The organism is Pedobacter suwonensis (assembly GCF_900111825.1).
Taxonomy (GTDB): domain Bacteria; phylum Bacteroidota; class Bacteroidia; order Sphingobacteriales; family Sphingobacteriaceae; genus Pedobacter; species Pedobacter suwonensis.
Map to the genome: position 1 here is coordinate 1 of NZ_FOJM01000009.1, position 115,343 is coordinate 115,343.

The window sequence follows — 115,343 nt, forward strand, 5'->3', positions numbered from 1 at the left end:
TGCCAAAATCGGCATGGCCGCTGCCGTTGGCAAACAGGTTGGTATAATCAATCCCCTTGCGCCTGAAATAATAACCGAACTTAAAGCTGAGCGCTACCGAAAGGGTAAAACCTTTACATCCAAAATCGTTTACCATGTTGCCGAAATAACGGGGCAGCGCCGGGCCGTGAAATACCAGATCGGTAAGTTTGGTACCACTGATGATACTGCTGTAGGCCTTGCTGGGCTGGCCGTTTAAAAAGCCCATCGGTTCGCCCGTGGCCCCATCAAGGCCCGCCCAGCGGTAGGAGAAAATGGAGTATACCGGCAAACCCTCTACCCCCGATACGGTAGCATTGGCCTGCAAAAAATTGCTCCCCTGTACCGAAGGCAGGTAATATCTGGCCACTTTATCTTTATACACCGAAAGGTTAAGCGTGCTGCCCCAGGTAAAGCTTCCCTGCAAAATCCGTCCGTTCAGTTGCAGGTCTAAACCATTGCCTTTAATTTCGGCAACGTTGCGGAGTACGGTGGTGCCTACCCCGGTGGTATAATCGATCGGGTAAATGCCGAACAGATCTGAAGCGTGTTTTTGATAATACTCTACACTGCCCGATAGCCTTGCTTTAAACATACTAAAATCAAGCCCCACATTCAGCATCCTTACCGTTTCCCACCGCAGTTCAGGGTTGGCATACTTATCAAAAATGGCATATGGCGTTTGGGTATAGGGCGAATTAACCTGGTAACGGATGGTATTTACCCCGCTCATGGATGGATCGGCATTGCCGCTAAAACCCAGGGTAGATCTTAGTTTCAGCTGGTCTACAAAACCCACTTTAAAAAACGGCATCTTCACCATATCCCAGCCCAGGCCTACGCTCCATAAAGGTTTCCATTTATTGTTGGTGGCCACGCCAAAAAGGTTAGAGGCATCGGCCCTTGCACTTGCCGAGAGGGTGTAGGCATCTTTAAAGGTATAGGCCAGGTTTACAAACTGCGAAAAATAATTATTGGCTGTCTGGCTCAAACCGTTTCCATCTGGAATATAAGCGGCACTTCCGGTAACCGAATTGGGGAACGTGCGGGTATAATCAACCGAACCAGTGTTGAGTTTATCGGTATCTACACCGTACATCCGGCCCGATACCCCTGTTGATTGTGCCTTTCTCCATTCTACCCCAACCAAAGCATCTATCCGGTGCACAGCCCAAACCCGGTTATAATCAAGCTGTGCCCGGTACTGTTCAGATCGCAGCCTGCCCTCGTTCCTATCCAGAATGGCACCTATCGGAATAGGGTAAGTGACGGCCCCGCCCGTGCCCACCTGCGCATAACTGTTAATCAGGTTGCGGGTATAATAACTCCCCAAGCCCTGTAAAACCTCCCTGTTGGTACGCTGCTCTTCTATATTGTATTTAAGCGATAGCTTAAAGCCCAGTGGCAATTTATAACCGAGGTCGAAACCGGCCATCAGGTCGGTCAACCGGGTTACATTATCGGTGTACTGATCATCCAGCAGCGGGTAATAAGACCAATCTAACAGCTGCGCTACCGCTGGCGAAGCCAGATAAGCCGCCCTGTAGTTCTTGGTAATGGGCAAAGGGGTTCCATCGGCATCGGCAAAGGCCGCATAGGGGTAAAGTGAAGTGGTACTGGTTATGCCGCCAATGCCCGGCCGACCGGCTGTAACTTTACCGCCTGTATAACTGAATACGGTATTTAAATTCAGGTAACGCAGCAGCGTAAAATTATTGCTCAGCCTCAGGTTCTGCCTCGCGTTCAAACCATCCAGGTTATCTACATTGTGGTTGTAACCTGAAGAAATGAGCCAGGCATGTTTTTCGCTCCCGCCCGATAGCGAAAGTGCATATTGCTGGTTTACCCCGGTTTTGTATACATAACTTTCAAAATCATCATACACATCATGTGCGGCAAAACCTGCCTTGGCTTGTTCCAAATCAGCAGTTGAAAGTTTGCCCGCAGCATTCAAAATCAGCAGTTCTACAAAAGGTGTTAAAGCAGGTTTCTGACTGGAATTGATCTGGCTGGTATAATAACCCTTGCCAAATAAAAACTGCTCCACATCAAGCGCATCGGCTGATGAGATGCGCTGCTCGTAACGCAGGTTAGGCTTTTGTGCAAAACCGATGCTGCCTGAAAAATTTACCGCCAGGGGCGTATTCTTTTTCCCTCTTTTGGTAGTGATGACGATCACCCCGTTCCCTGCCCGGGTACCCCAGATAGAGGCTGCCGCGGCATCTTTTAAAACGGTGATGCTTTCTACATCTTCGGGATTGATATTGGCCAGGTCGCCTGCATAAGGAAAATCATCCACCACAACCAGCGGATCGCGTGGCCCGCGGATGGTACTGGTACCCCGGATAGAAAATTTGCCCGAGGCCGAGGTAGTCCTATCGAAGGTGAGCCCGTTACCAATGGCCTCTAACCTATCGAGTATGTTTTTGCCCACCTGCTGGTCTAACCTGGCCTTATCCAGTTTGTCAAAAGATCCGGTGGCCCGCGTTCTATCCAGCAGCTGATAACCGGTGCTTACGGTAACCTCGTTCAGCTGGTTATCGGCAGGCTGTAAACTCACTACAAATGCCCGGGTTAATGGGACCGTTACGGTAACGGCATAAGTTTTAAAACCCACCGCGGTGGCCACAAAACGGTAAGTACCGGCAGGCAGCCTGAGTAAAAACATCCCTTTTGCATCAGTGTGGGTTTTAAATGCCAGCCCACCGGCCCCTGTCAGTTCGATGTTCGATGGAAGGGCCGTACTATCTGCGGCACTCAAAATTTTGCCGCTAAAGCTTTCCTGCCCAAAAGCAATTAGCGGGCAAAGGCCGATCAATAAGATTAGTATATGTATATTCTTCATTTTAGTTGTTTTGTGGTTTGGTCTGGCTGGTCACTGATCAGCATCATGGTTATTTTTTGCTTCGCCGGCCGCAGGCGCAGGCCATGTTGTAAAAGCCCTGCATTTACTTCCTGCAGGTTGCCTGTTAAAGGCAAACTGACGGACAGGCGTTGGCTGATCCCCGTTTTGTTGATCACGGGCAGCCTGTTCCAGGCCAGGTTTTCTAAATGATCTACAAGTGCCTCAACCGGAACATTTTTTAAGTTCAAAGCCCCTTGCCGGCCAGCGGCCTGATCTAAAATTCTGCCACCACCGTTGTTTAAAGCAGTACGTAAGGTACCGTAACGCTCCAATACCAGGCAATCGGTTTTTTCGGTTTTAAAAGTGGCTTTATATGGCGAATAGGTATTCAGGTCGGCCAGCATCATGGGGTATAATTTCCCCGATAAACGCTCAGGCACTACAAATTCATAATTGTAGATGTCGTGTAGAAAACCTGCTGAATCGGCACCTGTATACCGGAGCTGTTGATCAGAAAAGCGCTCACCTGCTGCGCGTTGCAACACCCTGCCAATGGTACTGTACAGGCTAAAAAAACTGGTATTGGTAAATGCCCGCCCTACCAACAGGCCCGATTTGGCTTTCCTGAACTGCGTACCACTGGCCAGGCCAGATACCCGCCCTTTGGTTAACAGGCTGTACTTTTGCAAAGCCCCGGCAGGGAAATCGGCCGAGCTGAACAGCGGCAAAGCCGGATCGATGTTCTTTTTATTAACAAAGCTATTCCCCTCTCCCGCCATGGCCTGTAACAGCTTTTCTTCTTCCAGTTCTTCCTCACCTGTTATGGCCAGTACTTTACCGCCTTTGCCGATCCATACATAATGGGGTATGGTGCGGTGCGGAAAAGTATTGTTCAGCAGGGTATCGGCCACAATAGCGGTAAAGGCTTCGCTATGTTCGCTTTTTCTTTTTTGCAGAAACGCAGTTGCTCTGGCTAGCGGTTCGTTATTCACCAGAATGATCTGCAGGTTGTTCCGGTATTTTTGTTGCAGCACCTGCATTTTAGGGAAGCCGGTGATGCAGGGCACACAATAGGTGGCCCAAAAATCGAGCAAGATCAGTTTGCCGCGGTAGCGGTTTAAGGTTACTGATGTATTTTTGCCTTCGTAGGGCGTGCCGCCCGAAAAAACAGAATGGGTGCTTTGCCAAATGGCTTCAGGAACGGCCCCGCCAACGGCAATCCCGCTGGCTGGCCTGGCTCCCTGTGCTGCAGCCCTATTTGCGGTCAGGGCCAGAACCAGCATAAAAACGATACATATTTTTAAAATGCTATGGTAAAGATGAAGGCATAGCCTGCCCCTTGAGATAGCCATTATAGATGGGTTCATAAGTTTTGGTTATTTGATCAGAAAAACATGAACCTGTCTCAAAATAACAGATTCAGAAATAGCAAAAGAATTAAATTTGGCGATGTCGTCATGCTCAGCTTGACTGGGCATCTTAATGCTTTGGCAGGGAATATTTAGTTGCCTTTCTACAGCATTAAGATCCCCGTTTTCACGGGAATGACGCCCTTTCAAAAAATATTATGCTGCCAAAATCTCCAGAATGATTTTTGAAACATGCTCCTAAAAGCAAATGCAGGGGGCCGGATTATTTTTACATCATTAAAAAACCTATTTTAAAGCCCCCTGCACCGCCAAAACCTATACGGGGTTTTTCGGTTTTAAGGCATACAGCCGATCGAAAGGATAACAGCTACTGATCTTCATGGCCCACTCCTTCCTGCTCCGTTACATAATAAGACACCAAAAAATTGAGGTTACAATTAAAACCCCAGGCTTTATTTCCATAAAAAGTACAGAAACAGGTAAAATCATCAGGTACTGGCTTCCCGCCTTGTGGATGCTGCGACACCTTTTCAACCTGGCTTTTCTCCGCCACAACCTGTTGATGCCCGCCAGCACTTGCCAGCCAAATGCTCCATACGGCAAACGGGCTGTATAAAAAAGCCCAGCAAAGGAAAAAAAGCGGTAAGTAGTGGTTATTGGTGATCATGGCAAATGGTTGGTTTAGTGTAAGGAAATATGGATTGAAAGCAGAGTGCTCCCTTAAAAAAAGGGCAAAAACCAGCCCCTCTGCCCAAAAAAGGCAGATACGGATACACCGTATTGCAAATGAGGAAAAAGTTACCTACCTTGGGAATGCGAATAACCATAGTAATGCACCCTTGCCTAAAAAGCAATAAAGGGCTGGCACCAGGCTAAATTAACCCACCGGGAATAAGTGCGCTCTCTCACACCAACCCCCTGTTTTTATCGGGCTATTTTATACCTGTAATTCTGGCAATAGCATTACGATGGAGAACAGATGACGTTCTTTAATAGTAGTTGTAGGGAATAATCTTTTATCACTTCCTTGAAGTGATACGAGTTGATGGCGGTTAATTTGTTCGTTTTCATAAACGGTAGTTTTATGTAAAACGATGCGGACTCAAAAAGCAGAAAGAACCAGACTGGTGAGAAACCAATAGGGCGAACTTTACTGCTTTCGAAACTGGTACCGCTAAGAACCACTTAGAAATTAATCCAAGCTCCCCGAAAGGCTCACGCAAAGTCCGCCCTATTGAATAAGTATGCGAAGATACAAAACTCAATAGTATTGGCGAACTCACGGTCGGCTCATGGGGAAATTAGCGGTTTCGTTTCATGAGTGACATCGTTAAAGCCAGGTTTATACCCAACTCTATTTGTCGCTATAAATAACTGATAACAAATATAATAATAAATATTAAACGTGGCAATAAAACCACAAAATATTTTAAATAAAATTGAAAAAACATACAGATATATTTAAAATCATTGGTTTAAATGTAAAAGCTTACAGAAAAAAGGCTGGTTTAACACAACAGGAGTTAGCAGATAAATTTTTTGGTGACCGTTCAAAAATAAGTGACATTGAACACGGAAAGGAAGATTTTATGCTATCGACGCTATTGGATATTGCAAATGGTTTAAATGTGGATGTAAAAAGGTTTTTTGTGCCAATAAAGAAAACTGAATAAATCTTTATACGGCGATAGAAGCAAGAAAACAAGCGGAAAAGGAGATTAATAAAATTAACATGCTAACAACAATTTCTCCCTATGAGTAATACTAATGATTTTCTTTGGGATGATGAGAGACAGAATGTTCGAAAGGCCTTTTCTTAAGTTTTCATATAGGTCAAATAATTAATACAAAATGATTGAACTTTAATCTAAATGAATACTGAACAAAATTCTCCAAAATATAAATATGAAATTGCAATAAAGGCAAGAAACTTTCATTATGATAATTTCAGTAAATGGTCGACGTACTTTTATGTAGCAATTGGTGCAATTTTTATCGGCTATTGTACAGTTTCTACAGAAGGTTACAAAGATAATGATAAAGAATTTTTGAAAATTGGACTGCTCCTATTGGGATATAGCTGCAGCATATTATGGCATATGTCAAATAAAGGATATTATTTTTGGGCGCTTAATTTCATTAAAATCATAAATTATTATGAAAAAAAAATTTCCGGTGATGATAACAATGAAAGAGTATATTCAATTTTAGCGTACAAAGAACAAAATATCGATGTTTTATTTCCTAACCATGCAGCAAACTATTCAACTTCAAAGATATCCTTAGTTTTTTCTTACATAATTTCCTTTAGTTGGGGAATACTTTTTTTTTATAAAATATTGGCGATTCTACCTACATCGAGTATTTGTATTGCAATCGGTTGTTGTATATTTCTGAACCCACTCATTATAGCAATTATTAGTATTATTGGAAAATATTGCTTGGAAAGTAAAGTACAACAGATGAGTTATATCGAAAACTAATACCTCTCAAGATGAACATTACATTTTTTTCAATAATTATAACCTTATTTATAGGAATATACCTCTGGGTTAAAAACAGTAACAAAGAAAGCATCTTAATATTTCTATTCTGCACATTTTGTACGATCCTATCAATAAGCTTTTATGAGGTGATAGCTAAAAAATATGAAATTTTTAATGGCATCGGAGAGTTAGATATGAACGCAACAGGCCAAGTTGGGGACTTTATAGGCGGTATAGTTGGGACTTTAGTTGCCACCTTTAGTATTATACTCTTATATAAAACACTGACGGCTCAACGTGAAAGCTCTAATAGTCAGGCAAGTGAATTTGCCAAAAGTCAAAATGAAAGTAGATTTTTCGAATTGTTAAGAATTCACAGAGATAATGTTAGTGAAATAGAATTCGAGTATACTGAAAAGATCAAAAATAAAAACAAAATAGCTAAATCAAGGCACTTTTTTGTAGTCGCTCATAAACAATTAGAATTCGCCTTTTTGGAATTTGACGCTTACTTAAATTACCATAATTTATCTTCTGATGATATATACGAGGACAGTTACTTAAATAAAATAAAGGGAAACAAAACTATAATTAAGCGAAATTTAAATGACTATCAACTGTTGGCTAAAATAGATATATGTTATTTGATATTATTTTTCGGCGTTGGGAAAAATGGAAAGGAAGAAATATTTCAAATATTGCAAGGAAAATATAAGACTTTATTTGTGAACAACATCCTTGATTTTTATAGAATGAAGCCTTCAGGTTCTTCGAAACATTATAAAACATGGAAAACTCTAATTCAAGATAATGAGTTCTTTAATAATTATGAAGCTATTTTACAAGAAAGGGAAGATTGTGACAACGATGAAATCCCTAGTAACAGCTTATCATATGGGCATGACAATCGAACGGCCTACTATCCTAACAATTATGTGAAGTATTATGGTGGCCATCGTTTTAGATTAGGACATTATTACCGTCACTTATACCAGCTTGTTTGTTTCTTGCACTATAATACTGAACTTTCGACAGATGAAAAGAAGAACTATACACGCATAGTAAGAGGTCAGCTTTCAGACTACGAGCAAATCTTATTTTTTTATAACAGTATATCTCAGTTAGGTAGAGTGTGGGAGCTGTCCGATAATAAAAATGAGGCTATCAACGAAAACGATCAATTAATATCTAGGTACAATCTCGTAAAAAACATATCTAAGAGACCTTTGGTAAACAATATACAAACCCAATCATTCTATCCATGAAAGATAAGTTTTCATGCTTTTTACATCCGAAAAAAGATGACTATATAGAAAAATCGCTTAATGACAAATGTCCTGATTGTAATTTACCGTACGGTTTTCCATTGCAGGAAGACTTTATGCCAGAAAAAATAAATGAATTTAAGATTCTTCAACCTCTGGGAAGAGGCTTCTATGGAGCTACATATTTAGCTGAGAAAGAAAGTAAAATTAGAACAAAAAAAGTTGTCCTAAAGATTGTACCAAAGAAAATTTATGAGCTTTTTGAAAAAGACTTTTATAACGAATGTAAAATACATGTTGAAGCAGCGGTTGAAGCAGATCATATTGCAAACGTTGATGATGCTTTTGAAGAAGACGTTGAGTTTAAAAATGGCGAGAGAATAGATTGTTATGTCGCTATCTTGGATTATATTGAGGGACAAACACTTAAATCTTTTATTAGCGCAAATTCAACAATCCCGATACACACAATTGCACAAATCGCTATAGACTGCTTGCAAATTCTAAGTGAACTCTACAAGAAAAATATTTTTCATAATGATTTACATTTGGGGAATTTGATTGTATGTGATCTAAAAAGGAGTAGTTACAGGCAAGGGGAAATTAATGGAGCCATAAAAGTTTATGTTATCGATTTCGGATCATCAGGAAGTAAATCTCAAAGCAATACTGAAACAGACAGATTAGGAGACTTACATTGGGTAGCGAAAATTTTAGAAACTCTAAGTAAAAAAATACAGGACTCGCCCGGTACATCCGAGGAAAGGGATTTTCGTTTAGCGCTGTTATTAGATGAAAGAGCTAAAGTAATATTTCCATCTGTATCAAGTCAACGTGTATTTTCTTTTGAAGAGGTAATTACACACATTAGGCAAGTATTCTCGCAAGTAACATCTCCCTGGAAAAACCCCTTGGAATTAAGAAGCTTTAATGATTCTTACAATGCTCAGACTCTCTCTCCGTGGTTTGTCCCTTACTTATTAGTTGATGATGAAGATAAGTGGATTTCCGAAATAACTAGTAGAGGTCCGCAAGTTATAACAGGTATGCGAGGATGTGGAAAGACGATGTTATTACGTGCATTACAATTTCATGCAAGAGCAACGCCCCAAAATGATACGGAAAAAAAAGATAGTTCTACTATTTTAGAACGTTTACATAAAGAAAATTATCTAGGAATTTACATATCTTGTACAAGACTTTTAGATACTCTAGGCTCTCATGATCAATCTTTAAATTCTCCTTTTGAGAGATTATTTGTTGCTTATTCACTTGAAGCATTGAACGCGATTAGACATTTAAGAGAGCTTAAAGCAGAATCTATAAAGCCCGATGCTTTTAAAATTATAGCTAATGTTATAGAGTCAAATATTAACAATTGCCAAATACTGAAAGAGGCATTTTCTGAATATGAAATTGAAAAGGCTCTAGGTAAAATTTTAAATAATCTTAGTAAAGGAGAACACAACCTAAAAATTTCCTCAAATCCTGCTATCGTTTTTAATGAGTTAGCTAATGCCATCAAAGATTGTTCTTTTGACTGGTCTAGCACTTACGTACACTTTTTATTAGATGATGTTTCTACAAGATTTTTAAATGATCAGAATATTATTTCACTGGTTTCATCCCTTCTTTTCCAAAGTGAAACTTGCGCTTTTAAATTTACGACAGAAGCGCAAACATTAGAAATGGTCATTAACTCACCTGGCAACATTGAGCAAGCAAGAGTGGGAAGAGATTACCAAATCTTTGACTTGGGAGAGCAGGTAAACAATAAAATTCATAAAAATAAAAACGAGGGGATTTCTTTCGTTGAAAAAATACTTTTTAAACGGTCTATTTATCATTCCAATCACCCAAAGAATATTTCGCCTAGTGAGCTGTTGGGAAATCAAACACTTCAGACTATTGCCGTGTCAATAGCTAAAGAGGGAAAATCATCATCAAAAAAAACGATTTATCATGGCATAACAGCTATAGCAGGCGTATGCGTTGGGGATATTGGGGATATTATAACGTTGTATGAAAAAATTTTAAAAAACTGGAAGACAAATACTTTGCTACCAATAAACTCAAAAGCGCAGAATGAAGCGTATCTTGAATTATGTAATTCAAGAATATTCGATATAAATAGAAGAAGTACCAAATTATTTGATTTTGCAGAGTCATTTGCAGAAGCCGCACACCACCTTTTAGTACAGTCATACAAAAAAAGTAAATCATCTAATAAGCTAAGATTAAGGCAATATTCTTCTATTTTCATAAATATTTCTAATGGTGATGTTGATCAACAAAATAGACAGGTGAGAGAGTTAATTGATGCGGGAATATTCAATTTCTCTGGTGGCCCTGAAGCTTCAAGAACTAATAGACAGGGGTTAAACCCCCAACAACAATACAAATTAACCTTCCGCAAAATATATGGCTTGAACAAACACATTGGCCTCTCTCAAAGTGATCGTTTTGAACTCTCTGGCGAGGCTTTAGAAAAATGGTTGAACAACCCTAAAGATGGAAAAGAGATATTAATTCGAAATTTGGCAAGAGATACAGTTTATGACGAAGTAGATGCATTAGATTCTGGAGAAACAAATTTTGTAGGAGATAAAGGCTATCAAACAAATCTATTTGATAATGTTAAATTTCATAATATCGATAGACCAATCCATCAGGATAGTCTAACTTTTCTAGAAGATAGGCTTCCATGTATATATTCGCAAGAAATATCAATAGCAGCCTTAAAGAAGATATCTCACTATATAAGTTCTTACGGGTTTGAATACGCTACATTGGCTTCCGCAAAAAATATCTTATCACTAAAAGCATTATCTTCAATCTTCATAAAATTTGATGAGATTGGACAAAAAAAACGCATAAAAGAGTTAGCCAATAAATTTAAGTTAAAATCGTCCGAAATTGATTACAAGTCATTTGACCCACAAAAATCATTAATACAGAAAAGTACATTAATAGATATAACAGGCATCCCACAATCTCTTATATTTAAGCTTGTGACCAATAGCTTAAACACTATCGATGAAGTAAGCATAGCCCTTACAAAAGCAAAAAAATATTACCCTTTAAACGAAGACATTACTAATATCCTAGAAAAAAATAAAGAATTAGAAGATAAAACCGAGATACTAAAGTCTATATCTGAAGTCCTCAAAGGGGAAGTTGGACCTTATAAAATCATACCACTTCTACCTGTCGAGACGAATCACTCAATCCGTAGAGTTTTAGTTGCATTTGCATCTGCCAAACATGAAAGGCTATACTCTTTGTTAGATGAACGAGAATTTGACAGAATTGTTATTATAACACCGAAAGGCAAATCATCTAGAAATAGGCTTGCGAGAATAGCAGCAGAAATTGCTTTGACGAGATTTAATAATTGTGAGTTACATGAAATAGATGAAAATTCAATTGATGACACAATCAACTTCATAGCTCAACAGTATCAAACATATTTTATAAATCAAAATTTCAGTATCGAGATTGCCCTAAGTGGAAATAAAATTCAGGCACTATCGGCTGCAATAGTATCTCAATCACTGAAAATTAATCAATGCTGGTATATACAGCCTTCCAAATGGGATATCAAACGGTTTACTAAAGGCGCGGAAAAAACTAATATTTATACAGTAAAAATTAATCATGGAAAACGACGCTAAACTCACCCTGAAATTTGATCCTAATACAATTGAACATTTAGGAATTTCATTGTATTCTAAACTACCAAGTGTATTATCTGAATTAATTTCAAACTCTTGGGATGCCGACTCAGAAAAAGTAATTGTGAAATTTTACGACAATGCTTCTCTTAAAGAAATTTTCTATCAAGATTTTGGTGAAGGTATGACCTTCGACGAATTAAATGAAAAGTACTTATTAATCGGAAGAAATAGAAGAAGTGCTATGAGTGACATTACCGCTAAAGGAAGACGAGTAATCGGGAAAAAAGGCTTAGGCAAATTGGCGGTTTTTGGAATTTGTGATGAAATTGAAGTTATTTCTATAAAAGATGGAATTGAAAACCATTTTATTATGAATCTTCTGGATATTAAAGCAAGTCAAAATAACGTATACTCCCCTAGAATACTTAAATACAATGAGGTAAATACAAAAGATAATAGTGGTTTGATATTAAAGCTAAAGCAAATTAGGAGAAAGTCTGGTTTTAATTTGGAGGAGCTAGCTGTATCATTATCCAAAAAATTTCTCATTTTCGACCAGATGGAGACAAAGCTTTATCTAAATGATGCCGAAGAAAAGATTGTGACAAACGAACTCAAATTTAATGATTTGAAAAAACAGTTTGAATGGACTTTTCCTGACATCAAATACGATGAAAACTACACATATTGGTCTAATATTAAAGGCAGCATAATTACGGCAGAAACCCCTATAAAAGATACGGAAATGAGTGGGATCTATCTAACCTCAAGAGGCAAAATAGTAAATACAGCCAATTTTTACGGGTTAAGAGATAATGATCAGTTTCATAGCTATGTCACCGGATATTTAGAAGTAGATTTTATTGATGAGTTTGATGAGGATGTGATTTCTACAGACAGGCATTCTCTCAACTGGGAAAATGATAATACAAAGGATCTCCAATCATATATACAAAAAGTCATAAAAAAAATCGGTACCGAATGGAGGGAAAAAAGAAGTATGCGGAAACGTACTGAAATCAGAGAAAGCTCAAGTTTAGATATTGCTGAATGGCAAAATAGTTTACCAACTTATGAACGAGAACTAAGTAATAAAATAATAAATCCGATTTTGCAAAATGCAAATATTGATGTTGAGGAATCAAAAAATATAATTAATAACGTTATAGATAAATTTGAAAATAAAATTTTCAAAGACTATGCTTCTGCAATAGCTGATGTTTCCCGACCTGAAGATATCCCCCAGCTTCTAAAATTAATGGATGATTGGAAAGCAATTGAAACCAGACAATTCCACGATATTGCTATTTCCAGGGTAGAGGTAATTAAGCAATTTGAAGAATATGTAGATACTAACACTAAAGAAGTACCTACACTTCATAACTTTTTGAAGAAGTTTTCTTGGTTATTAGACCCCCGGATTTTAGAATTTAAAGATGAAGTAACATATACAAAGCTATTAATGGAAACTTACCCAGAAGATAGTTTAGATTTAGCTGATAGAAGAATTGACTTCTTGTGTAGCAATGCTCTCGGAGAAATCCTATATGTGATCGAAATAAAGAGAAGTAATTTTCGAGTGGATAAAAATGCTCTTGAGCAAGCATATGAATATGGTGCCTTTTTAAAAGATAAATATGCATCACAAACTGGATTTTCGAAAGTTGTTTGTTATGTTGTTGGAGGATCGAAATCTGCTGATAATCTTTTTAAAAGAAAAGAGGAAACTTATGCCGGGACGGGAGAAGTCTTTGTAAAAACATACAGGGAACTTTTAGAGCAATCAAAAGAATACCATAAAGAATTCATTGACGCTTATGACAAACGCGAAAAAAAAGATAATTAAGGCATGTAAACTTACACTAGACTGTTCTTTAACTGGTCAGCTATTGCCTCTCCCATTAAAGTTGGAACAGCATTACCAATTTGTTTGAAGGCAGCAGTACGATTTGCCCCTTCCTTCACACCTTCAAAATAGAAATCATCTGGGAAAGATTGTAAACGGGCTGCTTCACGTACACTAATCGACCTGTTTTGTAAATTGTCGGGATGGATATAATAATGTCCATCCTTGGCAATGTGGGCAACCACAGTTTGTGATGCATCAAGGTCTGCGGCCACTACCTTAAATCTATCAAAGAAAGAAGATCTGTTTTCATGGCTTTTTAATCGATCTGGCAGATCATTATAGTTAAGACGTTCTCTGTTATTATTCCATTTATCAACAGCAATACGATAAATTTCTTTATCCTGTAAAGCGTGTGGCCGGGCAATATGCTGTGTTAGTATGGTGATCCCATTTCGGATGTGCGCCGACTCAAGATATTCGTTTTTGTCAGAAGTGTAACTTAAAAACTTATCTTTTCCCTCACCAGCTTGTATTGCCGGCAAATCGGCAAATAAGTTTGATACACTAGCAGTCAATCCATTCTGATAGTTATCCAGATCTGGCAGATTGGGAATAAAATCTTGTCTCCAGCCAATTATAATCAAACGCCTTCGCTTTTGTAATACGCCAAAGTTTTCTGCTTTAACCGAAAAAATATGAATACTATACCCTTTTTTATAAAAAAGTTTTTCCATGTTCTGTAGATAGACTCCGCCACCTGCAGATTTTAAACCTAAAACATTTTCGAATACAAACATCTTGGGTTTATATTTCTCCAGATAGTTTGCGTACTGAACGTAAAGGAAATTACGGGAATCCTTTTTCATACCATGCTCAGACCTTGCTCGGCCTACCAGGGAATATGCCTGGCACGGCGGTCCACCAACAATAAGATCTATTTCATTGTTTCCCTGAAGGTTTTTATTTATGCGACTGAAAATTTCCTGATTGTTTTCATCGCCAATCCCGAGGTTAATGACTGAATCTAAAATTTCCTGAGGTATTAAACTGTAAAGGTCTTTTCGTGTTATATCCCCTTTTAAATAAGAATGATAGTGATTAAGTCGATCACTTTCTTTAAGATGATAATAAGCAGCTCTTGTCCTAAGGGAGTACGAAGCCGCAGCATCAATCTCAACGTGAGCAACCGGAGAATAACCCGCTCTTTTGAAGCCTTCCGAGAGGCCTCCGGCACCAGCAAAGAGATCGATGTAATTCACGTAAATATAATTAGAGGGCGAAGTTATAAAAGTTTTCCCAGTGTTCCCATATTTGGGAACAAAAACAGTTTACTTTTAAAAAACACTTACCTGATCGTACAGTCTTTCTGCCAATGTATGAAGTGTATTTCCAAGTTTTTTGGATTTTAAATCGCATTCCCATACCTCAATGACTGTCCAACCCATCTGTTTAAGTTTCTCTATATTTTGTTTGTCTTTGCTTTTATTACCGTTAATTTTTTCAAGCCACCAATCCGTTTTGGTTTTGGGAACTACGTAATACCTGCATTGATCATGCCCATGCCAGAAGCACCCTTGTATAAAAATTACTGTTTTATATTTTGGCAGAACTATATCGGGTTTTCCTGGCATATCTTTCACATGGAGCCGATACCTGTAGCCATGGGCATGTAAAAATTGCCGCACAAGCATTTCAGGTTTGGTATTTTTACCCTTAATGCGACTCATGTTATATGAGCGGATTTCTTTGCTGTGTACATCGGCCATTTAATGATAACACTCTTTTATCGACTTTGTGTTGGTTGATAGATATCTTCATTAGATCGAATTATCATTTTCACTATAAGGCTTTACTTTTAAATACCTAAATCCATAGAATGAAGTATCTTGCTTATTAGCATTTAATCATTATGTTTTGAACCAAGAAATTAATTTATAACTTCAACTCAAAATTTACGCTCAAATGCCAATAAAAAATTTTAAGCCTGCAAAACGAAAGCCATCTGTTAGTTACAAGCAATTTGTATGGCTCTTTTTAGTCTTTTTGTTTGTGATTATAGCGTGGACAATTAATGCAAATAATGTATACGATGAGAATGGTAACAATCTGGGAACCTATGGAGATAAATTTGGGGCAGTAAATGCCCTTTTTTCGGGCCTTGCATTTGCTGGTATAATTTTCACCATTATGCTTCAAAGAAACGAATTAGCAATGCAACGGGAAGAATCTCATGATGCAAGGAAAGAGTTTGTTCAGCAAAATTTTGAGGCAACGTTTTTCAACCTTCTCAAGAATCAACAAAGTATTTTGCTTAGACTAACAGGTAGAACTGAATATATAAATCAGCATGTTACAGACATTCAAACTAATGTTGTAAATGGAGTCACCTTTTTTGTCTTGGCAAAAAGGGAGCTTTCAAGAATAATGAAAACATTAGAATTTGGATATTTTGGCTTATACGACCATGACTACTTCTATAGCATATCTCCAGAACCTGAACATCCAGATGAGGTGGATGATGATTACACACTGGCAGTACACACTTACACCAACTCTTATTACAACATTACAAAAGATATGTATGATAGAAGCAAAAATTATAAGAAGAAAGAATTTTGCAAACTAGCTTATATCATCTTTTTTGTTAAAAATCATTATAATATAGGCCATTACTTCAGGCATCTATATCATATATTCAAATTTTTGAACTATTCTGAAGAAAATGAAATTAAAGACGCTAAGGATAGTTTCGAGGTAGAAGAGATCGAAAATAAATACAAGAGCTATGCACAATTTGTACAAGCTCAAATGGCGGCGCCCGAACTACTTCTTCTTTACTACAACTGCATAGCTTATCAAAAAATGAAAGACTTAGTGGTAAAATATGGGATTTTAGAAAATTTAAATATAGAGGATCTTATTTCAGAAGACAATCATGTTTTAGAAGGGATTAATCTCCGAAGAAGAAGGGATTTATTTAATTTTTAGTCCCACTTGTTTTATGTCACAAATTAAAGTTATTTTAAAACACTTACTAAACTTTGGTAAGTTAAATAGAAATACAAATAAATTGATCTACTGCTCCCGCTAGTATCTGTTATTGAGTCAACATGATTCCGTAATATTCCTGAGAAATGGCATAAGCCCAAAATCTGGCTTTAATTTTCGGGAAATGCGGCGTCAGGGCCACTATGGTAAATGACACAGATCAAGGACGTATACCAACTGCGTCCTAGAATTAGATCGAAAATCAATCTGGTTGATAAATAAATATCCTGATTAAGCAATATTAGCTAAATGACCTTTCCCCTACCTCAACGCCCTGAACTTCCCATTGCCCTACTGGCAGCGAGCTTCAACAACACTTCAGCTACCTACAAATATTACTGGCTCTTATCCATTCTATCAGAACTGGAAGGAGGAAAAACGGTAATACCCAAGCACCGGATTTTCGCCGGCATGGTTTCATTAGCCTGGTACACCGTAAATTATTTCCATATCTCATTCGGCAAGCAGGATCAGCTTCAACGCGCCATCAGCCAGATCCGTGAATTGGAAGGCATCACCATTGATGAAAAACAGGAAGTGGTTAAACAGAAAATTATTAATAGCCTAAATCCCGCTACCGCTAAAATGCTCCGTTATTTTGATAGCGAAGTACCCCACCGCTACCTGAGCCCATGGTTCCCGGAATTGAAAGGAAACCGTGCTGAAATATACCGCCTTTCGGCAGGTTTTGAAAATGATTGTCCATATGCCCTTGATGAGCAAAACCTCACCATCAACCCGCTATGGCATGGTTACCTGCTTGAACATGCCGGTATTTTAAAGGCATTTTGTTACTGGCACCTGAGCCTTTACCTGCAAAAACATAACCCCAACGTTCCTGATATCCCGAATAAACTGATTAAACCTGCACGAAGAAACAACCTGTTAAACCAGCGTAAATTCTGGAACAGGGTTTTAGACCATACCGGCCCGCTTGAATGTATATACACGCATAAAAAACTGGTACATGGCAGCTTCGCGGTTGAACATTTTATCCCCTACGCCTTTGTATCGCATGATCTGATCTGGAACCTGATCCCGGCCGATCCATCATTCAACAGCCGTAAGAATGACAAGCTGCCCAGGATGGAAGATTACTTTGACGAGTATTATTTGCTGCAAAAAACGGCTATCGAAGTGATGACGGTAAACCACCCCAACGAACCCATGATGGAAGATTATCTGAGCCTGTTCCCTAATGCGGATGCACAGCAATTGCCTGAAACAGATTTACGGGGAAAGTTTTTAGAGAATATACAGCCGTTGCTTACCATTGCGAACAATAATGGTTTTGAGTATATGGGGAGGTTTTTGTAGCTGAACCTAGCTAAAATACAACACTATTTTTTCCAATAGAGGGTTAACCTGATCCGCTAAGTACCGGCCCCAAATATCATGTTCAGAGCAGTGTGCACCTCACCGGTTTACCGAATGACTTTAAGTAAGCTCTTGCCCTGGTTGTGAAAAGACTGGATTTTAGAACTTTTTTACTATATCTATCGCAAGCTGGAAATCAAGGAAATGGATCAAGCCTCTATGACCAGCATAGACATTAAACCGTTTAGTGTAGAAAGGGCTCACTCAGATAGCAATATCCTGTAGCAGAACTTAATCAATTCCCATACCATTCCTACACATCCCATAATCAAACCTTAATCCAAAGCCCGTTAGCGGTTGCATGGGCATCCTACCAAGGGAGATACAGCGGAAGATGGGATGCATTCAAAATTTATTCGACATCCTTGCTTTGCCCTTTCCATCGACCCAAAATTACCTCTTGGATCACCGTTACACAATACACCGGGCATAATTAAATTATTATTAATCACCATCATCCTTTTTAAGCTCAGATTGGAACTCCATTTCTACATACTTTTTATAATCAACCGAACTGAGCGTGCAAATTATAAGTTTTTTGTAATGTTAATTTTGTGATCAAGCTTTTTGAGTTTAAGGTTCAAATTAAGAAACTACTTTTATTGCAGATTCATTGGCAAGATTAAATGATGAGCGGTACTTCGCCTGATGAAATCCACAACAAAATATCTTATTTCAAATTATATTGCAGTATTTATATTTATTATATTAGCTGCACCGTATATTGTTGCTATGGATGGTATCGCTTCAGATATGATAGCATCAATCCATGTAAGTGAGGATGACAAAGTATTAATGTATACAGAAATAGAGCTGCTAAAGCAATTGGCTACAGAGTTAGAAACCAATCCGGATTTTTGGATAAATTTATATGCTCCCCCCGTTTTAGAACCTGTACCCGCAACAGGATTTCTTAAAACAGCATCACTTATGTCTGTAGGCACAACTTCAGGACCTGTTAGGTATGCAACTTCACCTAGACAAGGTTGTAAAATAGACACAAGAGGTGTATTGGCTAGTGCGGTTGTTGGTGGCTTTTGGAGCGCGATAGCATCAGCCAAGGTTGGAGCAGTTGCCGGAACAGTAACTGTACCTGGAATTGGTACAGTTACTGGAGCGGTTAGTGGTTTTATGGCGGGATTTGCATTTGGTTTTACCACAGGCGCAGTAACAGGTGTAATTGGCAGTTTATTGCTAACATGTGGAAGATAGCACTACTCAACTATTTAAAATGGAAAGAAAAGAATTAAGTGATAGGGAGTACATCTGGTCTTATATAGACAGCTTTTTGGTTACATTCCTGTTTTTGACTATTACTCAGATAGTTTTTGTGCCTTATGGTACAAGCGATTATACGAAGTCAGAGTTTTATCTTTGTATAGGTTTCGCCCTTGTGGTAGCCACATCAATTCACTGGGCTTCGATTAAGCATTTAATAAAGTGTTTGTCTGACCAAAAAAAAAGCTAGTAAAGACATTAATTTAACAAAAGGCTGAGCTTCTGAACGCTGTGATGTAAAAAATCACTAGATATGCGTAGCGTTTAGAATATTATTATTGAGTATTTAGACGTGCTTCTCTTTTGAACTCACACTGGCCCTGCTGATTTCTTGATCATGTTTTACTTAACCCCATTTCATAGCAATCGTTTTGCAATGATAAGTGTCCAAGCGAAAACTTGTGAAAAGACTGGATTTTAGAATCTTTTTTAGTATAACTCTAGCAGGCTGAAAAGCAAGGAAACGGATCGAGCCTCCACAACTGGATATAGACATTGAACCGTTTAGTTTAGAAACAGCTCATGTAGAGTATAATATCCTGTAGTGGAACTTTCACTCAACTCCCAGACTATCCCTGCACATCCTATAATTAAAACTTAATCCAAAGCGCGTGAGCGGTTGCAGCGGCATCCTCCCGCAGGGAGATACAGCGGAAGACGGGACCCTTTAGGGGTACGCCCGAATGAAAATAAAAAAACTAAAATATCTTAAAAGCACGGGCTAATAAAAAAAACAGACCCGTTATGGCATCCTCAACCATTCCGCATCCTCAACCATTCCGCATCCTTAACCAAACCAAAGCCCATGAAAAACCTGCAATTGATCCTGACCATGCCATGCACACAGCAATCGAGCGACATAGAATAGCAAGACGGCAAACACCATTGCAGCAAATGCAAAAAAAACATCATAGACCTCACCAACAAATCCGATAGCGAATTAGCAGACTTTTTCAAACACAAAAGCGATTACTAGTCTAATATTTGCCCGGAATAACGTTACTCCATATAGCTATACTACTATCAAAGGCATCTCGATCATTCCAAAGTGCGTATTTTGTAAAATATTCGTTGCGCCTGTCATTATTGTATGTTGTTCATTACAAGTGTGTATATTCATATCATTAAACATTAAATCGTTTTACCGCTAACCAAATACATCCTGATCTATAAACATTAGTTTCAACTATGAAAAAGAAAATTACCATTAAGCCATGGGGGTTAAAAACCTACGGACTGAAATTGAGCAATAAAAAACTTTTGGCAACCATATTCGCCTTCGGCTGTTTGTTTACTGCCTGTAAAAAAGATCAGTCGGATAGCGCACTGTTATCACCTGAAAAAAGCGCTTTCAATGCAACATCTAATGCGGTGGCAACACTTTCCATACCTGCTAAAAGTGAAGCCTTACTGGCCATGCAGGTTTATAACAACCATTTTTATAATCAATACGGTACATACGGGCCTTCATATAAGGCATATTACTGGAAAGATGATAACCATACCGGTAGAATGGATTTCTGGACCCAGCAGGAAGCGATTGAAATGCTGATAGATGCCTATAATATCAATCCCGGCACCGATTTAAAAAATAAGATATCTTATTTATACAATGGCGTAAGGGATGGTTATGGTTTACTGTGGGCCGACAATAAATTTAACGATGATATTGTTTGGGGAGCACTGATGTGTGTAAGGGCTTTTAAAATAACCAATGACGGCGGCATGCTGGATATGGCAAAAAACAACTTTAACATGATGTGGAACCGCGCCTGGGATACGCAATCGTTAGGTGGCGGCTTATGGTGGACTACCGATAACCAGACTAAAAATACCTGTGTAAACGCGCCGGCAGTAATATGTGCGATGCTGTTGTACCAGGCAACAGGCGATGTAAGTTATAAAAACAAGGCTAAGCTCATTATGGATTGGATGGTGAACAGGCTTTACGATTCATCAAGCGGTGAAGTTAAAGGGGCAATAAACAAGGCCGGTACCATTACCGAGGGTGCGCTTTCTTATACGCAGGGAACTTTTATTGGCGCATGTGATTTATTACGTGCTGATTTCCCTGCAATAAACTACCTGGCAATGGGTACCAAAGCGATGGATTATGCACGCAATAGCCTTTGTAATACCCCCGGAGGAATTTTAAAAGATGAGAACGGCATTGCTGATACACAGGGCATGAAAAGTATTTTTGCACGCTGGGCCTGCCTTTTTGTAAAAAATACGGGCACAGCAAGCAATTACGGGCCCTGGCTTGATGCCAATGCAGCACAGGCATGGTCTATCCGCAATAACCAGGGCCTGATGTGGAATATATGGGGAACCCGCACGCCGGAAAGCACACGTAATGCTTTTGAAACTACCTGCGGCGTTGCGATGGTTAACGGTATCTACTATTATCGTTAATGATTAAGACGTTATAAAAATGCAAAGGCTACGACGGTTTATGGCGCAAAAGGCGCTAATGGGGTGATATTGATTAACATCAAAAAAGCCTATAGGAGAAAGATCAGGTTTTCAAAATAAATACGATCCGGTAAATAACCAGGTATCTTCTCCTGATATCAAGGCTATCCATCAGCCTCGCAGCGGGATAAAAGTTAACAATTTAATAATGTGACATATAGATTGACAAAAGAATAAGTTTTAATTTCGTTTGGTAACCATATCTATGGCAAATGGTCAGATTGTTGCTAACAATGCACCAAACGCTCTAAACTCTATGAAAAAATCATTAACGCTGATTTTAATCTCTATCAGTATCATTACCGTATTTTCCTGTAAGAAAAAGCAAATAATTGTACCTGAACCAACCTTGCCTGAAATAAGCAGTTCAGGGTTAAATACATTCGGCTTCATGTTCGCAAAAGAAGTATGGACCCAAAATTTACTGGTTTCTACCCTTTCAGCAAATTACGGCATGCAGGGGGATGGAGTAAAGCTAAACCTTTTATGCAGGAGGAAAAGCCCGCAAAATCTGAAGACTTCAGATACTTTTAACCTAAAATACACCAACCCGGATGTTACTTTAGGAACGCACGAACTCAGCGATACAAATTGTAAGATCGAGGTGGAAACCATTTCAGCTGATAATAGGACCAGGGAATATGCACTTGCAGGTAAGGGAAGTATCACATTTATCCGCTGGGACCTGAAAAACAGGATCGGCTCTGGAACATTCTCTTTTACTGTTAAGGAAATAACAACGGGTGAAACGGTTGCCATTACCGAGGGCCGGTTTGATATGGTTCTCGGAAATTAATATACTTTTTCAGAATGTGATGAAATCCGTCGGGGCATCTTTTCAGGGAAACGAAGCGTTTTGAAATATATCCTCTTTAAGCAATACTTAAGGAATCAGTACTGGCTATAGCCTGTTTTAGACTACCAGGGTATTTATTGACTTTATTTAGCGTATTTATGCTTATTTCACCATTTAGTGTTTCAAACATTTTTGTACCAAATGCAGCAAAAGCTCACTACCTTATGGAATCAAAAACTTTTTTGGAAAAATCATCCTGATAAATCAGCATAAAATCCAGCAACACACCGTTAAAACAGGCTGAAAGCAACCGCTAGAATGACAGACTACTATGAATTAAAGGTTAATTTGATGGATAATATTAACAGCAAAAATAGCTATCGAAGTGATGACCCTAAACCATTCCAACGAGCCAATAATGAAAATTACCTGAGCCTGTTCCCGAATGCAGATGCGCAACAATTAACTGAAGCGAATTTTAGCGATAGGTTTTTAGAGAAATACAGCCCTTGCTTACCATTGCGAACAATAATGGTTTTGAATATATGAGGAGTTTTTTGTGGCAATAGGCTAACTAAACATAACATTATTTCTTCCAATATAGGCGTTAACCTGATCGGAGACGAACCGCCACCAAATATCATATTCAGATCAGCATGTACCGCAGCAGTTCCCAAAACGGACTTCTTCAGGGAATAACTTTTTTGACTGTGAGTTTTTCGGATTCCAAGCTATGCTTAATTTATTAATAAAAAATAAATATTTATTGTTTATCAATAAATATTTATCTTTATTTGTATTATAATTAGCTTAATTAAAAAATAATATGAAAAATAAAGCAAGTGTAAGTAACCTCATTTCAGTTATGAAAGTGTTAACCTGGATCGTATTTGTTGGTTTATGCATCAAAACCGGATCGCTGATAATATCTTTTACCATCAGTATTACCGAAAGCCATTTAGCAGCCAAAGATCTTTACAAGGGTTTGGATCTGAGCCCTCTCCTGGAGCATAGCCCGTCTCAGTATGTAACGCTGATGCTGTTAATTATTTTGAGCTGGGCAGCAAAAGCTTTTCTATTTTTTATCGCTATCAAGATCTTTCTAAAAATCAATCTTGAGCATCCTTTTAGCGATAAAATGGCGGCGCTAATCATCAATCTCAGTTATGTTTCGCTGGTTATCGGAATACTGACCATAATGGCCGGGGCTTACAGTAATGATTTAATAAAGGACGGGATAATTTTCCCGAATTTACCGCCCTATTTGGCTGGGGGAAATGAATTTCTATTTTTAGCAGGAATTTTATTTATTATTTCACTAGTATTTAAAAAAGGAATCGAAATACAGGCTGAAAATGATTTAACCGTATAAGCTTATGCCGATTGTAATAAATCTGGATGTGATGATGGCCAAGCGGAAAATGTCGCTTAATGAGCTGGCCCAAAAGGTAGATTTAACACTTGCCAACCTTTCTATATTTAAAACCGGGAAAGCAAAGGCAGTTCGATTCAGCACACTCGAATCTATCTGTGAGGCCCTGGACTGCCAGCCAGGAGACCTGCTGGAGTTTAGGAAAGAAGACTAGTTTCGTGGATGATTTGTTTCTCTTTGGTAACTACGTCATCAATCTTGATCAGCACCTTATTTCCACTGAACCAATTCTACCCTCAAATACTAATGAACGTATTTGGCAATTGTTGCTTAGCCCGGGATGCGTAACGCGTATTATACGAATGATGTTTATGCATCAGGCATTTACCAACAGAAGCGAATGAACCAGATATTAGCTGTCGTGGCAAAATATCCCCTTAATGCCCCTATCCAGGAAGTATGTTCATTGAAAGATGCGGCCAAAGCTCATTACCTTATACAATCAGGAACTGTTTTTGGAAAAATCATCCTGATAAATTAGCATAAAACCGGGCAACACCTGGTTAAAGACAGGCTGAAACGCTTTTACTTTTTAACCTGTTGATTTAAAATAAAAGATGCACTACCAGCAAGCGACCACAATTTCAACCTGTTAGCTGGTAATCCCTCAGGTGCACAGGACAATATTGTTTAAGCAGAAAATTGTTGTGTATGTAAGTGATTTCAGGTTTTGCCAAACCTACTGCGTTAATTGCTGTTGCTAATGGTATACAATGGCTAAGTAATGGAGAAAAAGAACAACACCAATACGATACGGGTAAAGGGTGCGCGTGAACATAACCTAAAAGATATTTCTGTTGACATCCCGCGGGATAAACTGGTGGTATTTACCGGTGTTTCAGGATCAGGAAAATCATCGCTTGCATTCGGTACACTTTATGCCGAGGCGCAACGGCGTTACCTGGAATCTGTTTCGCCTTATGCCCGCAGGCTTTTTAACCAGATGGATGTACCCGAAGTAGACGCCATAGAGGGGTTGCCACCAGCAGTTGCCCTGCAGCAGCAACGTTCAGGAGCCTCTACCAGATCGTCAGTTGGTAGCGTAACCACTTTATCGAACCTGCTCAGGATGCTTTTCTCCAGGGCGGGAGACTATCCTCCCGGTCAATCCATCATTTATGCCGAGGGCTTTTCTCCCAATACACCTGAAGGTGCCTGCAGCGAGTGCCATGGTATGGGCAGTGTATTTGAGGTGAACGAGCAAACCATGGTACCCAACGATACGCTGAGCATCAGGGAAGGCGCCATCGCCTCCTGGCCACGGGCATGGCAGGGCCAAAACCAGCGCGACATCCTGGTATCGATGGGTTTCGATGTGGATACGCCATGGAAAAAATTGCCAAAAAAGCAAAGAGATTGGATATTGTTTACCGAAGAAACGCCCATAGCACCGGTTTATCCGGGCCTTTCGCCGGAAGAAACTGCTGTAGCGGTTGCCAAAAAGCAATCGCCGGATTATATGGGTACCTTTATTGGTGCCCGCGCTTACGTATTAAAAACCTTTGCATCAAGCCAGTCTGAACTGATGAAAAAAAGGGTTTCGAAATATATGATCAGCAAGGCATGCCCCGTTTGCGGGGGCAAGCGGCTAAAAAAAGAAGCACTGTCTGTAAAATTTAAGGGCAAAGATATTGCAGAAACGGTCCGATTAACATTAGCCGAACTTTCCAGGCTCTTTAGCGAACCTGCCGCGAATAAAAAGGAGGTAAAACCAGAAGAAAAGCAGCTGGTGATACAAAGAATTGCGGCTGACATACGCGCCAGGATCAGTGTGATGCTGGAGCTGGGTTTGGGTTACCTTACCCTCGACAGAAGTACCCCTACCCTTTCTCCAGGTGAATTGCAGCGCCTGCGTTTATCAACCCAGGTACACTCCAATCTTTTCGGTGTGGTTTATGTGCTTGATGAGCCCTCGGCCGGATTACACCCGGCAGATACCGAAGCTTTATTAAGTATACTGGAGAAATTAAAAAGCGCAGGGAACAGCATATTTGTAGTGGAACATGAAATAGAGGTGATTAGGCGCGCAGACTGGATTATTGATGTAGGGCCGGGTGCAGGCGCGCAGGGCGGGCAGATTATGTACAGCGGCACGGTTGCAGGGCTGAAAAAAAACACCGCCTCTGTTACCGCAAGGTTTCTTAAGGGCACCAATAGCCTTACCGAACACCAGCCCAGAACACCCAAAGGGCAGCTCTGCCTACGGGGTGCTAACAAACACAATTTGAAGGATGTGGACATTGACTTTCCGCTGGGTGTGATGACCACGGTGACGGGAATTTCGGGTTCGGGAAAAAGCAGTTTGGTGAGCCAGGTACTGGTGGAGTTACTTGCCAGGCAATTGGGCATGCCGGCTGAACCCGATAGCGAACCTACAGATGAAGGTACGTTAGCAGACAGCACAAAGCCGGCGGGAGGAAAAATAACCGGCGGGGCCGGGCAGCTAAGCAGATTGGTAGTAGTAGATCAGCGCCCCATAGGCAGAACACCCAGATCAAACCTGGCTACCTATACCGGAATTTTTGACCACATACGCAAACGCTTTGCCGACACACCTGCGGCCAGAAAAAAACGCTACGATGCCGGGCGCTTTTCCTTTAACCTGGCCAAGGGCCGTTGTGCCAATTGCCAGGGCGAAGGTTTTGTAATGGTAGAACTGCTGTTTTTACCGAGTGTATATACCCCCTGCCCGGCCTGCGGAGGCACCCGGTACAACCCCGAAACCTTACAGGTAACCTATAGCGATAAAAATATTGCGCAGGTTTTGGAAATGACGGTTGAAGAAGCCTGCCACTTTTTTGATGAAGACCTGCAGATTTACCAGGGCCTTAATGTGGTACGGGAGGTTGGCCTTGGTTACCTGAGGCTCGGCCAATCGGCTACTGAACTATCTGGCGGGGAGGCGCAGCGCATTAAATTAGCAACTGAACTGCAAAAAAATAATAAAGGCTCTTCACTATACATCCTTGATGAGCCCACAACGGGCCTCCACCCGGCTGATGTGGAACTGCTGCTGTTACAGCTGAACAGGCTTGTAGATAGCGGAAACACCGTAATTGTGGTGGAGCATGATATGCAGCTGATTGCACAAAGCGACTGGGTAATTGATATTGGCCCCGGGGCCGGAAACGAAGGCGGAAAGGTGGTGTTTGCGGGCTTTCCTGAAGCGCTATGCGAAAACCCTGACAGTAAAACCGCCAGGTACCTGAAAGCGTATAAAAACCAGTAATCAGTTTTATGGATATTGCTTTTAGAAAATATAGTGGATAGAACTGTTGAGTCTGTTTGGCGCAGTACCTGCATTGCTTATTGCACAAAACAAAACCAGGCCTGAAAGGGCCATTATCATTTTACGTAAGCTGCCTGCCGTTACTTGCCCCTGAATACCATTTCCGGTTATTGTATTAAGCAGTAAAGACGTCTATGTAATTACCCATAGCCATAAGGCGAAAGCCTGTGGCATTTCCATAGGTGCGCCATTCCTTTCAGATTCGTTTTTGCGCCTGCCTTCTGGCAGTTGCCAACCCAAAACAAGCATAAAGAGAAGCCGACCTGTAAAAAACATCCGGTACCCGGTCTCCGAAGCGTTTTGTTAATATTAATTTAACATTACCGCTGTTTTTTATTGATACCTTCGCCCCCGCATTTTAAAATGATCTGATTAGCGCCAACTCGTTAGACATTTAAAAAACAATGAAATTTAAAAACATCCTTATCTATTCAGGATTTATCGGAGTCCTGTCCCTATCTGCCTGTTCGAAAAAAATAGCCGTTGAAGGAGAAACACCCGTAACCCCACCAAAAGCGCCAACGGCTTACACCATTACCGAAACTTTTGAAGCCGGAACCAAAGCCAGTTATGCATTAGACAGTGTACAGTTGTTAACCGGTAAATGGACCCTGAGTGATGCCCTTTTGGGCAACCTTGCCGCTGATGCCAAGAATGGCACAAAATCTATCCGTTTAAGAACAGGTTATTTGGCGATGAACTTTGATGTGGCAGGTGCTAAAATGCTTTATGTATCGCATGCCAAATACGGCACTGATGCCAATTCTACCTGGCAGCTTTTAGCTTCTACAGATGGCGGAAAAACCTATGCCCAGCTGGGTACCGATATTACCGAAACCAGTACCACGCTGGTAACAGACTCTTTTAAAGTAAGCACGACCGGAAAAATCCGTTTCCAGATTAAAAAAGCGGGTACCACCAGAATCAATATTGATGATATTATTTTTAAAGGTACGGGTGACCCGGGTATTACGGTAGGTGCCCCGGATACCGACCCAACAGACAATGGCAATACCGGCACTGCTGCACCAGGCAGAGGTACGCCTGATGCCGGTGCAGACGCACCACCGGCATCAGGCGACAATTCTAACCTGTTGTTTGGTAATCCCTCAGGCGCGCAGGCCAATATTATCTCAGCAGAAAATTACCTGATTGATCAAAAATATTATGTAGAGAGCTATAGCATGACCCGCGGTATACCGAATTGGGTAAGCTGGCATTTAGATCCAAACAATTTTAACGGGGCCGTAACCAGAAAAGACGATTTCGCTTCTTTTACCGGCCTGCCGAGCAATTGGTACCAGGTACAGAGCAACAGCTATTCGGGTTCGGGTTTTGACAGGGGCCATAATTGTCCAAGCGGCGACCGTACCAGCTCTAGCGGCGCCAACTCCGCTACATTTCTGATGACCAACATGATCCCCCAGGCACCAAACAATAACCAGAAAACCTGGGAATCGTTTGAAAGTTACCTCCGTGCCCAGGCCTTAAACGGTTATGAAGTTTATGTAATTATGGGTAGCTACGGCACCGGCGGAATCGGCTCTGCAAGTGCATCGGTAATCAATACCATTAACAACGGGAAAGTAACCGTTCCGGCCAATGTGTGGAAAGTGGCCGTACTTTTAAAAACTGGTGATAATGATTTAAGCCGCGTAACGGCTTCAACCAGGGTAATTGCCATAAATACTCCAAACGTAAATACCATTGGTGCCAACTGGAAAGATTATATTGTAACGGTAAGGGATATTGAAAGCGCAACGGGCTATAACCTGCTTTCTAACCTGCCACAAAATATCCAGGATGTGGTGGAGAAAGTGAAAGACCCGGGTAACTAATTTAAATAAGATAAACACCCCAGGCCTAAGCGCATTTAATACCACAACAGCCGTATCCCTAAAAAAGATACGGCTGTTGTGATGTTGCCCAAGTAAAAACAGCCCGCATGGTTTTGCTATCTGCAAACCGTATATCAGACCTGACCTGACTTTAGCACATGGAGCCCGGCAGTACTGCCCTTACCGGGGGCATGTAGCCTGTTTATCGGCTGTTTATGCCCTGCGCTGCGGGTTAGCAGGATATGACACCGAATTTAACGCCTGAAGATTCCGCCCCTGCAATACACCAGGTTCCCCAATTCCCGCACACCAAATTAAAAAAACCTATCCCTTATTTTATTGTTAACCATAAAGCTTAGTTAACAAAACCACTATGGAAACAGATCCGCAGCACCCGCATCCCCAGGGGATGGAAACCCATTTAATTACCCTGAAGATAAATGGAAAACAACATAGCACCAATATCCGCCCCTGGGTGAGCCTGTTAGACTGTTTACGTGACCACCTGGATCTGACCGGAACCAAAAAGGGCTGTGACCACGGGCAGTGCGGCGCCTGCACCGTAATATGTGATGGAAAACGCATTTTAAGCTGCCTGAGCCTGGCGGTGATGAAAGACGGGGCAGAAATTACCACAGTGGAAGGAATTGCAACGAAAAACGGCCTTCACCCCCTGCAGCAGGCTTTTATAGACCATGATGCCTTCCAGTGCGGCTACTGTACACCAGGGCAGCTGTGCAGTGCTTTAGGCCTTTTATCGGAAGGCAGGGCTTCCTCGCGTGAGGAAGTAAAAGAACTGATGAGTGGCAACCTTTGCCGTTGCGGAGCCAATGTGGGCATTATAGATGCGATTATGCAGGTAAAAGACGGAGGAAGTGATGAATAGTTTTAAGTTTCTCACCGCGCCCGATGTACCTGCTGCCATCCAGCTTACCGATGATCAGCCCCTTGCTGCTTTCATAGCCGGCGGCACCAACCTGCTCGACTTATGGAAATACAATCTGGTTAACCCTACAGCGCTGATCGACATCAGCCAGCTGGCCACGCTCTCAGCATTGCGTGAACTCGAAAATGGAGGGTTTAGGCTGGGTGCTGCTGTAAAAAACGCCGATACCGCCTACCACCCTATCATCGAATCCCGATATCCACTGTTATCAAAGGCCATACTGGCAGGTGCTTCGGCGCAGATCCGCAACATGGCCAGTAACGGGGGCAACCTGCTGCAGCGTACGCGATGTTATTATTTTTATGACCATCAGGTACCCTGCAACAAAAGGGTACCCGGCTCGGGCTGTCCGGCCAGGGAGGGTTATAACCGGATGCATGCCATACTCGGTGCCAGTGAAGCCTGCATTGCCGTGTTCCCATCGGATATGTGTGTAGCATTGGCCGCACTGGAGGCCCGGATAAATGTAACGGGTATAGACGGCGAACGCAGCCTGGCATTTTCAGATTTCCACCGCCTGCCCGGCGAAAGGCCCGAGCTTGACAACAACCTGAAACCAGGTGAACTGATTACCTCGATAGATCTGCCTGAAAAAGGCTTTCCCCTGAATTATTCCTACCTGAAACTGCGCGACCGCCACTCTTATGCTTTTGCGCTGGTTTCGGTAGCTACCGCACTCGAAATGGATGGCCATACCATCAAAGAGGCCAGGATTGCCCTTGGCGGGGTGGCCCACAAACCCTGGCGTTCCCTGGAAGCGGAAGAATTTCTTCGCGGAAAAACGGCATGCCGGGAAAACTTTGCTGCGGCGGCAGATATTATCCTTGAAGGAGCGGTGGGACTTGAATATAACCGTTTTAAGATTAAACTGGCAAAGAATGCCATTATACGCAACGGCATGATGGCACTTGATCCGGATGCACAGCTACCAGGCGCACAACCCTCCTTGTAATCAAATACCTAACAAGATCAACATGAATACAGATAAAAACGTAGGCCGGCCGATTAGCCGTTTGGAGGGAAGGGAAAAAGTTACCGGAGCAGCCAGATATGCTGCTGAACACCCATTGGAAGGCCTGCTACACGGCTATGTGGTGAGCAGCCCGATTACCAAAGGAAAGATTGTGGAAATTGATACCACGGAAGCCATGGCCATACCGGGCGTGGTGGATATCCTCTCGCACCTTAACCGGCCCAAACTGGCCTGGTTCGATTTGCAGTATACCGATATGGACGCCCCTCCGGGAACCGTGTTTAAACCCCTCTATGATGAAAACATCCTTTATAATGGCCAGCCTGTTGCCCTGGTGGTTGCCCGTGACTTTGAGACGGCCAGGTATGCATCCACCAGAATAGTTTTACGTTACCAGCAGGAACCGCACCAAACGTGTCTGGAAAAACACCTGGATAAGGCCAGAGCGCCTAAAAAAGGATTGGCTACCGCACTTAAACCACCACCCCCGCCCCCAACAGGGGATTTTGAAAATGCGTTCGAAAACGCTGCAGTAAAGGTAAGCGCAACATACCACCACGGCACCGAACACCATAACCCCATTGAACTTTTTGCCACCACAACCCTTTACCAGGGGGACGGAAAGCTGACCATTTACGATAAAACCCAGGGCACCATCAATAACCAGCTTTTTATTGCCAATGTGTTCGGACTCCATTATAAGGACGTAAGGGTACTTGCCCCGTTTGTAGGGGGTGCATTCGGTTCGGGGCTGAGGCCACAGTACCAGTTGTTCCTGTGTGTAATGGCAGCCCTGCATTTAAAAAGCCATGTACGTGTGGTACTGGACAGAAAACAGATGTTCTCGTTTAGCCACAGGCCGCCGGCGGTACAACAAATGCATTTTGCCACCGACATTAACGGAAAACTTACCGCGCTTGGCCACAACACGCTTGCCGAAACCTCGAATTTTGAAGACTATACCGAGCCCACCTCCAACTGGAGCCATAAACTCTACCCTGCCCCGAACACGCTTTTTGAACATAAAGTTGTGCCATTGGATGTTTATACCCCGATGGATATGCGCGCACCCGGTGGTAGTACGGCCCTCCATGCCATTGAATGCACCATGGATGAACTGGCCTATAAGCTTAAGATAGATCCGCTGGAACTCCGCCTGCTCAACTATTCGGATGTTGATCCATCGGCAGGAAAACCATATACCAGCAAAGCGCTCAGGGAATGCTACCTGGAGGCGGCAGCAAAATTCGGATGGGACAAACGTATTGCGGAACCGCGTAGCATGCAACGCGGCAATAAACTTGTTGGTTACGGCATGGCGACCGGGATTTGGGATGCCTTCCAATTTCCTTCGAGGGTGCAGATAATGATCAACAGCGAAGGGAAAATGGTGGTTGACAATGCCACTACCGATATTGGTACGGGAACCCTGACGGTGATGACCCAGATAGCAGCAGATGAACTGGGACTGGAGATGGCTGATGTGGAATTCAGGTACGGGGACAGCAAAAAACCCTTTTCGATGTTCCAGGGCGGATCAGCAATCACCTCTTCAACAGGGGTTGCCATTGTGGTTGCCGCCAGATCGATGCGTAAAAAACTGTTAAAAAAAGCAGCGGAGATGGAGGGTTCCCCTTTCAGGAAGGCAAAAGAAGAAGAAGTCGTTTTTTCTTCGGGCCATATCCATCTTAAAAATGATCCCACCGTAAAAATAAGCCTGAAGGACATCATTGCCTTTAATAAAGGTGCGGCCATTAAAACCACAAAAATGGGCAGGCCCCACATGCTTAAACTCCGGAAATACAGCCTGGCCACACACAGTGCTTCGTTTGTGGAGGTGGAGGTAGATCGCGACCTTGGAACCATCACCCTCACCCGGGCAGTAACCGCTGTTGCGGCCGGAAAAATCATCAACCCCAAAACAGCTAAAAGCCAGATCCTCGGCTCAATGGTATGGGGTATTAGTAAGGCACTCCATGAGGAATCGATTATGGATCCGCAGCTTGGCAAATACATCAATGCCAACCTGGGAGAATACCATATCCCCGTACATGCCGACATTGGTGAACTGGAAGTGATATTTGCCGATGAAAAAGACAGCCTGATTAATGAGCTGGGCACCAAGGGTGTTGGTGAAATCGGATTGGTAGGCATGCCGGCCGCAATCTCCAATGCCATTTACCATGCCACCGGCAAACGCATTTACAAACTTCCGATCCATTTTGATGAACTGATCTGACCACTGGCAAAAATGCCACGGAAAAGGATAGCGAAAGTTAAGAAATTGATGGCAGGAAACTAAAGGATTAAATGGAAAGAAATGATATCAAGGCCGGGCGTTTGCACCAACCCTTAAGAAACGACCGCTGTTAAAGACCTTTTCATTTTTTAAACCAAATCAATAAAAATGAGTATACAGAACATAGATTACCTGGGTTCCCTTTTAAATGCAGATGAGCTGAACTCACTTAAAAAAGCGGCAGAACGGCATTCGCAGCAGTCGAATATGGATTTCAAAATCGTTTCTGTTGACGATAAGATGGTAGAAATAGAGACAACTCAAGGGGAGACCGCCTCAGGCAAATATGCTACCCAGCAGGTGCTACTGAAAAGAACAGCAGAACTGTTTAAAAAAAGGCTACCAGGATCAAAGCTGCAGATCACGGCAAATGCTGTTCTACCCGCTCCGGCCGATGTAGTTGATGTTTCCTGGATTGATCAGAAAATGCAGGAAAAGGGACTGCGGATCAAGCAGATTGCCTTTGAAACCGGTATTGACCGCGAAAGTATTTCAGACTGGGTAACAGGTAAAAAAGCTATGGGCAAAACCGTTAAGGCGATGTTTTATTTTTACCTGTCTGGATAATTTGCAGATCAGCCAATCCAAACGGAGAAATTAAACCAAAAAACCTATACAATTGATCAAAATGAAAGAACAAGGCAAAAGCATCCAGCCGTTTGAGATGGATATCAATCAGGATGGTGATCGTAAAATAATCAGTATACAGGAGGAAAACGGTGTATTTGAGATTATTCATGAGGGAAGGTTGATCGGTGCACTCAAGCCACCAGGGGAAGAATGGCAGCTACTTGATTATAGGGAAATTACCGGGAAGATTGCATTGTTTGAACCTGACCTTGAAGCCGAAAAAAAAGGGATCGAACTGCACTCACCCCTGGTCAATCAGATCGTTGGTGAAATCGAGAATCACCTGAAATAGCCGCTAAGTTATCGTAATAGTGGCCAGCTTGACCGGAATACAGTTTGGAGGCTTTGATTAATAAAAGAATATCGGAGCTACAGGAGATCAACCTGGAATTTAACCGGCCGGAACGATTATATAAAAAGAGTTTAGCACCGAAAAACGTGCATCATATTGCTATGGCAAATTAGAAATTCCGGAAAGACATTAAAAAAGGTGATGATAAATACTCTGCAACAATCAACACATTTTGAAATGGATATTGGCCGTGCTACCTTTACTCGCCAAAGAGAGATTGCAGCTTAAAAATTAGTCGGGATGAGAAGATTCGAACTTCCGACCTCCAGCACCCCATGCTGGCGCGATACCTGGCTACGCTACATCCCGTTTAACAATTCAAGCGACCGCAAATTAAAATAAATACATCAATATCTCTTAAAATTCCGAAAAAAATGTTGGATCAACCAAACCTCAATAATTCCATTGAATCCATCGAATCAAACGCCATGGATAATCATGAAATGGTCTGCCAAACACTTCATACCTGTAAAGATTTAGTAATTCGGTAACAGGATTAGTTTTGTAAACGGCTAATTATACCTGATGCGAATAAACATGAATGACCTTCCCTTAAAACGCAATTATTTAAGCTGCGTAACGGCTTCGACAAGGATAATTGCCATTAATACCTCTAAAAGCAACCCTATCGATACCGATTGGTAAGATTATATCGTAGCGGTAACCTGCTTTTTAACTTACCACGAAGTATTCAGGATATATGGAGCAAGCTAAAGTCCTTGATAACTCATTTAAACCATATAGAGACCCAGGCATAAGCAGAAAATCATAACAGTAGCATTACCACATCTTTCAGGCCTCCGCCTTTTATTGTTCGCAGCAGTCTTAGCGAGATGCTAAGACCAAAACGGACGGAAGAAAATAGTATCCATGAATATTAACGTAATTATATTACTGATTGACTTCTTGTCGGCAACCTAAAAAAATCAGAAAATATCACAAAAAAAAATTACTGTATAGTTCACTATTCATAGCTGGTAATCGTAAATCTTAGAATTGGAGCAATTGTGTCAACACAATTGAAATTTCCTTACTTTTCTACTTCACTATCATCTTGTTCAAACATAGGAGGTAATTCCTCATAATAATTAGGTTTTAGCTTATCAAAATCATCGCCAGTTAACGCAACACTATATTCGAATAAATCGAAATTAAAAGTGAAGGGTATCTCATTGTCAAAAAATTCTTTGTGTTTATTGTACAGATTGGGTTCAATAAAGTAACTAATTGCGTCATCAAATAAAAATCTTTCATGCGTTATTTGATCGAAGAAAAGTTCCTCGAACTTTTTGTAAGAAATATGAGAGATATTAATAAAGCCAAAAACAAAATCTGATCCATTTAAAACGACCTCTAAATGAATCTGATAATAATATTTTTTTTTCACCATCTTATATTTTTGACTTGCGCCCTCATTAAATGTAAATTTAGGTTGTTAATATATTTTATTCAAATTCAACATCAGTATACCCTACTTATCTTAATTCCAATTTATATCACTGTAGAAGCATCGGCACCAAGGCCAGGCTAAAGTAGATTTTTAAAGTAAAAATCACCTAAAGCATTACCAATCTGGTCTTAGCCAAAGCCTAAGAACTAGTTATAGTAATCATTTTTCATTTATTAATTTTTGTTCTTTATGTTTGAACCTCAATTAAGTACTGACATCTTTTAAAACATCTTAACATAAATGTCTTATTCATAGCCAAAAATGTCAGAATTCAAAACATGGTTAAAGACAAACTCCTCAAGCTGGCAAATTCAATGACGCAGAATGTCAACCCAGTAAAACCATGATAGGATAAATCAATATAGAATGAACAAAGAACAATTATTTTGGGATTGGTTTAAAGCAAATGAAGCCCAGTTTTTTTTTCTTAATCAGATTAATGATACTAATGAGAAGGAGAGGATTTTAGAAGAATTTCTTCATCATCTACACAAATATTGCGACCAATTGTTTTTTGAAATTGGTGGCGATCCAAATGACAAGCAAGACCTCATTATTACTGCAGAAGGTAACAGCGCTCTTTTCGACAAAGTTGAAACACTTGTAAATCAAGCACCTTTGTTAGAATACTGGAATTTAATTGCGCTTAAACCAGCTATTGGAAATGGTACCATTGAATACAACGAGATTAAACTTGATCCACATACAATATACTTTATCCCGCTAAGCAGTAATGCTTCAAAAAAAATCGGCATAAGACTTTATATAGAGGATTATGACCCAGCTAACCTAAAGGATTTTTTAACCGCGGCTTACTTCCTATTAGACAACATTTTAGGAGAACGGTCAAACGCATTAGATATTGGCCATTTAGAGATTGAAAGTCTCAATGTTCATACGAAAAGAGAAGAATTGATAGAACTCGTTAAACTTCCTAAGTATATTAAATGGAAGAGGGCTCAGGCAGAAACCTAACAACGTGAGAGATTTTTTATTTCTTCCATAGTGTGAGAAAAATGTTTTTTATTAGAGAATGCTGCATATCCCAAACCGATGCATGGAGTTATATCAGCATCAGCGATATCTGATGAAAATTACGCAACGATTTGGTCCTAGTGTTCCCGTTATCAGCAATGATTTAAGATTAACTGAAAGATGCCCGGAACTCAACCGGAGTGAAATCGGTTTTACTTTTAAATAATTTGCTAAACGACTGGGGATAGTCGAATCCCAGCGCAAAAGCAATTTCCCCAACGGTAAGTGTGGTGGTGGAAAGTTTTTCTTTTGCTTTTTCAATGATCTTTTCGTGAATGTGCTGCTGGGTATTCTGACCGGTAAGGGCCTTCAAAATTCCACTCAGGTAGTTGGGAGAACAATGCAGAAGTGCCGCAATATAGGGTACGGTAGGCAATCCTTTATTGATCATGTTTTCATCATTAAAATAGTCATCGAGAATTTTTTCCAGTTTATCCAGGATTTGACTTCCGGATATTTTACGGGTAAGGAACTGACGCATATAAAAGCGGTTTGAATAATTGAGGAATGATTCAATCTGGGAGATGATGATCGACTCACTAAATTTATCGATGTGTGAATGGTATTCCTGTTCGATATTTTTGATAAAAACTTCGCAATACCATTTCTTCTTTCTCAGAAACAAACAGCGCTTCATTTATTGCATAGTTGAAAAACTCATATTTTTTGATGGTTTTGGCCAATGGATTTCCCCAAAGGAAGTCAGGATGAATGAGCAGCATACTTCCTGCACTCCTGAAATCATCATCTGCTTTGAATGAAAATACCTGATTAGGGGATATAAAGAACAATATCCCCTCATCAAAATCATATTTTTGCTGCCCGTAGCCATACTGTACATCTCCGGCCTCCACTTTTTTGAGTGAGATCAAATAAAAGTCGAATACCACCCTGATGGTCTCTTCACTCCTGTAAGGTGTTATTTCGGCTAGATCTATAACACTAATCATAGGATGTTCAGGATGGCCTATACCTAGTATTTTATGATATTCCTTGATTGTTTTTATTCTGTAGGGCTGCTGCAAAATCATTCCGGTAACGTAAAAGTTCTAAATATAAGATTATTCCACATCAACTCTTTTCAAAGTCAGCCCGCGATTTAAGCCAAAGAAAGAAAGTCCCCAAAAACCTTTGATATTGAGGCTGCCGTTTTTGGTCATGGTCAGATATGAATCATAGGTATTTCCCTTTTCCCCATCGTAATCATAGAGCTTTCCCTTCCACTTGTTCTTCTTATCATTGAAAGTAATTTCTTTTAACAATAAAATTCCTACCAAAGGCCGTTTCCGTTTTTCCTTATCAGGATTATTGACATCTAAAACGGGTTTTCCATCATGATCAACAGCATGTTTTAAATAGGTTAGCTTGCCATAATAATTGTTACCGTTTTTAAATATCTGTACATTGCCCTCTTTTACCGGACTGTACCACACACCAACAATATCATCGGCTTTTGACTGTGAAAATAACATGGTAGAAAAATTTAGAAAGAGGATGGTTAGAAATAGCTGTCTCATTGCTCGTTATATTTTAAGGCGAATGCTTTCGCAAAATCATTCATTTTTGTTTTACCCAAAATGGCTGGCCTGTTTTTGAAATAATCCTCAAACAGACTACCATGATGCATCGCCGCATTCATTTCCGTAAATGCTGTGGCGATTTCGGACGATGCCCCTATTTTCGTAAACGCGTCAGTCATTTGCTTGTCACTGATCAGCACCCATTTTAAGTAGGGCTTTCCGATGGCCTTTCCCAAAACAGTGGCTATTTCCTGGCAGGTTAGTTCTTCACTGGCAACATATCTCACTTTCTTTCCTTCCTGCTGAGCGTTAACTTCCTCGGCGATAGCGGATGCGATATCTATGGGCGATACCCAGGCGATTTTGTCAGTTCCACCATAGTTCGACAATATGATGCCTGAATATCCTTTGAAAAGACCTTTCAGACCATAATGCCTGAAGTAAAGTAATTTGCCGATAAAACCTTTCAAAAAGCCTTTGCCCTTAACCATATCCATAAAGGCGTACAAATTATAATCGAAAGAGCCCGGGCGAAGATAGGTAACTGCTACATCCTCAGGAAGTTGTTTAAAAACGCTTTCTGCAATATGATGAAAAACCAGTACCCCAGCCCCGGTGGGCCTTTCAGCACCCACACTGCTCAGCTGTACTACTCTTTTTATCCCTGCGTTTTGAATCGCCTGAACATAATTTGTGCTGATGTTAAGTGCCTGCTTCTGATAATCAAGCGTTTGATCCCCGAAAAAGTTAAAGGGCGGAAGCATACAGTAGGCGGCATCATGACCATCAAAGGTTTTAGTTAAAAAAATGGGGTCCTCTAATTCTCCGATCGCAGCCTTTGCACCCAACTGCTCTATTGCTGCTTTCCTTGCGGCTGAGCTGCTGACTACGGTAACCTGATGCCCTTGTTCAATCAATAGCAACACCAGCGGTTTACTGACATTTCCTAATGAACCTGTCACGACTATTTTCATATTAATTTAATATTTATTTCCAATGCAAAGCTCAGTCAATTGAATTGAGCCAACGTATTCAAATCCGCTTTTCTTGTGTTCAAAAACACGCTTGTACTCTTTGTAGATAAATATTTAACGCCCGAAATTATATAACTGAGCCTGATGCCAGCTACTGGTTACGTTTCCACCAGTCTGCCCTTTTAAAAACAGACGTACCCAGTACCCGTCCCCGCGGCCCCATCAGCTTGTCCCATTCAGCATTTGGTGCAAACCATGCGCTGACCTTTGAAAAATCGGGGCTATTTTCCCCTTCAAGTTCACCCAATTCCTCCAAAAACTCATCCTTAAAAGCGATAAAATCAATCCGGGTATCGTATGTATGTTCCAGAACAGCCTTGACCCTGTGCAAGTCATCAAATAGCGCATGCAATTCAAATGCCTTCCAATAAGCTGCTTTAGATAAACCAGGTTGAAGTTTTTTGTTACCGAAGAGCCAATTGAACATCGGGCATGAGACCAACAGTATGAGCGTTAAGATGATGATTTCCATTATATCCTGTTAAAAAAGTAAATTCAGTACTATTGGTTTTGCAGTCAATACCATTAATATAGTTCCACCTGGCCATTGCTATTCCAGCCAGTATGGTTGGCCACTGCCTAATAAGTTTGTGCCAGGTTAATAACATTCCCGCCTTGGCAGCGATTTGTGATCGAAAACGAAGTTCGTAAAAAATATTTCCTGGTTCACCGTTTGGTGATAAAATAAACAGGGAAATATTCTTTTATTATTTGTTGAAATAAAAAAAATGATAATTTGCAGCATCAGAGTCGGAATTTAGGGTTCTCTGAGCAAAATTTGTTAATCAAAACCATGAAAAACCGGATGTGGATAGCGATAGGAATGATGATTGTGGTGGCCGTATTCTACCTGATCAAATGGAAAAATGCTGGCGTGCTGGAACGCAATAAGGTGCCATTGGATCAGGCGTATCTGGATTTTCAGGAAATTAATGAACACTACCAGTCAAATAAGTTTAAAATCGAAAAACTTTGTACCGTAGCAGTGCGCAGTGCCTCATCACCTGAGCCCATCCGGGTATTTAAGACGGTAAATCAACAGCTGATTATAGATGCGGATCCGAAGGTAAACGAAGAAACTAAAAATGATTACCGCTATTATAAACTGGACCGGCAAGGAAGCCTGGTAGATTCTATTTATATCAAATATGAAGGTTACTGGCCAAAATTTATAGACCGTTTTATGGTTTTCAGTAATCAACGAAAAGCGTATTACACCACCTGGCCGCTGGATGGAGATACGACCCGGCATCACTTTATTAGTTTAAACGCCGACTTTAGCTGGCCCAGGGATAAGATTGATCAAAAAATCAGGGCGGTTAAAAACCGTGGTGATTATTACTTTTTCAGTGCTTTCAGGGATAATGAAAATGACTTTAGATGGATGGCGTTTTACGAACAGCAGCAATGGTATATGCTTTGGGAAAAGATGCCGGGTTATACGCAGGTTGCTGATGAGGATTCGGGCTATCGTTATCGTTCAGATGTATTTCATACGGGAACACCCGATCCGGTGATACCTGAAGACGTGAGGCTGATACATTTCTATCCTGAAGAAAAAATGGAATATAAACATGCAATTGGAGGAGGAACGTCACCATCGTCAGCTACGAACTGGCGGGGAAAAGGATTTTTTTCAACCGTTATTGCAGGCAATAGTTTTTCTTTTAAGGTAGATCAGTTGGTGGTGGAGAAGGAACGATTTGACAAATTTAAAACCCGTTTGTATACCTTGAAGGAGCCGGGCGGCTTGGCAAGGATTTATGAACCCGCTTTTTACCGTTCAGAACAGGGCTTTGCGCTTTATTCTGGTAACTGGGATGAGCTTTATATCATCAAACCTCAACCATAATTTATCCAGGTGTGCCAACAGCCGTGATTGCAAAACTTTTCCGTTAAGTTTTAAACAGCTGGGATCAAAAAAGGCAGATATATGCCTAGTTCCCCATGCCAATCCTTTCAGGTTGATCATTTAAATCTGATTAGCCAATTGATTCTGTACATCATCAATCACCATCCTTTTCGGTTATCTGATAAATCTGGTCAAATCTTGCTTTTTTATTGTTAAGTCCACCGATCAAAAACGCTTTAGCCAATCAGATTAATGACTTTAACCAATCTAAAATTTGTTAAAATTCCTTAAATCTGACTACAATAAATACCAATTGAACTACTTTTTGCAGCGTGGTAATCCTGAATTTTGAAAGTGAAAACAATTTATTTTCAGTAATAACGAAAAGACAGCGTGATGCAAAAAAGAAAATTAGGAAATCAAGGATTGGAAGTTTCTGCTTTGGGCTTTGGCTGTATGGGCTTAAACTTTCTTGATGGAAAGGGGATGGAGAAAAATGCGGCCATATCGCTGTTGCGCGATGCTGTTGAGCGTGGAATTAATTTCTATGATACGGCGGAAGCCTATGGACCTTATACCAACGAAGAATTGGTTGGCGAAGCATTGAAGCCTTACAGGGATCGGGTGGTTATCGCCACCAAATTCGGCTGCAAAGAGGCCAGTCCGGCAATAGGCCTGGATAGCAGACCAGAAACCATACGGGCAGTGACCGATGCATCTCTGAAAAGGTTAAAAACTGATTATATTGATCTGCTGTACCAGCACAGGGTTGATCCCCATGTCGCGATAGAAGAAGTAGCCGGAACAGTAAAAGACCTGATACAGGAAGGCAAGGTGAAGTATTTCGGTTTATCGGAAGCAAGTACCAAAACGATCCGAAAAGCACATGCAGTTCTGCCGGTATCTGCACTGCAAAGCGAATATTCATTGTTCTGGCGCGGGCCAGAAGTGGAAATTATTCCCACTCTGGAAGAGCTGAGAATTGGTTTTGTTCCTTTTAGCCCCCTGGGTAAAGGCTTTCTTACAGGAGCCATCAATACGAAATTAGAAGCTGCAGACCGTAGAAATGTGCTGCCGCGCTTTACCGAAGAAAACATAAAGGCGAACCTGGTTTTGGTGGAAGCGCTTTCTGAAATTGCGCGAGAGAAAAAGGTAACGACAGGGCAATTAGCATTAGCCTGGCTGCTGGCTCAAAAACCCTGGATTGTTCCGATTCCCGGAACAACAAACCTGCACCGCCTGGCAGAAAACATAGCCAGTGTACAGGTTGTATTAACACCAGATGAACTAACAAAAATAGGCACCACAGTGGATGGAATTACATTGACAGGCAACCGGTATCCAGAATTTTTAGAAAAACAGATAGATAAAGACTAACAGATCACTATGGAAAATATTAAAGGAAAAGTAGTAGCCATTACCGGCGCCAGTAGTGGAATGGGGAAATCCATCGCCATAACATTAGCGAAAAATGGTGCAAAAGTTGTTTTAGGAGCAAGACGCACAGAACGACTGCAACAACTGGCAGAAGAGATCAAGGATAAGGGTGGTGAAGCCACCTTTATTACAATTGATGTGAAGAGTAAAACTGACCTGGTTCAGCTGGTTAATACCGCCCTGCAAAAATATGGAAAACTGGATGTGATGGTAAACAATGCCGGTATCAGCCAGCTTGGCCGTATTGATGAGCTGGATGTTGAAGGGTGGGAAGAAATGATTGACATTAACATTAAAGGTGTTTTATACGGGATGGCTGCAGCAATTGCTGTTTTTAAAAGGCAGCAGGCTGGCCACATCGTCAATATCATTTCCACTGCAGGGCTCAAAATTACGCCCATGATGGGCGTATATGCCGGGACAAAAAATGCCATTCGTACCATTTCAGAAGCTTTTCGGCAGGAATCTGATGGCAGCGTACGGATTACGGGCATTTCACCAGGATATGTGAACACTGATTTTGCCAGCAACATTAAAAACGAGGAAATGAAAACGGCCGTTAAGCAGGGCATGCAGCAAATGGCCATTGATCCCGTTGCCATTGCGAACGCGGTGCTGTATGCTGTGAGCCAACCGGCAGACGTTGAAATTGGCGAAATTGTAATTCGTCCATCAAAACAAAATTAATTAAATTAGCGATATTAAATGCAGCCATCAACTGACATCCATCACATCGCCGGTATATCGCAGCTCATGCGGTTGCTGGAACTTCGGCCACCCTCCCACCCGCTGATTGCATTGGTAGATTATAATGATGTACCTATTGAAAAGTTTCCGAAGGGGCAAAAAATAAGCCTGGACTTTTATAAAATTTCCTTTAAATCTGCTTTTAAAGGGCAAATAAAATACGGACAGGGTTATTATGATTTTGAAGAAGGCGGATTGGCATTCTTGAAACCAAGACAGGTTGTTTTTCCGCCGGAAGACAGCGCAAGCTACGAAGGGTTTGCACTGTATTTTCATCCAGACTTTATCAGGAATTATCCATTGGGAAAAACTATAAACCGATATGGCTTTTTCTCTTACGACGTTGCTGAAGCCTTGTTTTTATCAGCACATGAAAAGGAAATCATAGCTAGCCTATTTACTTCGATAATCAATGAGCTGAAGAACAATATCGACAGTTTTAGTCAGGACGTGCTGGTGTCGCAACTGGAACTGTTGTTAAATTACAGCAATCGTTTCTACAACCGGCAATTTATTACCAGGAAAGCCGTCAATCATGATATCGTTACTGCGCTCGACCAGTTATTAAACAGCTATTTTGATGAAGGGGTGGGTTTAAAGAAGGGCCTGCCTTCGGTAAAATACATCAGTAGCGAGTTAAAGCTTTCACAACGTTACCTGAGCGACATGTTACGCTCATTTACAGGATTAAATACGCAACAATACATCCAGAACACCCTTATAGAAAAGGCTAAAGAAAAACTATCCTCAACAAATCTGTCGGTTGCTGAAATCGCTTATCAACTTGGCTTTGAGCATTCGCAGTCGTTCAGCAAACTTTTCAAAACCAGGACTAAGGTTTCCCCATTGGCATTCAGACAATCATTCCATTAAGTATTGTGGTTTATACTGCTAACACTCCATTAACCTGGGAAATTTAAGACAGAACATTACATCAACGGCTAAAAATAATTCAGCTTACTCAAAATCTCCTCAACAGAAAACCTGGCGCCACATACAAACTCATCGGCCGCACCATAATAAATGGTGAGTTCATCACCATTAACCAAGTGGCCATTGGTAAATACCACCTCGCCAAAAAAACCATGTAATTCATAATCTTCCTGAGGTACCATAATGGGGTCTTCAGTTCGTGCCAGTACTTTAGATGGGTCATTCAAATCCATTAAAAACGCGCCTAAACCATACTGGTGTTTTTCGTTGGCACCATGGTAAATTTCGAGCCAGCCGGCTGCGGTTTTAATGGGTGAGGCCCCGGCACCTACACGGGCACTATCCCAAAGGTTGGCCCTGGTTTTAATAATACACTGGTGTTTGCCCCAATGGATGCCATCGGGCGATTCGGCCAGCCATATATAATTGCCACCCAACGCTACGCTGCTGGGGCGGTGCAGCGCATAAAATTTACCGTTAATCCGTTCTTCAAACAGGGCACAATCCTTATTGTGCGGAGGGATGATCATGCCATGATGCCCGAATTTTTTCCAGTCGGCTGTAGTCCGCAGCCCCACCCCCACGCCATCCGCCGAAACGGCCGTATAGGTTAAATAATAGGTTTGGCCAATTAAGGCTACGCGGCAATCTTCAATACCAAAGGTTTCATCTTTGCCTTCGCCCTGTAACAGCGGGTAACCTTCGGGTTCATAAAAATGAATACCATCATCACTGCAAACCAGCCTTAAATGTGATAGGGTAGTTAAATAATCGGCGCCTTTATAATTAATTACCCTGGGGTCGGTGGCATTTACACGGGGATCGTTTTCTTCAACCGCCAGAATTTCAATGCCACCTTGAGTTAAAATCGGGAAAGAAATAATACCCTGAGTTTGTTCCGGCCTTTCGGCTACCCGGATGAGTAACCATATTTTCCCCGCAAAAGTGAAAACACCAGGATTGAGCAAACAGGCTATTTCCAGCCCTTCTTTGCTGGGCGGCAGGTTTTGGGGTGCGAGTATGGGGTTTTGCGGAAAGCGCTGGGCAATATCGGCCATAAAAAATGTTTTTAAAACACACAGGCGACCAAAAAATTGATCGCCTGTTTTTGCTATTGATTCGAGATTATAAAGAGTTGATCCATTTTACCAGTTCATCTCTTCCTTTACCTGTTTTTTGTTGGAGCCTGCCTAATAACTCATCATCCTGCCCCTCTTCATGTTTTAAATCATCGTCTGTTAAATCAGCATAAGCTTGTTTAACTTTTCCTTTTATTTCGTTCCACTTTCCTTTTAATTCTAACTTATCCATGCCTTTATTTTTTTGGTGAATATTCTGTTTTGATATATGAATTAACAATTCTACCTCCGCTTTGTTTGGTTTTTTACTGCACTATACAAATGATTGATCTATTTTATCTTATTCGCCAAGGTTTTATGTATGTTTTTAATTATATTAAGGGTATTATTTCTATCCATTACTAACATTACTAACTAAAACCAACAATTTGATGAAAAAACTACTCTTTAGTATGATTTTATCTCTTGGATTAATTTCGTTTGCTTTCGCGCAGGGCAAAGTCATTACCGGGAAGGTGACGTCGGCCTCGGGACCAGTTCCGGGTGTTAGCGTATTTGTAAAAGGCTCGCCAGCCAACGGCACACAGAGTGATGCCACCGGGGCCTTTAAATTAACCGTTGCAAACGATGCTAAAACGCTTGTTTTTAGTTTTATCGGTTACAAAATCAAAGAACTGCCCATTACCGGGTCAATCCTCAATGTAAACCTTGAAGAAGAGAACAATACCCTATCAGACGTGGTTGTGGTGGGTTACGGTACGCAGAACAAACGGGATGTAACGGGATCAATTGCAAAGGTTACCGCAGCTGATTTTAAAGACAGGCCCGTACCTACCATTGAAGGGGCGCTGCAGGGTAAAGCACCTGGTGTTTTCATCAACTCGGGCAGTGGCAAACTGGGACAGGCACTTCAGATCAGGGTAAGGGGTATTTCTTCTATTTCGGCAAGTAACCAACCCTTATTTGTAATTGATGGCGTTCCGATTGTAAGTGAAGCACTGGGTACCTATACCGAAGCCGATAACCCGCTTGCGGCGATAAGTCCGGATGATATCGAATCGATGGAGGTATTAAAAGATGCGGCTTCTGCAGCTATTTATGGAGCAAGGGGATCAAACGGGGTAGTACTCATTACCACAAAAAAAGGAAAGCAGGGCAGAACCAACATTGATTTTGGCTATTATGCCGGATTTAGCGACCCTACAAAAAAGGGGCAGTTTTTAAATGCCGACCAGTACCGCCAATTGCTTGATGCATCTTTTAAATATAACAATTATGATGGTGGTGACTATGCCAATGCTGCAGAGATGTGGAAAGATTATACCGGTACTGATGACTGGACAAGCAATAACAATACGAATTGGGTTAACGAAGCTTTTAGAAGAGGGCATACACAACAATATAACCTGAACATTAATGGCGGTGATGCAAAAACCCGGTTCATGTTATCAGGAAACTTCAATAACAATGATGGAATTATTGTGAGCAACCGCTATGTACGTACCGGTGGACGCTTAAGTGTAGACCACACCGTTTCTAAAATTTTAGACGTTGGCGGATCCATCAATGTTTCAAAGGTAGATAACTATCGGATCCCTACAGATAACGCCTTCTCTAATCCCTTACAACTAAATGCCTTACCCCCTATCCAACCGGTACGTGATGCATCTGGTCAGCTAAATGGTTCTACGGTTTATTACAACAGCTTAATCGATTATGAAAATGGCAAAAACCTATCAACCACTTACCGAACCTTTGCAAATGCTTATGCAAGCTTAAAAATTACCCCAGACCTGGTTTTGAGAAGTGAATATGGTTTTGATTTTAATAACCTGGAAGAAGAACAGTTTTTAGGATCGAAAACACAGGATGGCGGTAGTACAGGTGGCTCTTCAACTGATTACATGGCCAAATCTATCAACTTTAACACCAACAATACCCTTAACTACACCAAAACTTTTAATGAAAAACATAACTTAAATGTATTGGCTGGTTTTGCCTTCCAGGATACAAAATTCAGGTATTCATCGGTAACCGGAACCACTTTACCATCAGACAGTTTTACCAAAATTGCAAGTGCGGCGGTAATTGCTGCAGGAGAATCTTCAGAAACGAGGCATACTTTTGTTTCTTACCTGGCCAGGGTAAATTATAAATACGAAGATAAATACCTGTTCAGTGCATCGATAAGAACGGATGGTTCATCAAGATTTGGTGTAAACAACAGATATGGAACTTTCCCCGCGCTTTCGGCAGGCTGGATTATTAACCAGGAAGATTTTTTACAAACCAGCACTTGGTTAAGCCTGTTAAAATTAAGGGCCAGTTATGGTTTAACCGGTAACGCCGAAATCGGTGATTTTGCTTCGCGTAACCTGTACCGTGGCGTTAACTATGCAGGAGTTGGCGGTACACGCCCCAGCCAACTGGGAGACCCGAACCTGAGCTGGGAGAACACTACAAATTATAATATCGGTTTAGATTTTGGCCTATTCTCCGACCGGATTTCGGGTACTGTTGAATATTATAAAAAGAAAACAACCGATTTATTGTTAAATGCCCCGATTGCCGCAACAAACGGTTTTTCTTCAATTACACAGAACATTGGCGATATGCAGAACAAGGGTTTTGAATTCTCTTTAAATACCAGGAATTTTGTAGGAGCGTTTAAATGGTCTACCTCTTTCAACATTTCGTTAAACAGGAATAAGGTTTTACGCTTAGTGGACGACCAACCGATTTATACAGGCGGAAGATTTTTGGGCAGAGTGGCCGTTGGAGAACCTTTAGGTTACTTTTACGGTAAAGCTTATGCAGGTGTAGACCCGGCCAATGGTGATGCCCTTTATTACATTGATGCATCAAGAACAGCTACTACCAACGATTATTCCCTTGCGCAAAACCAAAAACTGGGAGACCCGAACCCTAAATTCTTCGGGGGTTTTGGAAACCACTTTTCTTTCAAAAACTTTGATCTGGACGTTCAGGCACAGTTTGTATCCGGCAATGATATTTATAACATGGCAGGTGTTTTCCAATCAGCCAATGGCGATTATTTTGACAACCAGACCATTGATCAGTTAAATTACTGGACACCCACCAACAGGAATACACCTATCCCACAACCGAGGTTTGGTGAAGGAAATGGAACAAGCCCCTCATCCAGATGGATTCAGGATGGCTCTTACCTCAGGATAAAAAGTGTGGTTTTTAGTTATAATATCCCTAAAACATTTGCCAATAAATATAAATTACAGAATGTTAAATTATTTGCATCAGCCCTTAATCTGTTTACCATAACCGGATATAAAGGTTACGATCCTGAAGTAAATACCCCTAGCGGTGGCAATCTCCAGTCTGACAACATCCAGCTGGGCCACGATTTTTATACGCCACCACAGGCAAGAACCATTACTTTCGGCGTAAACATTGGCTTATAAAACATTGAGTATATGAAAAATTATAAAAATATATTGGCTGGATTTTTCCTTTTGTTAAGTATATCCAGCTGCAAAAAGCAATTAGAAATAGATCCCAAACAGAACATCGACGCCAATGTGGCACTCAATACCACAGCAGATGTTCAGAATGCCTTAATAGGTGCATATACTTTTATGGCCACCGGAGATCTTTATGGCAACAACCTTGTATTTATACCAGATCTGTATGCCAGCGACAATTACCTGACCTGGCGTGGTACTTTTACTACCTACCGCAATATTGCAAGCAAGGCCATAGTAGCTGATAATGCTGATGTACGGAGAACCTGGATCACCGCTTACAGTGCCATTAATACCGCAAACATTGTGCTTTCTGCATTAAATGTAGTTAGTGATGCCAATACAAAAAGCGTAATAGAAGGCAAGGCATTATTTATCAGGGGCATTATGCACTTTGAATTGGTAAGATTGTTCGGTTTGCCTTATGATGCCAGCGGATCCAATACCAACCTTGGCGTTCCTATCATGACCAAAGCGGTAAAAACCATAGATAATGTAACCAATTCGGTGGCTAGAAACACCGTTGCCGAGGTTTATGCTGCAGTGGAAAACGACTTAAAATCGGCCATAACAAAATTGGCTTCAGTTGATGACCAATATGCAGCAAAAGCTTTTTTGGCCAGGGTTTACCTGCAGGAAGGAAAATATGCTTTGGCAAGAGATGTTGCAAATGATATTATTACCAACAGTCCATACCGCTTAATTACCAATTCACTTGAAGCACCGTTCAGGACCAAAAACTCAAGTGAGGGTATTTTTGAAATCAAACAGAACGAACAAAGTAATGCAGGTACCTCTAACGATGGATTGGCAACTTTTTACGCCAGCTATCAAAATGCTACCGGTGGAAATGTAGGCCGGGCTGATGCATTGGTAAGCACCACATTTTACAATTCGTTTGAAACCGGAGATAAAAGGCAGACCGAAATGATTTACGAAGGCACTGGCGCCAGAACAGGCTTTTTCACTAAAAAATGGTATAGCTTTTATGATAACATACCTGTTTGCAGAATTACCGAGCAATACCTGATCCGGGCAGAATGTAATTTTAGGTTAGGCACGAGCGTTGGCGCTACCCCTGCTGATGACATTAATACATTAAGGACGAGGGCCGGATTGGGAAATGTGGTTCCAACCCTGGATATTATTTTAAACGAACGAGAAAAGGAACTGGATTATGAAGGTTTCAGGCTGCATGATTATAAACGTACCAAACGCACTATCGGTACTTTTGCTTATGATGACCCTAAATTGGTTTTCCCGATTCCTGATCGTGAAATAAATGTAAATAAAGCTTTAAAACAAAACCCGGGTTATTAGGTAAACTGCTTATAAACCAAAGCCTCCGGATGTAATTCCGGAGGCTTTGTTGTTAAATGGTTTTTTATTAAAGTTTCTTCGCAGCTTCAATAATTTCTTCTACCACACCCGGATCAAGCAAAGTAGAGGTATCGCCTAAATTACCGGTGTCTCCTTCTGCAATCTTGCGTAAAATCCTGCGCATAATTTTGCCCGAACGTGTTTTGGGCAAACCAGATACAAACAAAATTTTATCAGGCTTGGCTATGGCTCCAATTACGCGGGTAACCGTTTGCAAAATATCTTTTTTAGATAATTCAGCTTCGCCATGCATATCAGGATAAATAACAAAAGCATAAATGCCCTGCCCCTTTACATCATGCGGATAGCCCACCACGGCGCTTTCTACCACACCCGCATGCATGTTAATGGCATTTTCTACTTCTGCGGTACCAATTCTATGCCCCGAAACATTTAACACATCATCAACGCGGCCGGTAATCCGGTAATAACCATCCTCATCGCGCAAACAGCCGTCGCCGGTAAAATATAAATTCTCGTAAGTAGAGAAATAAGTCTGCTTGCAACGTTCGTGGTCGCCATAAGTGGTACGCAACATACCTGGCCACGGGAATTTAATGCAAAGATTTCCCATTACCCCGTTTCCTTCAATTTCATTACCGTTTTCATCTACTAAAATGGGCTGGATGCCAGGTAAGGGCAAGGTAGCAAAACTGGGTTTGGTTGGGGTTACGGTTGCTATAGGTGAAATCATGATTCCGCCGGTTTCGGTTTGCCACCAGGTATCCACAATAGGCGCTTTGCCATGTCCGATCTTCTCATCGAACCAATGCCAGGCTTCTTCGTTAATCGGCTCTCCTACCGAGCCTAAAACACGGATAGAGCTTAAATCTTTGCCATTAAGCGGATCATCGCCATAACTCATTAAAGAACGGATAGCCGTAGGTGCCGTGTATAAAGTATTTACCTTGTATTTTTCTACAATATCCCAGAAACGTGATGGTGTAGGGTAAGTGGGGATACCCTCGAAAAGCACCGAAGTTGCACCCTGCGAAAGCGGTCCGTAAACAATGTAGGAGTGTCCGGTAATCCAGCCGATATCCGCCGTACAGAAATAAACTTCGCCGGGCTGATAATTAAATACATTGGCAAAGGTATAGCCCGCATAAACCATGTAACCGCCACAGGTATGTACTACACCTTTGGGTTTGCCTGTAGAACCCGAAGTATACAAAATGAAGAGCATGTCTTCAGCATCCATTTCCTCTGCTTCGCAGATATCGTTTACGTGCTTCACTTCATCTTCCCACCATACATCACGTCCTTTCAACATTGAAACAGGCGTACGCACATGGGTTAACACAATACATTTCTCTACGGTTGGGCAACCGATCAATGCATCGTCAATTACATCTTTTAAAGGAATCTGTTTGTTGCCACGGTAAGAACCATCAGCGGTAATCACCACTTTGCATTTCGAGTCGTTAATCCTGTCGGCGATGGATTTGGCAGAGAAGCCGCCAAAAATAACCGAGTGTACCGCACCGATGCGCGCGCAGGCCAAAACAGCAATAGCCAGTTCGGGTACCATGGGCATATAAATGCAGATACGATCGCCTTTTTTGGCGCCATTGCGTTTTAACACATTGGCAAAACGGCAAACACGCTCATGCAACATTTTATAGGTATAGGTAACACTTTCTTCTTCCGGGTTGTTCGGTTCCCAAACAATGGCTGGTTTATCGCCATTGGCAGCAAGGTGCCGGTCCAAACAATTTTCGGTGATGTTAAGCTTTGCCCCTTCAAACCATTTGATATCGGGTTCGTTAAAGTTCCAGGATAATACCTTAAACCAGGGTTTGCGCCATTGGAAGTTTTGCGCCACTTCGCCCCAAAACTGCTCAGGGTTTTCTACGCTTTTCTTATAATCTTCTTCGTATTGCTTAAAAGAGGTAATTTGCATCGCTAGTTTTTTATATTTTTGGATTTAGTGGCAGCTAATTTAACTAAATAATGCCAATGAAAAATAGTCTTATCGTATCAAAATGGAGATCAAATGTTAAGCAGACTGTTTATTTTAAAAGCTGATAATTTAAATATCCGGAATAACGAACATGGCATGAACCTTTACCGGCTGCAAATATTAATTATAAAAAATAATTAGCTAGGCTATTGCTGTTTACAATTATTATTCAGATATTTGCAAACTCTTAAAAAAATTAAGCGGACGATATTAACAACTATATTTACAAGTCATGTCAAGAGTTTGTGATTTAACAGGAAAAAAAGCAATGGTAGGTAACAACGTTTCTCACTCGAACGTTAAAACCAAACGCAAATTTTACCCAAACCTACAACTTCAGAAATTTTATATTCCTGAAGAAAACCGTTGGATTACGTTGAAAGTTTCTACTTCAGCGATTAAAACCATCAATAAAGTGGGCATCAGCGAAGCAATTAACCGTTTCGTAAAAAAAGGATTTTTGTAAAAAACATTAACTGTTGAGATTAACAGTTTTCAATTTATATTAAAATGGCAAAAAAAGGTAACAGAGTTCAAGTTATTTTAGAATGTACTGAACACAAAGAAAGTGGCATGCCGGGTATGTCTAGATATATTTCTACCAAAAACCGTAAAAATACTACTGAAAGATTAGAATTGAAAAAATTCAATCCAGTATTGAGAAAAGTAACCGTACATAAAGAGATTAAATAAGGCTGAAGGTAAAAGGCTTAGGCTTGAGGGTTTAACCACTCATTCAATCCTTCTATCATTCAATCATTTAAAATTATAAGAACATGGCAAAGAAAGTAGTTGCAACCCTTAAAACAGGTACAGGTAAAGAATATTCGAAAGTAATTACAATGGTAAAATCACCAAAAACCGGTGCTTACTCATTCAAAGAACTTATCGTACATAACGACCACGTAAAAGATGCTATCGCATCTAAATAAGGTTAATATTTTTTAATATAAAATATTACAGGCCGTTCCGTTTTTAACCGGAAGGGCTTTTTTTGTTATATCAAATTTAGATATGGGTTTATTCGATTTTTTCAAAAAGAAAGAAACTGCGCCTGAAGCTCAGGAAGCGCTGGATAAAGGTTTAGAGAAAACCAAAGACGGTTTCTTTAATAAAATTACCAAAGCTGTAGCCGGTAAATCGACGGTTGATGATGAAGTTCTTGATAACCTGGAAGAGGTTTTGGTTACTTCTGACGTGGGTGTAAGTACCACTTTAAAAATCATCAAACGCATTGAAGAGCGTGTAGCCAAAGATAAATACCTGAATACCGCTGAGCTTAATTTTATCCTTCGAGATGAAATTCAATTACTGCTATCCGAAAACAACAGCAATGATTTCCGTCAGTTCGAATATGGCGATCATAAACCCTATGTAATTATGGTGGTTGGCGTAAATGGCGTGGGCAAAACCACCACCATTGGTAAACTGGCACATAAACTAAAAGAATCGGGTTTAAAAGTTGTTTTAGGCGCAGCCGATACCTTTAGGGCTGCAGCGGTTGACCAGATTAAACTTTGGGGCGAACGTGTTGGCGTAAGGGTGGTGGCACAGGCCATGGGCTCTGACCCTGCTTCGGTTGCTTTTGATACCCTGCAATCGGCCGTGGCCAATGGCGAAGACGTGGTGATTATTGATACCGCCGGACGTTTGCACAACAAAATTGGTTTGATGAACGAGCTGGGCAAAATTAAACAGGTGATGCAAAAGGTAGTACCAGGTGCGCCGCACGAAATTTTATTGGTATTAGATGCCTCTACCGGCCAGAATGCCTTTGAACAGTGCAAGCAATTTACTGAAGCTACCGATGTGAATGCATTGGCCATTACCAAATTGGATGGAACAGCAAAAGGCGGTGTGGTGATCGGGATTTCTGATCAGTTTAAAATTCCTGTTAAATATATTGGTGTAGGAGAGAAAATAGGCGATTTACAGCTTTTCGATAAAAAAGATTTTGTGAATAGTTTGTTTAAGTAAGCTACCAATCCTTCGTCATGCTGAATTTATTTCAGCATCTCTTCTCTAATTTAAAGACCCTGAAATAAATTCAGGGTGACGACCGCTCAAACTTTGATAATAGTAAAGATTAAGTGTAAAAGATGAACACTAAAGTAGTACGCAGTAAAACAACAATCAAACAACCTAAAATCAATGTGATTACTTTAGGCTGTTCTAAAAACATATACGATTCGGAAGTATTGATGGGACAGTTGCGCGGCAACAACCTCAACGTTACCCATGAATCAGACAAAATGGGTAAAGATGATATCGTAGTGATTAATACCTGCGGTTTTATTGATAATGCCAAACAGGAATCAATTGATACCATTCTGCAGTTTAGCGAACTGAAAGAAGCCGGCAAAATTGGCAAAGTGGTGGTTACAGGCTGCCTTTCTGAGCGTTATAAACCCGAACTGGAATCGGAAATTACCAACGTAGATGCCTTTTTTGGCACCAACGATTTACAAAATATTTTGCACGAGCTGGGCGCCAATTACAAACATGAACTGATTGGCGAACGTTTGCTTACCACTCCATCACACTTTGCCTACTTCAAAATTGCCGAGGGATGTAACCGTCCATGCTCGTTCTGCGCCATACCGTTAATGCGTGGCAAACACATGAGTAAACCGATGGAAGAATTGGTTAACGAGGCTAAAATACTGGCTAAAAACGGCACTAAGGAATTAATTTTAATTGCGCAGGATCTTACCTACTATGGCTTAGACCTGTATGGCGTGCGCAAACTGGATGAGCTGATGCGTCGCCTGTCAGATGTACCGGGTATCGAATGGATCCGCCTGCAATACGCCTACCCTTCTGGCTTCCCGATGGAAATTTTGGATGCCATGAATGAGCGCGACAATATCTGTAAATATCTGGATATGCCCTTACAGCATATTACCGATAACATGTTAAAATCAATGCGCCGCGGCACCACTAAGCAAAAAACCATTGACCTGGTTAACCAGATCAGGGATAAAGTACCAAATATTGCCATGCGTACCACTTTAATATGCGGTTACCCCGGCGAAACAGAACGCGATTTCGAAGAAATGGCAGCGTGGGTCGCCGAAACCAAATTTGATCGTTTAGGCTGCTTTACTTACTCACATGAAGAAAAAACCCATGCACACACATTGGTTGACGACATCCCTGAGGAAGTAAAACAACAAAGGGTAGACGATATCATGGAAATCCAGCAGGGCATATCATTTGATATTAACCAGGAAAAAGTAGGCAAAACCTTTAAAGTGCTGGTTGATAAAAAAGAAGGAGATTTCTTTGTAGGCAGAACCGAATTTGACTCGCCAGAGGTAGATAATGAAGTATTGATCGATGCGGCAACAGGTTACGCCGCTAACGGAAGCTTTGTTAATGTGAAAGTTGACAGAGCAGAAGATTTCGATTTATACGGAACGATCGTTTAAAAAAATATAGTCAACAAAAAGTCGCAAAAGCAAGCTTTTGCGACTTTTTGTTTTTGAAGCTTATTTAGTCGCACATGCCACGTTAAACCAGTTTGAACGCCTCCTAAAACATTTGAACAGTTCTTGTAGACAGATGACCATTCCCTATTTAGGGAGTGATGACTAACTAATTTTTAGAAGCTGGCCTGTTTTTAATCTGACTAGGTTTTAACCAGATTTTAGCGCCTTTTGAGTTTACATAGTATTTCTCATTTTTGGCGTTTATGTAAACATCAGAGCCATCTGGTGCCATTTTACCTTTCCAGGTTTTATCAGCTACCTTCGAACTACCTTTTACCGCTACTTCAGCCGTTTTATTTCCTACTGATTTGGCACCTTTACCAATGGCTTTCCCGGTTTTGTCTAATGCTTTACCTACCTCAGTTTTTTTCTCTTGTGCGTTTACGCTAAGGGTTACACCGCCAAATAAGGCCATTGTTAATAAACCCATTACTAATTTCTTTTTCATGACAGCTATATTTTTTATTTAAACTGATAACAGTTGATGGTAACATTTGTTTTATTTCTGTTACATGAGTAGAGATAAAGTTTTAAATATTATTTTTTGAGCACATAAAATCAAATGTACAGGATAGGAAAGGGCGATGTCAACTTAAAAATCCGTAAAACTGATTTACAAGTCAATTTATTCTTTTTTTGGAGCGCAAGGGCTGTAGAAACGATTAATCTTTGTTCCCGTGCTTCGCTGTATCCCGCGCTGCGCTTCGGGGATGCCGCTGCGCCCGGGGCTAAAAACTCAGTTGATGCGAAGAACAAAGTATAAGCTTTCAATATCGTGTAAAATACTTCTTGATTCCTTATTCTGTCTCCCCTTCAATAAACCTTATTGAAGCGGCTATCCTTTTTGGTGAAGAAACAAAAATATGCCTACCCCCCACAAAAAGATAATAGCGGAAAGAAGGACTGTACTAACCTAAAGGCAGCAAGCCCTGATTTACAAATAATTTTTATTCTTTTTTGGAGCGCAAGGGCTGTAGCAACGATTAATGTCTGTTCCCGTGCTTCGCTATATCCCTCGCTGCGCTTCGGGGATGCCGCTGCGCCCGGGGCTAAAAACTCAGTTGCTGCAAAGAACAAAGTATAAATTTTCAATATCAGGTAAAATACTTCTCGACTCCTTGTTCTGTCTCCCGTTCAATAAACCTTATTGAAGCGGCTATCCTTTTTGGCGCATCAATCAAAATGTTCCTACTAACCCTCACAAAAAGATAATAGCGGAAAGAAGGACTGTACGAACCGAAAAGCAGCAAGCCCTGATTTACAAATAATTTTTATTCTTTCTTTGAAGCGCAATGCAACGATCGGCATTAAAACTCCGGCTACTTGAATTTAAAAGTAAAGCTCATCTTTATTCTATTTAACTCAATTTCTCGGCTAATAACTTCATTTCTATCTGTGGGGACCGTTTCTCATAGATAATGTTATGAACGGCCTTACAAATTGGCATATCTACATGATACTCCTGGTTTTTGATGTGCATACATTTAGCAGCATAATAACCTTCGGCAACCATATTCATTTCCAGCTGAGCCGATTTTACAGTGTAGCCCTTGCCCACCATATTACCAAAGGTTCGGTTGCGGCTAAACTGCGAATAAGCCGTAACCAGCAAATCGCCCAGATAGGCTGATTCTTTAATGTCGCGGTCTATTGGGTGAACCACATCTACAAAACGTTTCATTTCGCTTATGGCATTACTAATCAGCACGGCCTGAAAGTTATCGCCATAACCTAAGCCATGGCAGATACCACTGGCTACCGCGTAAATATTTTTTAAAACCGCAGCGTATTCAGTACCGAAAATATCGTCAGAAACATTGGTTTTGATATAGCGTGTACTTAAAAGAGCGGCAAATGCGGCTGCTTTTTCTACATCGGTACAAGCTATGGTAAGGTAAGATAGTTTTTCAAAGGCTACCTCTTCGGCATGGCAGGGACCGCTTACCACCAAAATATCATGGTATGGGATGTTGTATTTCTCGTGCAAAAATTCACCGATAATCAGGTTATCTTCCGGCACGATCCCCTTAATGGCTGAGACTATTTTTTTGCCTTTTAAATCATCTGGTGTTATGGTAGAAAGGGTTTCTTTTAAAAATGCAGCGGGTACATTTAAAATCACAAAATCGGCCGATTCTATAATCGATCGTATATCAGACGAGATATGGTCATGATTGAGCTTTAACTCAACAGAACTGAGGTAATGCGGATTGTGTTTAAATTTTTTAATGTGCTCAATGGCTGTTTCATTACGCATCCACCAAAAAATCTCTTTTTCAGACAAATTATCTGCAAGCATTTTAACGATAGCAGTAGCCCAGCTCCCGCCCCCTATCATTGCTATTTTAGGTACCATGATTATAGAAAAAGTTTTAGGTAAAAGATGTAAGGCAAAGGGTGTAAAACTTAAGGTTTAAAGCGAATGCCTTAAACCCTAAACCTTACACCCTAACCTTAGGAATACACCTTAAAGACGGCAAGTTACTATTTCTTACAGACATTTACGAGAAAAGTGTGAGGCGGACAGGCAAAACCTTACACCTCACACTTTTAACCTTATACCTTAAAAGGCTACTTCTTACCGTCTTTGCTGAACAATTGGTCTTTAGCAGTTTTTTCTACCACCATTCCATCTTTCAATTTGTTCTGAATAGCCGAATACGGACCGGTTACAATTTCCTCACCGGCTTTGATACCCGATTTTACAATGATAAACTGATCGTTCTGGATACCCGTAGTGACCTCTGTTTTTTTAACTTTTTTACTCTTGGCATCGTAAGTATAAACATATTGCTTTACCTTTTTGTCAGTCAGTTTCGATTTCTGCTTATCGGTATTTTCCTGGTTGCCCTGATTATTGTTGTCGCCCGATTTCGCATTATCAGTGAAAACCGCCTGAATTGGAATGGCCAGTCCGGTTAACGACTCGCTTTCAATATCAACCGTTGCCGACATGCCCGGGCGGAAAATAGACTGTTGTTTACCCTCCATTTCTTCGCTGATGCGGATTTTCACCGAAAAGTTGGTCACCTGATCAACAGAAGTAGATGTTGTGGTTCCGACAGCTGTTGACGAACTTGCAATTTCAGTAACCACACCTCTGAACTTTTTATCAGAAAAGGCATCCACTTCGATCGAAGCTTTATCGCCAATTTTAACACGGGTAATGTCGTTCTCGTTTACATCAACATTTACCTCCATTGATGAGAGGTTAGAAATACGCATAATTTCGGTACCCGCCATTTGCGAAGTTCCTAAAATACGGTCGCCCAGCTCAATTGATAGTTTAGAAACTACCCCATCAACCGGTGCATAAATAGTGGTTTTGGCTAAGTTTGCACCTGCTTCTTTAACATTTGCACCCGTTTGCTCCAAAGTAAATTTGGCACCGGTTACATTTTCTTTAGCACTGGCTAAATTTGCTTTAGCCGTTAAAAATGCCGCTTTAGCTGCATCGAATTCTGAAGCTGAAATTACTTTTTTATTAAAAAGCTCAACATTACGTTTGTAGGTAGCTTCTGCATTGATAAAATTGGCCTGGTTTTGGGCAAGTTGTTGTTGCGCCGCAGCTACACTGGCTTTTTGTGCGTTAAAAGTAGCCACCGTTCTTTCATAACCCGATTGCAGTACATCCGGACGTACTTTACAAAGTAATTGGCCTGCTTTAACAACATCACCTTCTTTTACCTTTAACTCTACCACCTCTCCAGATACCTCCGAACTTAATTTAACTTCGGTTTCGGGCTGGATTTTTCCGCTTGCCGTAACTGTTTCCACAACAGTTTTATCTGATGCTTTTTCTGTAGTTACCTTTTCGGTTTTGTTTCCACCGATTACGCCGGTCAGTTTTAACACAACCAGAAGGGCTACGATAGCAACTACGGTAATAATAATGTGCTTCAGTTTCATAATTTGTATTGTATTTCGTTTGTCTATTAAAGTTCTAATGTTAAAGTTAAAACGTTTTAAAGCTGGAAGGCTTAACGTTTCCTTTTGATGTCAGCGTTAGTTTTTGTTAAAAAACAATCTGTTTGCCTAAATAGTAATCAATTACTTTTGCCCTAAATAATAAGTCGTATTTCGCCTGGATAAAGTCAATCTCTGCTTTATTTCTATTGGTTTGCGCTGTACTATAATCAAGTGAATTCACAAGGCCAACATTATAACGTTGTTCCACAACATAAAAAGCATCCTTTTGGGCATTAAACGCATTCTGCGTTGAACTGTAGCGACTTTCGGCAGCCCTTAAATCAGTTGTCGCCTGAAAAATAACTTTATTCAAATTATTTTTGGCCAATTGCTCCTGGGTTAAAACATTGTGATAATTAATTTTGGCTCTCCGCACATTTGACCTGGCAGTAAAACCATTAAAAATAGGGATCTGCAAGGTCATTCCAATACTTTGACCTAAACGTTGATTGATTTGATCAGCAAATGAGGATTGTGGAAATTGGCCACTGTAGTTGAATTGATAAGAATAAGAAGTATTTAATCCAGCTCCCAGACTTAGCGATGGGTAATACGATCCTTTTGCGACAGCTATGGCTTGCTTTGCAGCCAATGAACGCAAGCTGGCCAGTTTGATATCAGGAAAGATGTTTAACGCATTGTTATAAATTTCCTCTGCATTTTGGTTTGTGGGTGCTGTTTTAACATTATCAATCAGCGGCGCTTGAACAACGAACTTTTGATTAGGCTGCATTTCCATGAGCTGTCCTAAAGTTAAGTATGAAATGGAAAGCGCATTTTGTGCATTGGTTAAATTCAATTCAGCCGTAGCCACTTGAGATTTCGCCTGGGATACATCTGCAAGGGTCTTATTTCCTGCATCTAATAAGGCATTCTCTCTTGCTAAAGTTTTATTAGCAATGTCCAGCTGTTCTCTGGATGCCCTTTCTAAATCGGTATTGTATAAAACCTGTAAATATGCCGTAACAACATTTAGAACTAAGTCATTTTTAATTTTTTCGACATTACTTTTGCCAACTTCAAAGAGTGTTTTATTCTGCCGAATCTGATTAACTTTAGCAAAGCCTCTAAATACATCAACATTTGTACCGAGGTTTGCACTGGTAAATAATGAGGTTTGATTGGTTACCTGAAAGGTTGTTTGATCCAAACCGCGACCAAACGTCAACGTTGGACCTACAGAAGCATTTAGGTTAGGATAAAGGGCATATTTAGATTGTGTTAAATCCTCATTTGCCAATGCTGCACTAAATTGAGCCTGTTTAATCGTTAAGTTATTATTTAACGTGTTTTCAACCGCTTGTTGAATGGTGATAACCTGCTGGGCATTTACATCAACAGCAAAGTTTAATAATAATACTAAAGCAGATCCGGTAATTAACTTTTTATTGGTAAACATCTTCATAATTTGTTTCGATTCTAATATAAACAACTTTTAATCATTTCAATCTGTTCAGGCATTTACTAACTTTGAAGTTAAATGTACCTGATCAAATCACCGCTTCTGCTAAAATGGTATTATCCATCACTGTTATGGAATAAATCCCGCACCGAAAAAGTTATTTATCTGACCTTTGACGATGGACCTATACCCAATGTTACAGATTTTGTATTAAAAACTCTGAAAGTCTTTAATGCTAAAGCTACTTTTTTTTGCATCGGCGATAATATTGTTAAACATCCCGGGGTTTTTGAACGTGTAAAAACCGACGGGCATGCCATTGGCAACCACACTTTCAATCATTTAAAAGGATGGAAAACCGATGATGAAACCTATCTGGAAAACACGCTTAAGTGCCAGGAACTTACACAATCTAACCTTTTCCGCCCACCTTACGGGAGGATCAAAAAGTCCCAAGTCCGAAGTCTAAAGTCTAAAGTCCTAAATCTCGGGTTTGACTCAGGACTAAAGACTACCGACTTAGGACTACAAATCGTCATGTGGGATGTACTCAGCGGCGATTTCGACATTAACCTCTCGCCCGAAAAATGCTACCAGAATGTGATCAAACATACCGAAAACGGTTCTATCATAGTTTTTCATGATAGCTTAAAAGCATTTGATCGTTTGGAATATGCATTGCCCAGGGTTTTAGCCTATTTTACCGAAAAGGGTTTCACTTTTGCTACGCTTTAGCGATTGTTGTGCCAAGTCAGGCATACCAGCTCCAGTAAGCTGAAACGGGCTTTCTGTCAGATTACCAATGAGAAGCTGTTCGAAAACGGACAAAACTGTACGGAATTGAACGATAACTAAAATAAACAAGCTGTTCACCTGATCTGTCTATAACAATTTAACCAATCTTTTGTTTAGAACAATTCCAAATTACGCAATCATCTACTCATGTCCGATAAAAAGATTGCTTTTTATTATTTTTGTTCCATCCAAAAAATTCACTTTTTTGGCCTATAACCACAAATTAATCACAATTAATAGTATTCTTTGGGAAAGTGTATTAATATACAACACTCCGCGAAAAAGGATAAATAGCTAAGATGAGTATTTATAACGATTATATTAAAGAGATTGAAGAACGTAAAATCCAGGGTCTTCATCCTAAACCTATTGATAGCGCCGAATTATTAAGCGAAATCATCGATCAGATCAAAAATGTAAATAATTTTAACAGGGCAGATGCTGTTAATTTTTTCATATACAATACCTTGCCGGGTACCACGGCCGCAGCAGGTGTTAAAGCCCAGTTCTTAAAAGAAATTATTGCAGGTGAAACTGTTGTTGCAGAGATTACACCTGATTTTGCTTTCGAGCTCTTATCTCACATGAAGGGTGGTCCTTCCATTAAAGTTTTGTTGGATATTGCCCTGGCAGACAATGGTGATAAAGCCAAAAAAGCTGCCGATGTGCTCAAAACACAGGTATTCTTATACGATGCCGATACCGATCGTTTAAAGGAGGCTTACCACAACGGCAATGCCATAGCCAAAGAAATACTGGAAAGTTATGCCAGAGCCGAATTTTTTACCGGATTACCTCCTGTTGCTGAAGAAATTAAAGTAGTAACCTTTATCGCGGGTATTGGCGATATTTCTACGGATTTATTATCTCCGGGTAACCAGGCGCACTCGCGTTCTGATCGTGAATTACACGGTAAATGCATGATTACACCAGAGGCACAGCAGGCCATTAAAGACCTTCAGGCACAACATCCCGATAAAAGCGTGATGCTGGTAGCCGAAAAAGGTACCATGGGCGTAGGTTCTTCACGTATGTCAGGCGTAAACAATGTGGCCCTTTGGACAGGTAAAAGATCAAGTCCTTATGTGCCATTTGTAAACATTGCACCAATTGTTGGTGGTACCAATGGTATTTCGCCTATTTTTTTAACCACAGTTGATGTGACAGGTGGTATTGGTATCGACCTTAAAAACTGGGTAAAGAAAACCGATGAGAATGGAAATGTAGTGCGCAATGAAAATGATGAACCGGTTTTAGAAGAAGTATATTCAGTAGCTACCGGAACGGTGCTTACCATTAATACCAGAACTAAAAAATTATATAACGGCGATCAGGAGCTGATTGATATTTCAAAAGCTTTAACGCCGCAAAAAATTGAATTCATTAAAGCGGGTGGCTCTTACGCCATCGTTTTTGGCAAGAAAATCCAAACCTTTGCGGCCAAAACTTTAGGGATAGAAGCTCCGGTTGTATTTGCTCCGGCTAAAGAAGTATCTGTTGAGGGTCAGGGTTTAACTGCTGTAGAGAAAATATTTAACAGAAATGCGGTAGGTTTAACACCAGGTAAGGTTTTACATGCCGGTTCTGATGTGCGCGTAGAAGTAAACATTGTAGGCTCGCAGGATACTACCGGTTTGATGACGGCTCAGGAATTAGAGGCTATGGCCGCAACGGTAATTTCACCGATTGTTGACGGTGCTTACCAGTCAGGTTGCCACACGGCATCTGTATGGGATAAAAAAGCACAGGCAAACATCCCAAAACTGATGAAATTCATGAATGATTTCGGGGTGATTACGGCGCGTGACCCTAAAGGTACTTACCATTCAATGACTGATGTTATCCACAAAGTATTGAATGATATTACAATTGATGAATGGGCAATCATCATTGGTGGCGATTCACACACCCGTATGTCAAAAGGTGTGGCTTTCGGCGCCGATTCTGGTACAGTGGCGTTGGCATTAGCTACCGGCGAAGCCTCTATGCCGATTCCGGAATCAGTAAAAGTAACTTTCAAGGGCGAGATGAAAGCACACATGGATTTTCGTGATGTGGTACATGCCACACAACTGCAGATGCTGCAACAGTTTGATGGCGAAAACGTATTCCAGGGCAGGATCATCGAGGTACACATCGGAACTTTACTGGCCGATCAGGCCTTTACTTTTACCGACTGGACCGCCGAAATGAAAGCAAAAGCTTCGATTTGTATTTCGCAGGATGATACTTTAATCCAATCGCTGGAAATTGCGAAAAACCGTATCCAGATCATGATTGACAAAGGTATGGACAACCATAACCAGGTGCTTCAGGGATTGATTAACAAAGCAAACAAACGCATCGAGGAAATTAAAACCGGTATTAAACCCGCTTTAATGCCTGATACAAATGCCAAATATTATGCAGAGGTAGTAATCGACCTGGATTTAATCAACGAACCTATGATTGCCGACCCTGATGTGAACAATGCCGATGTTTCTAAACGTTATACGCATGATACCATCAGAGATTTAACTTTTTACGGTGGTGATAAAAAAGTAGACCTTGGTTTCGTAGGTTCTTGCATGGTACATAAAGACGATTTGAAAATCGTTTCGCAATTATTGAAAAACGTAGAGAACCAAACCGGTAAGGTAGAGTTTAAAGCACCACTGGTAGTGGCTGCTCCTACTTACAATATTATTGATGAACTGAAAGCAGAAGGCGACTGGGAATACTTACAGAAATACTCAGGATTTGAGTTTAGCGATGCCTTGCCTAAAAGTGTAGCGCGTACCGAATACGAGAACATCATGTACCTGGAGCGCCCTGGCTGTAACCTTTGCATGGGTAACCAGGAAAAAGCTGCTAAAGGTGATACTGTGATGGCTACTTCTACCCGTTTATTCCAGGGACGTGTGGTGGAAGACAGAGACGGCAAAAAAGGGGAATCATTACTGGCTTCTACCCCTGTTGTGGTGCTTTCAGCTATCCTGGGTCGTATTCCAAGCATCGAAGAGTATAAATTAGCGGTAGAGGGCATTAACTTAACCAAGTTTACCCCTATTTCTACAAAACAATAAGAAACAAAAAAGCATATTATTTGTTAACTTTTAGAAAAGGCTATCGGAGAAAATCTGATAGCCTTTTACTTTGCATAAATAATTGCATAGAATGGTTTTAAATAAGATATTATGACAAATCTCAAAAATTAATCTGTTTAAAATTGTTTACTTTAGAGAGTACCTTATTGATAATAATTATAAAAATTTAAGTATGGCTTTTGATATAGACATGATTAAAAAGGTGTACGCAAACTTCGGTAGCCGCGTAGAGGCTGCACGTAAAGTTGTGGGCAGACCTTTAACATTATCTGAAAAAATATTGTATGCACACCTTTGGGATGGAGATCCTAAAAAGGCGTTTAAGCGTGGATCTGATTATGTAGACTTTGCACCAGACCGCGTAGCGATGCAGGATGCTACCGCGCAGATGGCTTTATTGCAATTTATGCAGGCGGGCCGTCCGAAGGTTGCTGTGCCTTCTACTGTACATTGCGATCACTTAATTACAGCCAAAGAAGGCGCGGCGATAGATTTACCTCACGCCAAAACGGAAAGTGCAGAGGTTTTTGATTTCTTATCATCTGTATCCAACAAATATGGTATCGGTTTCTGGAAACCAGGCGCTGGTATCATCCACCAGGTAGTACTGGAGAATTATGCTTTCCCGGGTGGAATGATGATCGGTACCGATTCGCACACGGTAAATGCCGGCGGTTTAGGCATGGTGGCTATTGGTGTTGGTGGTGCTGATGCCTGTGATGTAATGGCGGGTTTACCGTGGGAACTAAAATTCCCTAAATTGATCGGGGTAAAACTAACTGGTAAATTAAACGGCTGGACGGCTGCCAAAGATGTGATTTTGAAAGTAGCTGGTATTTTAACCGTAAAAGGTGGTACCGGAGCTATTGTAGAATATTTCGGCGATGGTGCTACTTCCATGAGCTGTACCGGTAAAGGTACCATTTGTAACATGGGTGCCGAAATTGGTGCAACCACATCTACTTTTGGTTACGATGAGAGTATGGAACGTTACCTACGCGCTACCAACCGAAACGAAGTGGCAGATGAGGCAAATAAAATTGCTGCTTATTTGACCGGTGACCCGGAAGTTTATGCCGATCCTGAAAATTATTTCGATCAGGTGATTGAGATTGATTTAGATACCTTGGAACCTTACTTAAACGGCCCTTTTACACCAGATTTAGCTACTCCGGTTTCTCAAATGAAAACGGAAGCAGAGAAAAATGGCTGGCCATTAAAAGTAGAATGGGGTTTAATCGGTTCTTGTACCAACTCTTCATACGAAGATTTATCGAGAGCAGCTTCTATTGCCAACCAGGCCATTGCTAAAGGTTTAACCACCAAAGCAGAGTTTGGTATTAACCCGGGTTCTGAGCAGGTGCGTTATACTGCAGACCGTGATGGTTATTTAAAAATTTTCGAAGATTTGAATGCAACAATATTTACCAATGCCTGCGGTCCATGTATTGGTATGTGGGACCGTACAGGTGCAGAGAAAGCAGAAAAAAACACCATTGTACACTCATTTAACAGAAACTTTGCTAAACGCGCCGATGGTAACCCGAATACTTTCGCTTTTGTAGCTTCACCAGAAATGGTGGCAGCCATTGCCATTTCGGGTAATTTAGGATTTAACCCATTAACAGATACCTTAACTAACGATAAAGGTGAGCAGGTTAAATTAGACCCGCCTACCGGTTATGAATTGCCAACCAAAGGTTTCGCGGTAGAAGACGCAGGTTTCCAGGCACCGGCAGCCGACGGCTCGCAGGTACAGGTTTTGGTTTCGCCAACTTCGCATCGTTTACAATTGTTAGATCCGTTTGCACCCTGGGAAGGCACAGACCTGAAAGGGCTTAAACTACTGATCAAAGCTAAAGGTAAATGTACAACCGACCATATTTCTATGGCAGGCCCATGGTTAAAGTTCCGTGGCCACCTGGATAATATCTCTAACAATATGCTAATTGGTGCAGTAAACTATTTTAACGATAAAACAGATACCGTTAAAAACCAGTTAACTGGCGAGTATGGTCCGGTACCAGCTACACAACGCGATTATAAAGCTGCTGGTTTGGGCTCAATCGTAGTGGGTGATGAAAACTACGGCGAAGGCTCATCACGTGAGCATGCAGCCATGGAGCCACGTCACCTGGGCGTACGTGCCGTATTGGTAAAATCTTTTGCCCGTATCCACGAAACCAACCTTAAAAAACAAGGTATGTTGGCCTTAACTTTTGCCGATAAAGATGATTACGATAAAATTTTAGAAGGTGATACGGTAGACATTTTAGGTTTAACCGAGTTTGCTCCTGACCAACCGTTAACACTGGTATTACACCATGAAGATGGTACTACAGAGCAGTTTGCTGTTAACCATAGTTATAATGCACAACAAATTGAGTGGTTTAAAGCTGGTGGTGCGTTGAACATCATCAGGGCTGAAGCAGCGGCGAAGGCAGCGTTATAGTCTGAAGTCCGCATGTAGGATATCAATCCCGTTTTGTTAAGTCAAAACGGGATTTTTTGCTAAAACTCATTACCCTGGTATTATAGACGTCACCCTGAATTTATTTCAGGGTCTTTCCTGCTAAAAAGATGCTGAAACAAGTTCAGCATGACGATTGCCTTAGGAATATGTATTAAAAACTTTCTCAAAATAAAGGAAAGATAACAAGATTAAATCTACTCAAACTCATATCCACAATCATAACAATGATGGCACTTATTGGCTTTAATTGGGGTAGTAAAAGTTAAAAAAGCTAGTATGGTAGCCCAAAGACTATATTTTTTATCGGTTGCCATACCATAGCCTACGTTGGTAGAGCCGCATTTTTCGCAAACGGTTTTACCTTCGGCTGATTTTCCTTCACCGGTAATTTCATCTGTTGATTCAAAATCCAAACTATTGTCTTCAGCCAACAAAGCATTAATGGCTTCCACATCGCGTTCAAAAACAATGAGTTTAACACCACCAATGGCCTGGTTGTAGAGCGGCTGGATTGTGGAAACATTTTCATCAGCCAGGAAACAGGCAAATCCGCTATCTTCCAATTTGGCTTTTATGATATTGGCCTCCATCGGGTTGTAATAGGTGCTATAAACTACGGTTCTATCGTCCATATTCCAAACATAAGAATTTGTTTTATAATCAGAACGGCTGAGAATCAATTATGTTTTGAGAAATTCTTTCCACCAGTAGCCCGAATCTTTAATGGTACGTTCCTGGGTTTTAAAATCATTATAAACCAGCCCAAATCTGGCGGTGAAACCCTCTGCCCATTCAAAATTATCCATTAATGTCCAGGCCATGTAACCCGCGATATTTACTCCTTCATTTTTTAGTTTGAGCAGTGCTGAAACGTAAAGTTTAAAATATTCTATCCGTTCTGGATCATTTACACGCTTATCAATCAATTTATCGTGGTAGGCAGCGCCATTTTCGGTAATGATAATATTTTTGATGGCCGGATAGGCTGCAAACTGTGTTACAATATTGTAAAAGCTATCGGCATTAATTTCCCAACCCATTGCCGTATGTGGCTTTTTTCTGCTCTTGGCTTTCACTTCCCAGGCCTGGATGACCGGGATGAAAGCATTGTATTTCACCGTTAACGGAAAATAGTTTTGAAGACCGACAAAATCAAAGTCGAACTTCATCCTTTCCTGCAATCGCCAGGTACCATACTCAATCTGGAATTTTTCAAGTACATCCCAATCTGCCGTAGGAAAACCCAGGCCTAAGGTAGGCTCTACAAACAAACGGTTCATTAAACAATCTATCCGCTTTGCAGCCAGTACATCATTATCGCTTTCGGTATAAGGGATTATTTCTGAGCAGGAATATGTAGTTCCGATGTTAGCATTGGCCACCTCGGCACGTAAAATTTTGGCGCCATCGGCCTGTGCTAAAGCCGTATGCAATACTGCAGGAAAGAAATTGGTCAAGCCTGTTTTCCCCGGCGCATGTATTCCAAGCATATAACCCAATGAAGTATAACCAAAAGGTTCATTCAGTACGATCCAGTTTTTTACTTTATCGCCATATTCTAGTGCACAGATCGTAACAAAGGCATTAAAGGCTGCATTAATGCTAAAGCTCGTCCATCCACCCTCGTCTTCTAACGCCTGGGGCAAATCCCAGTGATAGAGTGTAACATAAGGTGTGATTCCTTGTGATAAACATTCATCAATAAGATGATGGTAAAAACGGATGCCTTCCTCGTTTACTTCGCCTCTTCCATTGGGCAAAATCCTTGCCCAGGCGATAGAAAACCTGAACACACTAAATCCCAGATATTTAACGAGCGCAACATCTTCGGCATAACGATGATAAAAATCGCAGGCAGGATCTAATTTATGGTTCTTTTTAATCTTTCCGTTTTTTGCCGTAAAGGTATCCCAGATGGATGGGCCTTTACCGTGCTGTGTTGCTGTACCTTCTATCTGCGCCGCAGCAGTCGCTACTCCCCACAAAAAATCCGAACCAAAATCACTTGCTTTAACCATTGTTTACCGATTAATTGCCATAAGTTGCGAGTTTAATATTAACAAATCATTAACAAGCAAAATGATTCAAAATAAAAACAATTTTTAATATTTTTACCCATGCGCTACTCATTCATTTCTTTTTTATTGGTATTACTAAATCTCGCTGCCTTTGGGAAATTTGCGCCACCTCTTAATGATGAACTGATAAATGCCATAAATATTACCAATACGAGTGCATATTGTAGTGCGGATGCCGAATTTAACAATTTAGAAGCTACAGCAAGTAACTATAATAAGGCCCTAAACTGGCCATCGGTTGGAAAAGATGTATGGTATAAGTTTACCGCATCTAAGTTTGATGTTAATATTTCTGTTAGCGGAAAAATTGATGCCGCTAGTAAAAATACCCTGATTGCCCCATTGGTGGCCCTATATTCGTTTGATGCGGCAACAGGCTCGATAAGCGAGCAGTCTGGCTCGCAAGCCACATCAAATAATGTTATTTCATTATACAAAGGTGCTTTAACAGTGGGCCAGGTATACTACGTTAGGGTAAGTGCAGCGAACGATGCTACCGGTACCTTTAAACTTTGTATTGATAATTATTTTCCACCCATACAACCGGGGCAAGATTGTGGAACCTTCTCGGTCCTATGCACAAAAGAAACCTTTACTCAGCTTAATGTAACGGGAGCAGGAGCGAACAATCAAGAATCGGCCGGAACCTGCCTGGGTAAAGAATCTAACTCCGCCTGGTATATGTTTAAAGCTTCCAAGCCCGGTGATTTGACTTTTGTAATCACGCCTACGGTAACCTCAAATGATATTGACTGGATTTTTTATGATTTAGGCATAAACGGAGATTGCAGTAAAGTAAGTGGCGCAACAGCTATACGTTGTGCATCGGGCAGTGGTGTAGATTGCAGTCCTTCTTATTATAAAACCGGCCTGAGCATGACGGAAACAGATTTAACTGAAGCATCAGGATGCCCTGCTGGTCAAAATGGCTTTGTGAAATACGTAGAGCTCGAACAGGATCATGTTTATGCGCTACTCATCGATAATTACTCGGGAGGGAATAATGGCTTTACTTTGGAATTCGGTGGTACGGCAGATTTCGCGGGTCCAACTGCCGAAATTGATGTGCAAAAGTTAAATCCATGTACCAACAGCCAGGCCTACATTTTTGAAAGCAGAGCATCAAACTTCGCCACCTTAAAATGGTCTTTTGGCGAAGGGGCAAGCCTGGCTTCTGCCACCACAGCAGGGCCACATACTATAACATATAATACACCTGGCGAGAAAATTGTGGTTTTAGAAGCCAAAGGTACAAACGGTTGCAATGTAGTGACCACGCAAACTTTTATTGTAGCAAATACACCTGAAAAACCAGCAATAAGCGCATCAAATGTGAATTTATGCCAGGGGGACGTACTAAAACTAAGTACTCCCTTTTTAAATTTGGCGAGCTACCACTGGTCAGGCCCAAACAATTTTAATTCGACAAGCCAAAATCCCGAAATTCCGGCAATCGGACCTGAGATAGCTGGTACCTACAAGCTTTATGTTCAGGTTGGGGATTGTGTGAGTGAGGTAAATTCGGTGGAAATCTTATCGGTCGATTTAAAACCTGAAGCAATGTTTTCGATTGAGGTGAATAATAAGTGCGAAACCCACCAATCTTTTTCTTTTATCAATGCCTCTAAAAATTATACAAAGCTTACCTGGGATTTTGGCCAGGGAATAAAAAACCAGGTTGCCACGGGTAACGAGAGCAAAACAATAACCTTTACCAACCCTGGACTCAAAACAATCACGCTAACAGTTGAAACCAATAATGGCTGCCTATCAACTTTTACAAAAGACATTTTAGTAGAAGTGAAACCGGAAAAACCAGAAATAACTATTAATCAACCTGCTTTTTGTTTAAAAGATATTATAAAATTATCGGTACCGGCACAAGAGGGGATCACTTATGCGTGGACCGGGCCAAACAATTATTTTGCCAGCACAAATGCCATTGAAATTCCGATAACAGATTTTAACCTGGCAGGAGAATATCAGGTTGTATTAACATCAGGATCTTGTAGCTCTGCCCCTGCAACTATCGTCATTCCGGCTATTGCCAGAATTCCAATTGCTAACTTTTATACCGAACCCTCTTTTAATGTAAAATTTTCGGCTCCTGTACCCATAACATTTATCAATACCTCAGTTGACGGGGATTTTTATGAATGGCGTTTTGGTGACGGTTTTAGCTCCTCGGAAAAAAGCCCAACCCATATTTATCAAACCGATGGGGTATTCCGAATTACTTTAACTGCATTTTCTAAAAACGGGTGCTCTAATTCGGTCACCCAAGGCGATCTGATTATCAAAAAGAATACATCTACATTTGTTCCCAATGCGTTTTCGCCAAATGGTGATGGGATTAATGACGAATTGGTTATTGGTGTAACCAACCTCAAAAAGTATAACATTCATATTTACAATCGTTTTGGCACCCAAATATTCTTTAGCAATAACATATTTGAAAATTGGAATGGCACTTATAAGGGGAACGAACTGCCAGTTGGTGTTTATTATTACATCATTTCTGGCCTTGACTTATCAAATAAAAATATTAAATATTCAGGCTCAGTAACATTAATCAGGTAACTTGTCAAAATACCTTGATTTGATCTAAAGCTGGATGATCGAATAAAATATTTTCTTAGTGCCAGATGGTAACATCAGACACCACAATTAGCTAAATTCACAATTATTGATCAGCTAATTCTAAACGAATTCAGTCTGGCTGTCTTCATTCCTTAGCGGATAAGTTCTCATGCTGATAATGGTAATGAGAAACGTAGGTCCATAGGTAATCACAAATTCATCAATTGAAAGGTACCTTAATTTTCCAAATAACAATAGGTACACCAAAAAGATGATAACTGACGCAACAAAGGCTTTACCTGCAATAGTGCGTTTATTATAAACAATCTTAGTTTTACCATTAATCTTCCTCATGTTAAATAAAAGTGCACAAAAAGTTAATAAAAGGAATACGCCAGCGTCTTTTATATCAAGATTAACGTTGAAATTGTAGTTTGCAGATACAAGCGACAGCAGATTTATATACCCCATCATAATCACAAAAGTGATAGGGAGGCAAAACAATAAAGTAGTTAATGTTACTTTTAAGGAATAATTGAGTGCTTCTTTCATAGCGTATTTAATTTAGATTGAGCTTAGGTGTACTAAGATACAAATTCTCTGATTTTTTCGCTACGTTTTTAGTACAGTCTGGTTTTAAGCGGTCTGATTGATCAAACTATTTTTTGTTACAAGATAAGATGGTCAGATCTTACCCCACTTACAGCTGGCAAAATCTGGAATCATTTATCAATCATCCAGCTTTAATCCAATCTCTTTCAGCAAAATAGCAGCATTAAAAGTTTTGCACGGACCGTGTTTTAACAGATAATCAAATCTCATTTCTCCATCTGTAATCTGGATATCAAAATGGAAATTCCGGACTGCTTCGGGATGATCGATAATCAGATCAGCCAGTTGCAGGTCGTGGGTAGCAAAAAGGGCAGGTGTGTTTTCAGCAATCAGCTTTTGGATGAACACTTTTGATCCTAAATACTTATCGCGGCTGTTGGTGCCCCGAAGCATTTCATCAATCAACACAAAAGTGTCTTTATCTTTTACCACATTATCCAAAATCATCTTCAAACGGTTCAGTTCTGCTTTAAAGGTAGAGGTACTTTCGTTCAGCGAATCTTTAATCCGCATATAGGTATTGATGGAAAAAACAGCTAATTGCATTTTTTGGGCACAAACCGGCGCCCCTGCATAAGCCAGCACCATATTAATACCCAAAGTGCGCAGAAAAGTACTTTTACCAGCCATATTAGAACCTGTTACAATATCAACAGTTGGTTTGGCCTCCACCCGAAAATCGTTATTTACCCTTACCTCCTGATGAATAAGCGGATGACCAATATGAGTAGTAGCCAGTGCAAACTGATCGGTAATGACCGGAAATACCCAATCTGGCTGATTGTAAGCCATTGTAGCCAGCGAAATCAATTCTTCAAAATCGCCCAGATGGTCAAGTGCAGTAATTACATCTTTTGAAGATGATTGATACCAATTGTCTAAATTAATACAGCATTTTAAATCCCAAAGTAAAAGCGCATTGAGTACACCTCCCACAATGATATTTAGCCTGGCATCAAAATTTTCGATAATCCTTGTTAAAGATCTAATCTCCTTACTCACCGGAATTTCCGAATCAAGTAAGTTTAGTGTGTAGCTGCTTTTCCAATTTTGGCTTTCCGTCCATAAAATAGCCCTTGCATATCCGTTTAGCTGATTCGAACTTCCGCCGAAGCTATAAAACACTTTGTTTATTTTTGAGCCCAGCAATACGTTCCACCCAATATGGACTACAACCAAAAGCGCTAAAACTTTCCAGAAAACACTACTCACCAAAATTGCAGTCAGTATCATAGCAATAGAAATATAAGGCACCAGCTTAACATAAAACCGTATAAAAGATCCTTTAACAAAGCTCAACTGTTCACCCAGCTGGTTTTTTAGCTGCACTTTGATCTGCTCTATTTTTTCGGGATCGTAGCCATGCAGGTTAGCCCTGAAACTATAGGTTTCTGCTATATGATGTTTTATTTCTTTTATGGCTTCCTGCCGGAGCAATATCCGATCCCTTGTCGTTTTCTCTGAAAAATTTTTGGCCAGCAACCTGATGCCGGTTTTGGTACTGCAACGGTTGGTGAGCGCAAACAGTGATGAGGCACCAAAAATATCAAGATCGGATGTATAAGGATGCTGTTCAGCCTCGAATGCTTTACCATGGTCATATCCGTTAGGGGCACCATGCAGCATGTTCCATTCGTTTTGATAAACCCATAAAAGTTGTTTTTTATAATCGATTTCACGATCCAACCGGCTTTGTCTGCGCACTACAAATGCAAAGGCAATAACCGGCAGTACTAAACAAATCTGGATTAATGTGCGCAGGTTGTCGTCTGCTGAACGCAGCAGCAAAACAAAAAATAAAATTTCGGCCAGAAACAAGCCAATGCGCAATAAGGAAAGCTGATCGATCAGTTTTTTTGTTCGATCTATATGGGCAGTAACCTCATTGATTTCATCCTGGTAACCGGCTATTATGACTTCTTGTAGTTTCTGCATAAACTTTATTTTGTATATATTTCCGAAGGTATCAGATCGATAGATTGTCTTTTTTGTTACAATTTCTCTAAGTTTGAATTTCAAAATCCTAAAGATAGGCAAATTATTAAATGAAGATTACCCTGATCGCCATTGGCAAAACTGAAGATAAGTATTTAATTGAAGGAATTGAGAAATACATCAACCGGCTAAAACACTATATCAACTTTAGTTTTTTAGCCATACCTGATGTAAAAAATGTTAAAAACCTGAGTGAAGCGCAACAAAAAGCAAAAGAGGCAGAATTGCTACATAAGCAGATCAATAATGGCGATATGGTAATTTTACTGGACGAGAAAGGGAAAAAATATTCTTCGGTTGAATTTTCCAGCTATTTAAACAAACAGATGATCGGCAGTGTTCAACATTTGATCTTTATTATTGGCGGCCCTTACGGATTTGACGACAGTATTTACAAACGGGCAAATGGCTTAATCTCACTATCTGATATGACTTTTTCGCACCAGATGATAAGGTTGTTTTTTGTGGAGCAGCTTTATCGCGGATTTAGTATCTTAAAGGGGGAACCTTATCATCATGCTTGATGGTGGAAAATGCTTGAGGTAAGATGTTCGATGGTAATAAGATATGGAAAAAGGAAATATAAATCATCATTAAATAAAAAGACACTATGTTATTAGATAAATATAAAAGGGAATACAGGTACAAGAGCCGCCAGGGCGGCAGCAACAAATACTTATGGATCAGCATTATTATTTCACTTATTATTGGTGGCTTGATCTGGTATTTCGGTTAAGCGCATAAAAAAACACCAGACAAACTGCCTGGTGTTTTTTTATTTCCAGTATTAAAGCTTAAACGCCTTTTTTACTGGTCATATTAGCTTTTTTAGCAGGAGCTGAAGTTTTAGTAGTTGCTTTTGCACTGGCTGCTGCCTTAGCACCCGTAGCTTTTACTTTTTTATCGCCTGCTTTTTCTTCAGCTAATTTAGCTTCTGCAGCCGGAGCCGGAGTTTCAGGTGCTTCTTCCGTAAACAATGGCAAATCTTTTAAAAGGTTATACCAGGTAATGATTTTTTTCATATCTGAAGCATAAACTTTTTCCTGATCGTGCCCCGGAGCAACTTCCAAAAAGAAAGCGCGTAAATCGCCTTTAAGATCCGGAGTACTTCCTTTAGCAGAAATTTTGGCAAAAATATCAGCCAGTTTAATTTCTTCTTCTTCGCCATATACCGTAATATCTTCTAACGAAGCTAATTTTGTGTTGGTGATGTTGGCTACAATTTTAGTTTTTTGCGCGTCTAAGCCTTCTAAAATATAACCCACCTTATTTTGTCCGACCAGTTTAAATAACCCTGGTCTGCCAGATACGGCAACAATTCCTCTTAAGTTCATATTTTTTTTGAGATTTGAGATTCGAGATATGAGATATGAGAAATAACTCAATCAAATAACTAAAACTCCTTGTTCAATTATTAAATGAGAATGGGACATCAATCAGAGCAATGAAATCTCAAATCTAATGTCTCAAATCTCGCATCTATTTTTAATCTTCTACAACTTCAATATTTACAATCTTATCACCCTGGCGGATATCATCAACAAGATCTACATTTTCGATAACTTTACCAAAGCAAGTGTGGTTACGGTCTAAATGAGCAGTATTGGCTCTGCTATGACAGATGAAAAACTGTGAACCACCAGTATTACGGCCAGCATGTGCCATTGATAAAACACCACGATCGTGATATTGATTTTCACCATCCAGTTCGCAGTCGATTTTGTACCCCGGGCCACCAGTACCTGCTAAATGTGCTTTAGCCGGGTCTTTTGAATTCGGACATCCGCCCTGAACCACAAAGTTAGGAATTACACGGTGAAAAGTTACGCCATCGTAAAAGCCCTCTTTAGCTAATTTTTTAAAGTTTGCAACGGCTTTAGGCGCATCGTTATCGTAGAATTCTACGGTCATATCACCTTTTTCTGTTTTTATTATTGCTTTACTCATATCAATATCGGTACTAATTTTAAATTTTGTCCGCCAAAAAAATTTTATAATTTTCAGTAGAGGGCAAAAATAACAAAATTGTATAACTTATAACATCATTAAATTTTTCTATCCAGTTTAAATGCGGTATTTTAGTGTTTTAAGCTACCGATTTGATAAAGAAATATTATATCCTGTTCATCTGCCTGCTTTGCTCTTTAGGGCTAAGGGCTTCTTCCCTATTAATTTATATGGATGAGGACCAAAAAAACCACTTAAAAGCTTATGGTATTGCCTATTGGACCATCAGCAAACAACTGGAGGTAGATTGGCTTTTAAATTATCGCGGCGGGAGTTTTTTGATTAAATACAATAAAATAGTTGAAGATGAGCTTAAAATCCGCGGCGTATCTTATGAAGTAATGGCCGATGGAAAGGTAACCAGCCTGCTAAACGAAATCAGCGATCCTGCTGTGAATATGGAAATGGTTAAACTGGAGAAAACGCCCAAAATTGCCGTTTACTCTCCAAAAAGTAAATTGCCGTGGGATGATGCTGTTACACTTGTTTTAACCTATGCAGAAATTCCATACGATGTGATTTACGATGACGATATTCTTCAGGATAAACTAAGCAAATACGATTGGCTACACCTGCACCATGAAGATTTCACAGGTCAGTATGGCCGTTTTTGGGCTAACTTCAGGTATGCTACCTGGTACCAGGAAGATGTTAAAAACCAGGAAGCACTGGCCAAACGTATGGGCTATAAAAAAGTTTCGGAAATGAAATTAGCCGTAGCCAAACACATTAAAGAGTATTGTGCCGGTGGCGGTTTTTTGTTTGCCATGTGCTCTGGTACCGACAGTTTCGACATTGCATTAGCTGCGGAAGGTGTAGATATCTGTGCCCAGATGTTTGACGGGGATGCCGCAGACCCGAATGCACAATCGAAGCTTGATTTTAACAAAACCCTTGCTTTTCAGAATTTCAGGCTGGATAACAATCCCATGAATTATGAATTTTCGGATATTGATGTCACCCAAAGCCGTACACTTAACCAGGCCAACGATTACTTTACCTTATTCGATTTTTCGGCCAAGTGGGATCTGGTGCCAACCATGCTTACACAGGATCATGACAAGGTAATTAAAGGATTTATGGGGCAAACCACTGCCTTTAAAAAAAGCCTGGTGAAAACGAGTGTAACCGTTCTGGGCGAGAATAAGGGTGCCGCAGAGGTACGATATTTACATGGCGAAATAGGCAAAGGTCAGTTCACTTTTTACGGCGGACACGACCCGGAAGATTATCAACACGCGGTAGGCGATCCGCCAACAGACCTAAATTTGCATCCAAACTCGCCCGGCTACCGCCTGATCTTAAACAATGTACTTTTTCCGGCAGCTAAAAAGAAACCTCAAAAAACTTAAACTTTCTTAAGTAAAAGTTCGACATGCCTGCGCTTTGAAGTTAAAAAAAAATTCATTCTGTGCTGTATTCCTATTATGTATACAGTAAATGGTTACTCTTATTAGTTCTGAACTAAACCGTAAATACACCTAATCTTTACTAAAATTCTACTGATAGCCAATAATTTAGCCCATAAATTGTAACACACTTGATACTTTGGCACAGCTTTTGGATATGTACTAGCAATTAACAACAGGGTAATACCTGAGATTTAAACCAGATTTTTATTAAAAAAAAATATCATGAAAAAGTTATTATTAAGTGCTTCAGTAGTTTTATTAGCAACAGGTGCTTTCGCTCAAAACACCATGACAGGAAGTGATGCGAGATTTGGAATAAAAGCCGGAGTAAACCTGGCAAGATTTCACGCAAGTGGTACTGATGGCAGTAAATCATTCAATGATAACGCTAAAGACAATGTTGGCTTTAACGTTACTGCATTTGCCGATTTCGGTGTTGGAAACAATTTTTTCATCCAACCGGGTGTATCGTTACAAAACAAAGGTAACAAATTCGAATCTACAACTACTTCTACAGCCTTAGGCAGTACGGTTACCACGACATCTTCAATTAAAACCAATTTAATGGCTATCGAGGTACCGGTAAATGCTGTATTCAGAATCCCTACAGGTGATGCGGGTGCAGTTCAGATTAGTGCAGGACCTTATATTGGCTTCAACATCTCAGGTAAAGATAAGGGAGAAACAACTACTACAACCGTTAACAATAGCAATAATACCAGTGCAACGGTAACTAGTTCTAATGATCGTGATCTTTCTTTCGGTAGTGCTAGTGACAAAAATTATGGTAGCACAGACTTCGGTGCAAACTTTGGCCTAGCTTATCGCACAAATTCTGGATTTTTAGTAGGTGCTAATTATGGTTTAGGCCTTTCTAATTTAATCCCTAAAGATAGCCGCGGTAATTCTGATGCAAAATTAACTAACCGTGTATTAGGCTTCACAGTAGGTTATTCATTCTAGAAATAAAAATCATTAAAAAACAAAACCCTTCCCAGTTTATAAACCGGGAAGGGTTTTTTATGTGATTAATTTTGCTGACTTGTTTAATCGTAGAAATTCCAGCTTACCCCAAATTTCAATAGGGCATCTTGCATAGGGTATCGGTTTACCGTATAGTAACCCGGTTGGAAAAGGCCTTGATTTACAAAATCATATTTAACAAAAATATTGGCCCTCTTCAAATTAGCCTTAAAAAATACATCAACTATTGGTCTTGACGGCAGGTTTTTTGGATTGCGCTCATCAATATAAAATTGAGCTGTAGCCGGTGAATATGAGTAATTTGCATATTCAGAGTTATACCTCACATCAAATCCTACATTGGCTTTTAATACTTTGAAAAAGGTATTATCAAAATAAATACTGTTATAAGTATAAAAATCAGGTGTTCTTAATACGGCATTTTTATCTGTTTTCTGATAAGCGATATAGTTTTCCATCACAAATTTACCATACCTGGTTTTCTTGGATACATCCACCCTGATTAGGCTAATATCGGCAGTTGTCTGTTTTGGTAAAATAGCAGTTGTACCATTAGTATGATCTGCAGCAAAATAAAGATAGTTGCTGGTTAAGTAATATTCGGCACCTGCAGTAAAACCATACCGATCATTAATGTAATTGAAGGATAAATTGGCAATTTTGGTATTCTTAAAATCGTTGTCTGTCCACTGGTAATGATTACCATGGTAATAATTAAAAATAGCCGCCGGAGTTTGGTTCTGCGCATAAGCCCCCAACTCAATCCTGCCAATGGTTTTGCCTAAAAGAATTTTACTTTTCGCTTCATATAAATAATCCCCGGCGTTTTCGCCCTGCAAAATTTGCTGTACATCCAGATTAAAATCTATGTTATTGGAAAACCGATAACCCGCCGCACCTAAAATGGTGATGTTTTGATATGCAAACCTGCTTTGTTCATAACTGGTGCCATCCTGCTTTAAGCCCAGGTATTCATGTGTATAATAATCGTGCCTTACACCCGCATCAACCTTTAATTCATTTTTTATAACCGAACTATTTTTTGGCCTTAAAAAGAAACTGTAAATAAATTCATTCTTGATGTGTTTTACATGGGTAGAATCGTCGGTATATACCGTACTCGCCATTCCGGGAGGCAGCACATTGTTCGGATCAGCTCCGTTTTTATAGAAATCATAACTATCATTATTATACTCAAACGTATACGAAACCTTATTGGTAGGCAAAACCGCATTATTAACATTTACGGAGGTATCTATCCTGCCTACATAATAGGTTTGTTTCAAGAAAATGGTATTTTTCCGGTACAGGTTTCTGGCGTCAGATAAGTTTATAGGCTCTGCCTCTCTTGAAATTTTAGAATAGTTAGGTTCGAATAACCCTGTAGCTACTGTAGAACCATTCTCATAGGCGCGCATGGTGTTGAAAATCGCCGATGCCCACATATTATAACGTTTATTGGGCGACTGATACCATGAAAATATGGCAACATTCAAGTTATCGCCACGCTGCCTGGAATAAAAACCCTTGGAATCGCCACGGTTAAAATTAACCCCAACGTTCCAGTTTTTTTTAATATTCTGTGTATGTACAGCCCTGAAAAGCTGCTCTTTTTGCCCTGCACTTATAAAGTATAAGCTGGTAAATGGCGTTCTTGCCTGATAGTAAATGATATCATCAGGTGTTAGCGCATAATAATCAAGAGAATGAAAACCTACGTCAAAACCAATGCGCTTACTGGGTTCGTACAATAAGGGCCTTGCCGAAAGCCCCATATTACCATTGTTAATGGTTGGATGGGTGGGCTGTAAAAGCGGACTATAGTTCTGAATATTAACCGTTGAAGTGTCAAGCGGCAATAGCACAATGCTATCTTTCGTTAAAGACAGCTTGGTAAAACGAATATATTTCGCGGTAAAAACTACAGAATCTTTGGCGCCATCCAGCTTTTTCCTAACTGAATCGAGTTCTTTATTGGTACCAACACTTGTTTTTAGATCTTGTGCAAAGGCTTTGCTTAAGCCTGAAAGCAGGAAGAGAAAAAAACAGATCTTAACGGCTTTATGCATCTTATAGTTCAGAAATTAAGCGGGTTAAAATCTCAGTCATCTTAGGTTCGGCTTTGGCTGCCGCGGCTAAAATTTCATCCAGGTCAAAAGGTTGCAGATCTTCCGGAAAACCTTCGTCTGTAAGTACCGAAATGGCAAAAACAGGCAAACCAGCATGGTTGGCCACAATAACTTCCGGCACCGTACTCATACCTACTGCGTCAGCTCCAATTAAACGCAGGTAACGGTACTCAGCCTTTGTTTCTAAATTAGGTCCGGAAACCGCAACATATACCCCTTTATGACATTTTATATCAACACTTTTAGCGATTTCCAAAGCTTTGGCTATAATATCGCGCTTATAAGGCTGGCTCATATCCGGAAAACGCGGGCCCAATTCACTTTCGATCAAACCACGCAACGGATTATCCGGCTGTAAATTGATATGATCGTCGATAATCATCAAATCGCCCTTTTTAAATTCGGGATTTAAGGAACCCGCAGCATTAGACACAATTAAATTTTCAATACCCAAACCTTTCATTACCCTAACCGGAAAAGTGATCTGTTGCATGCTATAGCCTTCATAGTAATGCAAACGACCTTGCATGGCTACAATTCTCTTCCCGTTTAATTTCCCAAAAATGAGTTTCCCGCTGTGGAACTCTAAAGTAGAAATGGGAAAATTGGGGATATTAGAATACATCAGTTGATGTTCAATTTCGATTTCTTTTACCAGACCGCCCAGGCCAGTGCCTAAAACAATACCTATTTCGGGCTTAAAGTTCTCTGTTTTGCGTTTTATATATTCAACGGTTTCTTCTATTGCTCTTAACATAATTTAAAATGAGTTCGTCAAAGGTAATCTTATCTTCTTCAAATAATTCAACCTCTATGGGTAAATAATATATAGGTAAATCTACCAGTAAATCTTTAAATCCGGTAGCTCTTAAACGTTTGCTATCCTTTTCTGTTGTGATTATGATTTTATCTTTTTTATCACTGGCCATAAAAGCCGATTTAAATTTCGTAAGATCATCAGTTTTAAAGCTATAATGATCAGGAAATTTTTCGTGTTTGATGTTTTCAGCGTATTTTTCAAGTTCTTCGATTAAAGGATCGGGATTTGCAATTCCAGTGAGCAGGAAAATTTCGAAATTTTTAACCGACTCCAGCGTCTGGCGTTCGTTCTGGTATAAATGGATCAGATCGCCATATTTTAAGTAAGAATGTAATACAGGCTGATCTGCATTTGGCTGTAATTCATTTACCGATGCCTGTTGGGCCACATGCAATAAAGGCACGGGCGATTTGGTAACCAAAAATACATCGGCTCTTTTGCGTGAGGAGAAAACATCCCTTAAATTACCTGCAGGCAGCAAAAACTGCAAAGTGCCTAGTTTCCTGAACTCGAAAAGCAAAATATTTAATCCAGCCCTAATGGCGCGGTGCTGAAAAGCATCATCCAAAATGATCACATCATGATCGTTTTGCAACTCTTTTACCCCTTTTACCCGGTCTTCGCATACCGCCACGGTAACCTGCTTAAATTTCTGGTAGTACTGTAAAGGTTCATCACCAATTGTTTCGGCAGTGGCATCATCATTGGCCAGAATAAAACCTCTGGTTTTCCGCCCATAACCCCGGCTTAAAATAGCTACTTTATAGTCCGAAAGCAACCTGACGAGGTATTCGGTAGTTGGTGTTTTTCCAGAGCCACCAACAGCGAGGTTACCCACGCAGATCAGAGGTAGGTTGAACGATACACTCCGCATGACTCCCCAATCATAAAGCTTTTTCCGTAGTGTAATGGCCATGGCATAAACCAATGAAAAAGGAAGCAATAAAAGGCGTAAATAATTAACTAGCATAGTATCGTGTTTTCAAAATTACTGATTATTTAAAAAAGAACGGCATTACTTTAGGCAATGTCCTTTAACTGAACCTTTGCCGTTTAAAAATGTTTGCTGACTAATACCCATTCGGGAACTACTATGGTTTAAATTGATGAGGTTATATTTTATTTTTATACTCCCTTTTTCACAAAAAACATAAATACATATCTCCAAATGAGCGGTTAGTAGCTGGCCAGTTATTTCCCCATTCTTCTATAACCGTGTTGGCCCTACTCACACCCCGTATTTTACTATGGATCGATAAGGCAATAACCTGCTGGAGGGAAATTTTATCCGGATAAAAACAGGTTTGTAAACGAGCGTAAACAGAAACGCTAAAAATGGAACGTTCAGCTGGCAACATCTGAAAGCACATTAAACGATCAGATGAAAGTAGCCTACATCGCGTTAGCACATTGTACGGCCGGCTTGTACCCCGGTATGTTCTCTACACTTCCTTCTGTGGTTAAAAACAAAACGGAACAAATAGCACATTAAAACGTTATATTAGCATTCCATCTTATTTTATGCAGGCCGAAACAGAAATTTTAATTATTGGGGGTGGATTGGCAGGCTTAACTGCGGCACTTCACCTGAATAAGGTGGGTTTAATGGTTACATTGATCGAGAAAGATACTTATCCCCACCATAGGGTTTGCGGTGAATATATTTCGAACGAGGTAATTCCTTATTTTAAATGGCTCGGTCTGGATATTGAAAGCCTCGCACCTACATTCATCAGCGACCTGCTTTTTACTTCAAATCTTGGTAAAAGTATACAGACTAAACTGCCACTGGGTGGCTTTGGTTTGAGCAGGTATACGCTCGATCATTATCTGTATAGCGAACTGATCAAAAGAAAGGTAAATATTGTTCATGACCGTGTTATAGAAATCAGTTTTGCCAACAATCAATTTACAGTAGCCACTACAAACCATACTTTTAATGCTGCCTACGTAATTGGTGCATATGGAAAAAGATCTTCTATTGATATTAAATTAAACCGGCCTTTTATGAGCAAGCAATCGCCTTACCTGGCCGTTAAAGCACATTACAAAGGCAATTTCCCTAACCATCTGGTTAGTCTCAACAATTTTGAAGGCGGTTATTGTGGTGTTTCAAAGGTTGAAAACGAACGGTTAAATATTTGTTACCTTGCAAATTACGAACATTTCAAAAAACACAAAAACCTATCTGGCTTTCAGGAAAACGTACTATACAAAAACAGGTATCTAAAAGCTATTTTAGAAAATGCGACCAGCTTATTCGACAATCCATTAACCATTAGTCAGGTTTCTTTTGAACGTAAAGAACCTGTGTATGACCATATTTTAATGGTTGGCGATACTGCAGGCTTAATCCATCCGCTTTGCGGTAATGGTATGGCTATGGCCGTTCACGCTGCAAAAATTGCTTCAGAACTTTTGCATCAAAGGATAGACGGCAAGATCAGTTCGCGTGAGGCACTGGAAGCAAGTTATACCGCATACTGGAACAGGGAATTTAAAAGCCGCTTAAAAACGGGAAGAATGTTAGCCTCCTTGTTGAGGAATACCCAATTAGAAAGCTTAGCGGTAAATACATTAATTAAAATGCCATTTTTGCTCCATACCATAATTAAAAAAACACATGGCAAGCCCATCACAATATCGTCATAAATGCCAGTAAACACCGAATTCAGAAGCACAGCACCAGAAATTATGGATGATTTCGCCATGGAGGGCGAAATATTACGCGATGCGCTCGACAAAATAGCCAGCATTAATCAACTTCTTGGTGGCAATAAAGTTACCCTGGCCGGGGTTAAAATGTTAATCGCCAGCAAACCATCCGATCCGGTTTTCCGTATTACCGATATTGGCTGTGGAAATGGAGACATGTTGCGCACTTTGGCTGATTACGCAAAAAAGAAAGGTTTACATTTTATTTTAAAGGGAATAGATGCCAATAAATTTACCATCAGTCATGCGCAAAGTTTATCAACCAACTACCCTAATATAACCTATGCCTGCAGCGATATTTTTGATGATTTAAGTAAAACAGAACCTTGCGACATTATGCTTTGCACTTTAACGCTTCATCATTTTAAAGATGAAGAAATTATAAATCTGTTACAGAATTTTAAAAGATCGGCAACATTGGGGATTGTGATAAACGACCTGCAGCGAAGCGCAATAGCCTATTACCTGTTCAAGGCCCTTTGCTATGTTTTCAGGTTAAATGATATGTCGAGAGAAGATGGATTAATATCCATTTTACGTGGATTTAAAAGGGCAGATTTGCTAAAGTATACAAAACAATTAAACCTAAAATCAAGTTCCATAAAATGGAAATGGGCTTTCCGCTACCAGTGGATAATTAAAACAACATGAGCGTAACCATAAAAGCAGTAAGTAAAGCCTTACCAGCATACTCGCGGTTAACCGCCGACATTTTACCTCTTTTAGATAGCTGGCTGATCGATCAGGATGACCGCTTCATCAGAAAGGTAAAAAAAATTTTTGAAGGCGCTGCAGTAGATAAAAGATATTCGATCATGGCGCCCGAAGATGTTTTTAGTGATTTAAGTTTCGAGGAAAGAAACGATATTTATGTGCGCGAAGGCATAAAGCTCGGAGCCAAATGTTTGGAAACCGCACTCGAAAAAGCCAGTTGGCAGGCACAGGATTTAGATTACGTCATTACCGTAAGCTGCACCGGAATCATGATTCCATCTTTGGATGCTTATCTGATCAATCTGCTTAAACTCCGTCAGGATATTGTTCGTTTACCCGTAACCGAAATGGGTTGCGCGGCCGGTGTATCGGGTATGATTTATGCGAAGAATTTTCTGAAAGCTAATCCAGGCAAACGAGCAGCGGTGATTGCGGTAGAATCGCCCACAGCAACCTTTCAGTTAAACGATTATTCGATGGCCAATATCGTTAGTGCGGCCATATTTGGCGATGGTGCTGCCTGTGTGTTACTAAGCTCGGATAAAGAAGATACCGGTCCGGAGATCCTGGCAGAAGAAATGTACCACTTTTATGATGCAGAGGAAATGATGGGTTTTAAACTCACCAATACCGGACTGCAAATGGTACTGGATGTAGCCGTTCCTGAAACCATTGCCAATCATTTCCCGGATATCATCCATCCATTTTTGAAGAAAAACGGGTTCGAAATCAACGATATCAATCATTTGATCTTCCATCCGGGTGGAAAGAAAATTATCCAGACTGTTGAAGAATTATTCGGACAGCTTGGCAAAAATATAAACGACACAAAAGAGGTATTAAGGCTTTATGGAAATATGAGCAGTGCTACGGTTCTTTATGTTTTGGAACGGATGATGGATAAAAAGCCGATGCCGGGAGAAAAAGGGCTGATGTTAAGCTTTGGCCCAGGTTTCTCAGCACAGCGCATACTCCTACAATGGTAAAGTTTATCCACTCAATAATCCGCTCATGACAACAGAAGAAATACTAGATCAACTGCCTTATGGTAAACCGTTTCTTTTTGTTGATGAGTTACTGCACGTTAATGAAAATGGAGCTAAAGGCACTTACACCTATGCTAAAGACCTAGCCTTTTATATGGGCCATTTCAAAAATCACCCCGTTACGCCAGCAGTAATCCTTACTGAAACCATGGCGCAGATCGGCTTGGTTTGCCTGGGCATTTACCTGCTTAAAGGGATTGGAACTGATCAAAATATATCCATTGCCATGACTTCAAACGCCGTTGATTTTTTAAAACCTGTTGCGCCGGGCGAGCAGGTGACGGTTACGAGCGAAAAAGTGTATTTTAGGTTCAATAAACTCAGCTGTAAGGTAAAGATGGAAAATGCAGCCGGAGAAGTAGTTTGCAAAGGAAATATTTCTGGCATGTTAATTCCGAAAGAAAATGGATAATAGAGTGGTCATTACGGGTTTAGGGGTATGCGCGCCCAACGGCACTACCATTAATGAGTTTTCTGATGCCATAAAACAGGGTATTTCTGGCATTCGGCACCAGCCGGATCTGGAAACCTTAAACTTTTCCTGTCAGATAGCTGGTAAACCATTGCTTAGCGAAGAGCGGATCAGCCGATATTTTTCACCGCTTGAGTTGCGGAATCTAAATAGCACAGGAATTATATATGGTGTTATTGCAGGTTTAGATGCCTGGGAGGATGCAGGTTTGAATATCGAAAATAATAACGAACCAGACTGGGATAGTGGCACCATTTTCGGAACAGGTACTTCCGGTATTGATAAATTCAGATGGGCAATTAACAAAATAGATGCCCTTGAAATAAAAAAACTGGGCAGTTCAGTCGTGATTCAAACCATGGCGAGTGGCGTGAGTGCTTTTATTAGCGGGAAATTGGGCTTAGGCAACCAGATCAGTACCAATTCATCTGCCTGCGCAACCGGAGCGGAAAGTATATTGCTGGCATATGAGCGGATTAAAACAGGTCAGGCCAGCAGAATGTTGGCCGGGAGCACCAGCGACAGTGGCCCGTACATCTGGGGTGGTTTTGACGCGATGAAGGTTTGCACTTTTAAACATAACCGCGATCCTGAAAAAGGCAGCCGACCAATGAGTGCCACCGCAAGTGGTTTCGTACCTGGAAGTGGCGCAGGGGCTTTGGTATTGGAATCGCTTGAAAGCGCACTGGCCAGAAAAGCCAAAATTTATGCTGAAGTATGTGGAGGACATGTCAATTCGGGCGGTCAACGGGGTTTAGGCTCCATGACAGCACCAAACCCTGTTGCCGTGCAACGGTGTATCCAGGCCGCATTAAGAAATGCCGAAATTGAAGCACATGAAATAGACCTGATTAACGGCCACCTTACCGCAACAAGCAAGGATGCGTTGGAAATTGAAAACTGGAAAATAGCCTTACAGTTGCCCGATGATGATTTTCCATACATCAATTCTTTAAAGGGCATGATTGGTCATTGTATCGCAGCATCAGGCAGTATAGAATGTGTGGCCTCGATACTTGAACTTTCGGAGGGTTTCATCTTTCCCAATATCAATTGCGAAGACTTAAATCCTGATATTACCGCTTTAATTGATGCGAAATGCATTCCACAAACTGTCATTCACCAACCTATTAATATTTTAGCGAAAGCCAGTTTTGGTTTTGGCGATATTAATGCCTGTATTATTTTTAAAAAGTATCCACATGAATAGAGAAGAGATTATAGAAACCCTGAAAACAATTATTGAACCCTACAGTGAAGATGCTGCAGCCTTAGCTGATATCGACGAGAACACCGATTTCATAAAAGATCTGAAGATAAATTCGGCTAATCTGGTCGACATTGTTCTGGACGTTGAAGAGAAATTCAATATCGAAATAGACAACGATTCAATGGCTAAAATGCTTACGGTAAAAGCTACAACCGAAATAATAGCTCAAAAACTGGAAGAGCATGCTGGGCAATGACATTGTTGACCTGAATCTGGCCAAAATCCAAAGTAACTGGAGGCGTAAAAATTACCTTGATAAGATTTTCACCACAGAAGAACAGTTACTGATTGCGTCGGCGAATGACCCCGATGAAATGGTCTGGCTGTTATGGAGCATGAAAGAATCAGCCTATAAAATCCACAACCGCAAAACGGGAATTCGTGATTTTTCACCCAAAAGTTTAAACTGTGCCGTCTATAAAGATAGCCTTGGAGAGGTAAATATTAATAACTGTACCTATTTCACCAAAAGCAATATACAAACAACCTTTATACACACGATCGCTGCTCCTGTTTTCGATAAACTGGCAGCAGTTAAGGTAGCCATTTATGAATTACCTGATCATCCGGATGATTACAAACGCACCCAACCTGCATCTGTAAGCCATCATGGGCAGTATTTGGCTTTGGTGTATTAATAAATTCTGCTTCATTTGTAATTACAGAGAAGTGTCAGTTGGTAACAACCGACACCACAAACAAGTTGTTACCAACTAACACCACGAACAAACCGACACGACAAGAAACACCATTAACGCGTCATTTAAACAGCCAAATTTTAACCATAATAAACCTATAATTAACTCATATTATCATTCCTTTAGACAGTCAACCGTTTACGCTGTTTTCTTTACAGAATAATGGAATGGCCTACCCTAAAAAGCATTATCTTTGTGCAAATCATAAAAAATAAAACATGCTTAAAGGATTTTTTAACGTACCCACTCCGGTAAACGAACCTATATTAAATTATGGCCCTGGCAGTAAAGAACGTGCGCTTTTGAAAGAAGCACTTGCAGAAGCCCGCTCACACCAGCAAGACATCCCGATGTACATTGGTGGCAAACAAGTTCATACCAACAAAAAAGGGAAAGTTGTTCCTCCACACGATCACCAACATATTTTAGCCCAATTTAGCATTGGCGATAAAACCCATATTACCCAAGCGATTGATGCTGCTTTAGCAGCAAAAGAAAACTGGGAAAACCTGGCCTGGGAACACCGTGCAGCTATTTTCTTAAAAGCTGCCGACCTGATTGCAGGTAAATACCGTTACAAATTAAATGCGGCGACCATGTTGGGGCAAAGCAAAAATGCCTATCAGGCTGAAATTGATGCCGCATGCGAGCTGATCGATTTCTTACGCTTTAACGTAAGCTACATGGTAGAAATTTACAAACAACAACCACCAGTTTCGCCCCGCGGAAGCTGGAACCGTGTTGAACAACGCCCGTTAGAAGGTTTTGTTTTTGCCCTCACCCCATTCAACTTTACAGCAATTGCTGCAAATTTACCGGCATCAGCGGCGATGATGGGTAATGTGGTGGTTTGGAAGCCTGCTGATACACAAGTTTACGCGGCTAACCTTTTAATGGAAATTTTCCGTGAAGCAGGTGTACCTGATGGCGTAATTAATTTGGTATATGCCGATGGACCTGAAGCAGGTGAAGTGATTTTCAACCACCCTGATTTTGCGGGGATCCACTTTACAGGCTCCACAAAAGTTTTTCAGGAAATCTGGAAAACCATTGGAACAAACATCCATAAATACAAATCGTACCCACGCATAGTTGGCGAAACCGGTGGTAAAGATTTTATCCTGGTTCACCCATCTGCACAAACAAAAGCAGCCAGTACGGCAATTGTTCGCGGTGCGTTTGAATACCAGGGACAAAAATGTTCAGCTGCCAGCCGCGTTTACATTGCGGAGAGCCTGTGGCCAGAAATTAAAGAACAGATGTTGGCGGATCTTGCCAGCTTTAAAATGGGCGGAACAGAAGATTTCAGCAACTTTATTAATGCCGTTATTGATGAGCGTTCTTTCGATAAATTAGCAAAATATATCGATCAGGCTAAACAAGATCAAGGTGTAGAGGTTATCGCAGGTGGAAACTATGATAAAAGTAAAGGTTATTTCATCGAGCCGACGATCTTAGTGGTTGATGACCCGAAATACACAACCATGTGTGAAGAACTCTTCGGCCCTGTTTTATCTGTTTATGTTTACGCAGATCAGGATTTCGACCAGATTTTAGAAGTGATTGATACGACATCTCCTTATGCATTAACCGGTGCTTTAATTGCTCAGGACAGATATGCCATCGAAAAAGCAAGCCATGCGCTACGTAATTCGGCTGGTAACTTCTACATCAATGATAAATGTACGGGTGCAGTTGTAGGTCAACAACCGTTTGGTGGTGCCAGGGGTTCTGGTACAAACGATAAAGCCGGTTCTATGATCAATTTATTACGTTGGGTTTCACCACGTACCATTAAAGAGGTTTTTGAATCACCAACAGATTATCGTTATCCATTTTTGGCAGAAGACTAATAAAATATAAACATGATATCGAAACCTCCGGAATGTCCGGGGGTTTTATTTTTTACAGGAATGGCCACTCTGGTTGCCTGATCATCCGGAGAGAACTAAATTATCTTATTGTTTACCGCGTAAGAAAGGGCTTCTACAATATTCCCAACGCCAAAATTCTCGAATATCTTTCGTCTATAGTACTTTATGGTATCAGGAGATACAAATATCTTATCGGCGATCTGGTTAATGGTTAAACCTTGTGCATATAACCGTAAAACTTCGATTTCGCGATCACTAAGTTTCGGTTTCAGTTGTTTGCTCCAAACCTGTTTTGCTACATCAAGCTTCCAGATCTGATCGGAGCCATGTTTATGAATGGCAGCATTACCTTCCGTTTTACTTGACGAAATGGACACCACGCAAACAGCTTTCCACATCTTTCCCGCTGCATTCAGAAAAAGCGGGGTAAGCTTATGGTTAATCAAGGTCGTTTTTCCGCCTTTATTCAGCAAATGAAAATCGTAAGTAATACTGTATAACTTTTTTTCTTTAAGGGGTATTTTCTCAAAAAAATCAAATCCCGATTCGTTAATTAAATTCAAGAGATGCAGATCATTTTCAGGCACGTTATTCATATAAAAATCATACCCTAAGGCCATTACTTCAGCTACACTATGGCCACATAAAAAAAGTGGATTGCTAGATACATATTCGAATTTCATTTCTGCATAATCGATCACATACAAGCTTTGATAGGTTAATTTTTCGAAAGCACTGATGGCTTCCAGATAATTATCCAGCTGGAGTATATCTTGAGAAGTGATATTGTCTATTTTGTTTTTGGTAAGTAACCCTCTATGCTGATCAGCTTTCATGACACTACTAAAGTAGCAAAATTACACTAAAGTGTAATCGTCAATCAGATTACATTTCTGAATTTTGTTGCATATCACAAATCAGTATGGCAGCAGAAAAACTATCTAAGCTGGATTTTTCAGAATTAATTAAAAATCAGGCAAAATTAAAAGCTATAATCATAGCAGGTACAATTGTTTGGCTATTTCTGATGGCCTGCGTGGTATACCTGTTCATATTTAAAACAAAATCAGCTATTCCATTTATAGTCATTCTCACTGCTATACCCATCGCATTCCTACCGGCTATTAACAGCTTTATTGAAATTAACAAGGAAATTAAATTACGCAATAAATGATGATAACGGCAACCTGTATCAGCTGCAACCGGGATATACCTGAAAACTATTGTCCAAGATGTGGTGAACCAGCCAAACTCAAAAGAATCGACTGGCATTATATTCAGCACGAAATAGAGCACGTGCTGCATTTAGAAAAGGGAATATTCTATACCATTAAAGAATTATTGATCAGGCCCGGGCAAACCATCCATAAGTTTATATCCAGTGATAGAAGCAGACTGGTAAAGCCGGTCGCATTTTTAATCATAACCTCTCTAATTTACACGCTGATTAATCATTTTTTCCATATTGAAAAAGGCTACTTTAACTTTGATCAAACCAACAATGCAGCCGTAAACCCAATTAATGAATGGGTTCAGAGCCATTATGGTTATGCCAATATTATGTTAAGCGCATTTTTGTCACTATGGCTGAAACTTTTTTTCAGAAAATATGCTTATAATTTTTTTGAATTGCTGATTCTTTTGTGCTTCCTTCAGGGAATGGGTATGCTTATGTTTTCGGTTTTTGCCACAATTGAGGGACTAATCCATAAACACCTTTTGCAGTATTCCGGTATGCTGTTTATCGTTTACTTTTCATGGGCTGTAGGGCAGTTTTTCGAAAAGGGCAAATACATCAATTATCTGAAAGCTTTGGGGTCTTATATTTTGGGTGTAATCACCTTTACGTGCTGTACGCTCATATTAGGAATACTGATCTATACCATTGCCAAACATTAACATCGCTTTGTCTATTAAATTAAATCAGGTTCCACAACATATAAAAGATATTTTAGTTCAGGTCTTTTAATTCGGGAAGCGAAAGCCAAAATACATAAAATAATAAGGACTGAAGCGGAAACATACCGAAATAAAGCGGCTGTATCATAGACACAGCCGCTTTCGCTAACAACTAAAAAATGGCTTAATAATGTTGTCTTTATCCCACCTGGAAGGCAGGCGCAACATCATCAACACAGGTACATGTTACCTTCATGTCTTTAATAATTCCTGTTTTTAAACTGTACACCCAGGCATGTACTGCCAGTTCCTGGCCATTGGCCCAGGCACTCTGCACAATTGAGGTATTGGCTACATTTGCAGCTCCTTCAATGGCATTTAATTCCACTAAACGGTCAAATCGCTGATCAGGATCTTTGATCGTTGCCATTTCGCGTTCATGGGTACGATACACATCGCGGATATTTCTCAACCAGTTATCGATAATTCCAACCTGTTTATTGCCCAATGCCGCTTTTACGCCGCCACAACCATAATGGCCACAAACGATAACGTGTTTAACTTTTAATACATTAATGGAATAATCGAGCACAGAGAGTAAATTCATATCGGTATGCACCACTACATTGGCGATGTTCCTGTGTACAAAAATATCACCCGGTTTAGTGTTTGTAATCTGGTTTGCAGGTACGCGGCTATCAGAGCAACCGATCCACAATACCGGTGGACTTTGACCTGCTGACAATTTATCAAAAAATTCAGGATCACTATCAATCGTATCTCTAACCCAATCTTTATTACCCTGTAACAAGGCATCATAAGTAATATCTTTCGTTTCTATTGTTTTTGCGCACATAATTATAATTTGTTAATTTCTTCTTTTACTTTAATATTTAATTTGGGTACTGTATAATGCTTTTGTATGTTCTCCAGGGTTACGATAATACCTTTTGTGTAGGCATTATGTTTATAGTTATAAATGGTTTCCAATACATCAGGATCGATATACCTGGCATTTGAACCATCAATAATTACATTTGTTTCTTTTGGAATATTCGTTAAAACTACCTGTATCGCTGCTTTATTTAAAAAAGAAACCTCTTCTGCCAGTTTAATTCTGATATTCTTTTTATCTCCTTCATTCGTAATCCTGTAAAAGAATGGGTTACGCATATTGGTCCGCAGTAAATAAAAAATAGAAACCAGCATACCAATGGCTACGCCTTTTAACAGATCGGTAAACAATACCGCCAATACAGTAACCACAAATGGCACAAACTGGTCCCACCCTTTATGATACATATGTTTGAACAAACTGATTCGTGTAAGCTTATATCCGGTTACTAAAAGAATAGCGGCCAAACACGATAACGGAATCATGTTAATGAGTCCGGGAATAAACAATAGCGACAATAATAACCAGATACCATGAAAAATAGCCGACATTTTGGTTCTGCCACCAGCGTTTACATTTGCCGAACTCCGCACGATTACAGATGTCATAGGTAAACCACCAACCATCCCGCTGGTAATATTTCCTATCCCCTGTGCAATCAGCTCCCGGTTTGTTGGTGTTACACGCTTAATCGGATCAATTTTATCTACCGCTTCGATACTGAGCAAAGTTTCCAGGCTTGCTACAACCGCAATGGTAATGGCCACGATGTACACATTTTTATTGGCCAGTTGTGAAAAATCGGGTATTGTAAATAGTCCCAAGAATTCACCGAAGCCATTTACTACCGGGATTTTTACCATTTGATCGGCCCGTAACGGATAATCGGTTCCGGCAAAAACCAGGGTTCCCAGAATCCCTAAAGTAACCACCACCAATGGTGCAGGTACAACCGCCAGTTTTGGAAACTTTGGCCATAAAATCAGGATAGCTATTGATAATAAACTGATAACCACCGCAGCCAGACTAAAATGGCTTATTGCTGCGGTAATTGCAGAAAAAGTATTTTCATGATCCTGTTGAAAGAAACCCTCGTCGCCGGTAAAATCGGTATCAACACCCAATGCATGCGGTAACTGTTTTAAGATTAAAATCAATCCGATTGCGGCAAGCATACCCTCAATCACACTAGAAGGGAAGTAATTACCAATAGTTCCGGCCTTAACCAGCCCTAAAATCAACTGGAACACCCCTGCCAATACCACAGCAAGTAAAAACGTAGGATAGCTTCCCAGCGAGGTTATTGCACCTAATACAATAACCGTTAAACCTGCTGCAGGTCCGCTAACACTTAACTGCGAGCCGCTAAAAGAGGCCACTACAATTCCACCTATGATTCCGGTAATTAAACCGGCAAATAGCGGGGCGCCAGAAGCCAGGGCGATCCCCAAACATAATGGTAAGGCCACCAAGAACACCACAATACTTGAGGGTAAATCTTTCTTTAGGTTCTTTTTTAGAAAATATTTTTTCACATCCGAACCTGAAAAGGTCGGGTTAATTTTTTGCATAATGATAATGATCTAGTAAATTTTAACGAATAAAATCGTAGGGGATCAAAATATTCTGCACAAAGCATTTACGTATTGCATAAATTTAAATATAGCAACAGCGCTCAATGACATTGAGCAGGTGATTTACCCCAAATAATTAAAACTAAATCAAGTTAGGCGGAGGTGTTGGAACAGTAGGGTGATATGGATCTACATATCTTTTGAAATGTTCTATAAAACTGCTCTTCAAAAAGAAATGGCTGGAAGAGAACTCATAAGAAAGGATAGGATGATTCAGCTCGGTGAGTTTGAAATCAGTAAATTTTGCGGTGTCTTTGGCGGCATCTTTACCGCCTTCATGCTCTAACTCAATTTGCATGATAACCGCATTCATCATTTCCTTATCAATACTTGTATAAAATACAGGTGCACCGGAAATGCCCATCTTCGCTATGAAGATGACCATAAATGCAGCAACAATTAAATACTTGTATTTCCTTAAAAACATTTAAAATTCTAACGCTGTTTTAATTCCTATGCTTACAAAAATAAACGGATTATTGGTTTTTCAATACAATCAGCTGTAAAAAAAATATCATTTAAGTAAAATACAGGTATTCTTTAAAAAAAACAGGGTACTTATAAGACTGGAAAACAGTTAGTTTTGTAATTATCGGTAAGTTTAGTCCTGCCATCCGCTAAATCTTTTTGGCAAAATTGGCTGTAAATTCGAAATCAATCGAGACCAAAAAGGATACCGCTCCTGTCAGGTTTAGGGAACAGAGGTTTGTTTTTCAGGCACTGACCTGAGTGAAATAAACCCGATTGTCGGGAAGAGCTTCCGATCCTTCATCGGAACTCGTACCAAAAGCGGGGCCAAACCTGCCAAAAGCGAAGAACCAACCGTTTCCTGATTATTTCAACTATTCTATCCGAAAATGCCAGATGCACAGTACCGTTCATTTCCAATTTATAACAACATAATTATTTTTAGGAAATGAAAGGACAGTATTTCATAGGTACTTTAGTCCTGCCATCCGCTAAATCTTTTTGGGTAAATTAGCTATAAATTCAAAATCAATCGAAGCCAAAAAGGATACCGCTCCTGTCAGGTTTAGGGAACAGAGGTTTGTTTTTCAGGCACTTACCTGAGTTAGATAAACCCGATTGTCGGGAAGAGCTTCCGATCCTTCATCGGGAACTCGTATCAAAAGCGGGACCAGACCTGCCAAAAGCAAAGAACCAACCGTTTCCTGATCGTATCAACTACTCTACCTGAAAATGTTAAATGCACAGTACCGTTCATTTCCAATTCATAACAACATAATTTATTTTTAGGAAATGAAAGAACAGTATTTCATAGGTACTTTAGCCCTGCCATCCGCTAAATCTTTTTGGGTAAATTAGCTATAAATTCAAAATCAATCGAGCCAAAAAGGATACCGCTCCTGTCAGGTTTAGGGAACAAAAATTGTGGTGCTTCGGTAAATAACACCCCACCAGACTTGCATTACCGATAGTAATTTTTAATTTTAAAATCTCATAGCTTCAGCCATGGATAAAAAAATAGCATTACTTAGAGATAAAATAAACCAGGCCAATCTTGGCGGCGGACAGGCCCGTATCGACAGTCAGCATAAAAAAGGTAAACTTACTGCCCGCGAGCGCATTCATTTTCTAATGGATGATGGTAGCTTTGAAGAAATCGGCATGATGGTTACTCACCGGAGCACCGACTTTGGCATGGAACGCGAAAAATATCCGGGCGATGGGGTGGTAACGGGTTATGGAACCATTAACGGCAGGTTAACCTATGTTTTCTCTCAGGATTTTACCGTGTTTGGTGGTTCACTATCTGAAACCCATGCTGAGAAAATTTGCAAGCTGATGGATATGGCTATGAAAAACGGGGCTCCGTTAATCGGCCTAAACGATAGTGGTGGTGCACGTATCCAGGAAGGTGTTGTTTCTTTGGGTGGTTATGCCGATATCTTTTATAAAAATGTGCAGGCTTCCGGCGTAATCCCACAACTGTCCGCAATAATGGGCCCTTGTGCAGGCGGAGCCGTTTATTCGCCAGCCATTACCGATTTTATTTTGATGGTAGAAAATACGTCATACATGTTTGTAACCGGCCCGAATGTGGTTAAAACAGTAACACACGAAGAAGTAACATCTGAAGAATTGGGCGGTGCAAGTACACATGCAACAAAATCTGGTGTTACCCATTTTGCCTGTGCCAATGAAATTGAGGCCATTAACCATGTTAAGAAACTTTTAAGCTATATGCCCCAAAATTGTGAGGAAATAGCCGATCATTTACCTTACGAAACAGCCGACGAAAACCGGCCACAACTTAACACACTTATGCCAGAGAATGCTTCACAACCTTACGATATACGTGAAGTGATTGAAAATGTGGCCGATACTGAGAGTTTTTTAGAAGTACATGCTGCTTACGCAGAAAATATTGTGGTGGGTTTTGCCCGTCTGGCCGGCAGAAGCATCGGTATTGTAGCCAATCAGCCTGCTTACCTGGCAGGAGTTTTAGACAGCAATTCTTCGGCTAAGGCCGCACGCTTTGTCCGCTTTTGCGATTGCTTTAACATTCCATTGCTGGTATTTGAAGATGTTCCGGGTTTTTTACCAGGCACAGATCAAGAGTGGAACGGCATTATTACAAATGGTGCCAAATTGTTATACGCCTTTAGTGAGGCCACCGTGCCACGCATTACCGTAATTACCAGAAAAGCGTATGGCGGTGCCTACGATGTAATGAACAGCAAACACATTGGTGCAGACATGAATTACGCCTGGCCAACTGCAGAAATTGCCGTAATGGGGGCTAAAGGTGCAGCAGAAATTATTTTTAAACGCGAAATCACCGCAGCAGAAAATCCGGAAGAAAAATGGCTCGAGAAAGAAAAATTGTACTCAGATATCTTTGCCAATCCTTATCGCGCTGCTGAACGTGGTTTTATTGATGAAGTAATTGAGCCCGCCCAAACCCGTACCAAGTTAATCAAAGCATTTAAAATGCTGGAAAATAAGGTGGTGAACAACCCGAGAAAGAAACATGGAAATATACCTTTGTAAGGATGGAAGATAAATAAGGTAAAATGGTAAATGGACTAACGCTACCATCATCCATTTTACATTATTACATCTTACTTATTTAGCCCCATCTTACATCATTACATTTTACATCAACTTACATGTTAAAAAAAGCAGATATCCTTCTCATGGCTTTTTGCACAGGCCTCATTGTTGCAAATATTTATTACTGCCAACCTTTGGTCATCTTGATTGCAAAAGATTTTGACCTTACCGAACCCGTTGCCGGGAAGATTACCTACCTTACCCAGATTGGTTATGCTTTAGGCCTTTTCCTCTTAGTGCCACTGGGCGATATGTTTGAACGCAAAAAGCAGATTCTTGTAATTACCGGACTTGCTATTTTTGCTTTACTTATAGCGGCAGTTTCACAAAGCTTTTTTATACTGGAAATGGCATCTGTATTCATCGGTGCCTGCTCTATTGTACCTCAATTAATATTGCCATTGGCAGCCAATCTAAGTTCCGATGAGAATCGTGGCGCCAACATTGGAATGATTATGAGCGGTCTGTTGGTTGGCATTCTGGCTTCACGCGCAGTAAGTGGCAGTATCGGCTTTTGGCTAGGCTGGCGGGCTGTGTATTATATGGCTGCAGGGATTTGTGGCCTGCTTATTTTTTTAATGGCCAAACGCTTTCCGCAAAGTTATCCTCATTTTAAAGGCTCCTATAAAGAACTCATGCGTTCGATGTTTGGTTATATCAAAACACAACCTGCCTTAAGGGAAACTTCGATTATTAATTTTCTGGCTTTTGCCATTATCAGTGCTTTCTGGACAACCATGGTATTATTTCTTGCTAACCCGCCCTTTAATTTCCAAACGTTGCAAATTGGTCTATTTGGAATTGCAGGAGCAGCAGGAGCCTTGGCTGCACCACTGGTTGGAAAATTAAGCGACGGCAACAATCCGCGCAAAAACTTAATGATCGGCTTTATATTGCAACTCATCAGTATTGCTTTGTTTTATTTTACAAACAGCCATTTATACCTGTTTGTAATCGGTATTGTTCTGATCGATATCGGCCAGCAAGCAATACATGTAACCAACCAAACCCGGATTTATACCCTAATACCAGAAGCCAGAAACCGGCTGAACACCATTTTTATGTCGGTTAGTTTTATTGGTGCCAGCTGTGGCTCGGCACTGGGTTTATGGCTTTGGGACCAGGGCGGCTGGAATTTATTCTGTTATGGAATGACAGGCATCATTATTCTTAACATATTAATTTATCAGTTTTACGGAAACAAAAAATCACAATTTAAATAACCTTTACAAATTTTATGAAATCTAAAAACGCAATCAAAGTATTTTCAGTATTACTCGTTTTCGTGACTATTGTTAGTAAAACGAAGGCGCAGGACAGTACAAAAGTAGAGCAACCAACAGAAGTAAAGTCGCTTAACAAAATAAGGCTTAATCTTTTGGGCATAGGTTACGAAAGAGAACAAAAAGTAGGTAAAACAACTTCGGTTTATTTTGGCGCAGGAGCCGAAGGTGCATTTATTTATCAAACCGAGTTTACAATGGATAACAATTATAATATCAGTGTTAACACAGAAACAGATTTCAAGATTTATCCTTCATTAAATGCAGGTTTTAGACACTATTACAATTTTGACCGAAGGATTAAAAAGGGTAAGAGAACTTTAAATAACAGTGCCGGTTATGTTGGCCTTGATGTATTAACAATCATTCCTACCCAAAGCAATACTTTATACGGTTCACAGATCAATATTATGCCTCAATGGGGTTTTCAAACCTATGTCGGGAGAAAAATTAACTTCGAGTTATCTCTTGGCCCACTTGCGGCCATAAATAAAATTGATACTTATTATGGAATTGGCGGCCGGATAGGTTTTAGCTTTTTATTATAATTATGGTTCAAATTGAGCAGATATTTCCCTCGCTAACCTGGCGGATCAGGCATGAAGCCATGTATCCGGAGTTACCTTTTGACAGCGTAAAGCTTGCCAGCGATTTTGATGGCATCCATTTTGGATTATATCTCGATCATAAGCTAACAGGGGTAGTTTCTCTATTTTATGAAGGAACTGTATATCAATTCCGTAAACTGGCCATCTTACCTGGTGCACAAAAAATAGGTTTGGGTTCACAATTAATGACCTATATCCTTGATTTTTGTAAAATTCAAAAAGCGACAAAACTATGGTGCAATGCACGTGTAAATGCTAAGGAATTTTATTTTAAATTTGGCTTCCACGAAACAAATAAAACCTTTTTTAAAGATGGTTACGATTTTGTGATCATGGAAAAAGAACTATCATAATAATTAACAAGACGGACAAACGCATCATGCCATGCGCTTTGCCCCATGCTATAAAGCAAATAACATATGGCTAAGAAAAAAGACGAAGAAAAGAAAAAACATGTTGCTGTGGTTACTAAAAAATCGCTGCAGTTTCTTGAAGAATACATCAATAATCCTGCTCCAACTGGTTATGAATGGGAAGGACAAAAACTTTGGTTAAATTATTTAAAACCTTATATCGACGAACACTTTATCGATAATTACGGTACCGCTGTGGGTGTGATTAATCCCAAAGCTGATTTTAAAGTGGTTATAGAAGCCCATGCTGATGAAATTTCCTGGTATGTAAATTACATTACCAGCGACGGTTTAATTTACGTGATCCGTAACGGCGGTTCTGATCATCAGATTGCACCTTCTAAACGTGTAAATATCCATACCGAGAAGGGCCTGGTTAAAGCAGTATTCGGATGGCCTGCTATCCATACACGTCATGGCGAGAAAGAACAGGCTCCGGAATTAAAAAATATCTTTTTAGATTGCGGTTGCACCTCAAAAGAAGAAGTAGAAAAACTAGGCATCCATGTGGGCTGTGTAATTACCTACGAAGATGAGTTTATGATATTAAACGACCGCTATTATGTTGGCCGTGCTTTAGATAACCGTGTGGGTGGTTTTATGATTGCCGAAGTAGCCCGTTTATTAAAAGAAAACAAGAAAAAACTTCCTTTCGGTTTGTACATTGTAAACTCGGTACAGGAAGAAATCGGTTTACGTGGTGCCGAGATGATTGCCCAGCGCATTAAACCGAATGTGGCCATTATTACCGATGTAACACACGATACCACTACGCCAATGATCAATAAAAACGTTCAGGGCGATCTATCAGCGGGTAAAGGCCCTGTGGTTTCCTATGCTCCGGCTGTTCAAACCAATTTGAATAAACTATTAATCCAAACGGCTGAGAAAAACCAGATCCCATTCCAACGCCAGGCGTCTTCACGTTCTACAGGAACTGATACCGATGCTTTCGCTTACTCAAATGGTGGTGTACCATCGGCATTAATTTCGCTGCCATTACGTTATATGCATACTACGGTAGAGATGGTGCATAAAGAGGATGTTGACAATGTAATCAGCCTGATCTATGAAAGCTTATTGAACATTAGCAACGGTCAGGATTTCAGATCATTTAAATAATGGAAAAATTAAATCACCAGAAAATCATGATCAGCACCTTATTAAAGGTTTTGCTTATGATTGTAGTTATCTTTATCCTTAACTCCTGGCCAAGCATTAAACAGAGTTTTATTGGTAACGCACCACCGTTGGATTATTGGCTCGATCATAGCTTTAAAGTAAGCAATATCATCCTTATTTTAGGATTTGGTGGTTATTTTTATTACAAAGATTTAATGAATCAGAAAGAACTGATCGAAAAGGCAAAAGTTTCAGATCAGCATTAAAATTAGTAAACAAGACTAAAAATGCTATATCGCGAAAAATCTCTGAATTTTTCTGTACTAAGCATAACTTTTACTGAGCCTGCTAGATGAACCAACACTGTTCTTGTAGTTTATCTGGCAGGTTATCTATTTCAATACAGCCGCATTAACATCCAAATATGAACTTTAAAGCGCCTGCATTGCCAATCATTCAAACGTTTTTCTTTTGATTTAGAGATAATCATAGGTACGCAGTGTTTCCCGTACATTAATTTTTGTTAATACTCAACATATCTTCACATAGTTTGTGTAATTTACCTTCATAGTTATCCTTCTTATTATGAACACAAACAAAAAAAATATTGATCTATCCGTTATTTGTGATGATCACTGGGATGTCGTATTCGACCACCTTCGCCTTGGTTTTTGGGAACTGAGTATAGCAACCGGTATACTTCGTTCAACCCGATCTTTTAAAGAGAATTTTGGTTACCCGCCAGATGGCGTTTTAAACTATGAATCCGTTTTAGGCCTAATCCTCCCCGAAGACCTCGATCATGTTCAGGATGAGATAGAGCTTACCGTAACAAGAGAAAAAAACAGCTATGATGTATTGTACCGGATCCGCCGTCCGGATGGAAAAATCCGGTGGATTAAAGCCGATGGAATACTTTCCCAACAGGATGGCGAATCGTTAAAGCTAATTGGTACAACATTGGATGTTACCGATTTGAAACCATCCTGATTTACAGGTCATCCAATTCTATCCACACAGGTCCGTGGTCGCTTGTTTTTTCCCATCCCCTAACGTTTTTATCCACTCCTGCTGATTTTAAGCGATCGCTCACCTGAGGACTCAATAAAAAATGGTCAATTCTTAACCCGGCATTTCTGCCGTAAGCATTGCGGAAATAATCCCAAAAGGTATAGATTGTTTCTGCTGGATATAACTTTCTGATCGCATCTGTCCAGCCCTGTGCAATTAGGTCTTGAAATGCCTGCCGGGTTTCCAGACGAAACAAGGCATCTTCAACCCATCGTTCAGGTTTATAGGCATCGAGTTCGGTAGGAATGACATTATAATCTCCAGCCAAAACCACCGGGATATTCTGCGCCAGCAAAGTCGCTGCATGTGCCGTAAAACGCTCAAACCATCGCAGCTTATAATCAAATTTGGGGCCTGGCGCCGGGTTACCGTTCGGAAGGTACAAACAACCAACTACGATACCATTTATCATTGCCTCTATGTACCTGCTGTGTAAATCTTCAGGGTCTCCGTCTAAACCACGCTTCAGTTCGGTTATCTCTAAATTTCTGGCAAGTATGGCCACTCCGTTCCAGCTCTTCTGTCCATGCCATATGGCATTATACCCTGCATCTTTAATCGCCTGTTCAGGAAACTTTTCCTGCGGCGCCTTTAGTTCCTGCAGGCACACCACATCTGGCTGGGTTTCTTCCAGCCAGCGTAAAAGTACGGGCAAACGGCCATTTACACCGTTCACATTATAAGTAGCTATTTTCATTCTATAAATCTTTGCATTAAAAATTCAAAAATAGATGATTGTTGTATTGATCTCAGCCTATTTTAAGCAACATTTTAAACATTAATTAAAGATAATTTAAAATTTGGCATTATCTTGCACCTCATTTAGGTTGACCGTTTAAATAACCATGTTCAAAGCAGTATTAAACAATCGTTCTGCAGAGCCGAAAAACATCCGTTGGTTCTATGATCAGTATGCGCCCATGCTGCTTGGTTATATCAATGGTATTGTGCAAAATCCTCAAAAATCAGAAGATCATCTGGTTGCTATTCTCACTTCATTCGTAAAAGATGTTGTTGTTTCACCAGAAAAAAACAGATTAAATATGTGGCTGGAACTGCGCCAATATGCACAAAGTAAATTAACTTTGTATACAGCTAAAGATCATCCGTCAAATCATAACCAATCAGTACCTAAAGGTGGGTTGGATGTGTTAGATGATTTACAGAAAAGAATATTTTGTGCAGTGTATTATCACGGAAAATCAATTCAATACCTGGCGACAACAATTGGATGTGATGAAAGCGAAATCCGTAATCAGTTAAAATTATCAATCGATAAAATGAGGAGGGCAAGTGGAAATTAATAAAATCATTGAGAGTGGTTTAATGGAAACCTATGTGATGGGAATTGCCACCGAAGAGGAGGTACAAAAAGTTTTATCACTAAAAAAGGAATATCCTGCATTTAAGGCTGCTTTGGAGCAGTTGGAATATGATATGGAGGTATTGGCTCAAAACATGAGTATTGAGCCTCCGGCAGGCACTTTGGCTAAAATTGAACAGGAGATTAATGAAATACAACGCCAAAACCAGGCGGTACAAAACAATTTTAATTCCGAATACAGTTATGATAAAAACCACCAGGAAAATAAACGGGAAAAATATATAGAGGTAGAATCAGAGTCTAACCAAATGCGTGTTAACAAAGCCTGGAAATGGGTATTTGTTGCCGTTTTTGTATTGGGCAAGATATTTCTGGCCTTTGCTATTTACTTTTACCTGGAAAACAGACAGATTAAGGAACAGATTAAAGAGCTGAAAATAGAACTCAAACAAAAGAACAGGTAATATGTGGAATATAGTAGATAAACCTGCCTTTTTAAAACCAATACTAAACTGAAATGTTTAGTTGTTAAGATTCATTCATGTTTGAGCGCATGTTTGAGTTTAGATATGGGGATAGGCTGTTGGTCTATCCCCTTTTTTATTTCCAGGCATTTTTATTTATCCAATAATGCCTTAACTTTTTGCTGGAGATCGGTGATATCAAAAGGCTTTTCAATGGTGTCATCAGGCGAACAGCTTAAGTTATCCATATTCACTGCAGAAAGCAATATTACCGGCAAAGATGATGTTTCAGCATTATTTTTTAACCTATTGCAAACATCACGTCCGTCATGCTGGCCGATAAGTATATCAAGTAAAATAACATCTGGTCGAAAATCAGCTATGCTCCTCTCTAACTCAGACTCATTAGCATTCAAAATACCTTTTATATGATAATGTTCTTCCTCAAAAATTAATTTAATAATATCATGAATGTTCTCGTCATCATCAACTATTAGAATCTTTTTAACTAGCGCGTTGCTCATACGCAACAAATCTAGTTTAAGTGATCTGGTTCGCGCAACGTATTTATACGTGAATTTACCGAATAAACCATAAGGTTAGGCGGCCAAACCCGATTTATAGTTTTTAAGCATCTTTTTAAGAAGACCTCTGGCTACATGTATTTTAGTTTTTACAGTACCCAAAGGGATATCGAGCTCGGCTGCGATTTCGTGATATTTATAACCTTCGAAATAACGGCAAAAGCAGAACCTACAATCCTCAGGTAAAGCATCTAAGGACTTCTGGATATCTTCCATTATAAACTTGGTGGCACCATTATTTAAAGATGCGCTCGGAATCAATTGAACAGAGGTTAAGTCCTCTTCCTGCTGGATCATTTCGTTCTTACGCTTAACCTTGTAATAATGATTAAGAAAGGTATTTTTCAGGATGGTAAAAAGCCATGCCCGCACGTTACTTCCCATTTCAAATTTTGCCGAAAACCTAAATGCTTTCATAAAGGTATCCTGAACTAAATCAGCAGCATCATCTTCATCATGTGTGTATGCTAATGCACGGTCGAAAAGTGGTTGTCTGTATTGATAGATGTCGCAATTAAAATTTAATGTATCCATAATTCGTTTTAAGGCTGATGTAAATATTCAACAAACCTCAACTCCTTATGTTATTTGTAGAAATACCCGATTTTTTACGGTTTATTATAAACACTTAAAAAAGGGGCAAAAAACGTTCAAAAATGCTAGTCTACATAACCATTTCGCATGGCAAAACGAACCAGAGATGCGGAATTTTTAGTGCCGGTTTTACTGATTAAAGCTTCTCTCTGGCTCTCCACAGTACGCCTGCTCAGGTATAATTTATCAGCTATTTCCTGGTTGGTTAATCCATCTGCAATGAGTTTTAGTACATTAATTTCGCGCTCTGTAAAGTTGATTTCCGTATTCAGTTTTCGCGAAAGTATATTCAACTGCATATTAAAACGCTCTAAAATGGAAATGCATAAATTAGAGGAAAGGTAGCGTTTTCCCTTCATAACATGCTTTAGGCAAAACAACAGTTCATCTTCTTCAATATCTTTTGACAGGTAAGCAAAAGCTCCTGATACAAAAGCATTTGATGCATACTTTTCATCATCCAAAATGGATAGAACAACCACTTTCGCGGTGTATTTACGGGCTTTAATCGTACTTGCCAGGGCAATCCCGTCCAGCCTTGGCATTACAATGTCCGATAAAATAATATCAGCTTTTATTCCTTTTTCCAAAAGTTCCAGGACGGCCAAACCATCTGGTACTTCTGCAACAACATTGATGCCTTCGTGTTTTTCTATAAGCGCTTTAAGTGAGGTCCGGATAATATGGTGATCATCCGCAAGAATAATGTTAATCATAATTCAAATATAACTTACGCCGTTTTAAAATTAAAAACGTCTACTTTGGCAGCTCGATATAGAAGGTTGTTCCAGCACCGGTTTTACTCTCAAACCAAATTTTTCCCTGATGTAAATCTACAATAGCTTTAATAATACCCATCCCAAATCCGCCAGACTCTTCGCCCTTAAGACCCGGCCTTAAAGTTTCTGGCAAATGGTTAAAAAGTCCGGCTTGTAACTCTTCCGGAATCCCAATCCCATCATCGGCCACAGTAATCAGCACTGTACTTTCATATTCCTCGGCATGTATAGTAATGGTTCCATAATCGGCAGTAAATTTTATGGAGTTTGAAATGAGGTTATTGATGACCTGTATAAACTTCATACTATCAAGACGCAGATAAATCTGTTCAGCAGAGCTTGTAAATTTAATATGCTTCATTTTGCCCAGCTTGGATCGTTTATAAAAACGAACCACATCTCTCAGTTCCCAAACCAGGTCAGCCCGCTCCTTGCGGATTTCTACGACGGATGATTTTAAGAACTCTTTGTTAACCATGCTACGTACGAGAAGCAGGTTGCGCTCACACATGTCCTGTATAAAAGCCAATGAATTGATCATTCGCTCGTCGCCAGTTTGCGCAATGCCCTCTTTCATTGATGAAGCAATTAATTTCATCATGCCCAGTGGCTCCTTTAAATCATGCGCCAATACTTCTAAGGTAATATTTTTTCTTGCGTTGATCTGTTCGATATGGATCTGATTGTGGCGCATCACCGTGATGTCTTCTACTGTACCAACTAAAAACTTAACTTCACCATCAGTAACAGCAAATACGGATACCCGAACAAATTTCTCCCTTTCAGGAAACTGTAAACGGAATTCATATTTATTTTCCGTTTCTTCTTTAATGCATTCTTTATAGCAGGCCTGTACATGCGTCAAATCTTCAGGATGCACCCGCTCTATGAGTAACTTTGAATCAATAGTCACTTCATCAGAGTCCAGCTCCCATATATTACTTAACGATCTGTTTAGATATGAAAAATTTTGCGCTGCAGCGTTGAAAATAAAATATCCGTCCAAAGAACGGTCACCGAGGTTACAAAAAAGCTCTTTATTTAATTCGACCATGATTTAATGTTTGATAATTTGCCTGTAAATAATATAATTATGAATCAGCAGTCACATCTCAAACAGCATAGGAGTAAAAATGTTTGATACAAAAAAAGCCGTTGCCATTTTACCTGCAAAGATTTTTCACAGCGGCTAACTGCGTTGAAGATATTAACATTTTCCACACAGTGTGCAAAATTATTTACGCTATTAAAACCAACTAATGCCTAAATTGTTAATCATAAAAAACAGATAAAAAAGTCCTGTGAGCGGGAGATCCGCGGAGGGCAGGCACAACATAAGGAAGGCACCATTCTTCTTACCAATAGCCATCATAGAGGTGGCTATTTTGTTTTTGATACCTGCCCATTCAACATCACTTTTTTACCGGTCTTAGCCGAAATTTTTGCGGCCTCTAGAATGCGTACTACAATTAAATTATTCTCCAGAGACGAAAGATCATTTTTAGGCTTGATTTCTCCTTTTAAAACTGCAGAAAGATAGTTCAGGTGGTTAGCATAAGCAGGTGCCAAAGTTTTGAGCTGATAGATTTCATAACCTTCTTTATTGCTTTGCCTTGCCCTGATGTTTTTCTCATTAATGGCTTGCATATATCCCTTTTCGCCGAATACTTCCATATCTTTTATACTAAACGGCCAGTTCCATGAGGCTTCAATAATCCCTGTAGCATGTGAGTACTCCAATAAAATAGTTGCATCATCATCTACCTTAGGGTACATCTCTTTCTTAATTTGACGGGTAATGGCTGTAACCGAAATTGGGGCTTTACCATCCATTAACCAAGTCATTAAATTAGCACCATAACAGCCAAAATCAACCAGTGCCCCTGCTCCATTTTTATCAGGGTCGGTCAACCATTCCAAAAATTCTTTACTTACGCCGATTTCTTTCGGTCCCTGGTGTCCATCGTGTACAATCATTTTTCTGATTGCGCCTATGGTATTGCTTTCTTTTACATTTTTGTAAACCTCTTGATTGCTCGGATACCAGGTGGTTTCGTAATTGGTTAGTATATGTACTTTATGCTGTTCAGCCAGTTCTGCCATTCGTGCGGCCTCTTTAACCGATATTGCCAAAGGTTTTTCTACCATAACCGATATGCCAAGCGGAGCGGCAGCCTCTACAACGGCTAAATGATCGCTGATGGCATTATAGGCCAGCACCACATCAGGTTTCTTTTTCTTTAACAGATCAGGAAGGTTATTATAAAATATACTGTCAGGTATTTTATAGCGGGTTCTAAACCGGCTGACCAGTACAGAATTACTTTCTGCAATACCAACCACGTTAACTTCGCCCTTTTCGTAGCTGTTCATAATCAGATAAACATGATCATGGTTTAAGCCAGCTATAGCTACATTTAATTTTTGCTGTGCCTTGGTACTCATAAAAAAGAGTAAGAAGACCAAAACCAGAGTATTGAACCGACAAAAATATTTTATTTGATGATGAACTGTTTTCATGCTGTTTTCTAAATTGTTGTTTACAAATTATAAATTTATAAAAGGCTTAAGGCTAACACTTAAAAATATTACAAAGTGAAGGATCGGACTTATTAACCAATGCTACTTTAAACCTTATATTTATTATCAAAAACATGACGCAGAATAAAACTACAGAAAACGATTTAAGTGTTACCGATTTTCTGAATACGGTAACAGATGAAACGAAACGGAAGGATTGTTTTAATCTTTCGAATATTATCGCTGAAACGACAGGTTTTAAAGCGAAAATGTGGGGAACGGCTATTGTTGGCTTTGGCAGCTACCATTACAAATATGAAAGCGGCAGAGCAGGCGACGCTCCGCTGGTTGGGTTTTCACCACGGAAAGATGCAATAGCGCTATACTTATCATCAGGGTTTGAAAAACGTGATGAACTATTGGCTAAATTCGGAAAACACAAGACTGCCAAAGCTTGCATATACGTAAAACAATTAAGCGACATTGACGTGGAGATATTAAAAGAAATGGTCACCAATTCTGTGGCAAGGATTAAAAGTTTATACCCTTAAAATGAAAAATATAAGGTGGAGATGGGATTAATAGCCAACCCGTTCTTAATAGAGTATCCAGTTAAATCGCTGATTTCGGTTAATACGTTGATTGCTTTGGGGACATTCTCTGTTTGATTATCAAAAAAAATTACCATTTCCAAGAACGCTGTCAAATTCGGATAAATAGCGAAATATGCCTCACTAAGAAGTTACGCAGCAATAAGTGAAATTTTACAATATTTGATCATTCCTTATTTCGAATAAAAAACCGGAAATGATTAAAAAACTAAGCCTTTATTTATGGATAGCAGGCACTTGCATTTCGCTTAATTCTGCCGCGCAAGATGCAGTGAGCTACCAAACTCCACCAAAAGAAATTGCAGATTTATTGCTGGCTAAACCAACTCCTGGCGTAAGCATAGATGGCAAAGCTGAATGGATCTTATTCAGCGAGCGTAATTCCTATCCTTCGGTAGCAGAATTGGCCATGCCCGAATACAGAATTGCTGGTTTAAGATTAAACCCGAATAATTACTCGCCCAGCAGACAAACCTATATCAACAATTTCAGTCTAAAAAACATAAAATCAAATCAAAATTTTCAGGTAATCGGCTTGCCAAACCCCTTGTATGCTGGCAACGTTAGCTGGAATCCATCCGAAAATAAGATTGCTTTTACACATACCACGCAGAAGGGAGTAGATCTTTACATCATTGATCTGGTTACAAAAAAAGCGACTAAAATCAATAAGGCTTTTTTAAACGTTATTTTAGGGAGTGGTATCACCTGGTTAAATGATCAAACCGTTGTTTACCGTACGGTAACTAAACCTGCCAGTGCTGCACCTACAAAACCATTAATGCCTAAAGGGCCTACCATCCAACAAAATTTAGGAAAAGCTGCACCTAGCGCTACTTTTCAGGACCTGATTAAATCACCGTTTGATGAACAGCTGTTCGAATTTTTTGCCACCTCGCAATTGGTCAAAAATACAGCCGGAGTAGAAACGCCTATCGGTAAACCAGCTATTTATGGCTCGGTAAGCTTATCGCCGGATAAGAACTATATGCTGGTCGAAACCATCCGCAAACCATTTTCTTATCTGGTTTCGGCATTTGGTTTTCCATCAACTGTTTCCATCACCGATTTAAAAGGTACAATGGTTAAGATAATCGCTGAGTTACCATCATCAGAGGGTACGCCATCTGGTTATGATAATACACAAAACGTGCCCCGCGGTTTCGACTGGAGGGATGATGAACCGGCTACACTGGTTTGGAGCAAGCCACTGGATAGTGGTCTAATCAAAAAAAATGTTCCCTATCATGATGCAGTTTATGCGTTAAGTGCGCCTTTTACCGGAACCGAGAAAGAATTGTTTAAAACGCAGACCCGTTACCGTGGTGTACAGTGGGGCGATGCCAACCTTGCGCTTATTATGGAAGGCCTGCGCAGCAAACAAACCACTAAAGTAAGCCGTTATAATCCTACAACAGGGGCGGTAGAAGAACTGTACAGCCGTAACCAAACCGATGCATACGGTAACCCAGGTTCTCCGGTTACGATCAAAAATAAATACGGCCGGCAGGTAATCAAAACGGTTGATAATGGCACGAAACTGTTAATGAACAATGTGGTGGGTTCGTCCGAAAAAGGGGATTTGCCATTCCTGGCTAAATTCGACTTAGCTACTAAAAAGAACGAAATTATCTGGCGCAGCGCTGAAGGAACGTTTGAATATGTAAGTGATGTCATTAACCCTGATAAACTAGTTTTAATTACCCGTAAAGAAAGCCAGAAATTAGTCCCTAATTATTTCATCAAAAACCTGTTGCTTCGTATTGCCGACCAGCCTGTTACTAATTTCACTAACCCATATCCTTCTTTAGAAGGCATCAGCAAACAAAAAATTTCTTATAAACGGGCCGACGGAGTGGATTTAACCGGCGATTTGTATTTACCGAAAGGATACAATAAAGATAAAGATGGTCCGCTGCCAACTTTGATCTGGGCTTACCCACGCGAGTTTAATTCTGCTGCTGATGCTGCACAGATCCGCGGATCGAAAGATAAATTCACCGCCATTAGCTGGGCCTCCCCCATTTTCTGGGTAACCCGCGGATATGCAGTTTTAGATAATGCCGAAATGCCAATTGTGGCCAAAGACGGTAAAAAACCGAACGATACCTTTGTAGATCAACTACAGTTAAATGCCGAAGCCGCGATTAATAAACTGGCTGATTTAGGTGTTGGTGATAAAAAACGTATGGCTGTTGGTGGCCACAGTTATGGTGCATTTATGACTGCAAACCTACTGGCGCATACCAATCTTTTTGCCGCAGGTATTGCCCGCAGCGGAGCATACAACCGTACGCTTACCCCATTTGGTTTTCAGAACGAAGAACGTACGTATTGGCAGGCCCCTCAGTTATATTACGAAATGAGCCCCTTTAGCTATGCTGATAAAATTAAAACACCATTATTACTAATCCATGGTGATGCTGACGATAATCCAGGTACTTTCCCCATTAATAGCGAACGCTTGTTCAACGCCATTAAAGGTGCAGGAGGCACAACCCGTTTTGTATTTTTACCCTACGAAGCACATAGTTACCGTGGCAAAGAAAACTTGTTGCACATGTTGTGGGAGCAAGACCAGTGGTTAGAAAAATATGTGAAGAACAAAAAATAATCTTTCTCTACCTATTAACAAAATGCCCCTATATGGGGCATTTTTTGTTTATCATGCTTCTATGTGGTGTCAGATATTTCTATCTGACACTGATTACATTCTGAAATCCAATATTTCAGCGACCATCTGTCAGCTGGTAACAGCCGACAGCATATTCATGTGGTGTCAGATATTTCTATCTGACACTGATCACATTCTGAAATCCATTATTTCAGCGTACATCTGTCAGCTGGTAACAGCTGACAGCACAATCACTCTATGCCCATTTTTGCTTTGCGCTATACGCTTTGCCACTTGCTCTCCGCCCTATGCCATTTCACAGCAAAACCTTACATTTATACAATAAAATTGAACATTCCCATTACTAATTTGTTAAGCCATTATGGACTACATAGACTATTATAAAATCCTCGATTTAAAAAAAGATGCGACAACAGAGGATATTAAAAAAGCTTATAGAAAATTAGCCCGAAAACACCATCCCGACCTCAATCCCAATAATGAGGAAGCGAATAAAAAGTTTCAGCAAATTAATGAGGCTAACGAAGTTTTAAGCGATCCGGAAAAAAGAAAGAAATACGACAAATATGGTAAAGATTGGCAGCATGCCGATCAGCTGGATGCCCAGCAACAGCAACAGAGGCAATACCAATCACAAGGACAGGCTTATGGTGGCAACAGCTATTCTGGCGGTTTTAGCGGTGAAGACTTTTCTGATTTCTTTTCTTCCATGTTTGGCGGCGGCGGTGGCAGAAGCAGCAGAAATTCGCCATTTAAAGGCCAGGATTACAGTGCCGATTTACAGTTGAACCTGCTTGATGCCTATACCACACATAAACAAACCTTAACAGTAAATGGCAAACAGGTACGTATTACTATTCCGGCGGGTGTAGAAAACGGGCAAAAGATCAAACTTCCGGGTTATGGTGCACCAGGTGTTAATAACGGCCCTCCGGGTGATCTGTATATCAAATTCAATATTAGCGATAATCCCAAATTTAAACGGAAAGGCAATGACATTTACATTCAGGAAGAAATAGATCTATATACAGCCATTTTAGGTGGTGAAAAAATTGTAGAAACCTTAAACGGCAAAGTTAAACTTAAAGTACCAGCAGGCACACAACCTGATACCACTTTAAGGTTGAAAGGCAAAGGCTTCCCGGTTTACAAAAAAGATAACCAGTTTGGCGATCTGTATATTAAATGGCAGGTTAAGATACCAACCAATTTAAATGCTGAACAAAAAGAATTATTCGAAAAACTTTCCAAATTCTAACCATTATGGAAACTTATCTAATACCAGTAGAAGATATCTGCGCTTATCATCATGTAGAAATTAACTTTATCCATTCTCTGGAAGATTTTGGACTAATCCAGACTACTGTAAAAAAGCAATCTGTCTTTTTGCCCGTTGATGAACTGGGTAAACTGGAGCAGTACCTCCGTTTGGCAAACGATCTTCAGATTAATTTAGAAGGGATCCATGCCGTCTCGCACCTGCTCAATCAATTGCAAAATATGCAACAGGAAATAACAGTGCTTCAGAACGAATTAAATTATTACAGGCAGCTTAACCATCAACAATAAACAACCATTTAGGCCGTATTCTGGATTATATTGCTGAATAAAAAACATAACCTTTCTAAGATATGTTTACTAAATTGCCAGTCTAATTTTAAAAAATGAGCGATCTTTCTTCAAAATTCATCGAAAAAATAAAATCATCTTATGCTCCTTCGGGCTCGTACATTTATTTAGGCGCCGGAATTTTAGATGGACAGGTTTATAGCGAAGCCGAAGTTAATTTGTCATTAAAAATGATGAATAGACACGGCCTGATTGCCGGAGCAACCGGAACCGGCAAAACGCGAACACTACAGTTATTGGCAGAGCAACTGTCTGACGCTGGTGTACCGGTTTTTATGTTGGATGTTAAGGGCGATTTATCAGGCTTAAACCAATCCGGTTCAGTTAATCCTAAAATAGAAGAAAGGGCAAAACAGCTCAATAAAACTTTTTCGCCAACAGGTTTCCCTGTCGAGATTTACTCCCTTTCAGGCAAAATGGGTGCGCAGATGCGTGCAACCGTACTGGAATTTGGACCTACACTTTTATCAAAGATTTTAGATTTGAACGATACACAGACAGGTGTTTTAGCCGTTATCTTCAAATATGCTGATGATCATAAACTACCGATAATCGATTTAAATGATCTAAAAAAACTGGTATCCTACCTTTCAGAAGGCGCAGGCGCTGCAGAAATTAAAAGCAGTTATGGCAGTATCTCCAGTGCTACCGCTGGTACCATGCTGAGAAAAATAGTGGCCATTGAACAACAGGGCTTAGGTGGTATGTTTGGCGAAAAATCCTTTGATCCCGGAGATCTTTTCGAACGGATTGATGGCAAAGGAGCCATCAGTTTATTGAACATTTCTGATGTTCAGAACCAGCCTGTATTATATTCTACCTTTTTATTAAGCTTATTGGCCGAATTATTCAATACCATGCCCGAAGTTGGCGATTTAGACAAACCAAAGCTGGTATTCTTTTTTGATGAAGCCCATTTATTGTTCAAAAATTCTTCTAAAGCATTTCTTGAGCAGATTGAAACCATTATCAGGTTAATCCGTTCCAAAGGCATTGGTGTCTTCTTTTGTACGCAGGCACCTACGGATGTGCCGGAAAGCGTTTTGGGCCAGCTAGGCAACCGTGTACAGCATGCACTGAGGGCCTTTACCCCAAATGATGTTGATGCCCTAAAAAAGACGGTTAACACTTATCCAAAGTCGGATTTTTACCAGATTGACCAAATGTTAACCTCATTAGGTACGGGACAAGCGTTGGTGACCGTATTAGATGAGAAAGGCATCCCAACCGAAGTAGCGGCAACGCTGCTTAACCCGCCAAGGGCGCTGATGGGACCACTTACAGCTGCCGATTTCGATCAGCTCGTACGTTCCAGCCCAATGTACGCCAAATATAAAGATCCTGTTGATCCTGAAAGTGCATACGACATTTTAACTAAACGTATTAATGAACAAACTGCAGCAGC

The 115,343-nt window shown here is 40.3% G+C and carries 101 protein-coding genes and 1 tRNA gene (1 of these 102 running past the window's edge); 64 read left to right on the top strand and 38 right to left on the bottom strand.

From position 1 onward, the window contains the following. From BM107_RS12525 to BM107_RS12535, 3 genes are all read right to left on the bottom strand, one after another. Positions 1-2,863, bottom strand: a 2,863-nt coding sequence (locus tag BM107_RS12525) for a SusC/RagA family TonB-linked outer membrane protein (RefSeq protein ID WP_090983820.1), incomplete at its 3' end; no start/stop codon positions are given. After that, complete coding sequence (locus BM107_RS12530; protein WP_090983822.1) at positions 2,860-4,230, bottom strand: TlpA family protein disulfide reductase; 1,371 nt, start codon at positions 4,228-4,230, stop codon at positions 2,860-2,862. The genes BM107_RS12525 and BM107_RS12530, both read right to left, overlap by 4 nt. Before the next feature lie 370 nt (positions 4,231-4,600). Further along, a complete protein-coding gene (locus tag BM107_RS12535) occupies positions 4,601-4,900 on the bottom strand; it encodes a hypothetical protein (protein WP_090983824.1) in 300 nt (99 codons plus the stop codon). A gap of 772 nt (positions 4,901-5,672) precedes the next feature. Between BM107_RS12535 and BM107_RS12545 the strand changes: the two genes are divergently transcribed. The 5 genes from BM107_RS12545 (at position 5,673) to BM107_RS12565 (ending at position 13,507) form a co-directional block, all read left to right on the top strand. Further along, positions 5,673-5,906, top strand: a complete 234-nt coding sequence (locus BM107_RS12545; protein ID WP_090983828.1) for a helix-turn-helix domain-containing protein — start codon at positions 5,673-5,675, stop codon at positions 5,904-5,906. Positions 5,907-6,104: 198 nt separating this feature from the next. Continuing rightward, positions 6,105-6,716: a RipA family octameric membrane protein gene (locus tag BM107_RS12550; RefSeq protein WP_090983830.1), complete on the top strand. Its 612-nt coding sequence runs from the start codon at positions 6,105-6,107 to the stop codon at positions 6,714-6,716. A gap of 149 nt (positions 6,717-6,865) precedes the next feature. Then, entirely contained in the window at positions 6,866-7,984 is a 1,119-nt protein-coding gene (locus tag BM107_RS12555) for a putative phage abortive infection protein (RefSeq protein ID WP_159435238.1), read from the top strand. Beyond that, positions 7,981-11,658 carry an ORC-CDC6 family AAA ATPase gene (locus BM107_RS12560; RefSeq protein ID WP_090983834.1) on the top strand — a complete coding sequence of 1,226 codons (3,678 nt, stop codon included), beginning with the start codon at positions 7,981-7,983 and terminating at the stop codon, positions 11,656-11,658. Before BM107_RS12555 ends, BM107_RS12560 begins: the two co-directional genes overlap by 4 nt. Further along, positions 11,642-13,507, top strand: coding sequence for an ATP-binding protein (locus BM107_RS12565; protein ID WP_090983836.1), 1,866 nt, complete (start codon positions 11,642-11,644; stop codon positions 13,505-13,507). Before BM107_RS12560 ends, BM107_RS12565 begins: the two co-directional genes overlap by 17 nt. Before the next feature lie 11 nt (positions 13,508-13,518). On the opposite strand, the gene BM107_RS12570 is transcribed toward BM107_RS12565, so the two are convergent. Next, the gene (locus BM107_RS12570; protein ID WP_167543443.1) at positions 13,519-14,769 is read right to left on the bottom strand and encodes a DNA cytosine methyltransferase; all 1,251 of its coding nucleotides are present in this window, start codon (positions 14,767-14,769) and stop codon (positions 13,519-13,521) included. 75 nt (positions 14,770-14,844) lie between these two features. Next, entirely contained in the window at positions 14,845-15,276 is a 432-nt protein-coding gene (locus BM107_RS12575) for a very short patch repair endonuclease (protein ID WP_090983840.1), read from the bottom strand. Positions 15,277-15,472: 196 nt separating this feature from the next. On the opposite strand from BM107_RS12575, the gene BM107_RS12580 reads away from it, so the two are divergent. The 15 genes from BM107_RS12580 (at position 15,473) to BM107_RS12650 (ending at position 34,183) form a co-directional block, all read left to right on the top strand. Then, positions 15,473-16,498, top strand: a complete 1,026-nt coding sequence (locus BM107_RS12580) for a putative phage abortive infection protein (protein WP_159435239.1) — start codon at positions 15,473-15,475, stop codon at positions 16,496-16,498. Positions 16,499-16,807: 309 nt separating this feature from the next. After that, positions 16,808-17,875, top strand: coding sequence for an HNH endonuclease domain-containing protein (locus BM107_RS12585; protein WP_090983842.1), 1,068 nt, complete (start codon positions 16,808-16,810; stop codon positions 17,873-17,875). Between the two features lie 708 nt (positions 17,876-18,583). Continuing rightward, the gene (locus BM107_RS12590; protein WP_090983844.1) at positions 18,584-19,147 is read left to right on the top strand and encodes a hypothetical protein; all 564 of its coding nucleotides are present in this window, start codon (positions 18,584-18,586) and stop codon (positions 19,145-19,147) included. Between the two features lie 1,254 nt (positions 19,148-20,401). After that, the gene (locus BM107_RS12595; RefSeq protein ID WP_090983845.1) at positions 20,402-21,628 is read left to right on the top strand and encodes a glycoside hydrolase family 76 protein; all 1,227 of its coding nucleotides are present in this window, start codon (positions 20,402-20,404) and stop codon (positions 21,626-21,628) included. 316 nt (positions 21,629-21,944) lie between these two features. Then, positions 21,945-22,484, top strand: a complete 540-nt coding sequence (locus BM107_RS12600; RefSeq protein WP_139222291.1) for a Riean_0653 family protein — start codon at positions 21,945-21,947, stop codon at positions 22,482-22,484. Between the two features lie 826 nt (positions 22,485-23,310). After that, positions 23,311-23,856 (top strand): DUF2975 domain-containing protein, encoded by a 546-nt coding sequence (locus BM107_RS12605; RefSeq protein ID WP_090983849.1) that lies wholly within the window; start codon positions 23,311-23,313, stop codon positions 23,854-23,856. Between the two features lie 4 nt (positions 23,857-23,860). Continuing rightward, a complete protein-coding gene (locus BM107_RS12610; protein WP_090983850.1) occupies positions 23,861-24,070 on the top strand; it encodes a helix-turn-helix domain-containing protein in 210 nt (69 codons plus the stop codon). Between the two features lie 126 nt (positions 24,071-24,196). Then, a complete protein-coding gene (locus tag BM107_RS12615; RefSeq protein WP_090983853.1) occupies positions 24,197-24,397 on the top strand; it encodes a zinc-binding dehydrogenase in 201 nt (66 codons plus the stop codon). A gap of 243 nt (positions 24,398-24,640) precedes the next feature. After that, a complete protein-coding gene (uvrA, locus tag BM107_RS12620) occupies positions 24,641-27,145 on the top strand; it encodes an excinuclease ABC subunit UvrA (RefSeq protein WP_090983855.1) in 2,505 nt (834 codons plus the stop codon). Between the two features lie 464 nt (positions 27,146-27,609). Next, a complete protein-coding gene (locus BM107_RS12625; RefSeq protein WP_090983857.1) occupies positions 27,610-29,043 on the top strand; it encodes a DNA/RNA non-specific endonuclease in 1,434 nt (477 codons plus the stop codon). A gap of 373 nt (positions 29,044-29,416) precedes the next feature. After that, positions 29,417-29,929 (top strand): (2Fe-2S)-binding protein, encoded by a 513-nt coding sequence (locus BM107_RS12630; RefSeq protein ID WP_090983859.1) that lies wholly within the window; start codon positions 29,417-29,419, stop codon positions 29,927-29,929. Next, a complete protein-coding gene (locus BM107_RS12635; RefSeq protein WP_090983861.1) occupies positions 29,922-30,941 on the top strand; it encodes an FAD binding domain-containing protein in 1,020 nt (339 codons plus the stop codon). The genes BM107_RS12630 and BM107_RS12635 overlap by 8 nt, the downstream gene beginning before the upstream one ends. Before the next feature lie 22 nt (positions 30,942-30,963). Further along, positions 30,964-33,201 (top strand): xanthine dehydrogenase family protein molybdopterin-binding subunit, encoded by a 2,238-nt coding sequence (locus BM107_RS12640; protein WP_090983863.1) that lies wholly within the window; start codon positions 30,964-30,966, stop codon positions 33,199-33,201. 168 nt (positions 33,202-33,369) lie between these two features. Further along, entirely contained in the window at positions 33,370-33,828 is a 459-nt protein-coding gene (locus tag BM107_RS12645) for a helix-turn-helix domain-containing protein (protein ID WP_090983865.1), read from the top strand. A gap of 61 nt (positions 33,829-33,889) precedes the next feature. Next, positions 33,890-34,183, top strand: coding sequence for a hypothetical protein (locus BM107_RS12650; protein WP_090983867.1), 294 nt, complete (start codon positions 33,890-33,892; stop codon positions 34,181-34,183). A gap of 295 nt (positions 34,184-34,478) precedes the next feature. Here BM107_RS12650 and BM107_RS12655 read toward each other — a convergent pair. Then, positions 34,479-34,552, bottom strand: a tRNA-Pro gene (locus BM107_RS12655). Positions 34,553-35,273: 721 nt separating this feature from the next. Next, positions 35,274-35,633 (bottom strand): hypothetical protein, encoded by a 360-nt coding sequence (locus tag BM107_RS12660; protein WP_090983869.1) that lies wholly within the window; start codon positions 35,631-35,633, stop codon positions 35,274-35,276. Between the two features lie 426 nt (positions 35,634-36,059). Between BM107_RS12660 and BM107_RS12665 the strand changes: the two genes are divergently transcribed. Continuing rightward, on the top strand, positions 36,060-36,668 hold the full coding sequence (locus tag BM107_RS12665; protein ID WP_090983871.1) for a hypothetical protein: 609 nt from the start codon (positions 36,060-36,062) through the stop codon (positions 36,666-36,668). 169 nt (positions 36,669-36,837) lie between these two features. On the opposite strand, the gene BM107_RS25285 is transcribed toward BM107_RS12665, so the two are convergent. The 5 genes from BM107_RS25285 to BM107_RS12685 form a co-directional block, all read right to left on the bottom strand. After that, positions 36,838-37,209 (bottom strand): helix-turn-helix domain-containing protein, encoded by a 372-nt coding sequence (locus BM107_RS25285; protein ID WP_317614801.1) that lies wholly within the window; start codon positions 37,207-37,209, stop codon positions 36,838-36,840. A 64-nt stretch (positions 37,210-37,273) separates the two neighbouring features. Beyond that, positions 37,274-37,678 carry an AraC family ligand binding domain-containing protein gene (locus tag BM107_RS25290; protein ID WP_317614802.1) on the bottom strand — a complete coding sequence of 135 codons (405 nt, stop codon included), beginning with the start codon at positions 37,676-37,678 and terminating at the stop codon, positions 37,274-37,276. A 111-nt stretch (positions 37,679-37,789) separates the two neighbouring features. Beyond that, positions 37,790-38,245 carry a DUF2147 domain-containing protein gene (locus tag BM107_RS12675; protein ID WP_090983873.1) on the bottom strand — a complete coding sequence of 152 codons (456 nt, stop codon included), beginning with the start codon at positions 38,243-38,245 and terminating at the stop codon, positions 37,790-37,792. After that, positions 38,242-39,222, bottom strand: a complete 981-nt coding sequence (locus BM107_RS12680; protein ID WP_090983875.1) for an NmrA family NAD(P)-binding protein — start codon at positions 39,220-39,222, stop codon at positions 38,242-38,244. Before BM107_RS12680 ends, BM107_RS12675 begins: the two co-directional genes overlap by 4 nt. Positions 39,223-39,373: 151 nt before the next feature. Next, on the bottom strand, positions 39,374-39,754 hold the full coding sequence (locus tag BM107_RS12685) for a hypothetical protein (RefSeq protein ID WP_134204164.1): 381 nt from the start codon (positions 39,752-39,754) through the stop codon (positions 39,374-39,376). Positions 39,755-40,075: 321 nt separating this feature from the next. On the opposite strand from BM107_RS12685, the gene BM107_RS12695 reads away from it, so the two are divergent. The 4 genes from BM107_RS12695 (at position 40,076) to BM107_RS12710 (ending at position 44,191) form a co-directional block, all read left to right on the top strand. Next, positions 40,076-41,134, top strand: coding sequence for a hypothetical protein (locus BM107_RS12695; protein WP_090983880.1), 1,059 nt, complete (start codon positions 40,076-40,078; stop codon positions 41,132-41,134). A gap of 396 nt (positions 41,135-41,530) precedes the next feature. After that, positions 41,531-42,511 carry an aldo/keto reductase gene (locus tag BM107_RS12700; protein ID WP_090983881.1) on the top strand — a complete coding sequence of 327 codons (981 nt, stop codon included), beginning with the start codon at positions 41,531-41,533 and terminating at the stop codon, positions 42,509-42,511. Between the two features lie 9 nt (positions 42,512-42,520). Further along, the gene (locus BM107_RS12705) at positions 42,521-43,258 is read left to right on the top strand and encodes an SDR family oxidoreductase (protein WP_090983882.1); all 738 of its coding nucleotides are present in this window, start codon (positions 42,521-42,523) and stop codon (positions 43,256-43,258) included. 18 nt (positions 43,259-43,276) lie between these two features. Next, positions 43,277-44,191, top strand: a complete 915-nt coding sequence (locus BM107_RS12710; protein WP_090983884.1) for a helix-turn-helix domain-containing protein — start codon at positions 43,277-43,279, stop codon at positions 44,189-44,191. Between the two features lie 68 nt (positions 44,192-44,259). On the opposite strand, the gene BM107_RS12715 is transcribed toward BM107_RS12710, so the two are convergent. Both BM107_RS12715 and BM107_RS12720 read right to left on the bottom strand, forming a co-directional pair. Continuing rightward, positions 44,260-45,309, bottom strand: coding sequence for a glycoside hydrolase family 130 protein (locus BM107_RS12715; RefSeq protein ID WP_090983886.1), 1,050 nt, complete (start codon positions 45,307-45,309; stop codon positions 44,260-44,262). Between the two features lie 67 nt (positions 45,310-45,376). After that, a complete protein-coding gene (locus BM107_RS12720; RefSeq protein WP_090501239.1) occupies positions 45,377-45,562 on the bottom strand; it encodes a CsbD family protein in 186 nt (61 codons plus the stop codon). 199 nt (positions 45,563-45,761) lie between these two features. Between BM107_RS12720 and BM107_RS12725 the strand changes: the two genes are divergently transcribed. Together BM107_RS12725 and BM107_RS12730 are read left to right on the top strand one after the other, a co-directional pair. Continuing rightward, positions 45,762-48,770, top strand: a complete 3,009-nt coding sequence (locus BM107_RS12725; protein WP_090983888.1) for a SusC/RagA family TonB-linked outer membrane protein — start codon at positions 45,762-45,764, stop codon at positions 48,768-48,770. A 12-nt stretch (positions 48,771-48,782) separates the two neighbouring features. Further along, positions 48,783-50,150, top strand: coding sequence for a RagB/SusD family nutrient uptake outer membrane protein (locus BM107_RS12730; protein WP_090983890.1), 1,368 nt, complete (start codon positions 48,783-48,785; stop codon positions 50,148-50,150). A gap of 67 nt (positions 50,151-50,217) precedes the next feature. Here BM107_RS12730 and acs read toward each other — a convergent pair whose 3' ends face one another. Further along, positions 50,218-52,113 (bottom strand): acetate--CoA ligase, encoded by a 1,896-nt coding sequence (gene acs / locus BM107_RS12735; protein WP_090983892.1) that lies wholly within the window; start codon positions 52,111-52,113, stop codon positions 50,218-50,220. A gap of 292 nt (positions 52,114-52,405) precedes the next feature. Between acs and rpmB the strand changes: the two genes are divergently transcribed. From rpmB to rimO, 5 genes are all read left to right on the top strand, one after another. Beyond that, complete coding sequence (rpmB, locus tag BM107_RS12740) at positions 52,406-52,639, top strand: 50S ribosomal protein L28 (protein ID WP_025145121.1); 234 nt, start codon at positions 52,406-52,408, stop codon at positions 52,637-52,639. 44 nt (positions 52,640-52,683) lie between these two features. Next, positions 52,684-52,866, top strand: a complete 183-nt coding sequence (rpmG, locus tag BM107_RS12745; protein WP_010599807.1) for a 50S ribosomal protein L33 — start codon at positions 52,684-52,686, stop codon at positions 52,864-52,866. Between the two features lie 83 nt (positions 52,867-52,949). Further along, complete coding sequence (locus BM107_RS12750; RefSeq protein WP_010599808.1) at positions 52,950-53,105, top strand: DUF4295 domain-containing protein; 156 nt, start codon at positions 52,950-52,952, stop codon at positions 53,103-53,105. A gap of 82 nt (positions 53,106-53,187) precedes the next feature. After that, entirely contained in the window at positions 53,188-54,150 is a 963-nt protein-coding gene (gene ftsY / locus BM107_RS12755; protein ID WP_090983894.1) for a signal recognition particle-docking protein FtsY, read from the top strand. A gap of 122 nt (positions 54,151-54,272) precedes the next feature. Further along, positions 54,273-55,604: a 30S ribosomal protein S12 methylthiotransferase RimO gene (gene rimO, locus BM107_RS12760; protein ID WP_090983896.1), complete on the top strand. Its 1,332-nt coding sequence runs from the start codon at positions 54,273-54,275 to the stop codon at positions 55,602-55,604. Between the two features lie 166 nt (positions 55,605-55,770). On the opposite strand, the gene BM107_RS12765 is transcribed toward rimO, so the two are convergent. After that, positions 55,771-56,112, bottom strand: a complete 342-nt coding sequence (locus BM107_RS12765) for a hypothetical protein (RefSeq protein ID WP_090983898.1) — start codon at positions 56,110-56,112, stop codon at positions 55,771-55,773. 114 nt (positions 56,113-56,226) lie between these two features. Here BM107_RS12765 and BM107_RS12770 point away from each other — a divergent pair, with 114 nt between their 5' ends. Then, positions 56,227-56,427 carry a hypothetical protein gene (locus BM107_RS12770; RefSeq protein ID WP_090983900.1) on the top strand — a complete coding sequence of 67 codons (201 nt, stop codon included), beginning with the start codon at positions 56,227-56,229 and terminating at the stop codon, positions 56,425-56,427. Positions 56,428-57,021: 594 nt separating this feature from the next. Here the strand turns inward: BM107_RS12770 and BM107_RS12780 are convergent. The 3 genes from BM107_RS12780 to BM107_RS12790 form a co-directional block, all read right to left on the bottom strand. After that, the gene (locus BM107_RS12780) at positions 57,022-58,020 is read right to left on the bottom strand and encodes an NAD(P)H-dependent glycerol-3-phosphate dehydrogenase (RefSeq protein WP_166672333.1); all 999 of its coding nucleotides are present in this window, start codon (positions 58,018-58,020) and stop codon (positions 57,022-57,024) included. A 215-nt stretch (positions 58,021-58,235) separates the two neighbouring features. Beyond that, positions 58,236-59,573: an efflux RND transporter periplasmic adaptor subunit gene (locus BM107_RS12785; protein ID WP_090983908.1), complete on the bottom strand. Its 1,338-nt coding sequence runs from the start codon at positions 59,571-59,573 to the stop codon at positions 58,236-58,238. A gap of 106 nt (positions 59,574-59,679) precedes the next feature. Further along, on the bottom strand, positions 59,680-61,032 hold the full coding sequence (locus BM107_RS12790) for a TolC family protein (protein ID WP_244278803.1): 1,353 nt from the start codon (positions 61,030-61,032) through the stop codon (positions 59,680-59,682). Positions 61,033-61,113: 81 nt separating this feature from the next. Here BM107_RS12790 and BM107_RS12795 point away from each other — a divergent pair, with 81 nt between their 5' ends. From BM107_RS12795 to BM107_RS12805, 3 genes are all read left to right on the top strand, one after another. Beyond that, positions 61,114-61,770 carry a polysaccharide deacetylase family protein gene (locus BM107_RS12795; protein WP_090983912.1) on the top strand — a complete coding sequence of 219 codons (657 nt, stop codon included), beginning with the start codon at positions 61,114-61,116 and terminating at the stop codon, positions 61,768-61,770. Positions 61,771-62,129: 359 nt separating this feature from the next. Next, positions 62,130-64,895 carry a bifunctional aconitate hydratase 2/2-methylisocitrate dehydratase gene (locus BM107_RS12800; RefSeq protein WP_090983914.1) on the top strand — a complete coding sequence of 922 codons (2,766 nt, stop codon included), beginning with the start codon at positions 62,130-62,132 and terminating at the stop codon, positions 64,893-64,895. 193 nt (positions 64,896-65,088) lie between these two features. Next, positions 65,089-67,368 (top strand): aconitate hydratase, encoded by a 2,280-nt coding sequence (locus tag BM107_RS12805; RefSeq protein WP_090983916.1) that lies wholly within the window; start codon positions 65,089-65,091, stop codon positions 67,366-67,368. A 215-nt stretch (positions 67,369-67,583) separates the two neighbouring features. On the opposite strand, the gene BM107_RS12810 is transcribed toward BM107_RS12805, so the two are convergent. Both BM107_RS12810 and BM107_RS12815 read right to left on the bottom strand, forming a co-directional pair. Further along, positions 67,584-68,021 (bottom strand): putative signal transducing protein, encoded by a 438-nt coding sequence (locus BM107_RS12810; protein ID WP_090983918.1) that lies wholly within the window; start codon positions 68,019-68,021, stop codon positions 67,584-67,586. Between the two features lie 48 nt (positions 68,022-68,069). Beyond that, on the bottom strand, positions 68,070-69,407 hold the full coding sequence (locus tag BM107_RS12815; protein WP_090983920.1) for a GH1 family beta-glucosidase: 1,338 nt from the start codon (positions 69,405-69,407) through the stop codon (positions 68,070-68,072). Positions 69,408-69,506: 99 nt separating this feature from the next. On the opposite strand from BM107_RS12815, the gene BM107_RS12820 reads away from it, so the two are divergent. Then, positions 69,507-72,047 (top strand): T9SS type B sorting domain-containing protein, encoded by a 2,541-nt coding sequence (locus BM107_RS12820; protein WP_090983924.1) that lies wholly within the window; start codon positions 69,507-69,509, stop codon positions 72,045-72,047. A 120-nt stretch (positions 72,048-72,167) separates the two neighbouring features. On the opposite strand, the gene BM107_RS12825 is transcribed toward BM107_RS12820, so the two are convergent. Beyond that, positions 72,168-72,599, bottom strand: coding sequence for a hypothetical protein (locus BM107_RS12825; RefSeq protein ID WP_139222292.1), 432 nt, complete (start codon positions 72,597-72,599; stop codon positions 72,168-72,170). 177 nt (positions 72,600-72,776) lie between these two features. Beyond that, positions 72,777-74,594, bottom strand: coding sequence for a MutS-related protein (locus BM107_RS12830; RefSeq protein ID WP_090983928.1), 1,818 nt, complete (start codon positions 74,592-74,594; stop codon positions 72,777-72,779). A gap of 110 nt (positions 74,595-74,704) precedes the next feature. On the opposite strand from BM107_RS12830, the gene rlmH reads away from it, so the two are divergent. Both rlmH and BM107_RS25200 read left to right on the top strand, forming a co-directional pair. Further along, entirely contained in the window at positions 74,705-75,178 is a 474-nt protein-coding gene (rlmH, locus tag BM107_RS12835) for a 23S rRNA (pseudouridine(1915)-N(3))-methyltransferase RlmH (protein WP_090983930.1), read from the top strand. An 86-nt stretch (positions 75,179-75,264) separates the two neighbouring features. After that, a complete protein-coding gene (locus tag BM107_RS25200) occupies positions 75,265-75,390 on the top strand; it encodes a hypothetical protein (protein ID WP_262987382.1) in 126 nt (41 codons plus the stop codon). A 58-nt stretch (positions 75,391-75,448) separates the two neighbouring features. On the opposite strand, the gene BM107_RS12840 is transcribed toward BM107_RS25200, so the two are convergent. Together BM107_RS12840 and BM107_RS12845 are read right to left on the bottom strand one after the other, a co-directional pair. Further along, positions 75,449-75,988, bottom strand: coding sequence for a DUF5606 family protein (locus tag BM107_RS12840; RefSeq protein WP_090983932.1), 540 nt, complete (start codon positions 75,986-75,988; stop codon positions 75,449-75,451). Positions 75,989-76,139: 151 nt separating this feature from the next. Beyond that, complete coding sequence (locus BM107_RS12845) at positions 76,140-76,601, bottom strand: peptidylprolyl isomerase (protein ID WP_090983934.1); 462 nt, start codon at positions 76,599-76,601, stop codon at positions 76,140-76,142. Positions 76,602-76,831: 230 nt separating this feature from the next. On the opposite strand from BM107_RS12845, the gene BM107_RS12850 reads away from it, so the two are divergent. Further along, positions 76,832-78,013, top strand: coding sequence for an asparagine synthetase B (locus tag BM107_RS12850; protein ID WP_090983936.1), 1,182 nt, complete (start codon positions 76,832-76,834; stop codon positions 78,011-78,013). 282 nt (positions 78,014-78,295) lie between these two features. Beyond that, a complete protein-coding gene (locus BM107_RS12855) occupies positions 78,296-79,036 on the top strand; it encodes a porin family protein (RefSeq protein ID WP_090983938.1) in 741 nt (246 codons plus the stop codon). An 83-nt stretch (positions 79,037-79,119) separates the two neighbouring features. On the opposite strand, the gene BM107_RS12860 is transcribed toward BM107_RS12855, so the two are convergent. The 3 genes from BM107_RS12860 to lpxK are packed head-to-tail and all read right to left on the bottom strand — an operon-like array spanning position 79,120 to position 82,976. Beyond that, positions 79,120-81,126: a putative porin gene (locus BM107_RS12860; protein ID WP_244278804.1), complete on the bottom strand. Its 2,007-nt coding sequence runs from the start codon at positions 81,124-81,126 to the stop codon at positions 79,120-79,122. Between the two features lies 1 nt (position 81,127). Next, on the bottom strand, positions 81,128-81,943 hold the full coding sequence (locus BM107_RS12865; RefSeq protein ID WP_090983940.1) for a purine-nucleoside phosphorylase: 816 nt from the start codon (positions 81,941-81,943) through the stop codon (positions 81,128-81,130). Further along, positions 81,915-82,976, bottom strand: a complete 1,062-nt coding sequence (gene lpxK / locus BM107_RS12870) for a tetraacyldisaccharide 4'-kinase (protein ID WP_090983942.1) — start codon at positions 82,974-82,976, stop codon at positions 81,915-81,917. Before lpxK ends, BM107_RS12865 begins: the two co-directional genes overlap by 29 nt. A gap of 551 nt (positions 82,977-83,527) precedes the next feature. Here lpxK and BM107_RS12880 point away from each other — a divergent pair. The 8 genes from BM107_RS12880 to pruA all read left to right on the top strand — a co-directional run bounded on the left by BM107_RS12880 (position 83,528) and on the right by pruA (position 90,774). Further along, complete coding sequence (locus BM107_RS12880; RefSeq protein ID WP_090983946.1) at positions 83,528-84,658, top strand: NAD(P)/FAD-dependent oxidoreductase; 1,131 nt, start codon at positions 83,528-83,530, stop codon at positions 84,656-84,658. Then, entirely contained in the window at positions 84,659-85,372 is a 714-nt protein-coding gene (locus tag BM107_RS12885; protein WP_090983948.1) for a methyltransferase domain-containing protein, read from the top strand. Then, entirely contained in the window at positions 85,369-86,421 is a 1,053-nt protein-coding gene (locus tag BM107_RS12890) for a type III polyketide synthase (protein WP_090983950.1), read from the top strand. Before BM107_RS12885 ends, BM107_RS12890 begins: the two co-directional genes overlap by 4 nt. 25 nt (positions 86,422-86,446) lie before the next feature. After that, positions 86,447-86,893, top strand: a complete 447-nt coding sequence (locus tag BM107_RS12895) for a 3-hydroxyacyl-ACP dehydratase FabZ family protein (protein WP_090983953.1) — start codon at positions 86,447-86,449, stop codon at positions 86,891-86,893. After that, on the top strand, positions 86,886-88,163 hold the full coding sequence (locus tag BM107_RS12900) for a beta-ketoacyl-[acyl-carrier-protein] synthase family protein (RefSeq protein ID WP_090983955.1): 1,278 nt from the start codon (positions 86,886-86,888) through the stop codon (positions 88,161-88,163). Before BM107_RS12895 ends, BM107_RS12900 begins: the two co-directional genes overlap by 8 nt. After that, positions 88,156-88,419, top strand: coding sequence for an acyl carrier protein (locus tag BM107_RS12905; RefSeq protein WP_090983957.1), 264 nt, complete (start codon positions 88,156-88,158; stop codon positions 88,417-88,419). Before BM107_RS12900 ends, BM107_RS12905 begins: the two co-directional genes overlap by 8 nt. Continuing rightward, positions 88,406-88,861, top strand: coding sequence for a 4'-phosphopantetheinyl transferase family protein (locus BM107_RS12910; protein ID WP_090983959.1), 456 nt, complete (start codon positions 88,406-88,408; stop codon positions 88,859-88,861). Before BM107_RS12905 ends, BM107_RS12910 begins: the two co-directional genes overlap by 14 nt. Positions 88,862-89,139: 278 nt before the next feature. Beyond that, positions 89,140-90,774: an L-glutamate gamma-semialdehyde dehydrogenase gene (pruA, locus tag BM107_RS12915; RefSeq protein ID WP_090983961.1), complete on the top strand. Its 1,635-nt coding sequence runs from the start codon at positions 89,140-89,142 to the stop codon at positions 90,772-90,774. A 95-nt stretch (positions 90,775-90,869) separates the two neighbouring features. On the opposite strand, the gene BM107_RS12920 is transcribed toward pruA, so the two are convergent. After that, positions 90,870-91,631: a response regulator transcription factor gene (locus BM107_RS12920; protein ID WP_090983963.1), complete on the bottom strand. Its 762-nt coding sequence runs from the start codon at positions 91,629-91,631 to the stop codon at positions 90,870-90,872. 334 nt (positions 91,632-91,965) lie between these two features. On the opposite strand from BM107_RS12920, the gene BM107_RS12930 reads away from it, so the two are divergent. Beyond that, a complete protein-coding gene (locus BM107_RS12930) occupies positions 91,966-92,694 on the top strand; it encodes a DUF3667 domain-containing protein (protein WP_244278805.1) in 729 nt (242 codons plus the stop codon). A gap of 199 nt (positions 92,695-92,893) precedes the next feature. Here the strand turns inward: BM107_RS12930 and can are convergent, their stop codons facing one another. The 3 genes from can to BM107_RS12945 form a co-directional block, all read right to left on the bottom strand. Next, on the bottom strand, positions 92,894-93,550 hold the full coding sequence (gene can / locus BM107_RS12935) for a carbonate dehydratase (protein WP_090983967.1): 657 nt from the start codon (positions 93,548-93,550) through the stop codon (positions 92,894-92,896). A 2-nt stretch (positions 93,551-93,552) separates the two neighbouring features. Beyond that, positions 93,553-95,160, bottom strand: coding sequence for a SulP family inorganic anion transporter (locus BM107_RS12940; protein WP_090983969.1), 1,608 nt, complete (start codon positions 95,158-95,160; stop codon positions 93,553-93,555). A 145-nt stretch (positions 95,161-95,305) separates the two neighbouring features. After that, on the bottom strand, positions 95,306-95,650 hold the full coding sequence (locus BM107_RS12945) for a hypothetical protein (RefSeq protein ID WP_090983972.1): 345 nt from the start codon (positions 95,648-95,650) through the stop codon (positions 95,306-95,308). A gap of 1,046 nt (positions 95,651-96,696) precedes the next feature. On the opposite strand from BM107_RS12945, the gene BM107_RS12950 reads away from it, so the two are divergent. The 7 genes from BM107_RS12950 (at position 96,697) to BM107_RS12980 (ending at position 102,717) form a co-directional block, all read left to right on the top strand. Next, complete coding sequence (locus tag BM107_RS12950; RefSeq protein ID WP_090983974.1) at positions 96,697-98,238, top strand: acyl-CoA carboxylase subunit beta; 1,542 nt, start codon at positions 96,697-96,699, stop codon at positions 98,236-98,238. A 119-nt stretch (positions 98,239-98,357) separates the two neighbouring features. Next, positions 98,358-99,524 (top strand): MFS transporter, encoded by a 1,167-nt coding sequence (locus tag BM107_RS12955; protein ID WP_166672336.1) that lies wholly within the window; start codon positions 98,358-98,360, stop codon positions 99,522-99,524. Between the two features lie 14 nt (positions 99,525-99,538). Then, on the top strand, positions 99,539-100,132 hold the full coding sequence (locus BM107_RS12960) for a hypothetical protein (RefSeq protein ID WP_090983976.1): 594 nt from the start codon (positions 99,539-99,541) through the stop codon (positions 100,130-100,132). Positions 100,133-100,134: 2 nt separating this feature from the next. Further along, a complete protein-coding gene (locus BM107_RS12965; protein WP_244278806.1) occupies positions 100,135-100,545 on the top strand; it encodes a GNAT family N-acetyltransferase in 411 nt (136 codons plus the stop codon). Between the two features lie 66 nt (positions 100,546-100,611). Next, positions 100,612-101,727, top strand: a complete 1,116-nt coding sequence (locus BM107_RS12970) for a M42 family metallopeptidase (RefSeq protein ID WP_090983981.1) — start codon at positions 100,612-100,614, stop codon at positions 101,725-101,727. Then, a complete protein-coding gene (locus tag BM107_RS12975; RefSeq protein WP_090983983.1) occupies positions 101,727-101,993 on the top strand; it encodes a hypothetical protein in 267 nt (88 codons plus the stop codon). The genes BM107_RS12970 and BM107_RS12975 overlap by 1 nt, the downstream gene beginning before the upstream one ends. Positions 101,994-102,312: 319 nt before the next feature. Beyond that, positions 102,313-102,717, top strand: a complete 405-nt coding sequence (locus BM107_RS12980) for a PAS domain-containing protein (protein WP_090983985.1) — start codon at positions 102,313-102,315, stop codon at positions 102,715-102,717. A gap of 1 nt (position 102,718) precedes the next feature. On the opposite strand, the gene xth is transcribed toward BM107_RS12980, so the two are convergent. Beyond that, on the bottom strand, positions 102,719-103,495 hold the full coding sequence (gene xth, locus BM107_RS12985) for an exodeoxyribonuclease III (RefSeq protein WP_090983987.1): 777 nt from the start codon (positions 103,493-103,495) through the stop codon (positions 102,719-102,721). A 148-nt stretch (positions 103,496-103,643) separates the two neighbouring features. Between xth and BM107_RS12990 the strand changes: the two genes are divergently transcribed. Next, entirely contained in the window at positions 103,644-104,102 is a 459-nt protein-coding gene (locus BM107_RS12990) for a sigma-70 RNA polymerase sigma factor region 4 domain-containing protein (protein WP_090983990.1), read from the top strand. Beyond that, positions 104,092-104,586 (top strand): hypothetical protein, encoded by a 495-nt coding sequence (locus BM107_RS12995; RefSeq protein WP_090983992.1) that lies wholly within the window; start codon positions 104,092-104,094, stop codon positions 104,584-104,586. The genes BM107_RS12990 and BM107_RS12995 overlap by 11 nt, the downstream gene beginning before the upstream one ends. A gap of 152 nt (positions 104,587-104,738) precedes the next feature. On the opposite strand, the gene BM107_RS13000 is transcribed toward BM107_RS12995, so the two are convergent. From BM107_RS13000 to BM107_RS13020, 5 genes are all read right to left on the bottom strand, one after another. Then, positions 104,739-105,110: a response regulator gene (locus BM107_RS13000; protein WP_090983995.1), complete on the bottom strand. Its 372-nt coding sequence runs from the start codon at positions 105,108-105,110 to the stop codon at positions 104,739-104,741. A gap of 75 nt (positions 105,111-105,185) precedes the next feature. Beyond that, a complete protein-coding gene (locus BM107_RS13005) occupies positions 105,186-105,704 on the bottom strand; it encodes an RNA polymerase sigma factor (protein WP_090983997.1) in 519 nt (172 codons plus the stop codon). A 125-nt stretch (positions 105,705-105,829) separates the two neighbouring features. Further along, a complete protein-coding gene (locus tag BM107_RS13010; protein ID WP_090983999.1) occupies positions 105,830-106,480 on the bottom strand; it encodes a response regulator transcription factor in 651 nt (216 codons plus the stop codon). Positions 106,481-106,520: 40 nt separating this feature from the next. After that, positions 106,521-107,597 (bottom strand): sensor histidine kinase, encoded by a 1,077-nt coding sequence (locus BM107_RS13015; RefSeq protein ID WP_090984001.1) that lies wholly within the window; start codon positions 107,595-107,597, stop codon positions 106,521-106,523. Between the two features lie 326 nt (positions 107,598-107,923). After that, positions 107,924-108,988: a Gfo/Idh/MocA family protein gene (locus tag BM107_RS13020; RefSeq protein WP_244278807.1), complete on the bottom strand. Its 1,065-nt coding sequence runs from the start codon at positions 108,986-108,988 to the stop codon at positions 107,924-107,926. A gap of 209 nt (positions 108,989-109,197) precedes the next feature. Between BM107_RS13020 and BM107_RS13025 the strand changes: the two genes are divergently transcribed. From BM107_RS13025 to BM107_RS13045, 5 genes are all read left to right on the top strand, one after another. Further along, positions 109,198-109,614 (top strand): DUF1801 domain-containing protein, encoded by a 417-nt coding sequence (locus tag BM107_RS13025; RefSeq protein WP_090984005.1) that lies wholly within the window; start codon positions 109,198-109,200, stop codon positions 109,612-109,614. A gap of 256 nt (positions 109,615-109,870) precedes the next feature. Beyond that, positions 109,871-112,288, top strand: coding sequence for an alpha/beta hydrolase family protein (locus BM107_RS13030; RefSeq protein ID WP_090984007.1), 2,418 nt, complete (start codon positions 109,871-109,873; stop codon positions 112,286-112,288). 382 nt (positions 112,289-112,670) lie between these two features. Continuing rightward, positions 112,671-113,567: a DnaJ C-terminal domain-containing protein gene (locus BM107_RS13035; protein ID WP_090984009.1), complete on the top strand. Its 897-nt coding sequence runs from the start codon at positions 112,671-112,673 to the stop codon at positions 113,565-113,567. 5 nt (positions 113,568-113,572) lie between these two features. Then, positions 113,573-113,878: a chaperone modulator CbpM gene (locus tag BM107_RS13040; RefSeq protein WP_090984011.1), complete on the top strand. Its 306-nt coding sequence runs from the start codon at positions 113,573-113,575 to the stop codon at positions 113,876-113,878. Positions 113,879-113,973: 95 nt separating this feature from the next. Further along, positions 113,974-115,343, top strand: partial view of a helicase HerA-like domain-containing protein gene (locus BM107_RS13045; RefSeq protein ID WP_090984013.1) — the 5' portion only. It continues 193 nt past the right edge of the window; 1,370 of the gene's 1,563 nt are visible here — the first part of the coding sequence; the start codon lies at positions 113,974-113,976; the stop codon falls past the right edge of the window.

Bases quoted from the DNA above. Each gene is read 5' to 3' on its own strand.
- BM107_RS12530 (WP_090983822.1), bottom strand. From the start codon at position 4,230: ATGAACCCATCTATAATGGCTATCTCAAGGGGCAGGCTATGCCTTCAT.
- BM107_RS12535 (WP_090983824.1), bottom strand. From the start codon at position 4,900: ATGATCACCAATAACCACTACTTACCGCTTTTTTTCCTTTGCTGGGCT.
- BM107_RS12550 (WP_090983830.1), top strand. From the start codon at position 6,105: ATGAATACTGAACAAAATTCTCCAAAATATAAATATGAAATTGCAATA.
- BM107_RS12560 (WP_090983834.1), top strand. From the start codon at position 7,981: ATGAAAGATAAGTTTTCATGCTTTTTACATCCGAAAAAAGATGACTAT.
- BM107_RS12565 (WP_090983836.1), top strand. From the start codon at position 11,642: ATGGAAAACGACGCTAAACTCACCCTGAAATTTGATCCTAATACAATT.
- BM107_RS12575 (WP_090983840.1), bottom strand. From the start codon at position 15,276: ATGGCCGATGTACACAGCAAAGAAATCCGCTCATATAACATGAGTCGC.
- BM107_RS12580 (WP_159435239.1), top strand. From the start codon at position 15,473: ATGCCAATAAAAAATTTTAAGCCTGCAAAACGAAAGCCATCTGTTAGT.
- BM107_RS12585 (WP_090983842.1), top strand. From the start codon at position 16,808: ATGACCTTTCCCCTACCTCAACGCCCTGAACTTCCCATTGCCCTACTG.
- BM107_RS12590 (WP_090983844.1), top strand. From the start codon at position 18,584: ATGAAATCCACAACAAAATATCTTATTTCAAATTATATTGCAGTATTT.
- BM107_RS12595 (WP_090983845.1), top strand. From the start codon at position 20,402: ATGAAAAAGAAAATTACCATTAAGCCATGGGGGTTAAAAACCTACGGA.
- BM107_RS12600 (WP_139222291.1), top strand. From the start codon at position 21,945: ATGAAAAAATCATTAACGCTGATTTTAATCTCTATCAGTATCATTACC.
- BM107_RS12605 (WP_090983849.1), top strand. From the start codon at position 23,311: ATGAAAAATAAAGCAAGTGTAAGTAACCTCATTTCAGTTATGAAAGTG.
- BM107_RS12610 (WP_090983850.1), top strand. From the start codon at position 23,861: ATGCCGATTGTAATAAATCTGGATGTGATGATGGCCAAGCGGAAAATG.
- BM107_RS12615 (WP_090983853.1), top strand. From the start codon at position 24,197: ATGCGTAACGCGTATTATACGAATGATGTTTATGCATCAGGCATTTAC.
- uvrA (WP_090983855.1), top strand. From the start codon at position 24,641: ATGGAGAAAAAGAACAACACCAATACGATACGGGTAAAGGGTGCGCGT.
- BM107_RS12625 (WP_090983857.1), top strand. From the start codon at position 27,610: ATGAAATTTAAAAACATCCTTATCTATTCAGGATTTATCGGAGTCCTG.
- BM107_RS12630 (WP_090983859.1), top strand. From the start codon at position 29,417: ATGGAAACAGATCCGCAGCACCCGCATCCCCAGGGGATGGAAACCCAT.
- BM107_RS12635 (WP_090983861.1), top strand. From the start codon at position 29,922: ATGAATAGTTTTAAGTTTCTCACCGCGCCCGATGTACCTGCTGCCATC.
- BM107_RS12640 (WP_090983863.1), top strand. From the start codon at position 30,964: ATGAATACAGATAAAAACGTAGGCCGGCCGATTAGCCGTTTGGAGGGA.
- BM107_RS12645 (WP_090983865.1), top strand. From the start codon at position 33,370: ATGAGTATACAGAACATAGATTACCTGGGTTCCCTTTTAAATGCAGAT.
- BM107_RS12650 (WP_090983867.1), top strand. From the start codon at position 33,890: ATGAAAGAACAAGGCAAAAGCATCCAGCCGTTTGAGATGGATATCAAT.
- BM107_RS12660 (WP_090983869.1), bottom strand. From the start codon at position 35,633: ATGGTGAAAAAAAAATATTATTATCAGATTCATTTAGAGGTCGTTTTA.
- BM107_RS12665 (WP_090983871.1), top strand. From the start codon at position 36,060: ATGAACAAAGAACAATTATTTTGGGATTGGTTTAAAGCAAATGAAGCC.
- BM107_RS25285 (WP_317614801.1), bottom strand. From the start codon at position 37,209: ATGCGTCAGTTCCTTACCCGTAAAATATCCGGAAGTCAAATCCTGGAT.
- BM107_RS25290 (WP_317614802.1), bottom strand. From the start codon at position 37,678: ATGATTAGTGTTATAGATCTAGCCGAAATAACACCTTACAGGAGTGAA.
- BM107_RS12675 (WP_090983873.1), bottom strand. From the start codon at position 38,245: ATGAGACAGCTATTTCTAACCATCCTCTTTCTAAATTTTTCTACCATG.
- BM107_RS12680 (WP_090983875.1), bottom strand. From the start codon at position 39,222: ATGAAAATAGTCGTGACAGGTTCATTAGGAAATGTCAGTAAACCGCTG.
- BM107_RS12685 (WP_134204164.1), bottom strand. From the start codon at position 39,754: ATGGAAATCATCATCTTAACGCTCATACTGTTGGTCTCATGCCCGATG.
- BM107_RS12695 (WP_090983880.1), top strand. From the start codon at position 40,076: ATGAAAAACCGGATGTGGATAGCGATAGGAATGATGATTGTGGTGGCC.
- BM107_RS12700 (WP_090983881.1), top strand. From the start codon at position 41,531: ATGCAAAAAAGAAAATTAGGAAATCAAGGATTGGAAGTTTCTGCTTTG.
- BM107_RS12705 (WP_090983882.1), top strand. From the start codon at position 42,521: ATGGAAAATATTAAAGGAAAAGTAGTAGCCATTACCGGCGCCAGTAGT.
- BM107_RS12710 (WP_090983884.1), top strand. From the start codon at position 43,277: ATGCAGCCATCAACTGACATCCATCACATCGCCGGTATATCGCAGCTC.
- BM107_RS12715 (WP_090983886.1), bottom strand. From the start codon at position 45,309: ATGGCCGATATTGCCCAGCGCTTTCCGCAAAACCCCATACTCGCACCC.
- BM107_RS12720 (WP_090501239.1), bottom strand. From the start codon at position 45,562: ATGGATAAGTTAGAATTAAAAGGAAAGTGGAACGAAATAAAAGGAAAA.
- BM107_RS12725 (WP_090983888.1), top strand. From the start codon at position 45,762: ATGAAAAAACTACTCTTTAGTATGATTTTATCTCTTGGATTAATTTCG.
- BM107_RS12730 (WP_090983890.1), top strand. From the start codon at position 48,783: ATGAAAAATTATAAAAATATATTGGCTGGATTTTTCCTTTTGTTAAGT.
- acs (WP_090983892.1), bottom strand. From the start codon at position 52,113: ATGCAAATTACCTCTTTTAAGCAATACGAAGAAGATTATAAGAAAAGC.
- rpmB (WP_025145121.1), top strand. From the start codon at position 52,406: ATGTCAAGAGTTTGTGATTTAACAGGAAAAAAAGCAATGGTAGGTAAC.
- rpmG (WP_010599807.1), top strand. From the start codon at position 52,684: ATGGCAAAAAAAGGTAACAGAGTTCAAGTTATTTTAGAATGTACTGAA.
- BM107_RS12750 (WP_010599808.1), top strand. From the start codon at position 52,950: ATGGCAAAGAAAGTAGTTGCAACCCTTAAAACAGGTACAGGTAAAGAA.
- ftsY (WP_090983894.1), top strand. From the start codon at position 53,188: ATGGGTTTATTCGATTTTTTCAAAAAGAAAGAAACTGCGCCTGAAGCT.
- rimO (WP_090983896.1), top strand. From the start codon at position 54,273: ATGAACACTAAAGTAGTACGCAGTAAAACAACAATCAAACAACCTAAA.
- BM107_RS12765 (WP_090983898.1), bottom strand. From the start codon at position 56,112: ATGAAAAAGAAATTAGTAATGGGTTTATTAACAATGGCCTTATTTGGC.
- BM107_RS12770 (WP_090983900.1), top strand. From the start codon at position 56,227: ATGTACAGGATAGGAAAGGGCGATGTCAACTTAAAAATCCGTAAAACT.
- BM107_RS12780 (WP_166672333.1), bottom strand. From the start codon at position 58,020: ATGGTACCTAAAATAGCAATGATAGGGGGCGGGAGCTGGGCTACTGCT.
- BM107_RS12785 (WP_090983908.1), bottom strand. From the start codon at position 59,573: ATGAAACTGAAGCACATTATTATTACCGTAGTTGCTATCGTAGCCCTT.
- BM107_RS12790 (WP_244278803.1), bottom strand. From the start codon at position 61,032: ATGTTTACCAATAAAAAGTTAATTACCGGATCTGCTTTAGTATTATTA.
- BM107_RS12795 (WP_090983912.1), top strand. From the start codon at position 61,114: ATGTACCTGATCAAATCACCGCTTCTGCTAAAATGGTATTATCCATCA.
- BM107_RS12800 (WP_090983914.1), top strand. From the start codon at position 62,130: ATGAGTATTTATAACGATTATATTAAAGAGATTGAAGAACGTAAAATC.
- BM107_RS12805 (WP_090983916.1), top strand. From the start codon at position 65,089: ATGGCTTTTGATATAGACATGATTAAAAAGGTGTACGCAAACTTCGGT.
- BM107_RS12810 (WP_090983918.1), bottom strand. From the start codon at position 68,021: ATGGACGATAGAACCGTAGTTTATAGCACCTATTACAACCCGATGGAG.
- BM107_RS12815 (WP_090983920.1), bottom strand. From the start codon at position 69,407: ATGGTTAAAGCAAGTGATTTTGGTTCGGATTTTTTGTGGGGAGTAGCG.
- BM107_RS12820 (WP_090983924.1), top strand. From the start codon at position 69,507: ATGCGCTACTCATTCATTTCTTTTTTATTGGTATTACTAAATCTCGCT.
- BM107_RS12825 (WP_139222292.1), bottom strand. From the start codon at position 72,599: ATGAAAGAAGCACTCAATTATTCCTTAAAAGTAACATTAACTACTTTA.
- BM107_RS12830 (WP_090983928.1), bottom strand. From the start codon at position 74,594: ATGCAGAAACTACAAGAAGTCATAATAGCCGGTTACCAGGATGAAATC.
- rlmH (WP_090983930.1), top strand. From the start codon at position 74,705: ATGAAGATTACCCTGATCGCCATTGGCAAAACTGAAGATAAGTATTTA.
- BM107_RS25200 (WP_262987382.1), top strand. From the start codon at position 75,265: ATGTTATTAGATAAATATAAAAGGGAATACAGGTACAAGAGCCGCCAG.
- BM107_RS12840 (WP_090983932.1), bottom strand. From the start codon at position 75,988: ATGAACTTAAGAGGAATTGTTGCCGTATCTGGCAGACCAGGGTTATTT.
- BM107_RS12845 (WP_090983934.1), bottom strand. From the start codon at position 76,601: ATGAGTAAAGCAATAATAAAAACAGAAAAAGGTGATATGACCGTAGAA.
- BM107_RS12850 (WP_090983936.1), top strand. From the start codon at position 76,832: ATGGATGAGGACCAAAAAAACCACTTAAAAGCTTATGGTATTGCCTAT.
- BM107_RS12855 (WP_090983938.1), top strand. From the start codon at position 78,296: ATGAAAAAGTTATTATTAAGTGCTTCAGTAGTTTTATTAGCAACAGGT.
- BM107_RS12860 (WP_244278804.1), bottom strand. From the start codon at position 81,126: ATGCATAAAGCCGTTAAGATCTGTTTTTTTCTCTTCCTGCTTTCAGGC.
- BM107_RS12865 (WP_090983940.1), bottom strand. From the start codon at position 81,943: ATGTTAAGAGCAATAGAAGAAACCGTTGAATATATAAAACGCAAAACA.
- lpxK (WP_090983942.1), bottom strand. From the start codon at position 82,976: ATGCTAGTTAATTATTTACGCCTTTTATTGCTTCCTTTTTCATTGGTT.
- BM107_RS12880 (WP_090983946.1), top strand. From the start codon at position 83,528: ATGCAGGCCGAAACAGAAATTTTAATTATTGGGGGTGGATTGGCAGGC.
- BM107_RS12885 (WP_090983948.1), top strand. From the start codon at position 84,659: ATGCCAGTAAACACCGAATTCAGAAGCACAGCACCAGAAATTATGGAT.
- BM107_RS12890 (WP_090983950.1), top strand. From the start codon at position 85,369: ATGAGCGTAACCATAAAAGCAGTAAGTAAAGCCTTACCAGCATACTCG.
- BM107_RS12895 (WP_090983953.1), top strand. From the start codon at position 86,447: ATGACAACAGAAGAAATACTAGATCAACTGCCTTATGGTAAACCGTTT.
- BM107_RS12900 (WP_090983955.1), top strand. From the start codon at position 86,886: ATGGATAATAGAGTGGTCATTACGGGTTTAGGGGTATGCGCGCCCAAC.
- BM107_RS12905 (WP_090983957.1), top strand. From the start codon at position 88,156: ATGAATAGAGAAGAGATTATAGAAACCCTGAAAACAATTATTGAACCC.
- BM107_RS12910 (WP_090983959.1), top strand. From the start codon at position 88,406: ATGCTGGGCAATGACATTGTTGACCTGAATCTGGCCAAAATCCAAAGT.
- pruA (WP_090983961.1), top strand. From the start codon at position 89,140: ATGCTTAAAGGATTTTTTAACGTACCCACTCCGGTAAACGAACCTATA.
- BM107_RS12920 (WP_090983963.1), bottom strand. From the start codon at position 91,631: ATGAAAGCTGATCAGCATAGAGGGTTACTTACCAAAAACAAAATAGAC.
- BM107_RS12930 (WP_244278805.1), top strand. From the start codon at position 91,966: ATGATGATAACGGCAACCTGTATCAGCTGCAACCGGGATATACCTGAA.
- can (WP_090983967.1), bottom strand. From the start codon at position 93,550: ATGTGCGCAAAAACAATAGAAACGAAAGATATTACTTATGATGCCTTG.
- BM107_RS12940 (WP_090983969.1), bottom strand. From the start codon at position 95,160: ATGCAAAAAATTAACCCGACCTTTTCAGGTTCGGATGTGAAAAAATAT.
- BM107_RS12945 (WP_090983972.1), bottom strand. From the start codon at position 95,650: ATGTTTTTAAGGAAATACAAGTATTTAATTGTTGCTGCATTTATGGTC.
- BM107_RS12950 (WP_090983974.1), top strand. From the start codon at position 96,697: ATGGATAAAAAAATAGCATTACTTAGAGATAAAATAAACCAGGCCAAT.
- BM107_RS12955 (WP_166672336.1), top strand. From the start codon at position 98,358: ATGTTAAAAAAAGCAGATATCCTTCTCATGGCTTTTTGCACAGGCCTC.
- BM107_RS12960 (WP_090983976.1), top strand. From the start codon at position 99,539: ATGAAATCTAAAAACGCAATCAAAGTATTTTCAGTATTACTCGTTTTC.
- BM107_RS12965 (WP_244278806.1), top strand. From the start codon at position 100,135: ATGGTTCAAATTGAGCAGATATTTCCCTCGCTAACCTGGCGGATCAGG.
- BM107_RS12970 (WP_090983981.1), top strand. From the start codon at position 100,612: ATGGCTAAGAAAAAAGACGAAGAAAAGAAAAAACATGTTGCTGTGGTT.
- BM107_RS12975 (WP_090983983.1), top strand. From the start codon at position 101,727: ATGGAAAAATTAAATCACCAGAAAATCATGATCAGCACCTTATTAAAG.
- BM107_RS12980 (WP_090983985.1), top strand. From the start codon at position 102,313: ATGAACACAAACAAAAAAAATATTGATCTATCCGTTATTTGTGATGAT.
- xth (WP_090983987.1), bottom strand. From the start codon at position 103,495: ATGAAAATAGCTACTTATAATGTGAACGGTGTAAATGGCCGTTTGCCC.
- BM107_RS12990 (WP_090983990.1), top strand. From the start codon at position 103,644: ATGTTCAAAGCAGTATTAAACAATCGTTCTGCAGAGCCGAAAAACATC.
- BM107_RS13000 (WP_090983995.1), bottom strand. From the start codon at position 105,110: ATGAGCAACGCGCTAGTTAAAAAGATTCTAATAGTTGATGATGACGAG.
- BM107_RS13005 (WP_090983997.1), bottom strand. From the start codon at position 105,704: ATGGATACATTAAATTTTAATTGCGACATCTATCAATACAGACAACCA.
- BM107_RS13010 (WP_090983999.1), bottom strand. From the start codon at position 106,480: ATGATTAACATTATTCTTGCGGATGATCACCATATTATCCGGACCTCA.
- BM107_RS13015 (WP_090984001.1), bottom strand. From the start codon at position 107,597: ATGGTCGAATTAAATAAAGAGCTTTTTTGTAACCTCGGTGACCGTTCT.
- BM107_RS13020 (WP_244278807.1), bottom strand. From the start codon at position 108,988: ATGAGTACCAAGGCACAGCAAAAATTAAATGTAGCTATAGCTGGCTTA.
- BM107_RS13025 (WP_090984005.1), top strand. From the start codon at position 109,198: ATGACGCAGAATAAAACTACAGAAAACGATTTAAGTGTTACCGATTTT.
- BM107_RS13030 (WP_090984007.1), top strand. From the start codon at position 109,871: ATGATTAAAAAACTAAGCCTTTATTTATGGATAGCAGGCACTTGCATT.
- BM107_RS13035 (WP_090984009.1), top strand. From the start codon at position 112,671: ATGGACTACATAGACTATTATAAAATCCTCGATTTAAAAAAAGATGCG.
- BM107_RS13040 (WP_090984011.1), top strand. From the start codon at position 113,573: ATGGAAACTTATCTAATACCAGTAGAAGATATCTGCGCTTATCATCAT.